The organism is Pseudomonas sp. St290, assembly GCF_018325805.1.
GTDB lineage: Bacteria > Pseudomonadota > Gammaproteobacteria > Pseudomonadales > Pseudomonadaceae > Aquipseudomonas > Aquipseudomonas bijieensis.
Window position 1 is genome coordinate 1 of sequence record NZ_AP014703.1, and the last position, 114,276, is coordinate 114,276.

A 114,276-nucleotide genomic window follows, 5' to 3' on the forward strand; every position below is an offset into this window, starting at 1 on the left:
ATCATGCGCGATGGGCAACCTGCATGTGGATAAGTGGACGCCTGCTCGCTACAATGGCCGCTTGTTTTTGCCTCACCGGCTTTCAACTTAGGGGATATCCGTGTCAGTGGAACTTTGGCAGCAGTGCGTGGAGCTTTTGCGCGAGGAGCTGCCTGCCCAACAATTCAACACTTGGATCCGTCCACTACAGGTCGAAGCCGAAGGCGACGAGTTGCGTGTCTATGCACCGAACCGTTTCGTTCTCGACTGGGTCAACGAAAAGTACCTGGGCCGGGTCATGGAACTGCTCGACGAGCATGGCAATGGCATGGCGCCTGCGCTGTCCTTATTAATAGGCAGCAAGCGCAGCTCGGCACCACGCGCCGCACCCAACGCGCCACTGGCAGCCGCCGCGTCACAGGCCCAGCAAGCGGCCACGGCACCGGTTAACAACCATGCTGCCCCGGCGCCCGCGCCTGCCCCGAGCAAACGCAACGCACAAAAGGTCGCCGAGGTCAGCGAAGAGCCCTCCCGGGACAGCTTCGACCCGATGGCCGGTGCCAGTTCCCAGCAGGCGCCGGTGCGTGCCGAACAACGTACCGTCCAGGTTGAAGGTGCGCTCAAGCACACCAGCTACCTGAACCGGACCTTTACCTTCGAGAATTTCGTCGAGGGTAAATCCAACCAGCTGGCCCGCGCGGCCGCCTGGCAGGTCGCGGACAACCCCAAGCATGGCTACAACCCGCTCTTCCTTTATGGTGGCGTGGGCCTGGGTAAGACCCACTTGATGCACGCCGTGGGCAACCACCTATTAAAGAAGAACCCGAATGCCAAGGTCGTGTACCTGCATTCCGAGCGTTTCGTGGCCGACATGGTCAAGGCGCTGCAACTGAACGCGATCAATGAGTTCAAGCGTTTCTACCGTTCGGTGGACGCCTTGCTGATCGACGATATTCAGTTCTTCGCCCGCAAGGAACGTTCCCAGGAAGAGTTTTTCCACACCTTCAACGCGTTGCTTGAAGGCGGACAGCAGGTCATTCTCACCAGTGACCGCTACCCGAAAGAGATCGAAGGTCTCGAAGAACGCCTCAAGTCTCGTTTCGGCTGGGGCCTGACGGTGGCCGTCGAGCCACCGGAGCTGGAAACCCGGGTTGCGATCCTGATGAAGAAAGCCGACCAGGCCAAGGTCGAGCTGCCTCACGATGCGGCATTCTTCATCGCTCAGCGTATTCGCTCGAACGTGCGTGAACTCGAAGGTGCCCTCAAGCGGGTGATCGCTCACTCGCACTTCATGGGCCGCGACATCACCATCGAGCTGATTCGCGAATCCTTGAAGGACCTGTTGGCGCTTCAGGACAAATTGGTTTCTGTGGATAACATTCAGCGAACTGTTGCTGAATACTACAAGATCAAGATTTCCGACTTGCTGTCCAAGCGTCGTTCGCGTTCGGTGGCGCGTCCGCGCCAGGTGGCCATGGCCCTGTCCAAGGAACTGACCAACCACAGCCTGCCGGAGATCGGCGATGTGTTTGGCGGACGCGACCACACCACCGTGCTGCACGCTTGCCGCAAGATCAACGAACTTAAGGAATCCGACGCGGACATCCGCGAGGACTACAAGAACCTGCTGCGTACACTGACCACTTGATGACCACCAGCGCAGCTTATTAAGGCAAGGGACTAGACCATGCATTTCACCATTCAACGCGAAGCCCTGTTGAAACCCCTGCAACTGGTCGCAGGCGTCGTCGAACGCCGCCAGACCTTGCCGGTACTTTCCAACGTGCTGCTGGTTGTCGAAGGCCAGCAATTGTCGCTGACCGGTACCGACCTGGAAGTCGAGCTGGTCGGTCGTGTGCAACTTGAAGAACCGGCCGATCCGGGTTCCATCACCGTGCCGGCGCGCAAGCTGATGGACATCTGCAAGAGCCTGCCCAACGATGCGCTGATCGACATCAAGGTCGATGAGCAGAAGCTCGTGGTCAAGGCCGGCCGCAGCCGTTTCACCTTGTCCACACTGCCCGCCAACGATTTCCCGACTGTGGAAGAAGGCCCGGGTTCGCTGACCTGCAGCCTGGACCAGAGCAAACTGCGTCGCCTGATCGAACGCACCAGCTTCGCCATGGCCCAGCAGGACGTGCGTTATTACCTCAACGGCATGCTCCTGGAAGTGTCCGCCGGGGTCATCCGCGCCGTCGCCACCGACGGGCATCGCCTGGCCATGTGCTCGATGCAGGCCGATATCGGTCAGCCGGATCGCCACCAGGTGATCGTGCCGCGTAAAGGCATCCTGGAGCTGGCCCGCCTGCTGACCGAGCCGGACGGCAACGTCAGTATCGTGCTGGGCCAGCACCACATTCGCGCCACCACTGGCGAGTTCACCTTCACTTCGAAACTGGTGGACGGCAAATTCCCCGACTACGAGCGTGTGCTGCCAAAAGGTGGCGACAAGCTGGTACTGGGCGATCGCCAGGCACTGCGCGAAGCCTTCAGCCGCACTGCGATCCTCTCCAACGAGAAGTACCGTGGCATCCGCCTGCAACTGGCCAATGGTCAGCTGAAAATCCAGGCGAACAACCCGGAGCAGGAAGAGGCGGAGGAAGAAGTGGGTGTGGAATACACCGGCGGCTCTCTGGAAATCGGCTTCAACGTCAGTTACCTGCTCGACGTGTTGGGCGTGATGACCACCGAGCAAGTACGTCTGATCCTGTCTGACTCCAACAGCAGCGCACTGGTGCAGGAGTCCGATAACGACGATTCGGCTTACGTTGTCATGCCGATGCGTCTGTAATCCTGGCCACTAGATGTCCTTAAGTCGCGTCTCGGTCACCGCGGTGCGCAATCTGCACCCGGTGACCTTCTCCCCTTCCCCCCGCATCAATATCCTTTACGGCGCCAACGGCAGCGGCAAAACCAGCGTCCTGGAAGCCGTGCACCTGCTCGGGCTTGCCCGTTCGTTTCGCAGCACCCGCCTGTTACCGGTCATCCAGTACGATCAACTGGCGTGCACGGTGTTTGGGCAGGTGGAGCTGGCCGAAGGCGGCCACAGCGCCCTGGGGATATCACGGGACCGGCAAGGTGAGTTCCAGATTCGCATCGATGGGCAGAACGCGCGCAGCGCTGCGCAGTTGGCCGAGATCCTGCCGTTGCAGTTGATCAACCCGGACAGCTTCCGCCTGCTGGAGGGCGCGCCGAAGATTCGTCGGCAATTTCTCGATTGGGGCGTGTTTCACGTAGAGCCGCGTTTCATGACCACTTGGCAGCGTCTGCAGAAGGCGCTGCGCCAGCGAAACTCTTGGCTGCGACATGGTACACTTGACGCCGTTTCGCAAGCGGTTTGGGACAGGGAACTGTGCCAGGCCAGCGCTGAAATCGATGAATACCGCCGCGCTTACATCAAAGCCTTGAAACCGGTCTTCGAGCAGACCTTGAGCGAACTGGTTGAGCTTGAGGGCCTGATGCTCAGCTATTACCGAGGCTGGGACAAGGACCGGGAACTGAGCACCGTACTGGCGGGCTCGCTGCAGCGAGACCAGCAGATGGGCCATACCCAGGCTGGACCACAACGCGCTGACTTGCGCCTCAGATTGGGCGCGCATAATGCCGCGGACATCTTGTCCCGGGGGCAGCAGAAGTTGGTGGTGTGTGCCTTGCGCATAGCCCAGGGGCATCTGGTCAGCCAGGCCCGTCGCGGTCAGTGTATTTATCTGGTGGATGACTTGCCGTCCGAGCTGGACGAAGCCCACCGTCGCGCGCTTTGCCGCTTGTTGGAAGACTTACGCTGCCAGGTGTTCATCACCTGTGTAGACCACGAATTATTGAGGGAAGGCTGGCAGACGGAAACGCCAGTCGCTCTGTTCCACGTGGAACAGGGCCGTATCACCCAGACCCACGACCATCGGGAGTGAAGGCATTGAGCGAAGAAAATACGTACGACTCAACGAGCATTAAAGTGCTGAAAGGCCTGGATGCCGTACGCAAACGTCCCGGTATGTACATTGGTGACACCGACGATGGCAGCGGTCTGCACCACATGGTGTTCGAGGTGGTCGACAACTCCATCGACGAAGCCCTCGCCGGCCACTGCGACGACATTAGCATCATCATCCACCCGGATGAGTCCATCACCGTTCGCGACAACGGCCGTGGCATCCCGGTAGACGTGCACAAAGAGGAAGGCGTTTCCGCCGCCGAGGTCATCATGACCGTCCTCCACGCCGGCGGTAAGTTCGACGATAACTCCTACAAGGTCTCCGGCGGTCTGCACGGTGTAGGTGTATCGGTGGTGAACGCGCTGTCCGAAGAACTGGTCCTGACCGTCCGCCGCAGCGGCAAGATCTGGGAACAGACTTACATTCACGGCGTGCCCCAGGCACCGATGGCTATCGTTGGCGACAGCGAAACCACCGGCACCCAGATTCACTTCAAGGCTTCCAGCGAAACCTTCAAGAACATCCACTTCAGCTGGGATATCCTGGCCAAGCGGATTCGTGAACTGTCCTTCCTCAACTCCGGTGTCGGCATCGTCCTAAAGGACGAGCGCAGCGGCAAGGAAGAGCTGTTCAAGTACGAAGGTGGCCTGCGCGCGTTCGTTGAGTACCTGAACACCAACAAGACGGCGGTCAACCAGGTGTTCCACTTCAACGTCCAGCGTGAAGACGGCATCGGCGTGGAAATCGCCCTGCAGTGGAACGACAGCTTCAACGAAAACCTGTTGTGCTTCACCAACAACATTCCGCAGCGCGACGGTGGTACTCACCTGGTGGGCTTCCGTTCGGCGCTGACCCGTAACCTGAACAACTACATCGAACAGGAAGGCCTGGCGAAGAAGCATAAGGTTGCCACTACCGGTGACGATGCCCGCGAAGGCCTGACCGCGATCATTTCGGTGAAAGTGCCGGATCCGAAGTTCAGCTCCCAGACCAAGGACAAGCTGGTCTCTTCCGAAGTGAAGACCGCGGTCGAACAGGAAATGGGCAAGTACTTCTCCGACTTCCTGTTGGAAAACCCGAACGAAGCCAAGCTGGTGGTCGGCAAGATGATCGACGCCGCCCGTGCCCGTGAAGCGGCGCGCAAGGCCCGTGAGATGACCCGCCGCAAAGGTGCGCTGGACATCGCCGGCCTGCCGGGCAAACTGGCCGACTGCCAGGAAAAGGACCCTGCCCTGTCCGAACTGTATCTGGTGGAAGGTGACTCTGCTGGCGGTTCCGCCAAGCAGGGTCGTAACCGTCGCACCCAGGCCATCCTGCCGCTCAAGGGCAAGATCCTCAACGTCGAGAAGGCGCGCTTCGACAAGATGATCTCCTCGCAGGAGGTCGGTACGCTGATCACCGCGCTGGGCTGTGGCATCGGCCGCGAAGAGTACAACATCGACAAGCTGCGCTATCACAACATCATCATCATGACCGATGCTGACGTCGACGGTTCGCACATCCGTACCCTGCTGCTGACGTTCTTCTTCCGTCAGTTGCCGGAGCTGATCGAGCGCGGCTACATCTACATCGCCCAACCGCCGCTGTACAAGGTCAAGAAAGGCAAGCAAGAGCAATACATCAAAGACGACGACGCCATGGAAGAGTACATGACGCAGTCGGCCCTGGAAGACGCGAGCCTGCACCTGAACGAAGATGCCCCAGGCATTTCCGGTGAAGCCCTTGAGCGCCTGGTCAACGACTTCCGCCTGGTGATGAAGACCCTCAAGCGCCTGTCGCGCCTGTACCCGCAGGAGCTGACCGAGCACTTCATCTACCTGCCAGCGGTTAGCATGGAACAGTTGTCCGATCACGCGGCGATGCAGGATTGGCTGGCTCAGTACGAAGTTCGCCTGCGCACCGTCGAAAAATCCGGCCTGGTCTACAAAGCCAGCCTGCGCGAAGACCGTGAGCGTAACGTCTGGCTGCCGGAGGTCGAACTGATCTCCCACGGCCTGTCGAACTACGTCACCTTCAACCGCGACTTCTTTGGCAGCAACGACTACAAGACCGTCGTATCCCTTGGCGCGCAACTGAGCACGCTGCTGGACGAAGGCGCCTACATCCAACGGGGCGAACGCAAGAAAGCCGTGACCGAGTTCAAGGAAGCCCTTGAATGGCTGATGGCCGAAAGCACCAAGCGCCACACCATCCAGCGATACAAAGGTCTGGGTGAAATGAACCCGGATCAGCTGTGGGAAACTACCATGGACCCAGGCTCGCGCCGGATGCTGAAAGTCACCATCGAAGACGCCATTGGCGCGGACCAGATCTTCAACACCCTGATGGGTGATGCGGTCGAGCCTCGTCGTGACTTCATCGAGAGCAATGCGTTGGCGGTGTCCAACCTGGATTTCTGATCCTTAAGCGCGCCTCACATCCAAAAAAGCCAACGCTCATGCGTTGGCTTTTTTTTACGCTCAAAAATCGATGCCCACTTTCAGACCCTGTGGTCGAAAATGGGGTAGCTCGGTAACACTTTGGAACAAAGCCTTCCTGCTCAATAGGTTAGGAACTGGACGAGAGCCGCGGATACCGGGGGCTTGCGGTTTTTTGGCGCAAAACTTGCGTGTTAAATAACTTACACATCGTTTTTTTAAATTTACAGAAAACGATGGGACGAGGCGGTACGAATAAATCCAAATACCAAGGGTAGTCTCAATGAGCGGTACGCAAACTTCCAATCATCTGGAGCAAGGGCTCAAGCCCCGTCATGTGACGATGCTATCCATCGCCGGCGTGATCGGCGCTGGCCTTTTCGTTGGCTCCGGCCACGCTATCGCAGCGGCGGGTCCGGCTGTGCTGCTGGCCTACGCCGCCGCGGGTGCCTTGGTGGTGCTGGTGATGCGGATGCTGGGCGAAATGGCAGTGGCGTCGCCGGACACCGGCTCCTTCTCGACTTATGCTGACCGTGCGATTGGGCATTGGGCCGGTTTCACCATCGGCTGGCTTTACTGGTGGTTCTGGGTCCTGGTCATTCCGCTGGAGGCTAACGCCGCCGCAACTATCCTGCACGCCTGGTTCCCGAACGTGGCAATCTGGGCCTTCACCCTGGTCATCACCCTGCTGCTGACGGTCACTAACCTGTTCAGCGTGAAGAATTACGGGGAGTTCGAATTCTGGTTCGCCTTGGTCAAGGTCGTGGCGATCATTGGTTTCATTGGCCTCGGCATCATGGCTATCTTCGGTTTGCTGCCTACCAGCCAGGTCAGTGGTGTTTCGCACCTGTTCGACACGCAAGGTTTCTTGCCGAACGGCATGGGCGCAGTGCTGGGCGCGATTCTGACCACTATGTTTTCGTTCATGGGCACTGAGATCGTGACCATCGCGGCGGCCGAATCGAAGAACCCTGGCCAGCAGATTTCCAAGGCAACCAACTCGGTGATCTGGCGGATTGGCTTGTTCTATCTCGTCTCCATTTTCATCGTCGTAGCCCTGGTGCCGTGGAACGATCCGCTGCTGGCCAGCGTGGGTTCCTACCAGACGGTGCTGGAACGCATGGGCATCCCCAACGCCAAGCTGATCGTCGATATCGTGGTTCTGGTAGCGGTTACGAGTTGCCTGAATTCGGCGCTGTATACGGCTTCGCGGATGATGTTCTCGCTGGGCAAACGCGGTGATGCGCCAGCGGTTTCCCAGCGCACCAACAAGAGCGGCACGCCTTACTGGGCCGTGATGTTGTCGACCGGGGCGGCCTTCCTCGCGGTGTTCGCCAACTATGTGGCCCCGGCAGCGGTCTTCGAGTTCCTGTTGGCCAGCTCTGGCGCCATTGCGCTGCTGGTGTACCTGGTCATTGCGATTTCGCAGCTGCGTATGCGCAAACAGCGCATGGCTCGCGGTGAAAAAATCGCCTTCAGCATGTGGCTGTTCCCCGGCCTGACCTATGCGGTGATTGTCTTCATCGTAGGGGCCCTGACCATCATGCTGTTCCAGGAAGCCCATCGTGTGGAGATCCTGGCGACGGGGCTGTTGAGTGTGTTGGTGGTGCTGTCCGGCGTGCTGATACAGCGTCGCCGGATCACAAAGACAGGCAGCTTGGTACAGACCATAGGGTGATCTCCATCTGTGGCGAGGGAGCTTGCTCCTGCTGGGCTGCGTAGCGGCCCCTTTTGATGAGTGCTGCGCACTCAAGCGGGAGCAAGCTCCCTCGCCACGGATGCAACCCTAACTCGCGACAGACGCCTCGCTTCCCGCCGCCACACTCTCCAACCGATACCCATACCCGTAGATCGTCAGCAGTTGCCAACCGCGATCCGCCGTCAGCCCGAGTTTGTTGCGCAGGCGATAAATGTGGGTGTCGAGCGGTCGGGACGAGGTCATTTCCTCGTGGGTCCAGAAACGTTCGTAGAAATACTCCCGGGACAGCGGCCGGCCCAGGTTGGCGAACAGGCATCGGGCCAGGCGATATTCCCGTTCGGTCAGGCTGATGGGAATGCCGGCGCGGGTGATGGTCAGTTCGGCGTCGTCGAACGCCAGGTCGTTGAACACCAGCACGTCGCTGGCGGGCGCGCGTTGCAGGTTGTGGCGGCGCAGCACGGCGGTGACCCGGGCCTTGAGTTCGTTGGGCCTGAAGGGTTTGCTCACATAGTCGTCGGCACCGCCGTTGAGGGCCTGGACGATGTCATGCTCGCCATCGCGGCTGGTCAGCATGATGGCGGCCGGTGGCGAATCCATGTGCTCGCGGGTCCAGCGCAACAATGAAAGGCCGCTGATGTCCGGCAGTTGCCAGTCGAGGATCAACAGGTCGAAAGTTTCTCGGCGCAGTTGTCGCAACAGGTCCTCGCCTCGTTCAAAGCTGTGCAGGGTCCAGGCTTGCTCGCCCCTGCCGGGGATTTGTTGCAATGTCTGTTCTACCCGGCGCAGCTCGGCCGGTTCATCGTCCAGTATGGCGACACGCATGCAATGCGATTCCTTGATCTCGAGAGTAACGGACATCTTCAGGTGGCAATGAAAGGCAGCCAGCGGCTGATTTGTTGTCATTGACCTGTCGCTGGCTGCGACAATACCGGCTCGCGGCACAGAGGGAAAGGCAGCAGCGCGCCACCCATCGAGTCCGCTATAGTCGTGGGCTTTTCCGGCTGTGGGCTTGATGCAGGCCTGCGAAGAAATCCCCCAACCCTTGAATTCGGCCAGGATGCCTATGAGTAACCAGCGTCGCCGTGAAAGTCGTGAGCCAACCCAGGTCCAGCGGCTGTTTCGACAGTTGGTGCGAGAGTGGTTGTGGATAAGTCTGCTGCTGTTGCCGCTGACAGCCTTGTTGTCGTTGAGTAGCCAATCAACAGGCAACCGTTCAGGTGCTGCGCTGGTGTCGGTGTGTCTGGTGGCCTGTGTATTGGGTTTGCTGCTGTTGCGCCCGCGCCTGGCCCTGTGGACGACGGTGGGTGGCATGAGCCTGGCCTTGTTGATCAGCGCCGTGCTGGGCGCGCGAGGTTGGTGGTGGTCGCCCATGGCCAGTGTGCTGGGGATTATGTTCGGCTACCTGATCTGGAATTGGCGACGCCTGAGCGTAGTGCTGGCTTATTTTGGCTGGGAGCTGGCCCGCCTGGACGCGGAGCCCAAGGTCTTTCCGGAACGTCGTCGTGCTTCCTACACCGGTAGCGACCGTTTGCAGGGCCAGATCATGGCCCTGGAGCAAGCCATGAGCCGAACCCGCGACACTCGGCGCTTCATTGCCGATGGCCTGGAATACCTGCCCGTGGCGACCATGATCAGCGATCCCCAAGGCAAGCTGTTGCTCGGTAATCGCAAGGCGCGCGAGCTGTTCGGCCATGGACTGGCGGGCGGCGATGTGCTGGAGCATCTCGGGCAATTGGGCTATCCAGGGTTGGAGCATGGGGCGCATCACCGGTTATCCACATTGCCCTTGGTGGAGTTTCGCGACATTCGCGAGCGCAGCTTGCGCCTGGAACGGGCGGCGCTGTTGCCGGTTGATGGCGATGCGCCGATTGGCTGGTTATTGAGCCTCACTGACCTGAGCGCCGAACGTGAAGCGGAAGAACAGCGCAGCGTCATGCTGCGTTTCCTCTCCCATGATTTGCGCGCCCCGCACTCGGCGATCCTTGCGCTGCTCGATGTGCAGCGGCACCAGACTGGTGGGGATAATCCGCTGTTCGACCAGATCGAGCGCCAGGTGCGTCGCGCCCTGGACCTGACCGAAGGCTTCGTGCAATTGGCCAAGGCCGAATCCGAGGCGTATCAATTCCAGCCGACGTTGTTCGCCATGTTGGTCCTGGACGTGTTCGACCAGGCACTGCCCATCGCCCAGGCAAAGCGTATCCAGTTGGTCCATGAAATAGAGGATGAAGAGGCGATGGTGAGGGCGGATCAATCGTTGCTGACCCGTGCTCTGTTCAATCTGCTGGAAAATGCCATCAAGTACAGCTCGCCAGACTCCTGCATTTCGCTGCAGGTTCATTGCACGTCGGGCTGGTTGATCTGCAATGTCGCTGACCAAGGCAAGGGCATCGGCGCCGAAGAGTTACCCGAGCTGTTCAGTCAGTACCGACGGTTTTCATCGGCCCAAGGGGTCGATGGAATTGGCTTGGGGCTGTCGATGGTCAAGGCCGTGGTTGACCATCACGAGGGGAAAATCGAGTGCCATAGCGTGGTAGGTAAAGGCACTACATTTAGCCTGAAATTCCCGTTGCTGGAAGAGTAAAAATTACAGCGTTCGGCGGCTCCTACCAATACGTGTAGAGGCCACCGAAGACTGTGAATTTTTGGTGCTATAAAAACTTATGCACCTAGGAATGGCTTTTATGTGTTTAAGAAATATGTATTAAAAACATATACCTACAGCGTAAAAGCAACGGATTTCGAAAAAACGGTGCACAGGTTATCCACAGATGTCAGACAGCGATCTGATCGGTGCTGGCCGGAGTGGCCGGCGCCGGTGGCAGCGAACCCATTTCCCGTTGTGTCTGTTCATTCCAGGCCTGGACACGATCGTTAAGCTCGGCAATGGCGCGGGGCCCGCTGCCTTCGGCATACATTGGCGCGCCGATCACCACGGTGATGACCCCTGGCGTGCGGATCCAGCCCGCCTTGGGCCAGAATTTGCCGGCATTGTGTGCAATTGGCAGCACAGGTAGGTCGGCGTTCACGGCCAATGCGGTACCGCCCCGGGAAAACTTGCCGACCGTTCCGTAAGGAACACGAGTGCCCTCGGGAAAGATCAACACCCAGACATTGTCCTTGAGCAACTCGTCACCCTTCTTCGCCACATGCTTGAGCGCAGCCTTGGGGTTGTCGCGATCGATGGCGATCGGACGCAGCATCGCCATGGCCCAGCCGAAGAACGGCACGAACAGCAGCTCACGCTTGAGCACTTGGCTCAACGGCTCGAAATAGGCCGAGAGAAAGAATGTCTCCCAGGTGCTCTGGTGGTTGGACTGGATCACGCAGGGCCGGTCCGGCACGTTCTCGGCGCCCTTCACTTCATAGCTGATGCCCAGGAACACCTTGCTCAGCCACAGTGCGCAACGGCACCAGTACACATTGATGAAGCGGTAGCGCGCCTTGAATGACATGAACGGCGCGATAAAAAAACTCAGGGTGCACCACAGCAAGGAGCTGGTGCCCAGCAGCAGGTAAAAGAGAAAGGTTCTGATGGCCTGCAATATCGACATAGCGGCGTTTACCGTTGCGGGCAATGCCCGCCTGTTCAAGCGCTTCCCGAACAATCCTTGATCAGGATGTCTTGGGAGCTCTAATTGTGGATAAGTTCAGCGGCAATGGCCGCCAGGTCGTCAAAAATCAAGGTGCCCACCGGAAGAGTCTTGCCCAGGGTCTTTTCGCCTTTCCCGGTCTTAACCAAAACTGGCTGACAGTCGACGGCCTTGGCTGCCTCCAGGTCACCGAGGCTGTCGCCGACGAACCACACACCCGCCAGCGGCACAGCATAATGCCCGGCGATGGCCTTCAACATGCCCGGCTTGGGTTTGCGGCAATCGCAACCGTCATCCGGCCCATGTGGGCAATAAACGATCAGCCCGACTTCCCCGCCCTGTTCGGCCACCAATTCGCGCAAGCGCTCATGCATGGCCTCGAGCACGGCAAGGTCATAATAACCGCGGGCAATGCCCGACTGGTTGGTGGCGACTGCCACCGTCCAGCCGGCCTTGCTCAACTGCGCGATGGCTTCGATCGAACCGGCCAGTGGCAACCACTCCTCCACCGATTTGATATATGCGTCGGAGTCGTGATTGATCACGCCATCCCGATCGAGAATCAGCAGTTTCAACAGCAACTCCTCAACCCAGCACGGAAATATCGGCAATATTGAGGAACAGGCTGCGCAGACGTGCCAGCAACGCATAGCGATTCTTGCGCACGTCTTCGTTGTCCGCATTCACCATCACGGCTTCAAAGAACGCATCGACAGGCTCGCGCAGTGCCGCCAAGCGGGCCAGTGCTTCGGCATACTCGCGTTTCTCCATGAGCGGTTGTACCGACGCATACGCCTGTTGAATTGCCGAGTGGAGCGAAAACTCCGCGGCATTATCAAAGTAGCGTGCTTCAACGGCCTTGACCGAAGGTTCGGCCTTGCTCAGCAGGTTCGACACTCGTTTGTTCACCGCCGCCAGTGCTGCGGCTTCCGGCAATTTGCGGAACGCCTGCACCGCCTGTACGCGCTGGTCGAAGTCCAGGGCCGAACCCGGTTTCAGGGCACGCACCGACAGGTAGGTCGCGACCTCGACGCCTTCATCTTCATAACGCGCACGCAGGCGGTCAAAGATGAATTCCAGCACCGCCTCGGCCAGGCCGACAGCCTTGACCTTGCTACCGAACGCGTTGACGGCGAAGGCCACGGCGTCGTTCAGGTCCAGGTCCAGTTGCTTGTCGATCAGGATCCGCAGCACGCCCAGGGCCGCGCGACGCAGAGCGTACGGGTCCTTGCTGCCGGTGGGCAGCATGCCGATGCCGAAGATGCCGACCAGGGTGTCGAGCTTGTCGGCGATGGCCACGGCCGCACCGGTCAGGGTGGTCGGCAATTCAGCGCCGGCACCGCGCGGCATGTACTGCTCGTTCAGCGCCAGGGCCACGTCTTGTGGCTCGCCATCGTTGAGGGCGTAGTAGTAACCGGCGACGCCTTGCATCTCCGGGAACTCACCGACCATCTCGGTGGACAGGTCGCATTTGGACAGGATGCCGGCACGGGCCGCGCGCTGGGCGTCGCCGCCGATGCGTGGGGCGATGTACGCCGCCAGTTTCGATACGCGCTCGGCCTTGTCGTAGACGCTGCCGAGTTTTTCCTGGAACACCACGTTGCGCAGGCGCTCGTTGAAGCTTTCCAGGGGCTGTTTCTTGTCCTGCTTGAAGAAGAACTCGGCATCGGTCAGGCGCGGGCGAACGACTTTTTCGTTACCGGCGATGATCTGCTGCGGGTCCTTGCTTTCGATGTTGGCGACCGTGATGAAGCGCGGCAGCAACTTGCCTTCGGCGTCCAGCAGGCAGAAGTACTTCTGGTTGTCCTGCATGGTGGTGATCAGCGCTTCCTGGGGCACTTCGAGGAAACGTTCCTCGAACGAGCACACCAGCGGCACTGGCCATTCCACCAACGCGGTCACTTCATCCAGCAGGTTGGCAGGCACGATGGCGGTGCCTTCCTGCAGGGTCGCCAGCTCCTCGGTGCGCTTGCTGATCAGCTCGCGACGCTCGTTGGCGTCGGCCAGCACGTAGGCGGCACGCAGGTCGGCCAGGTAGTTGGCCGGCGAGGTGATGCGCACGCTCTGCGGATGATGGAAGCGGTGGCCGCGGGAATCGCGACCGGCCTTCTGGGCCAGGATCGTGCAGTCGATGACCTGGTCACCGAGCAGCATCACCAGCCATTGGGTCGGACGCACGAACTCTTCCTTGCGCGCAGCCCAGCGCATGCGCTTGGGAATCGGCAAGTCATTGAGGGAGTCTTCGACGATGGTCGGCAACAGGCTGGCGGTCGGCTTGCCCTTGATGTTCTGGCTGTAGCGCAGCTTGGGGCCGCTCTGATCGATTTCGCTCAGGTCCACGCCGCACTTCTTGGCGAAGCCCAGGGCGGCCTGGGTCGGGTTGCCATCGGCATCGAACGCGGCCTGGCGTGGCGGGCCGTCGAGGTTGATGCTGCGGTCCGGCTGCTGGGTCGCCAGGGCGGTGATCAGCACGGCCAGGCGACGTGGTGCGGCGTAGACGTGCTTGGCTTCGTAGTTCAGGCCAGCGGCTTGCAGGCCTTTGTCGATACCGGCCAGGAACGCATCGGCCAGGGTGTTCAGGGCTTTGGGTGGCAGTTCTTCGGTGCCCAGTTCAACCAGAAAATCTTGAGCACTCATTGTGCAGCCTCCAGCTTAGCCAACACTTCATCACGCAGGTCCGGGGTTGCCATCGGGAAGCCCAGCTTGGCACGGGCCAGCAGATAGGCTTGCGCAACGGAACGCGCCAGGGTGCGCACACGCAGGATGTATTGCTGGCGCGCGGTCACGGAAATCGCCCGGCGTGCGTCCAGCAGGTTGAAGGTATGGGACGCCTTCAACACCATTTCGTAGCTCGGCAACGGCAGCGGCTGGTCCAGCTCGATCAGGCGCTTGGCTTCGCTTTCATAGAAATCGAACAGCTCGAACAGCTTGTCGACGTTGGCGTGTTCGAAGTTGTAGGTCGACTGCTCCACTTCGTTCTGGTGGAACACATCGCCATAGGTCACTTTGCCGAACGGGCCGTCGGCCCACACCAGGTCGTAGACCGAATCCACGCCTTGCAGGTACATGGCCAGGCGTTCCAGGCCATAGGTGATTTCGCCGGTCACCGGGTAGCACTCGATGCCACCGGCCTGCTGGAAGTAAGTGAACTGAGTCACTTCCATGCCGTTGAGCCAGACTTCCCAGCCCAGGCCCCAGGCGCCCAGGGTTGGCGATTCCCAGTTGTCTTCGACGAAACGAATGTCGTGCACCAGTGGGTCGAGACCGACGTGCTTGAGCGAGCCCAGGTAAAGCTCCTGGAAGTTTTCCGGGTTCGGCTTCAGAACCACCTGGAACTGGTAGTAGTGCTGCAGACGGTTCGGGTTTTCGCCGTAGCGGCCGTCAGTCGGGCGGCGGCTGGGCTGCACATAAGCGGCGTTCCAGGTTTCCGGGCCGATGGCACGCAGAAACGTGGCAGTGTGGAAAGTGCCGGCGCCTACTTCCATATCGTAGGGCTGAAGTACCACGCAACCTTGCTCGGCCCAGTATTGCTGGAGGGCGAGGATCAAGTCTTGGAAGGTACGCACGGCTGGCGTAGGCTGGCTCACGAAATTCACCTGTTTCTTGGGCTGCGATTTAAAGAGCGGGAGTATACCCGATTCGTTCGTGCGCACGCCCCCTGGAGCCTTATGCCACGCTGCTTTTGGTGTTCCGAAGATCCGTTGTACATGGCTTATCACGATCAGGAGTGGGGCACGCCGCTGCGCGATGCGCAGGGTTTGTTCGAGTTGCTTTTGCTCGAAGGGTTCCAGGCCGGGCTGTCCTGGATCACCGTTTTGCGCAAACGCGAGCGCTACCGGGAAGTGCTGTACGGCTTCGATGTGCAGCGGGTGGCGCAGATGAGCGATGCGGAAATCGACGACCTGATGCTCGACCCCGGCATCATCCGCAACCGCCTCAAGCTCAAGGCCGCCCGGCGCAATGCCCAGGCCTGGCTGGCCCTGGAAGACCCGGTGGCGTTCCTCTGGTCGTTCGTCGGTGACAAACCCATCATCAACCATTTCAAGGACCGTACCGAAGTGCCGGCCATCACGCCCGAGGCGCTGGCGATGAGCAAAGGCCTGAAAAAAGCCGGCTTCACCTTCGTCGGCCCGACCATTTGCTACGCCTTGATGCAGGCCTCGGGGATGGTCATGGACCACACCCAGGACTGCGACCGCTACGCCGAGCTGGCAAACGGTGGTTAGAATAGCCGGCTCGCAACACGGCCCATACATTCAGGAGTGACCTGTGGATAAGTTGAAAGGCGCCTTGCTGGTCGGCGCTCTGCGGTTGTTTGCGCTGCTGCCTTGGCGCGCGGTGCAAGCGGTGGGTTCGGCCATTGGCTGGCTCATGTGGAAGCTGCCCAACCGCTCCCGCGACGTGGTGCGGATCAACCTCGCCAAATGTTTTCCCGAGATGGACCCGGCCGAGCGCGAACGCCTGGTGGGCCAAAGCCTCAAGGACATCGGCAAATCCCTGACCGAAAGCGCCTGTGCCTGGATCTGGCCGGCCCAGCGCTCCATCGAACTGGTGCGTGAAGTCGAAGGCCTGGAAGTATTGAAAGAAGCGCTGGCCTCCGGCAAAGGCGTGGTGGGCATCACCAGCCACCTGGGCAACTGGGAGGTGCTCAACCACTTCTATTGCAGCCAGTGCAAACCGATCATTTTCTATCGCCCGCCCAAGCTCAAGGCGGTGGATGAATTGCTGCAAAAACAACGCGTGCAACTGGGCAACAAAGTCGCCGCATCGACCAAGGAAGGCATCCTCAGCGTCATCAAGGAAGTGCGCAAAGGCGGCCAGGTGGGCATCCCCGCCGACCCGGAACCGGCCGAATCCGCCGGCATCTTCGTGCCCTTTTTCGCCACCCAGGCCCTGACCAGCAAGTTCGTACCGAACATGCTCGCCGGCGGCAAGGCAGTCGGCGTCTTCCTCCATGCCCTGCGCCTGCCGGACGGCTCTGGCTACAAAGTCATCCTCGAAGCCGCCCCGGACGCGATGTACAGCACCGACACCGAAACCGCCTGCGCCGCCATGAGCCAAGTGGTGGAACGCTACGTGCGGGCCTACCCGAGCCAGTACATGTGGAGCATGAAACGCTTCAAGAAACGCCCGCCGGGTGAGGCGCGGTGGTACTGAACGCCGGGAATCAATTCTGCAAGGGCTCCTAATTGTGGCGAGGGGATTTATCCCCGTTGGGTTGCGCAGCAACCCCCCTATTCCTCGCAGCGCCACAATCCACAGGCGAGCGCTTCGCACTCGAACGGGGATAAATCCCCTCGCCACAATAATTACCTGATCCAACTTCTGTGGCGAGGGAGCTTGCTCCCGCTGGGCTGCGCAGAACAGCCCCCTCCTAAAGCTTGGTCCCCCGCTGTCGATAACCCAATGTATCCGCCAATCATGGACCGATGAAATGGAACTCTCCCTGAACGCTGCCAATATCCCGCCCGCCAACACCAACCTCACCCGCTCCGACCAGAAGTTGGTGAGCAATCCTCCAGCGGACGCCGTAAAGCAGCTGGCAGAGGCCGGCCCAGCGGCTATCTACCACCCCAGTGAAGAAGCCCAGATCATGGTGGAGTCGCCAGTGGTCATCGAAACCTGGATCGGTCGCTCCCAATCGCCAGATTTCCCTCGATTTGCCGCGATCACCGAGAGCGCGAAAAACAGCCTGAAAAGCTCTTTCGAGACGTTCCAGACAACGCTATCGGCCACCCATCCGGATTTGGCCGGCAAGAAATACGGCTTCACCGTCGAGGCCGATGGCAAGCTCAAGGTGCTCAACACCGCCGGCCAGCTCAGCAGCTCGGACACCCAGCGGTTGAGCGATCTACTCAATGAATCCACTGATCTGAAAGCCGCCGCCGTGGCGTTCCGCGATGCTTCTATCGACATGGTGGACGCCGACTCGCCCTGGTCCGGCAGCTACCTGGGCCGCTACAACCTGACCAAGGAAAACTTCGCCAACACCATCGACCTGGCGCCGATGCTCAAGCGCCCCGGCTCGGTACCACCCCAGGAGTTTTCGGACGGGTTGTTCTTCAACCAGCTGGCATACAAAGGCGAACTCGCTACGCGAGAGACGGAAGCGGCGATGTTTGAACGGCGTGCTGCGCAGCGATTCAGCGCGCAGGCCTGAAAAGCTGGGTCGCGAATCCGTGGTGAGATCAGTCATTAATTCTGGCAAAGGATGAATTGTGGCGAGGGAGCTTGCTCCCGCTGGGCCGCGAAGCAGCCCCTCCCCTTTGACCAACCCCCCCTGTGGGAGATTCTATGTTGCAGGGGAACCCTGCAACCGTGAATTTGGTTGGTATTCGCTCTGATTTTTCATCAGGGCGAATGCTACCCGACACAACTTGCGGGCGAGGATAACCAAGGCCTGAGTTCTGGCCAGGCCTCGTGCCAAGAAGGCCTCATAGTAAGGTTTCCAGGCAGGAGACCGACAGGCCGCCATCGCGGCGTTGTGCGCCAGGCGTCGTAGCTCCCCGTCCCCTTTTTTGCTCAAGTGACGAGGACTGTGCTTCTTCCCTGAATCTTTTGGACGCAAATCCATCCCCAAGAAAGCAATGAATGCATCGCCACTGACAAAGTGACCGCGCATGAATGCGGTCGCCAAGCCAATGGCCGTCAGTTCACCAATCCCTTCGATGGCTTTGCAGCGGTTGATGTTTTCAGTGATCCCTGCCGCTTGGCTGGCCTCACGCATTAGTTTCTGAATGGCCTGATCGGACTCTTTGAAGACCTCCAACTGCCGGGCCAAGATGTCCTTCAGACACGGTTCGTTCGAAAAACTCAGCACGATACTGACGCGGGCCTTGATGAGTGCCGCACGTTTTCTAAGCAGGTTTTTTAACACTTTGTAGGCTTCTGGAGGTGGGCTCCAGATACGCAGCCTTGCTTGCTCGTTCGTTAGATACCGAGCCAGCAAACGCGCATCACAAGGATCAGTTTTAGCCCGCAGCCCAATACTTTCACGGTAATGGGCCACCCGATAAGGATCCACAACGTAAACATGAAACCCCATTCCATGGGCCAGCTCAGCTGTGTCCAGGTGATAAAAGCTGGTAGCTTCCAGCGCAATCGAGCTTTGGGCTGGTAGCGTTTTGAGCCACCGGCCAAGAGCTTCGCGGTGGTTGGCGATGGCTTGAGTGATTTTCAGGTCTTCGCGGTAAACGACGATTTCGGCCTTCGCTACATCGATACCAATAACCGTTGGTGAGTTAAGGATTGTCATGACGAATCCTCGGAGCTAGGGTTTAGGTGCTTGTCGGGGTCTACCTTTGCGCTGGCTTGCCTCTATCGTCGGTTTTACCGATGAATTCCTTATCGGCGCTTTAGGTAGAAAGGGCGGAACGAGAAGTCTCCCACGGTCCGTACTGGCTAGAGTCGGAATCGAGCTTTTAGTCCCGCCCACCCCTTCAAGTCTAAACATACAAGCGAGCTTGCTCGCGAAGAGGCCGGTACATTCACATCAATGTCGGCTGATGCCCTAAGCTTGCTTGTCTCCGAACCAGCCAAGGAAGCATCAATGGGCATTCACGGAAAAGACCGTCAGATCGATAACATCGAGCTCAACGTCAACGACATCGCCCGAAGCAAAGCCTTCTACGGAAGCGTATTCGGCTGGCGTTTCGTCGACTACGGCCCGACCTATACCGAGTTCAGCGACGGTCGCCTGGCCGGTGGCTTTACGACCGGTGAACCCGTGCGTCCGGGCGGCCCGTTGATCATCCTGTATGCGGATGACCTTGAGGGGACGCAACTCAGGCTCAAGGCCGCAGGGGCGATCATCAGCCGTGAAGTGTTCGCTTTCCCGGGTGGCCGACGTTTCCACTTTATCGATCCGGATGGCTATGAACTGGCGGTGTGGTCGGCTTCCTGACGGCTGATTGATCACAAAGAGGCGCAAAGCCTCAATCGTGTCCATGATTAAAGGCTTGCGATGTCGGCGACGTTGGGATGGCGAAGTCAGTCCAGAATCCGTTGGATGACCGTCCAGCCATATCGCACTTCCTCTGGTTCATTAATCAAGGAGTCACGCTCATGAACATCGACTTCACCGGACGGCACGTATTGGTCACAGGCTCCACCAGCGGTATCGGTTTCGCCACAGCCAAAGGCTTCCTCGAATCCGGCGCCAACGTGGTCATCAACGGTCGCAGCGAGAGCAGCGTGGAGGACGCGTTGCAGCGCTTGGGCGCCCTTGCTTCAAGGGCCGACGGCTTTGCTGGCGATCTCAGCAACGCGTCTGGCTGCCAAGCACTGATCGCCAAGTACCCACGCTTCGATATCGTCATCAACAACCTGGGTATTTTCAAACTGGAAGACTTTTTCGAGACGCCGGACAGCGAATGGCAGCGCTTCTTCGAAACCAACGTGATGTCGGGCGTACGTGTTTCCAGGGCCTACGCCCAGGGCATGGTCGAGCGCGGTTGGGGGCGGATTGTGTTTGTCTCGTCGGAATCCGGCGTGAACATTCCTGCCGACATGATCCACTACGGCTTCACCAAAACCGCCCAACTGTCCATCGCTCGCGGCCTGGCCAAGCGCCTCGCCGGCACGGGCGTGACGGTTAACTCGGTGCTGCCGGGGCCGACACTTTCCGAAGGCGTTGCCCAAATGCTCCAGGCAGACGTCGAGCGCACGGGGGAAAGTCTGGAAAAGGTCGCGGCGGATTTCGTCAATCAGCACCGTAGCACCTCGATCATCCAGCGTGCGGCGCGCGTCGAGGAAGTTGCCAACATGATCATCTATGCCAGCTCGGAACAGGCCTCCGCCACCACCGGAGCGGCGTTGCGTGTGGATGGTGGTGTGGTGGATAGCATCGTTTAGGATCTTATGACACGTTGCAAAAACGCCGCTTCCTCATGAGAGATAAGCGGCGTTTTTTCTATTTGAAGCAGCATGGGTTGATTCGACCGGCTTGGAGTGGTGAAGGAGGTGTTCAACCCACTCTGTTTTCCATCAGTCGATCCGAGCCGCCTTCGGCTACGCGGTTTTCGATGAGTCGGTCCGAGCCGCCTTCGGCTACGCGGTTTTCCATCAGTCGATCCGAGCCGCCTTCGGCTACGCGGTTTTCGATGAGTCGGTCCGAGCCGCCTTCGGCTACGCGGTTTTCCATCAGTCGATCCGAGCCGCCTTCGGCTACACGATTTTCGATCAGGCGATCAGAACCACCCTCAGCGAACGTAGGTTGAACAGAAGAAGTCGCGAACGCATTGCCGAGGGACAGTGCCAGAAGCGAGCCAACGAGAGTTTTGCTGAAAGTGTTCATGTCCTGATCCTTTTTATTCGTAGATGGAGTGAGTTAGACGGTGACGTGCAAACGGACGTCGACGTTGCCGCGGGTCGCGTTGGAGTACGGGCAAACCTGGTGAGCCGCGTCGACCAGCGCTTGAGCATCGGCTTGATCCAGACCCGGCAGGTTGATGTGCAGGTCGATGTCCAGACCGAAACCACCAGGGATCTGGCCGATGCCAACGTGTGCCGTGATTGAGGCGTCAGCGGGGATGCTGCGTTTGCTCTGGCTGGCGACGAACTTCAATGCGCCGATGAAGCAAGCCGAGTAGCCGGCGGCAAACAACTGCTCAGGGTTGGTGGCTTCACCACCAGCGCCGCCCAAGGCTTTGGGAGTGGCCAGTTTCACGTCGAGAATCTTGTCGCTGGAAACAGCACGGCCATCACGGCCACCGGTGGAGGTTGCGACTGCGGTATAGAGAACGTTCATGGTGTTTCCTCTCTTGCTGATTGGTTTGATCGAATGTCGGGTTTGGTTTGCGCTAAATGTTTGTGCGCTAACCAGTTGCGATAAAATTAACGAACAAATAGTTTGCGCGCAAGATAAATTTTTGAAAATTTTCCGACTTTTAATTAACCAATTGATCTGAAAGGAAATTAATTTTCTCGTCGCAGTACCGCCAACCTGTTTGGGTCGCAAGTGAGCCAGGACGAAGGAGGTGTTTGGGGGATCAACAGGGCCCGCGCAATAGCTGGTCTTCGAAGAGAGGGGAATCCACAAGCAGAATCATGGGATTTTCAATCGTTCCCGCGCTCCTGCGTGGGAATGCCGCCGGGGACGCTCCGCGTTCCGCTTCTGGAACATGACGCGGAGCGTGGGGACGATCAACTCCCGACTAACGATGCAAAGCCAACCTGACTAAGCCACAGCCACTCGATTGCGCCCCAACGCCTTCGCTCGATACAGCGCTTTATCCGCATCGTTCATCAAGCTGTGGAGATCCTTATTACAGGCCTCCGTCGATGCAACGCCGAGGCTGGCTGATATGCAGTGCACAGGCTCGATCACCAAGGCTGCGAGCGTATCGATAAGCCGCTCTGCAATCTGGGTGGCGACTTCGATGGAGGTGTTGGGCAGCAGAATGGCGAATTCTTCCCCACCTAGCCGGCCATGGATGTCCGTTGTGCGAAACGACGAGCTGATGACCTCCCCCATTTGGCGCAAAACCTGATCCCCGACCTGATGGCCGTAGGTGTCGTTGATGTGCTTGAAGTGATCCATATCCAACATGACCGCGCACAACCCTTGCCGCTTGGCCTTACATTCGTTGTAAAGCCGCTGGGCATGCTCGAAAAATGCTCGCCGACTCTTCAAGCCAGTCAGCTCATCGGTTTGAGCGGCGCGGGTTGAAATGCTGTTCGCCTGTTCCATTTCACGGGTGAGTCGGAAGGCGGTTTCCAGTGCCTGGGACATTTTGTGCGTGGCGCGGGCAGCGAATGCCGCGAACACCAGGATCGAGAGGGCCATGCCGACTTGGATCGGGGATGGTTGAAACAGCAGCCAGGCGGTGCATGGCAACAGCACCAGGCCGATGGAGACCAGTGTCATATCACGGTAGGCCGAGTAGCACGACACCGCGCTGACAGACATCCCGACAGCAAAGAGCATGACCAGTGCCTGCGTCAAAAGATCGTCTGCCGGCATGACAGCCAATGCGCCTCCGCCCCAGATGCTGGCGGACGACACCAGCGTGATCCAGTACTTGCGCTCCCAACGTTGAGGCGTGCGCTGACTTTCGTCGCTGCGGAAATAGGCCACAAATAGCGCGATACGCAACAGCGTCGAAGCGGTCAGGATGGCCAGCCACCAAAGAATGACGCTGTGCTCAAACCGATCCCAGCACAGCCAGCTCAGCATGATGGCTGCGAGGTAGCTACCGAAAACCGCAGAAACGGATTGGCGAAACAGTTGCTGCAAGCGGTCAGTTCGCACTTGCTCGGCTATTACAAAATCCTGGCCATTGCGCAATCTTGGGCCATCCATTTGAACCACCTGGTTATGACGCAACAAAAAAACGATTGTGGCACCCTGCCATTAGCGCAAACAACTGAATTACGCTCTTGGCTCCAACCAGGTTCCAATATCTCGATTAAAACTGAACCCAGTGGCGAGGGAGTCCCCGCCGCGTCTTCGACGCTGCGCTGTCGCGCAGTGAACTAGGCCCTGTGGCGAGGGGATTTATCCCCGCTGGGCTGCGCAGCAGCCCTAAAGCAGTGAACTCAATCTTTCTGGCACACCGAGTTGCCGGGTTTGGGGCCGCTGCGCAGCCCAGCGGGGATAAATCCCCTCGCCACAAAGGGAGGTGCTCGCCTAACTGAGATCACATTGTCGAACTGTGTTTAGCAGAAAATTTTATTCTTAAAATCAGCAGGTTGTGATTTGTTCCATGAGAGCTTGCTCCCGCTGGGATGCAAAGCAGCCTTAACCATTGCGCAGACAAACCGCATCTTCTGTTTTACAAGGAAGAGGCAATCAAGCTGGAATCAATCCCGCCAAAAGAAAAACCCGACGCTTTACGTCGGGTTTTTCGTGGGGTACGACTTTCGCTTGTCCTATCGCTTCTTCTTAGCGATAGAGGTCAGCGGCCCTTGGCAGACTGCTATCGGCCAAAAACGGCCACTCAAACGCAGCTTATTCCGACCCGCAAGTGAATCACGGGTGCAAAAGGGATGGAGCGCTATGTTGAATGAGCGAGAGCAAGCCCGACGTGCTCATTGTTTACGGGTTACTCGACTTGCGACAGCTTGGCGTCATCGCAACCGGCAGCACGGCACTCGCGCTCGACAGCCTTGAGTATGACGATACGCGCCTCGGTCTTCTCATTGGCACAGTCCAGGTAGAGCAGGCCATCGTTGGAACAGGCGCTGTCACGATTTTTGATCCACTGGATTTGAGCGGCTTTTACTTTTTTCTTTTGCTCCGGGTTCAGAGCACCCATCGTCTTCTTGTATTGCTCGTTGATTTCCTGATCCGACTGAACCATTTTCAGCGACGCGCAATAGGTTCTGTCATAGGCATTTCTAGGGTTATCGCAACTCATCGCAGATGCCGATGCTGATGCCATTGCCAGCAATGCCCCAACCAACAAAGACTTGATCACTTACTTCTCTCCCTGAATGCCCTCTATTGATTAGAGGTCGCGGCGGGGAATTTATCATGAGGGTTGTCGAACAATGAAGCGGATCCTACCGCCTTCATGTTTTCCATGGCCCATGATCGGCCGCGACTGCCTTGCGCTACAACTTTGACTTTCTCGACCAAAGATCGAGGTCGCTGCCGCACGCCGCAACGATGTAGTTCCCACACCAAGAAAATCCGAACGCCCTCACATGGTCCCTGTAGATCACCGTGCAATCCGCTTGATGACCCTCAATCAGCGCATTTTTGAAGGGTTTGCTCAGAATAAGGCTGTTCTCGGGCCAATCCGGGGAAACCAGCTCCAGCCCTTCCCCGGCGATGTTGCCGGTTGGCAAGCCACCGCCGTTTATGCCACACAGCGATATGACTTCATCGGCGATCACGCCAATGCCCTGGCAATGCAGCCCGAGCTCACTCAAGCCCGCATATTCTTCATAGTCGCGCTCAATTTTTTCGCCTGTGTCGCAGTGCACAACACTCCGGCCCGAGCTTGAGACGACCAGCAAGTAGGGACCTTTTTGCGAAAACCCTACCGATAGCAGCCCGCCGACGGCTATCGAGGCAATATGACTCCAGCCCTCGGGATTCTCATCGACAGGGATCTGGTCGATGAGTCGTATCAAGCGCTTTCGATTGTTTTCGCGTAATGAATTCATGAGTGCATTCGGATAAAAAGGTTTTGCAGCATCCCCAAACATCCCCAAGCCGGTCAAACATTCGTGGCGAGGGAGCTTGCTCCCGCTGGCTGCAAAGCAGCCCCACCCACTTCAAACCTCAACCGTAAACCCGTCTAGCCCCAATTTACGGGCCAAAACCAAGCCCTGTTTATCCTCCTCACCACTCCCCGTCCGCCAGGCTACCTAACCTTGCGCCATTGCCTACAACTACGCCAGAATCCGCCCGCTTGTGCGCCTTGCCCCCGGGTTCTATCGTTTTCCTGCCACTGCCCATCAGTGGTCGGGTTTAGTAGCCCGAGGTATTTAGTAAGGTGCAAAGCTCTATCAGTCAGGTATTTCCATGCCTGTATTTGATGGCGGCTGTGCGCAGGGCGCCCTCGGGCGCGCCGGCTTTGCTGAGTCCCCGGTCTACTAACCTGCGTACAGCTGCCACCCCTTGTTTAGTAGCTGGAGGGTTGCGGCTTCACCTACAGGACTTAGCACATGATCAAACCTACGCCGAATCCGCCAGAGGCGGACCAAGCTTCCCTGCGAACCAAATCCAAAGCGAAGAAACACGACGAAGCCACCAATCGCGTCTTGGATTACTACCTCCTACCAAAATCGGAAAAGTCCGAAGATGCGTCCCAACCGGGCCAGCTCTTCACCGTCGCAAAAAACGCCGATAACGAATCCCTCCTCGCCAACCTCAGCGAAACCCTGGCGGCAGCCGACGCGATGGTCAGCAACCTGGCCTTTGACCTGGAAGGTCCCCGTCGTCACATCGCCCTTGGTGTCCAGCAACTGATTGAACTGAGTTCATTGTTGGCGAATCGGGTGTTGGATAACGTTGATCCGCGATAGCAGATAAACATCCTTCCCAAAAGCAACCCGACATCTAGTGTTGGGTTTGCTTTATTAATGCTTTAGAAACACGCAAGTCCGCAGAGATTTCTCTCAAGCAGGCCTCGGAAGGTAGGCACGAGAGTCAACCCTCATGCGTTGGGATAGGTATTGCGGCGGGACAATCACTAGGTCAATTAAATTTGATGGATGTCCGTGAGCTTGCAGATCTTTGCGGGACGCGCATATTTCCGAGCAAAAAAAACGGGCCTGCATTCCCACGCAGTCCCGTTTTTTTCACCATCTGATCAGCTCAAAACGCCGGCAAAACCGCCCCTTTGTATTTCTCCAGAATAAAAGCCTTCACTTCCGGCGTATGCAGCGCCGCCACCAGCTTCTTCATCGCTTCACTGTCCTTGTCATCCTCACGAGCCACCAGGATATTCACATAAGGCGAGTCGCTACCTTCAATCACCAGCGCGTCCTTGGAAGGATCAAGCTTGGCTTCCAACGCATAGTTGGTGTTGATCAACGCCAGATCCACCTGAGTCAGCACCCGCGGAATGGTCGCTGCTTCCAGCTCACGGAATTTCAGATCCTTCGGGTTCTCGGTGATGTCCTTGGTGGTGGACAGGATGTTGTTCGAATCCTTCAACTTGATCACCCCAGCCTTCGCCAGCAGCAACAGCGCACGGCCGCCGTTGGTGGCGTCGTTCGGGATGACCACGTTGGCGCCGCCCGGCAGTTCGGTAAGGGACTTGTACTTGCTGGAGTACGCGCCCAGGGGTTCCAGGTGCACACCGGCCACGCTTACCAGGTGCGTGCCCTTGGCCTTGTTGAACTCATCCAGGTACGGCTGGTGCTGGAAGAAGTTGGCGTCCAGGCGTTTTTCCGCGACTTGTACGTTCGGCTGGATGTAGTCGGTGAAGACTTTGACCTTGAGGTCCACGCCTTCTTTGGCCAGGGCCGGTTTGACGAATTCGAGGATTTCCGCGTGCGGCACCGGGGTGGCGGCGACGGTCAGGGTGTCGGCGGCGTGGGCGGAAAACGCTGCGGCGGCAGCGAAGGCAACCAATAGTTTCTTCATTCAGCTAACTCCTTTTGAAGCGCCTGCTCTCGGCGCCTGCCAGCGAATGGCCGGCTCATGGTTTATTGGCCGCGAGGCCTTATTTTCTAGAAAAATGCACAACCAGTTTGTCGCCCACGGTTTGCAGGACCTGAACCAGCACCAGCAGCAACACCACCGTGACCACCATCACATCGGTCTGGAAACGCTGGTAACCAAAACGGATCGCCAGGTCGCCCAAACCACCGGCACCGACTACACCGGCCATGGCCGTGTAGGACACCAGCGTAATCGCTGTCACCGTAATCGCTGCAAAAATGCCTGGGCGGGCTTCCGGCAGCAAGGCGTTGACGATGATCTGCCGGGTGGTCGCGCCCATGGCCTGGGTCGCTTCGATGATGCCGCGATCGACTTCGCGCAAGGCGGTTTCCACCAACCGCGCAAAGAACGGTGTCGCGCCGACCACCAGCGGCGGGATCGCGCCGGCCACGCCCAGGGAGGTGCCGGTGATCAATACCGTGAACGGGATCATCACGATCAACAGGATGATGAACGGCAGCGAACGCAGGATGTTGACGATGAGCGACAGCAGCGCATAAACGCCGCGGGCTTCGAGCAACTGGCGCGGGCTGCACAGGAACAGCAACACGCCCAGCGGCAGGCCGAGCAGCACGGTAAACAACAGCGAACCGAACAGCATCAGGAAGGTGTCGCCCGTCGCCAGCCAGATTTCCAGCCAGTCGATGTTGGAGAAGAACGAACTCAACAGTTCCATTAGCGCAGCACCTCCATGTGGACATCGGCCGCGGTGAAGCGGGCAAACGCCGCCTCCATGTCACCGCCGGTGATGGCGAGGGTCAGTTGCCCGTAGGGGGTGTCTTTGATGCGGTCGATGCGGCCGGCCAGGATGCTGTAGTCCACGCCGGTTTCCCGGGCGATGGTGCCGAGCAATGGCGCGTAGGTCGCGTCGCCCTGGAAGGTCAGACGCACGATGCGCCCGGGCACGTGGGCGAAATCGTCGCGCTGTTCGCTTTCGTCGATTTGCTCGTCTTCCTGGACGAAACGCTTGGTGGTCGGGTGCTTGGGGTGCAGGAACACCTCGGCCACCGGGCCTTGCTCGACGATCACGCCAGCGTCCATCACCGCTACTTGATCGCAGACGCGGCGGATCACGTCCATTTCATGGGTGATCAGCACGATGGTCAGCTTCAGCTCACGGTTGATTTCCGCCAGCAGTTGCAGCACCGAGGCGGTGGTCTGCGGGTCGAGGGCACTGGTGGCCTCGTCGCACAGCAAGATCTTCGGCTTGGTCGCCAGGGCGCGGGCGATGCCGACGCGCTGCTTCTGGCCGCCGGACAATTGCGCCGGGTACTTGCGGGCGTGGTCGGACAGCCCGACCCGCGCCAGCAACTCGGCCACTCGGCGGTCAATGTCGCTGCGGGACAGTTCGCCCGCGAGCGTCAGTGGCAGCGCGACGTTGTCGGCCACGGTCTTGGACGCCAGCAGGTTGAAGTGCTGGAAAATCATCCCGACCTGCTGCCGGAAACGCCGCAGGCCGCTGGCGTCCAGGGCGGTGACTTCTTCGCCGTCGACGATGATCTTGCCGCCTGTGGAATCTTCCAGGCGATTGATCAGGCGCAGCAGGGTACTTTTTCCCGCACCGGAATGGCCGATCAAGCCGAAGACCTGACCGTTCTCAATCGTCAGACTGGTCGGATGCAGGGCGGGGATATCCCTACCGGCGACCCGGTAGGTTTTATAAACGTTTTGAAACTCGATCACGTAGCGAACCTTGTGGGGCGCGTTGGAAAAGGGTCAGCGGTTAGCCGGGCGCGCATTTTAGCCTGTCCGTATAGAGGTTCTTAGCATTTATTTGCGATCGGACCTGTCATTTGGCAATAACGCGATCAAAGGCCATAAAAAAGGAACACAGCCAAACGGCATCGGTCACTCATTAAGCAACTCGAAAATGCCCAGGTACCGACCTGCGGTATCGAACTCAAGAGTCCTGGCCACGGCGGGGATCGCAAAGAGGAGTTATGCCTGATGAGTACCGAAAAGCCCACGGTCAACAAGAGCCAACTGGCCGGGACCGACACGCTGGATCGCGGCAACACCAACGCCAAGCTCGAGAGCCTGGAACGGTTTCGCTCCGACGCCACCGAACAAGCATTGCGCACCAATCAGGGCGTGAAGATCGCCGATAACCAGAACACCCTTCGCGTCGGCGCTCGCGGGCCTTCGCTGCTGGAAGACTTCATCATGCGTGAAAAAATCACGCACTTTGACCATGAGCGCATCCCGGAGCGCATCGTCCACGCTCGTGGTACCGGCGCCCATGGTTATTTTCAGACCTATGATGCGCACTCGGCCTTGACCAAAGCCGGTTTCCTACAAGATCCGAGTAAGAAAACCCCGGTGTTCGTGCGTTTTTCCACCGTGCAAGGGCCGCGGGGTTCCGGCGATACCGTGCGGGACGTGCGTGGCTTTGCGGTGAAGTTCTTTACCGACGAAGGCAACTTCGACCTGGTGGGCAACAACATGCCGGTGTTTTTCATCCAGGATGCGGTGAAGTTTCCAGACTTCGTCCACGCGGTGAAACCCGAACCGCACAATGAAATACCTACCGGCGGTTCGGCCCACGACACCTTCTGGGATTTCGTCTCGCTGGTGCCGGAATCGGCGCACATGGTGATCTGGGCGATGTCCGACCGGGCCATTCCGAAAAGCCTGCGCAGCATGCAGGGCTTTGGCGTGCACACCTTCCGCATGATCAACGCCGAAGGCAAAAGCAGCTTCGTCAAATTCCACTGGCGCCCTACAGTCGGCACCTGTTCATTGGTGTGGGACGAAGCCCAGAAACTGGCGGGTAAAGATACCGACTACCACCGTCGCGATCTCTGGGAATCGATCGAGATGGGCGACTACCCGGAATGGGAATTTGGTGTACAGATCGTTGCCGAGGAAGACGAGCACAAGTTCGATTTCGACCTGCTCGACCCGACCAAGATCATCCCTGAAGAACTGGTCCCCATCACGCCCCTGGGCAAGATGGTGCTGAACCGCAACCCGGACAACTTCTTCGCCGAAGTCGAGCAAGTTGCCTTCTGCCCCGGGCATATCGTGCCGGGCATCGACTTTTCCAACGACCCGTTGCTGCAGGGCCGGCTGTTTTCCTACACCGATACGCAAATCAGCCGACTCGGTGGGCCGAATTTTCATGAGCTGCCGATCAACCGGGCGATTACCCCGGTGCACAACGGCCAGCGTGACGGCATGCACCGCAGCACCATCGACAAGGGGCGCGCTTCCTACGAGCCGAACTCCATCGATGGCGGTTGGCCGAAAGAAACCCCGCCCGGCCCTGAGGACGGTGGCTTCGAAAGCTATCCAGAGCGCATCGACGCCTACAAGATCCGCCAACGCAGCGATTCGTTCGCCGACCATTTTTCCCAAGCGCGGTTGTTCTACAAGAGCATGAGCTCTCATGAGCAGGAGCACATCATCGCCGCCTACAGCTTCGAACTGGGCAAGGTGGAGCGGGAGTTCATCCGGGCGCGGCAGGTCAACGAAATCCTCGCCAACATCGATCTGGAACTGGCCGGACGGGTCGCGAAGAACCTCGGCTTGCCGGCACCCACCGCCGGCACCGTCGATGTACCGAAGCCTTCGCTGGAGCAGTCCCCGGCCTTGAGCCAGGCGAACCTGCTGTCCGGGGACATCAAGACCCGCAAGGTGGCGGTGCTGGTGGCCGACGGTGTCGATGGCGCGATCATCGATGCGCTCAAGCAAGCCCTGAAGGCTGAGGGCGCCCATGCCAAAGTACTTGGGCCGACTTCGGCGCCAGTGACTACGGCCGATGGGAAAAAGCTAGCGGTGGATGCGTCCATGGAAGGCTTGCCGTCGATTGCCTTTGACGCGGTGTTCGTACCGGGTGGCGCGGAGTCGATCAAGGCCTTGAGTCGCGACGGCGTGGCGTTGCATTACGTGCTGGAGGCCTACAAGCATCTGAAAGCCATTGGGCTTCATGGTGAGGCCCGGCAGTTGTTGGTGGAGTTGAAGCTGGAGGTGGATGCGGGGTTGATCGAAGACGCGGAGGCAAGCGGTTTTTCGCGGTTTTTTGCGGCGATTGCTCAGCATCGGGTTTGGGCGCGGGAGCCGAAGGCGAAGGCGGTTCCAGCTTGAGGGTTGTCTGAAAGAGATTGTTTGCTGGTAGGACGCTATCGCGAGCAGGCTCGCTCCCACATGGGGTTTTGTGATCGACACAAAATCACTGTGGGAGCGAGCCTGCTCGCGATGCTTTTTAAGGCTTACGCGGAGTTAGAACCATCTGCGCCGGCACGCTGCGCAAAATCTGCTTTTGCAACTTCAGGTCAAACCCAGGATCAAGTTTCTTGACCCGCTTGGTCAGCAATGTCGCCAACCACGGATAATCATCAGTACGCGGCGCCTGGATGCTGACCTCACACTGATAATTCACCACATCGGCGGCGATGGCATCCAGTTGCCGACGCATTTGCTGGATGTCGGCGAGGTTGAGCGCAACGGTGGTGCTGGGTGCGCTCGGATCGATCACTTTGGCGACCGGTTTGGCTTCGGCGGCCTGGAGGGCGGCCTCGGCTTTATCCAGCTCGGCCTTGCGGGCCTCGGCAATGGCGCTGTTGACCTCGCCGGTGAGCGCCGGGGCCTTGGGCATCAAGGCTCGGGCACGGCTCAGGGCCGTGGCGGCGGCGTTGACATCGCCTTTTTGCAGATCGATTTGGCTGCGACGCAAGTACGCCTCGGCCAGTTGCCGCTGGTAGGGTTCCAGCGACGGGTCTTCGGGCGACTGGGCTTGCAAGGCGGCCAACTGGTCTTCAGCGGTGGCCAGCTCATTGCTGGCCAGGCTTTGCTCGAGCTGCGCGATGGCCGGGCCCCGCGTATCGGGGGCCTGGGTGACCGGCGGTGTACTCTGGCAAGCGCCCAGCAGCAGGGAAAATGCGACAAGGAGCAGATAACGGGAGGCGAACGGCTTCATTCCTGCGACTCTCTATTTGCGCAAAAAGCGAGCAAGTCTACACCCCTCTACGAGGCAGGACAAAACTCAGCAGAAACAACGCAGCGGCGCTGACCACGATCGACGGGCCGGCCGGGGTGTCCTTGAACCACGACAACGCCAATCCACCGCACACCGCGAGCATGCCCAGCAGGCTCGCGCCCAGGGCCATTTGCTCCGGGGAGCGGGCGTGACGCTGTGCCGCAGCCGCCGGGATGATCAGCAATGAAGTGATCAGCAAGACACCGACGATCTTCATCGCCACCGCGATGACTACGGCAATCAGCAGCATCAGTGCCAGACGCAAACCCACCACCGGCAAGCCTTCGACGCGCGCCAGTTCCTCGTGCACGGTGACGGCCAGCAAGGGCCGCCAGAGCGCCACCAGCAACAACAGCACCGCCGCGCTGCCGCCGAGGATCCACGACAGGTCTGTCGGACTGATCGCCAACAGATCGCCGAACAGATAGGCCATCAGGTCAATTCGCACGTCATGCATGAAGCTTAGTACCACCAGCCCGAGGGACAGGGTGCTCGGCGCCAGAATGCCCAACAGTGTGTCGGACGCCAGCGGCTGGCGCTGTTGCAACGTCACCAACAACACCGCCAACAACAGGCAGCCAACGGTCACCGCCACCGCGGGGCTGACATCCAGCAGAAACCCCAGGGCCACGCCGAGCAACGCCGCGTGGGACAAGGTGTCGCCAAAATAAGCCATGCGCCGCCAGACCACGAACGAGCCCAAGGGGCCGGCCACCAGCGCCAGGGCCAGGCCTGCGAGCAGGGCGTACAACAGAAAATCAGCCATGCTTGCAGCCATCTCCATGAACATGATTGGAAGCAGAAGGGGCACTGACCACTGAACCATGCAGGTCGTGGGCGTGATCGTGGTGGTGGTGATAAATCGCCAGGCTTTGTGCGTTTTTTCCGAACAGCTCGACGAAGGCCGGATCGCCGCTGACCTGCTCGGGATGCCCGGAACAGCAGACATGGCGGTTGAGGCAGACCACCTGGTCGGTGGTGCTCATCACCAGGTGCAAATCGTGGGACACCATCAGCACGCCGCAGCCGTGGCGGTCGCGCAGGCGCGTGATCAGGCTGTACAGCTCGGCCTGCCCCGCTACATCGACACCTTGCACCGGTTCGTCGAGCACCAGCAGTTCAGGCTCGCGCAGCAGAGCGCGGGCCAGCAGCACGCGCTGCATTTCGCCACCGGAAACACTTTGTACCGGGCTGTCGATCACCTGTTCGGCGCCGACTTCGTTGAGGGCCGCCAAGGCCCGTGCGCGGTCCACGCCAGGCACCAGGCGCAGGAAGCGCAACACCGACAGCGGTAGCGTCGGGTCTACGTGGAGTTTTTGCGGCATGTAGCCGACCCGCAGCTTTGGCTTGCGCCAGACACTGCCGCTGTCGGGCTTGAGCAAACCGAGCACGGCGCGCACCAGCGTGGTCTTGCCGGCGCCGTTGGGGCCGATCAGGGTCACGATTTGCCCCGGCTCGACGCTCAGTTGGATGTTGTCCAGCACGCTCTGTCCGGCGAACGTCACGGCCACCTGCTCAAGGCGGATCAACGCATTGCTCATCAGGCCCCCTGGCAGCCGGAGCACAGACCGACCACTTCGACGGTCTGGGTATCGACCACGAAGCCGACTTCTTTGGCGCTGGCGATGATCGCATCGCTGATGGACTTCTGCTCCAGCTCGATGGCCGCATGGCATTCGCGGCAGATCAGGAACTGGCCTTGGTGGGCGTGCTCCGGATGGTTGCAGCCGACGAAGGCGTTCAGCGACGAAATGCGATGTACCAGGCCGTTTTCCAGGAGGAAATCCAGTGCCCGATAGACCGTCGGCGGCGCGGCGCGGCGGCCGTCCTGCTCGCTGAGCACGGCGAGGATGTCGTAGGCGCCCAGCGGCTTGTGGCTCTGCCAGACCAATTCCAACACGCGCCGACGCAAGGCGGTCAGGCGCAACCCCTGGCGCGCGCAGATGGCATCGGCCTCGGACAGCGCGCTGTGCACGCAGTGGGAGTGATCGTGGGGACGACTGGCAAGGGGTGTAATAGGCATGGGCAGCGACGAGTTTAGTGAGAGACGTTATTATGTTACCCGTTCTCGCCTCTACGAGTGGTCATCGTGTCCCGATTTTTTTCGCTCTTTGTCGTTTTTGTCGCAAGTTTTCTACTGATTGGCCCGGCCCAGGCCGACGTCAAGGTGCTCACCAGCATCAAGCCGTTACAGCTGATTGCCGCTGCGGTACAGGACGGCGTGGCGGTTCCGGAAGTGTTGCTGCCTCCCGGTGCTTCGCCGCATCACTATGCCTTGCGGCCATCCGACGTACGGAAGGTGCAGTCAGTGGACTTGCTGTACTGGATTGGGCCCGACATGGAAGGTTTCCTGCCGCGAGTGTTGAACGGTCGTACCCTGCCCTCCGTCGCGGTGCAGGATCTGCCGGGGCTCAAGTTGCGTCACTTCGCCCAGGACAGCGCCTCCCACGAGGACGATGATCATGACGGCGATGAACACGATCACGACCATCGCCCCGGCAGCGTGGATGCCCACTTGTGGCTCTCGCCGCTCAATGCGCGGGTGATCGCGGCGAAAATGGCGGCTGACCTGAGCGCGGCGGATCCGGCCAACGCTGCCCGCTATCAAAGCAACCTCAAGGGTTTCAACCAGCGTCTCGACGCCCTGGATACACGCTTGAAGGCGCGCCTGGCCGGGGTCGCGGGCAAGCCGTATTTCGTGTTCCACGAAGCGTTTGATTATTTCGAAGACAACTACGGCCTCAAGCACGCCGGGGTGTTCGCCGTGGCTGCCGAAGTCCAGCCCGGTGCCCAGCACGTGGCGGCGATGCGCACGCGCTTGCAAGCGGTGGGCAAGACCTGCGTGTTCAGCGAACCACCGCTGCGCCCGCGCCTGGCCGAAACCCTGGTGGCCGGGTTGCCGGTGAAGCTGGCGGAACTGGATGCACTGGGCGGCTATACCCCGGCGACGGCGCAGGGGTATGAGCAGTTGTTGGAGAAGTTGGGCAATGATTTGGCGGGGTGCCTGGAGTCGCTATAGCCTGCCAACGCAAAACCTGTGGCGAGGGGATTTATCCCCGCTGGGCTGCGCAGCAGCCCCTTGCTTTCGGTCTGATGAGCTGCGGCGGCAGATATTTCTTGAGGGCCGCTTCGCGCCCCAGCGGGGATAAATCCCCTCGCCACAAGAGCATTCAGATTCGCGCTTGCCTGCTGCTATAAAGCGAAAGGCAACTGTGCGTGAATCGTCTGCCGCTGCGCCAGCCGCTGCTGGAACTCCATCGGATCGTGAATCAACACATCCTGCCCGGCAAACGATTCGGCGGCGATCAACCGCGACAGCCAGAACCGCACGCACGCCACGCGCAGCATGGTCGGCCAGAGTTCGGCCTCGGCGGGAGTGAACGGTCGCAGCGCCGCATAGGCCCCCAGCAACGCCCGCGCCCGCGCGCCATCGAGCACACCGTCGTCGTCCGAGCACCAGTCGTTCAAGGCAATGGCGACGTCATACAGCATCGGCCCTGAGCAGGCGTTGTAGAAGTCGATCAACCCGGTCAGGTGCGTGCCTTCGAACATTGCATTGTCGCGGAACAGATCCGCATGGATGTTGGCCCGGGGCAGCGCCAGGATGCCTACCTTTTGCGACGAAATTTCGTCCAGCGCAACCTGAAGGAGCCTACGGGGCTCGGTATCGAGGTGCGACAGTAGCTTGGCGCCCTCCTCCTGCATCCAGTCCAGGCCGCGGTCGGTCTTGCGCTTGATCATGTTGTCTTTGGTCGCCAGGTGCAGGTGCGCCAGCAACTCGCCGACCTGGGCGCAATGTTGCGCGTTGGCCTGCTTGATGTGCTTGCCTGCCAGGCGCGGTTGCAACAGTGCCGGTTTGCCCGCCAGTTCCCGCAGTGCCACGCCGTCGGTGGTGCGCAAGGCATAAGGCACCGGCAGGTCGGCGTCATGCAGCACGTCCAGCAGTTCGATGAAGAACGGCATTTCCTGCACCGGGCCGCGCTCGACCAGGGTCAGGACGAATTCGCCCTGCTCCAGGCTGATGAAGAAATTGGTGTTTTCGCTGCCGGCGGCGATCCCCTGGAAATCAAGCAGACGGCCAAGCCCGTAAGGGGCGAGAAAGGTTTCCAGCTCGGGCCGAGCCAGGGGGGTGAACACAGACATGGTTAAAACTGCCAGTACGGGCGCCCTTCAGCGGGCGCCGGTTGAAGTCGCGAGCGGTATTACCACTCAAAGATTTTCCACGACGGAATCAGCATATCCGGCTGGTCCGAGCGGATGAAGTTTGCATCAGTGCCATCGGCGCGTACCAGGAAATAAGGCTTGCCGTTCTTGGGCGTGACCTTGATCGCGTACAAAAATCCGTTTTGCCGATACTCCTGAATGGTTCTATCACCTTCGGTGCGGATGGTGACGTCCGGGTCCGCCGAGGGGGCGTCATCCGCTGCCATGACGGCCAACGGTGTAATTGCAAACAAGCCAGCCAGTAACAGGCGATTTAGTGTACGCATGATAACCTTGTCCCTTTGTCGTCAACGGTCCCGCTATTCTAGCCCCGGACCCGCCGAAAAGGTTGATCCTGCTCATGAGCCAAGCCCCCCTCGTCCTGGTGGACGGTTCTTCTTATCTGTACCGCGCCTTTCACGCGCTGCCACCGCTGACCACCTCCAAAGGCCTGCCGACCGGTGCGGTCAAGGGCGTGCTGAACATGCTCAAGAGCCTGCGCAAGCAGTATCCGGACAGTCCGTTCGCGGTGGTGTTCGACGCCAAGGGTGGGACATTTCGCGATGCGCTGTACGCCGAATACAAGGCCAACCGCCCGAGCATGCCCGACGACATGCGCGTGCAGATCGAGCCGCTGCATGCCAGCGTCAAGGCCCTGGGCTTCCCGCTGCTGTGCGTGGACAACGTCGAGGCCGATGACGTAATCGGCACCCTGGCCCGCAGCAGCGCCGCGGCCGACCGCCCAGTGGTGATCTCCACCGGTGACAAGGACATGGCGCAGTTGGTCGATGGGCACATTACCTTGGTCAATACCATGACCGGTAGCGCCCTGGACGTGGCTGGCGTGAAGGAGAAGTTTGGCGTCGCTCCCGAGCAGATCATCGATTACCTGGCGTTGATGGGCGATTCGTCCGACAACATCCCGGGCGTCCCGGGCATCGGACCGAAGACCGCTTCCGGCCTGCTGGTGGGCGTCAATGGCGGCCTGACCGAGCTGTATGCGCAACTGGACATCGTCGCCACTTTGCCGATCCGTGGTGCCAAGACCCTGGCCGCCAAGCTTGAAGAGCACAAGGAAATGGCGTTCCTTTCCTATGAGCTGGCAACCATCAAGACCGACGTGCCGTTGGACGTCGGTCTCGACGACCTGCAAATGGGCACGCCAGATCACGAGAAACTGGCCGAGCTGTACACGTTGCTGGAGTTCAAGAGCTGGTTCGAAGAAAACCAGCGCGACGCCAAGCGTGCCGGCCAGGAGATCGTTGAAGTCAGCGACGAACAACCCGGCGCCGCCGAGGCCAAGTACGAAGTCATCCTCGATCAGGCGCGCTTCGATGCCTGGCTGGCCAAACTCGACAAAGTGCCGCTGTTCGCGTTCGTCACCGAAACCAACGGTAGCGACGCCCAGCATTCGCAACTGGTGGGATTGTCGTTCGCCGTTGCGCCGTTCGAGGCCGCCTACATCCCGCTGACCCACTCCTACATGGGCGTGCCGGAGCAACTGGACCGCGATGCGGTGCTCAAGGCCCTCAAGCCACTGCTGGAAAACCCGAACAAGCTCAAGGTCGGCCAGCACGCCAAGTTCGAAACCAATATCCTGGCCAACTGCGCCATCGGTGGCGACCAGGACAATGGCATCCTGGTCCAGGGCATCGCCTTCGACACCATGCTCGAATCCTACGTGCTGGACTCCACCGCGACCCGCCACGACATGGACAGCCTGGCGCTCAAGTACCTGGGCCAGAGCAAGACCGATTTCCAGGATATCGCCGGCAAAGGCGTCAAACAGCTGACCTTCGACCAGATCTCCCTGGAACTGGCCGGCCCTTACGCCGCCGAGGATGCGGACGTGACCTTGCGCCTGCACCAGGCCTTGCAGGAGAAGCTGGCGGCCACGCCGAGCCTGGGTAAAGTGCTCACTGAAATCGAAATGCCGTTGATGCCGGTCCTGGCGCGTATCGAGCGCCAGGGTGCGTTGGTCGATGCCAACCTGCTGGGCGTGCAGAGTGTCGAGTTGGGCGAGAAGCTGGTGGCCCTGGAGCGTGAGGCGTTTGCCATCGCCGGCGAGGAATTCAACCTGGGCTCGCCGAAGCAATTGGGTGTGATCCTCTACGAAAAACTCGGCTTGCCGGTGCTCAGCAAAACCGCCAAGGGCCAGGCGTCCACCGCCGAAGCGGTGCTCGCCGAGTTGGCGGAGCAGGATTACCCGCTGCCCAAGGTGCTGATGCAGTACCGCTCGCTGAGCAAGCTCAAGAGCACCTACACCGATCGCCTGCCGGAACAGATCAACAGCCGCACCGGTCGCGTTCATACCAATTATCAACAGGCCGTGGCCGCTACCGGGCGTCTGTCGTCCATCGACCCGAACCTGCAGAACATCCCGATTCGCACCGCCGAAGGTCGACGCATCCGCCAGGCCTTCATCGCGCCGAAAGGCTACAAGCTGTTGGCGGCGGACTACTCGCAGATCGAATTGCGGATCATGGCGCACCTGGCCAAGGATGAAGGCCTGCTCCATGCCTTCCGCAATAATCTGGATGTGCACCGGGCGACGGCGGCCGAGGTTTTTGGTGTCGAGCTGGAGGCAGTCACCCATGACCAGCGCCGCAGCGCCAAGGCAATCAACTTCGGTTTGATCTATGGCATGAGCGCGTTCGGCCTGGCCAAGCAGATTGGTGTCGATCGCAAGCAGTCCCAGGCCTACATCGACCGCTACTTCGCCCGCTACCCAGGTGTGCTGGCGTACATGGAGCGCACCCGCGCCCAGGCGGCCGAGCAAGGTTTTGTCGAAACCATTTTCGGCCGCCGGTTGTACCTGCCGGACATCAACGCGAAAAACCCGGCCCTGCGCAAAGGCGCCGAGCGTACCGCCATCAACGCGCCGATGCAGGGCACGGCGGCCGACATCATCAAGAAAGCCATGGTGGCGGTGGATCGCTGGCTGACCACGTCAGGGCTGGATGCCAAGGTTATCCTGCAGGTACACGACGAACTGGTGCTGGAAGTGCGGGAAGACCTGGTCGACCAGGTGCGCGAGGAAATCCGCCAGCACATGAGCGCCGCCGCCACCCTGGACGTGCCGCTGCTGGTGGAGGTGGGCGTGGGCAATAACTGGGACGAGGCGCACTGAGTCGTAACGGCTGGACTGAACGAACTGGGGATAGGGTGAGCCCTGTGGCGAGGGGATTTATCCCCGCTGGGCTGCGAAGCAGCCCTAAGACCTTTCACCTCAGTGTGTCAGCTGATTGCATTCGGCTTTTTGGGGGCTGCTGCGCAGCCCAGCGGGGATAAATCCCCTCGCCACAGTGAATCACCCGGTTTATTAGTTCGGAAACTTCCTAAGGCTATTTCCAAAAATAATCTGAACTAAACCGGTGAATTGCCACTCAGAGATTTTGAATGGCTGGTGAAGCCCTTCAATGCTCCTATGTTGTGTTAAGTGTTGGCAGATATCTGGACCCCGCCCTAGCGGTCCGGAACTTGGACCCCGAACTTCCCCCTCCCCATAAGAAGTCCGGGGTTTTTTTTGCCTGCGATTTGGCTTATTCCGCCGTTTCGCTGCCCTTGTCCGCCAATTCCATCCAGTCGGCCAATACAGTGTAGGCCTCTTCCAGGCCCATGCGCTTGGGGGCCGAGAACAACTGGATGGTGATCGTGTCGCCCCACCCTTTGCGAATCTCCGACTGCACTTTGAGCAACGTATTTTTTGCCGCGCCGTAGGTGAGCTTGTCGGCCTTGGTCAGCAGGATGTGCATCGGCATGCCACTGGCGACCGCCCAGTCGAGCATCAGCAGGTCGAAGTCGGTCATCGGATGGCGGATGTCCATCATCAGGATCAGGCCTTTCAAACTCTCGCGGCTGCCCAGGTAGGCTTCCAGGTGGCGCTGCCAGTGTTGCTTGAGCGGGATCGGCACTTTCGCGTAGCCGTAGCCGGGCAGGTCGACCAAACGGCGTTCATCGTCTAGCTTGAAGAAGTTCAAGAGCTGCGTGCGGCCCGGGGTTTTCGAGGTGCGTGCCAGGCTGGCATGGGTCAGGGTGTTCAGCGCGCTGGATTTGCCGGCATTGGAACGCCCGGCAAAAGCCACTTCAAAGCCTTCGTCGTCGGGGCATTGATCGACTTTGGCGGCGCTGAGCATGAAGGTGGACTGTTGGCACAGGCCAAGGATGGGGTTCTTCAGTTGCATGGGATTTCCGATGTGGGCGGCGTCGGGAATGGACGCGGCAAGCTGTGTCGTTTCCGTTTCAGTGACGCCAGTATATAATGCCGCAGATTTTGTGTGCGCTTTGTCCCAGCGTAGGATGAAGCACACGGGAGCGACCGACCGAAATTGCGCATTAGAACGCAGCTCGTTCCCAACCCTGAAAAGGTCGTTTTATGACGAAATGGCTGCTAGCTGCCGGTGTCTTGATGCCGCTTTACAGCGCTCAGGCTACACAGGATCCGGAAGCTGTGTACAACCGTGTTTGTGGTGCCTGTCATTCCGGCCAACTCCCCATGGCGCCCCGCAAGGGCGATCAGGAAGCTTGGACGCCGAGGTTGGCGAAAGGTATGGAGACGCTGGTGCAACACGTGACCCAGGGTTTCAAGGCGATGCCGCCGCGTGGTTTGTGCATGGACTGCAGTGCCGAGGATTACCGAGCCATCATCCAGTGGATGAGCGAGTGAACCCGGTCCATAACTCTTTAACCCTTAGCCGTAGTTGGATTAGCTGATGAACAAACTGATCGTGAGTCTGCTGTTGACCTTGGGGATATCCGGCGTAGCCCACGCCGCTGGCGATGCCGCTGCCGGTCAGGCGAAAGCGGCCGTATGCGGGGCCTGCCATGGCCCGGATGGCAATAGCATGGCGCCCAACTTTCCGAAACTGGCGGGCCAGGGCGAGCGTTACCTGAACAAGCAACTGCACGACATCAAGTCCGGCAAGCGCACGGTGCTGGAGATGACCGGCTTGCTGAACAACCTGAGCGATCAGGACCTGGCGGACATCGCGGCGTATTTCGCCAGCCAGAAAGGTAGCGTCGGCGCTGCCGATCCGAAACTCGTGGCCCGTGGTGAAGCGCTGTTCCGCGGCGGTAACCTGGACAAAGGGCTTCCAGCCTGCACCGGTTGCCACTCGCCTGACGGCAAGGGCAACGCCGCTGCCGGTTTCCCTCACCTGGGCGGCCAGCATGCCCAGTACGTCGGCAAGCAACTGACCGATTTCCGCAAAGAAGAAGGCGGCCGGACCAACGATGGCGACACCAAGCCCATGCAGAGCATCGCCAAGAAGCTGAGCGACGAAGATATCGCAGCCGTGTCGAGCTACATCCAGGGCCTGCACTAAGGCCATTGGCGAGCGTTGCGAGGGGAACACCGCTTGCAACGTTAACGCTCGATTAATCTGTCGATGCGAGCATCAAAAGGGTGGCTTTGGCCGCCCTTTTTTGTGGCCGCTGCCGTTACACTAGCGAACTAGAACCCGCCACGGTCAGTCTTAAAAACAGGCCTCGCGAGGTCCCCTCATTGTCCAGGAGTAAAGCATGCGTAATCTGATCACCAGCGCCGCGCTCGTCGTCGCCAGCCTGTTCGGCATGGCCGCCCAAGCCAACGCGGAAGAATCGAAGGCCCCTTACGTCGAATTGACCAATCCGGTTCCGGTGGCCGTGCCTGGCAAGATCGAAGTGGTGGAGCTGTTCTGGTACGGCTGCCCGCATTGCTACGCTTTCGAGCCCGTTATCAACCCATGGGTCGAGAAGCTGCCTAAGGATGTGAACTTCGTACGCATCCCCGCCATGTTCGGCGGCCCATGGGACGCCCACGGCCAGATGTTCCTGACCCTCGAAGCCATGGGCGTCGAGCATCAGGTTCACGCGGCGGTATTCAACGCCATCCAGAAAGAAGGCAAGAAGCTGGTCAAGAAAGAAGACATGGCTGACTTCCTCGCGACCCAAGGCGTCGACAAGGACAAGTTCCTCGCCACCTTCGACTCCTTTGCCATCCAGGGCCAGATCAAGAAGGCCCGGGAGCTGGCGAAGAAATACGAAATCACCGGCGTACCGACCATGATCGTCAACGGCAAATATCGCTTTGACATCGGCTCTGCCGGCGGTGCCGAACAAGCGCTGCAACTGGCCGACCAGCTGATCGCCAAAGAGCGAGCAGCCCCTAAGGCTGCCGCCAACTAAGCGCGGCTCACGCCCATGGCCCGCTGGAGTACCGAACGCATCGTTGGCCTGCATGAACCGCGGGTCAACGAGCACCATGTCACGTCCACGGGCCTGCCTGGCGACAGCCGCTTGCGGCTGCTCAGCTTCAATATCCAGGTGGGCATCAGCACCGAGCGCTACCGGCATTACCTGACCCGGGGCTGGCAGCATCTGCTGCCGCACACCGGACGCGCCGGTAACCTGCAGAAAATCGGCGACCTGCTGAAAGATTTCGATCTGGTGGCGCTGCAAGAGGCTGACGGCGGGAGCCTGAGATCAGGTTACGTCAATCAGGTGGAACACCTGGCCCAACTGGGCGCCTTTCCCTACTGGTACCAGCAACTCAATCGCAACCTCGGACGGCTCGGCCAGCACAGCAATGGCGTGTTGAGTCGTTTGCGCCCCTGGGCGATCGAGGATCATCCGCTGCCCGGGCCCAAGGGGCGCGGGGCGATCCTCGCGCGGTTCGGCGAAGGTCCGGAAGCGTTGGTGGTGGTCATGATGCATCTGGCGCTCGGAGCGCGTACCCGGACGATGCAGTTGGCGTACATTCGCGAACTGATCGGTGGATACAAGCACCAGATACTGATGGGTGACATGAACACCCATGCCTCCGATTTGCTGCAGACCTCGCCCCTGCGCGATCTTGGTCTGCTCGCTCCACAGCTGGAAGCGACGTTCCCCAGTTGGCGCCCCCAGCGTTGCCTGGACCATATCCTGTTGAGCCCGACCCTGACCCTCGAACGCGTCGAGGTGCTGGCCCAACCCATTTCCGATCACCTGCCGGTCGCGGTAGAAATTCGTTTGCCTGGTTCGCTCACGGCTGATGCCTTTCCCGCGCTGAGTCCTGCCCCTCGCGGATCCGATGAATGAGCGACGACGCCGAACGCTGGAGAGAGAAGTACCTCAAGAGTATCGAACAGCAGGAAAAGCTCGAGCGCCGTTGGGCTGCTCGGCTCGACTTGCTGCGTCGTGGCCTGGTGCGCAGTACCCTGGCCGCCGAGGGCACTGACCGAGCTGTCGACCAATGCATGAAAGAGATGCGCGAGGTGGTGCGCACCGATGAAATGGACGCCGGTCTCGCCGCCCTGCTGCCGCGCCTGGAGAAAGCCGTACTCGATTCCGAGCAGCGCCGCGAAACCCGGATCGAGCAGATGAGCACGGCGTTGACGGCCCTGGTTGCCCAGTTGCAGAGCCTGCCGCTGCCGAAGGAAGTCAGCCGGCCACTGAAGAAATTTTCCAAGCAGTTGGAGGAGCGGGTCGGCCAGGCCCGGGAGATTCCGCTGCTGCTCAGCGAATTGAGCGGTTTGCAAGGCAAGGCGCTGAGCGCCCTGGACGCTCCTGTCGAACCGAGTCGACCTGGCCTGCTGCAACGGCTGTTTGGTGGCCAAGGCCATGAAGAAGCGGCGCCCCAGCCCCACGAGCATGCCCAGGCCGGCGTAGCGCCTGAGGCAGAAACGTTCGTGCGCGTAGTCCCGGAGCCGGCAACCGACGCAGAATCCGTCGCGCTAGCACCAGCACCGCAGCCATCGGTCGCGGAGCAAGCTCCCACGTTGGAGGCAGCGCCCGAACCGGTTGTCCCGACTGCACCGAAGATCGAGCCCGCTCCCGTACCTGAAGCCGAAGTGGTTCAGCCCATCAGTGAGCCGGATGAAGCAACCGAACCCGCGCCATTGCCGACGCCAGTCGTCGAAGAACTTCCGATAGCGGCACCTGCGCTGGAGAATCCCGACGAACTTATGCCCGAGGAGCCTGCACAGGCCCTGCCCGCCCCCTCGCAGCCTCCAGCGGAGCCTGCCGAGCCGCTGGAAGCCGTCGATGTGGCTGACGCCCAGTACGCCCTGCCCGACTCGCCGGAACCGTCCTACAGTTCGGTCGCCAAGCACATCGAAGACACGTTGTTGGGCCTGTTGGGCGACCTGACCTTGCCCGAGCGGCATCGGCCACAAGCCGAAGCCATGCGTGAGCGGTTGCGAAATGGCTTGAATTGGTACGAGCTGCTACCGATCCTCGACGATCTTGCAGTATTGATGTTGGCTATCACCGACACCGGCCAGCATGAGTTCGAAGCGTACCTGCAACGGCTCAATGACCGGCTCGAGTCATTCCAGAGCAGTCTGCAGGCGGCCAGTGAAGACCACGCCGACAACCTGTCGGCCTCCAGGGAAATGGACACGCAGATTCGCGAACAGGTAGACGGCCTGCAAAGCAGCGTGCAACAAGCCGATGACCTGGAAGGCCTCAAGCAGGTGCTCGAGAATCACCTCGAAGGCTTGCTCGGCACGATGGATCAACACCGCCAGCAACGTGATCAACGCGAGCAAGAAGTCTCGGCGCGCCTGAAAAGCCTGGCCGATCGCGTCGCGCTGATGGAGCAGGATGCCCAGGTCGTGCGGGAGAATCTCGAGGAGCAGCGGCAAAAAGCACTGGTCGATCCGCTCACCGGGCTGCCCAATCGCGCGGCCTGGTCCGAGCGCCTGGAGCATGAAGTCGGCCAGTGGCAGCAGCACGGCAACAGCTTGCTGCTGGCCATGCTCGATCTCGATCATTTCAAGCGCATCAATGACAACTACGGCCATCTGGCCGGGGATCGGGTGTTGAAACTCATCGCCTCGGTACTGCGTAAACGCCTGCGTGGCGGCGATTTCATTGCGCGTTTCGGGGGCGAGGAGTTTGTCCTGCTGGTGCCCGACACGCCCCTGGCCGCCGGCGCGAAGCTGGCCGAGGCGCTGCGCCTGGCCATCGAAGCCTGCCCGTTTCATTTCAAGGGCGAGCCGGTGACAGTGACGGTATCCATTGGCCTGACGGCCTTCAAACCGGGCGAACACAGTGATTCGGTGTTTAAAAGAGCCGATCAGGCGCTCTATCGGGCAAAAAATGCCGGGCGCAACCGTGTAGAGCTGGGCTGAGGGGCTAATTGTTCCAATTTGTTTAATATCGTCGCGCGCATCGGATCATCGCGGGGCGATACGTTACACTGTTGCATTACTTCCAGCGCGTAATGCCCTCCACCATGAAATTTCTTTCCCTCATTGTTTCTTTATTTATCCTGGCCGGCTGCACCAGCGGCCCGCGGCTCGACACCAGTCACCCTTCCGTCAACCATGACAACCGCATCCAATTCGTGGTGGTGCATTACACCTCGGCTTCCCTGGAGCGTTCACTGGCCCTGCTGACCCATGGCGAAGTCAGTGCCCATTACCTGATCGGCGATGATAAAGGCGCGACCGTCTACAAACTGGTGGATGAAAGTCGACGCGCCTGGCACGCCGGGGAAAGTGAATGGGAAGGCCGGACCTGGCTCAACTCCAGTTCCATCGGCATCGAAATCGTCAATCCGGGTTTCGTCGACACGCCTACCGGACGCCTCTGGTATCCCTACAGCGAAGCCCAGGTCCAGGCCTTGATCGTATTGCTCAAGGACATCATCCAGCGCAACGGAATCAACCCGCGCAGCATCATCGGCCACAGCGACATCGCGCCCCTGCGCAAGCTTGATCCCGGCCCGCTGTTTCCCTGGAAGCGCCTGGCGCAAGCCGGCTTGGGGGTTTGGCCGGACGAGCAGGCAGTGGCTCGCCAGCAGGCCATCTTCGCGCCACAGCTGCCGCCTGCCAGTTGGTTCCAGGCCGAGCTGGCCCGCCTGGGTTACCCGACGCCGCAGACCGGCGAATGGGACGTGGCCACCCACCATGTGCTGGCCGCCTTCCAGATGCATTATCGGCCCACCCGTTTCGATGGCACGCCGGACGCGCAAAGCGCGGCGATCCTGCAGGTGCTCAACCAGACAAAATAATGACGCCCGTCTGACGAATCGGGCCAAATCCAAATCAGAAGCTATAACTCATTGGTAACTTTCGGATTACCCATGATGACGGCTGCCCGTGAAACCCTGCAGAGCTGGCTCCATCGCCCGCTTTTTTTGGCGATGATAGCGGCTGCCCTGAGTACCGTCCTGCTGCTGGCGGGAAGTCTGTTCGTGGTCATGCAACAGATCCAGCAACGCGAAAGCGACCAGATGAATGCCCAGGGCGAGCGCTTTCTGCAACGGCTGGAACAGCTTTTCGGGCAACTGCGCGAAAGCCTCGACGACCTGCAAAACCAGCCGTTGCGTGGGTGTGACGATGACATGATCGCGACCTTGCGAGAGGTCAGTTTCAATTACCGTTTCGTTTATGAGGCGGTGTATATCGATGGCAGCGGCGTCTGTTCCAATCGTCCGCGCCAGAGCGGATTGTCGGTGACCCGCCCACCCGATCTCCGGGGGCCGACCTACAGTTACTGGCTCAATACCACCACCGAACCCAACGAAGACCGCGCGGCATTGATGCTGGGGCGCGGCAATTTTCGGGTCGCCACTTCCCGCGGGCATCTGGCCGACGTGGTCGACCTGCCTCCGGGCAGCAGCCTGCTGGTGGTCCTGGATCATGGCGAGCGAGCCATTCCCGTGTTGGGCCCCCCTCAACACTGGCCGCCCACGGAGCCTTGGCCACCCAAAAGCCACAATGCCTTGCAAGCGACGCAAACCCGGCTGATCTATCGGATGCCCACCGACAGCCCGGAATATCAACTGGTATTGATTGCCCAGCGCAACGGTTTCACGATTCCGGCCAACGCCTGGTGGATGTTGCCCATCAGCCTGATGTTGGGCCTGGGGATTGGTTTTCAGGTGTTTCTGCTGGCGCGCCAGCGCCAATCCATGGATGCCGAACTGCACGGGGCCATTCGCCGCGGTGAGTTGCAGGTGCTTTACCAACCGATTTTCGACCTCAACAGCCGCAATTGCGTCGGTGCCGAAGCCTTGCTGCGCTGGCGCCGACCCGACGGCACCCTGACCAGCCCGGACTTGTTTATCCCGATGGCCGAGAACACCGGACAGATCCGTCAGATCACCGATTTCGTCTTGCAGCGGCTGTTCGATCAATTGGGGCAGTTGCTGCGGGCCAATCCGCAGTTGTACATCTCGGTGAATCTGGCGGCCTGCGATGTGATGGTGCCGCGTATCGGCGAAGTGATCGCCCGCCTGCTGGCGCTGCATCGCGTGTCGGCCCATCAGATCGCCTTCGAAGTGACCGAGCGCGGGCTGATCGATGTATTGGTCGCCCGGGATAACCTGCAATCGCTGCGCGATGTCGGACATCAGGTGTTGATCGACGATTTCGGCACCGGTTATTGCAGCCTGGCCTACCTGCAAACCCTACCGGTGGACTGCCTGAAAATCGACAAGGCCTTCATCGATGCCTTGGGCCACGATGCCGCCAGCAGCGGCGTGGCTCCGCACATCATTCGCATGGCCCATGCGCTGGAACTCAAGGTGATCGCCGAAGGCATCGAGCATGAAGCCCAGGCCTCTTATTTGAGCAGCGAAGGGGTGAGGTTCGGTCAGGGCTGGCTGTTCGCCCATGCTCTCAGTGCGGTGCAGCTCATCGAACTGATTACCCGTGGCCGCCGCCTGCTTGGGCGCCGTTTCGATGACGAAGCCTGAGTCTGCTCAGACCGCCAGCGCCATGTAGAACTGCGTGCCCTGCCCCGGCCTTGAATAAACGCCCATGCGTCCGCCGTGGAGCTGGACGATCTCCTTGCACAGCGCCAGGCCGAGGCCTGCGCCGCCCTTCTTGCGTCCGACCTGGACGAAAGGCTCGAAGATCCGTCCTTGCTGGCCGTAGGCAATGCCTTCACCGTTGTCTTCGACGCTGATGATCACCCGCTCGCCATGGCGTCGGGCCTGCAAGCGAATCTGGCCGTTTTCGGCGGTGTGGCGCATGGCATTGTCGATCAGGTTATCGAGCACTCGATCCAGTTGCGCGGCGTCGGCATGCAGTCGCGGGAGCGGGCCCTGGATCGCCACGAGCAGCTCGATGCCCTTGGCTTGGGCCTGTTCGGTAAAGCGCAGCCGGGCGGCTTCCAGCAGATCGTCGATGGAGCAAGGCGCCAGGGTCAGCTTTTGCAGGCCGTTCTGGTAGCGAGAGAAGTTCAGCAGGTCATTGATCAACTGCATCAGCCGCTGCATTTCTTCCGTGACGGTGTTGAGCAGGTCCGCCTCGCGTGACTCCTCTGGAAAATGCAGGCGCTCCTGCAACAGGCCGAACGCCATGTGCATGCCCGTCACTGGCGTGCGCAGTTCATGGGAGGCACGCAGGACGAACTCGCTGCGCACCCGTTCGAAGGCGCGTTGTTCGGTCACGTCATGCAGCACCATGACCGCGCCGAGGATGTGGCCCTGGGTGTGGCTGACCGGCGTGAGGCTGTAAGTCAGCACCCGCGACTCGCCATCGACTTCGATGCTCAGGTCCTCCGGCACGCGCTCCAGGCTTCCGCCGCGCAGGACCAGGTGCAGTTCTTCATCCAGTTCAAGGCGTCCCAGCGCCTCGCCAAGTCCTTGGCCCAGGCGCGCCTCATCCCAACCCAATTGCCGTTGGGCCACCGGATTGAGGTGTTCCAGCCGGCCTTGGCGGTCGATCATCAGCAAGCCGTCATCGATGCTGTCGAGCACGGCTTGCAAGCGTTGCTGGCCGGCGAGCAGCTCGTCGACATTGGTGGCCTGGTGCTCGCGCAAGGCCTGGGCCATGACCCCGAAACGACGGGTCAAAAGGTTCAACTCGGCGGCGGAGGATATGGGCAGCGTGACCTCGAAATTGCCCTGGCCGATGTCGTCCGCCGCTGCCGCCAGCGCCTCGATCGGCGCGCCGAAACGCCGGGCAATGCCATGGGCGGTGATAAACCCGATGATCAGCACCGCAAACCCCACCAGCCCCAGCAGTCCGGAAATCCACAGCGCCCGTTCACGGGCACGGTCCTGGGTTTCACTGATGTTGGTCAGGGCCTGGCGATAGCCCTCGATCAGCCCATTGCGCAGTACGTTGAATTTTTCGGTGAGGTCCTTGATGCCCGAGAGCTGGCTCGGCTGCTGGCGAGATGCGGTGAAGGCCTCGAGAAACTCAATGTAGTCGGCCTTGGCCTTGCTGAAGCTGTTCGTCGACTCATCCAGTTCCCGTTCGTGGGCGATCCCCTCGTCGATCAACGCCAGGTATTGCTGTTTGGATGCCTCCAGCGCCGCGAGGTCGGGCTTGTCGTCGAGCATGATAATCAACTGATCGCCCAGGGTCTGGCGCAGCTTGAGGCCCAGGTCCAGCAGGATGAAGTTGTCGCGTACCGATTGTTCCTGGGTGTTGGCCATCTGCATCACGCTGACCAGGCCAAGCACCAGTCCCAGCAAGGCCACCGTGATCAGGGCCGAGATACTGAGAAACAGTCGTGTGCGCAGCTTCATCGCCAGTTTCATGAGGTGCTGCTCACAAGTTGTACTGCTTGCGTTTGCGATACAGCGTGGAGGCATCGATCCCCAGGGTCTTGGCCGCCTGGTCGAGGGTGTCGGCCGTGGCCAGCACCGCGCCGATGTGGGCTTTTTCCAGTTCGTCCAGGCTCAGGGCGGCGCCGATGCGCGGCGCATTGTTGACTGGCTGCTCGGCCATGCCCAAGTGACTGATTTCGACTTTTTCCTGGGGGCAGATGATGCTGGCGCGTTCGACCACGTTACGTAGTTCCCGGATGTTGCCTGGCCAACGATAGCCTAGCAGCGCTTCGCGTGCTTCGTCGCTGAAGCCCCGGGCCGGGCGTGCGTATTCCTTGACGAAGCGGGCCAGGAAGCGGTCGGCCAGGGTCAGGATGTCTTCGGCGCGCTCGCGCAGCGGCGGTAGATGCAAGGTAATGACGTTCAAGCGATACAGCAGGTCTTCGCGAAAACGCCCGTCGCGCACCATGTCCTCGAGGTTGAGGTTGGTCGCCGCGAGAATCCGCACGTCGGCACGACGGGTGACCGGATCCCCTACCCGCTCATATTCCTTGTCCTGGATGAAACGCAGTAACTTGGGTTGCAATGTCAGTGGAAAATCGCCGATCTCGTCGAGAAACAGCGTACCGCCGTCGGCCTGGTTGACGCGCCCCAGCGTACTTTCGCTGGCACCGGTGAAGGCCCCGCGGCTATGGCCGAACAGTTCGCTTTCCATCAGTTCGGCGGTCAGTGACGGGCAGTTGATGGTGACGCAGGACTTTTTCGCGCGCTTGCTCCAGCCATGGATCGCCCTGGCCAATTCGCCTTTACCGGTGCCCGATTCGCCGAGGATCAGGATATTGGCATCGGTGCTGGCAACCTGGCGTGCGGTTTCCAGGACGACTTTCATCGCCGGGCTATGGGAGTCGAGGCCGTCCTTGGGCTTGCGCACCTCCCCTTCAAGGGCTTCGAGCCTGGCCGACAACTGGCGTACTTCCAGTTGCTTGGCGGTCGCCAGGCGCAATTGATCGGGGCTGCAAGGCTTGACCAGGTAGTCGGCGGCCCCGGCCTGAATCGCATCCACTGCCGTATCGACCGCCGAGTGGGCGGTGACGATGACCACGCGCATCCAGGGGGCCTGGATACGCATCTGCGCCAACACATCCAGGCCGTTGTCTTCGCCCAGGCGCAGGTCGAGGAAACACAGGTCGAACACCTGGCGTTGCAGCAGAGCGTCGGCTTGCGCGGCGCTGTTGGCGGTGGCAACGCTGTAGCCTTCGTCTTCCAGGCAGTATCGGAACGTACGCAGGATGGCGGACTCATCGTCTACCAGCAGAATGCGGCCTTGATGCTCAGTGGCGGATTCCATTTTTCCTACGCTCCTTTAATGAATGATGATGATTAGTGTCAGAAAAATCGGGCAAGTTGCATGGTCGATTCTGAGGGGATATTACCCACGCAGTATGCCCCTGTGGACGTCTGACTCCTAAAAGACTGATTTGAGTTCCTTTTTTTATGATTCGTGTGGTTCGGACGGTTCGCATTGCTCATTCCGACAGCTACGTCTGACGAGCAATTCAAAAACAATCTAGCGTCTTTTCTCCCTCATTCGTGCAATACGCACGACTGCCACGCGGGCCATCGTGCAGGATGCGCTCCCCGCCTCCGATAACTATTTTGTAACTATCTGATTTTAAAGAGTTTTTTATATAAAAAATCCTGGCACGCCGACTGCAATGTCCTGATCAACGTGGCGTTTAGAGCGCCTCAACCAGATCACCGCACCCGGGTGGGGAGGAATTCCAGGATGAATCGTCAAAGTGCCGCCCAATTTCGATTTTCTTCTCTGCACATTCAGCAAGGCTTATGGGCTGCCCTGGCATTGCTGGTCACCCTCGTGATAGGCCAGCAATGGATGCTCTGGCAAGAGCGGCAACAGCCAGAGGCGCCACAGACGTCGATTCATCGTGCCCCACAAACCCATTTCAGCGCCGTCAGCAGTGTCGCGGAAGCCTCCGCTTCAATGCGCATGATGGATGTCGATCAGGCTCAGCCAGTGGTCGATATGCCACGTGAAGAGCGCTGGGTGTTTTAACCCGATGGACCGGTCGTCCATCGCGCCGGAACCATCATCGCCAGACCCTCACTAAATAGAAAAGCGTAAGGAGAATCACCATGTTGAGCTGGGCAATTACCTTCCTGATCATTGCCATCATCGCCGCAGTACTGGGCTTCGGTGGTATCGCAGGCACCGCCACGGGCATCGCCAAGATTCTCTTTGTCGTGTTTCTGGTGATGTTCATCGCTTCCTTCTTCTTTGGCCGTCGCGGCCGAGGCTGATCATGAGCGTTCCATTCAAAGGACTGGCCGCCGCCCTGTTGTTGGGCGGCAGTGCCATGGCAATGGCTGCCAATGACGGGCAGATGCGGGCCAACGAGTTGCTGGCGTCAGACCCGCAATACCGTGAGACCTGGCAGCACGTCGTGAAAAAAGAAGAACGCCTGCCCGAATGGGTGATGAACCTGTCAGGCGATTCGCAACAGATGAATGCTGTCGAGGAAGATGGCGACAAGTATCTGGTGGGACCCCTGTGTGAAACCCAGGCGACGTGTCGCAGCCAGCGCCTGATCGTCGCCTTCAGCTTCGACAAGGACGAAGCCTACGCCTTGTGGGTACAAGTCCCTGCGGGGCTGCCGGCCGACAAGTCGCCGACGCGGCATGCCGACTACCGTTTCCTCGGCAAGCCCGACGAAGGTATGCAGAAACTGTTAATGGAACAACTCAAGAAAGATCCGAACTGGTACTGATTCTGAAAAATGGGAAAAGCAGCCCTGCTTTTCCCTTCTGCACGGCCCGAGGAGGGCCAGTGCATGACCAGGGGGCCGGGACGTTCTGACTGATGAGAGTCGGAGTGACCTACGGGCACAAGGAGTGCCTGCGAAAGGGCCGGGTCAGGTAAAAGCTGCAACGCAGGTTCGCAAAGCCATTACGGCTGGGCGAACTTGCGTAGCGCTTTATAACGCAGAATACCTGTGCCAGAGCGGTTGATGGATTGGATGCCACCGGTTGCTGCGCGATGCGGCATTTTGTCTCCTCCCGCCGATTTATTGCCCTTTCCCTGACCGTATATCGGAGAATGCCGGCGCGTTTTCTCCCACGGGACACGTCTCGATTCGCAGTCGTTTTATTGGTTGCCCCCGCTGGCGAGAGAAGGCGCAGCTACGCTGAAATGGCCGGCTCACGGCACTTATGCCTGCATAAATGGCCTATTCGAACCGGTTGGGATGCGGGTTTCGTTTGAAAAATCTCATGCCGATTCGGCATAGGGTAGGCGTTTACGGCATTAGACGAGCCCCCCTTGCGTCGCAATAGTTGCGCCTTTTTTCGCCTGCCAGTAAGCCGCTAATGCGCTCGGGGTGACCTTATACGGGGGCAGGGGCGCGAATGTGTTTTGTCATCGACGATTCCGTTCGTACCCCTGTCCGAGACCAACTGAAGTAAGGGTAACGATATGAAGAAGGCACGACTAAGCCTCGCCTGGCAGATCCTCATCGGTCTGGTGCTGGGGATTGCATTGGGCGCGCTGCTCAACCATTTCAGTGCCGAAAAGGCCTGGTGGATCAGCAACGTTCTGCAACCGGCGGGCGATATCTTTATCCGTCTGATCAAGATGATCGTGATCCCGATCGTGATTTCCTCGCTGATCGTCGGTATTGCCGGGGTCGGTGATGCCAAGAAGCTCGGGCGCATTGGCCTGAAGACCATCCTTTACTTCGAAATCGTCACCACCATCGCCATCGTCGTCGGCCTGTTGCTGGCCAACTTCTTCCAGCCCGGCAGCGGCATCGACATGAGCACCCTGGGTACCGTGGATATTTCCAAGTACCAGGCCACCGCCGCTGAAGTCCAGCATGAGCATGCGTTTGTCCAGACCATCCTCAATCTGATCCCGTCGAACATCTTCGCCGCCGTTGCCCGTGGCGAGATGCTGCCGATCATTTTCTTCTCCGTACTGTTCGGCCTGGGTCTGTCCAGCCTGCAATCGGACCTGCGCGAGCCGCTGGTGAAAATGTTCCAGGGCGTGTCGGAAAGCATGTTCAAGGTCACCCACATGATCATGCAATACGCCCCTATTGGCGTATTCGCCCTGATCGCGGTGACGGTCGCCAACTTCGGTTTCGCATCCCTGCTGCCGCTGGCGAAACTGGTGATCCTGGTTTACGTCGCCATCGCCTTCTTCGCCTTTGTGGTGCTGGGCCTGATCGCCCGCCTGTTCGGTTTCTCGGTGCTCAAGCTGATGCGCATCTTCAAGGATGAGCTGGTACTGGCCTACTCCACCGCCAGCTCCGAAACCGTGCTGCCGCGGGTGATCGAGAAGATGGAAGCCTACGGCGCGCCGAAAGCCATCTGCAGCTTTGTGGTGCCTACCGGCTATTCGTTCAACCTCGACGGCTCGACCCTGTACCAGAGCATCGCGGCGATTTTCATTGCCCAGCTGTATGGCATCGACCTGTCCATCAGCCAGCAATTGCTGCTGGTGCTGACCTTGATGGTCACCTCCAAAGGCATTGCCGGTGTGCCGGGTGTGTCGTTCGTGGTGTTGCTGGCTACCTTGGGCAGCGTGGGTATTCCCCTGGAAGGCCTGGCCTTCATCGCCGGTGTCGACCGCATCATGGACATGGCCCGTACTGCCCTGAACGTCATCGGCAACGCCCTGGCCGTGCTGGTCATCGCCCGTTGGGAAGGCATGTACGACGATGCCAAGGGCCAGCGCTACTGGAACTCTCTGCCGCACTGGCGCAGCAAAGAGCCGCTGCCGGCGGGGGAAACGTCCAGTAATTGATGCCTTGAGGCCGCTATCGCGAGCAGGCTCGCTCCCACAGCCACGATCACTGAGAACCCTTGTGGGAGCGAGCCTGCTCGCGATGGCGGCGGCACCTTCGATATCAAGCCAAGCAAACCCCGGAGCAATCCGGGGTTTGTCGTTTCTGCCAGCCCCGCTATCATTCGCGGCATCTTCCGGGGGATTTAACCGATGCTCAATGGCCTGTGGCTTGGCTTCTTTATCGTGGCAGCCGTGTCGGCGCTGGCGCAGTGGCTGATCGGCGGCAATGCCGGGATCTTCGCGGCCATGGTGGAAAGCATTTTCGCCATGGCCAAGCTGTCGGTGGAGGTGATGGTCCTGCTGTTCGGCACCTTGACCCTGTGGCTGGGCTTTCTGCGTATCGCCGAAAAGGCCGGCATCGTCGATTGGCTGGCCAAGGCCCTCGGCCCGCTGTTCCTGCGCTTGATGCCGGAAGTGCCCGCCGGCCACCCGGCCATTGGCCTGATCACCCTCAACTTCGCCGCCAACGGCCTGGGACTGGACAACGCCGCCACGCCCATCGGCCTCAAGGCCATGCGCGCCCTGCAGGACCTCAACCCCAGCCCGACCATCGCCAGCAATGCGCAGATCCTGTTTCTGGTGCTCAACGCTTCGTCACTGACGCTGTTGCCGGTGACGATCTTCATGTACCGCGCCCAGCAGGGCGCGCCGGACCCGACGCTGGTGTTCCTGCCGATCCTGATCGCCACCACGGGCTCGACCCTGATGGGGCTGCTGTCCGTGGCGTTCATGCAGCGCCTGCGCCTGTGGGATCCGGTGGTGCTGGCCTACCTGATTCCAGGTGCGCTGGCGCTGGGCGGTTTCATGGCTCTGCTGGCGACGCTCTCGGCCACGGCCCTGGCCGGGTTGTCATCGATCCTCGGCAACTTGACGCTGTTTGGCCTGATCATCCTGTTCCTGGTGGTGGGCGCGCTGCGCAAGGTCAAGGTGTATGAAGCCTTCATCGAGGGCGCCAAGGAAGGCTTCGACGTCGCCAAGAACCTGCTGCCGTACCTGGTGGCAATGCTCTGCGCCGTGGGTGTGCTGCGGGCTTCGGGCGCGCTGGATTTCGGCCTGGACGGCATTCGCCACCTGGTGCAGTGGGCCGGCTGGGATACGCGTTTCGTCGATGCCTTGCCGACGGCCATGGTCAAGCCGTTCTCTGGCAGCGCCGCTCGGGCGATGTTGATCGAGACCATGAAGACCTCCGGCGTGGACAGCTTCCCGGCCCTGGTGGCAGCGACCATCCAGGGCAGCACCGAGACCACATTCTACGTGCTGGCGGTGTATTTCGGCGCCGTGGGCATCCAGCGAGCGCGCCATGCCGTGGGCTGCGCGTTGCTGGCCGAACTGGCGGGCGTGCTGTCGGCGATCGGGGTCTGCTACTGGTTCTTTGGCTGAGGCCTTCAGGGCGCCGGCGTTGCGAAGCGCTGGCCCTGCTCCAACGTCCAGTTCACCACTTCGGCGGTCAGCCGATCACCAGCCCGGCCAAAACCGTCCACCACCGCTGGCACTTTTGTATCGCCCAGCGGCTGGCGCACTTCAAAACGGCGGCTGGCCAGGATGCGTTGGTCGAACCCGCGCACCAGCAGGGCGTCCAGGCGAATCACCACGCTGGCCGCCGTGCCCTGGTATTCGGTTTGGAACGCTTGCAACTGCCCGCCCAGCTCCAGGTCTGCTTGCAGGTTACTGTCGGCGACGCTCAACAGCCTGACGCGCCCGTCCTGGGCAAAGCCATCGAGCAGGCGGTTGCGCAACAACACCGGGGCCGGGTCGCTCCAGCGCGAGGCCGCATAACTGCTGAACAGATTGCCTTGGGGAATGACCGCGATTTTCGGGCTGTTGAGCACTTCGCTGGCTTGCGGGCTGGCCAGGCGCAACGACCAGTTGACCGTAACGCCAGGGGCACTGGACGCCTGAGTGGCGGGCAGGCGATAGATGTCCGCAGGTTCACTCTTGGGCAGGATCGAACAACCGCCCAGCAGGATAAAGCCGGCCAGCAACAGGGCAGGGCGGACGAGTCGATGGGTCGGCTTCATGGCGTGAACTCCTTGTCCTTGTCGTTACCCAGCAAATAGCCGCTGGGGTTGGCGTCCAGGCGCCGGGATATGCCGCGCAGGGCACTGAGGGTTTCGCGCAGCTCGCGCACGGCCGGCGCCAGGGCATTGAGACCCTGCATGCCGTTGTTCAGCGAGTCGCGGTTGTCGTTCAGCAATTTGTCGAGGGTTGCCGTGCTGCGGGCCAGCGATTGCATGGCCTGCCCGGCACTGCCCACGGCTGCCTTGCCTTGATCGTCGAGCAAGCCATTGGCGTTGCGCATCAACGCCGTGGTCTGTTCCAGCGTGGCGCTGGCCTGTTTGCCGATGGACGCCAGTTGCTGCATGGCCTGGCGAATGTCGCCGCGCTGCTCGGCGATGACCCCAGTGGTTTGCTCCAAGTGTTCGAGGGTGTTGCCCAGGCGTTGGACGTTGTCCGAGGAAAACACCTCGTTGGCGTTGTGCAGCAACAGGTTGATGCTGGTCATCAAGTCATCGCTGTTGTTGAGCAGGCGGGCAATAGGCGAGGGCGCGGCGATGATCACCGGCGGTTCACCGTCGTGCCCCGTCAGCGCCGGGCTCTGGGGCGTGCCGCCGCTGAGCTGGATGATCGAGGTACCGGTGATGCCGGTCAGGGCCAGCTTGGCCTGGGTGTCCTGCTTGATCGGTGTTTCACCGCTCAAGCGTATCCGCGCCAGCACCCGGCGCGGGTCGTTCGGGTCCAGGCGCAGATTGACGACGTCGCCGACCTTGATGCCGCTGTATTCCACCGAACTGCCCCGGGACAAGCCGCTGACCGCCTCGTTGAACACTACTTCGTAATCCTTGAACTCGCTGTCCACGCTGGACTTGGCCAGCCATAGGCCAAACAGCAGGGCGCCGGCCACCACAATGACGGTGAACAGGCCGATCAGCACATGATGGGCTCGGGTTTCCATGTCAGACCTCGTTCGATTGTATAGCGGCCGATAGCGCCGCGCGGCCGCGAGGGCCATGGAAGTATTCGTGAATCCAGGCGTCGTCGGTTTCCGACACCTTGTCGATGACATCGGCCACCAGTACTTTTTTCTGCGCCAGCACCGCCACCCGGTCGGTGATGGTGTAGAGCGTGTCCAGGTCATGGGTGACCAGGAACACACTCAAGCCCAGGGCATCGCGCAGCGTCAGGATCAACTGGTCGAACGCCGCCGCACCGATGGGGTCGAGCCCGGCGGTGGGTTCGTCGAGAAACAGGATGTCCGGGTCCAGGGCCAGCGCCCGGGCCAGGGCGGCGCGCTTGATCATGCCGCCGGACAGCGAAGCGGGGTACTTGTCTGCGGCAGAAAGTGGCAGCCCGGCCAAGGCGAGTTTCACCGCCGCCAGGTGCTCGGCGTCGGCGCGGCTGAGGCCGGCGTGTTCGATCAGCGGCAGGGCGACGTTCTCTGTCACGGTCAGGGACGAAAACAGCGCGCCTTTCTGGAACAGCACGCCAAAGCGCCGCTCCACCCGCGAACGTCGTTCCGGGGACAGGCTCGGCAAGTCCTCGCCGAACACCCGCACGGAACCCTCGCTGGGCTGGTTCAAGCCGACGATGCTGCGCAACAACACCGATTTGCCGCTGCCGGAACCGCCGACCACGGCGAGAATCTCGCCCCTGTACACATCCAGGTCGAGGTTTTCATGCACACTCTGGCGACCAAAGCGATTGCACAGGCCCCGCACTTGAATCACCGCCTCGGTGGGCGGCCGCAAAGGTTGGCTCACCAGTTCATCTCCATGAAAAACAGCGCGGCCACGGCATCCAGCACGATCACCACGAAAATCGACTGCACCACGCTGGACGTGGTGTGGGCTCCGACCGACTCGGCGCTGCCGCTGACCTTGAAGCCCTCCAGGCAGCCCACGGCAGCGATCAGGAAGGCAAAGATCGGCGCCTTGACCATCCCCACCAGGAAATGCTGCACGCCGATGTCCGATTGCAGCAGCGACAGGAACATGGCCGGGGAAATACCCAGCGACAGGGCACACACGACTCCACCGCCGACAATGCCCGAGAGCATGGCCAGGAAGGTCAGCATCGGCAGCGCCACCAACAGCGCCAGCACCCGTGGTACCACCAGCAATTCGACCGGATCGAGGCCAAGGGTGCGGATCGCGTCGATTTCTTCGTTGGCCTTCATCGAGCCGATCTGTGCGGTAAACGCGCTGGCGGTGCGGCCCGCCATGAGGATCGCCGTGAGCAACACACCGAATTCGCGCAGGAATGAGAACGCCACCAGGTCCACGGTAAAGATGCTGGCGCCGAAGTCGGCCAGCACGGTCGCCCCGAGGAACGCCACCACCGCGCCCACCAGGAACGTCAGCAGGGCGACGATGGGGGCTGCGTCCAGGCCGGTCTGTTCGATGTGAACGACCATCGCTGTCATGCGCCAGCGCCTGGGGCGAAACAGGTTGCGGGCCAGGGTTTCCAGGATCAGGCCGACAAAGCCCAGCAGTTGCAGAGTGTCTTGCCAGACTTTGTCCACGGCACGGCCGATGCGCGTCAGCAACTGTGTCATCACGCTGACCTGGGGCTCTTTCAGCGGCACACAGAAGTCCGTCAGCGAGCAATAGACCGTCTGCAGCAGCGCCCGCTCGGCGGCCGGCAAGCTGCAATCGGGGTGCTCGGCGGTCTTGCCCAGCCGTTCGGAACCCAGCAACTCCACCAGCAACGAAGCCCCGGCGGTGTCGAGGGCGCCGAGGCCGTTGAGGTCGATCAGGGTGTTTTCGTCGTATTGGCCGCGCAGTGAGTCGCTCAAGCGCTTGAGCTGCGGGTAGTGGGCCAGCGTCCAGTCGCCGCTGACCCATAGCTTCGCCGCAGAGCCGGACGTATCCAGTCGGGCAGTGCCGGTGTGGGATCCTGGGGTCATAAGCTCCATGCTCGTTCGACTTGAACAGCGCTACCTAATAGCACGGCCGCGGTCATTTTGCTTCGGGTGTGGCGGCGCTCACATTGAAACGCAGCACACCGATCATCTGGCCATTTTCCGTCAACACCCGCACCTGCCATTTGCCGGTCGGGTCATCCGGGAAGTTCTGTTTGTGGGTCCAGGCGCGATAGCCTTCCTTGCGTCCGCCATGGATGTCCAGGGCGATGCGGTCGACTTCTTTACCGTTGAACTGCCAGACATGATAAATCCGCTCATCGAGCCCACGCGGCGCGTTGATGGCCGTGTAGGCATACAAGCCATTGCCGCGAATCTGGGCGGCGCTGACTTCCTTGAGACTGGCGCCCGGCGTGCGGTCCTCCAGTTGGGTGCTGATCGCCACTTCGGTCATCCACAGCGTGGCCGGCGGCACCCAGGAGCGCAGTACCCAGCCGGCGGCGCCAATGCCCAGCGTGATGCACAGGATTGCCAGGGCGTTGCGCACGGTGCGGATCGGGAAGATCGAGGCCAGGCTGGGAAACGACAGCAGCATGGCAATGCCCAGCGCCAGCTTGAAGCTCTGGTCGGTGGTCAGGTGCAGGATGACCGGCAACGCGGTGAGCAGGGCGGCGAACAGCGTCAGCGTGTGCAACGCCAGGAACGCCCAGCGCCGCGGTGCCAGCCATTTGTAGTAGAGCGGGTCGGTGATCGAGATCAGCGCCGCGACCGTCAGCAGGCCGGTGAAAATCAGCTGGCTGCTGTTCCAGGTGGTCGTGATGAAGAAAAACGGCAAGACGAAAAACAGGCTCTCCTGGTGAATCATCTGCGTGGCGTAGCGCAACAGCGGCTGGGGTATTTCCCGCTTGAAAATCCGCGTGAACAGCCGGGTCATGCTGTTCTCGACCATCAGCCAGAGCCAGCTCACCAGCATCATGATGGCGATCCAGGTCGCCAGGCCCTGCTGGCGGTCCACCAACATGAAACTGCCGACCCCGGAGATGAAACCACCGAGCGCAATGACCCCTGGATAACGCTTCATCAATTCAAGGATGCGCTGGACGTAGAGCGTCAGGTTTTGCATTCGGTGGTTTCACAGTAAGTCGTAGGAAATATCCCTGACAGAGTATCGTCAGGACATCGATGTGACGAGTGCTCTTGTGGCAAGTGGGATTTGCTGTGGGAGCAAAGCTTGCTCGCGAAACAGGTGCCTCGGTTTCGGAAAGACCGCGTCGCGTCCATCGCGGGCAAGCCTTGCTCCCACACAGCAGACAGATGCCCTCGCCACAAATGTGGGCCGCCACGAATCATTCTTCGTTCGGTCGGGCCCTGCGTCGCACCTGCCACACCACCAACCCGAGCAACAGCAATCCCAGCACACCGCCCAACCCCCACACGAGCTCATCATCACTGAGCAACGGCTTCTCGATACGCAGGTAACCCGGGTCCTTGAGCAGTTCACGCAGGGCCACGTTGGCCTGTTCCAGGCTCACCCCCTGCAAGCGCACGGCCGGGTTGGCGAAGCGGCCGTCTTCATAATCACCCAGGGCGCCCCAATAATAATCGGCCAGGGCGCTGTTACCTTGAACCGCCCAGGTCTGATGCGCGATGGCCGCGCGTTTGATGCGCATGAAACTGTCGGGATCGAGGCCATCCTTGAGCAGCGTATTACGCAGTTCCTCGAGCGCCTGTTCCGCTTGGGGTAGATCCTCGCGGGCCAGGTCCGCATTCAGGCTGAAGAAGCCGACGCCGCCGAACACCTCGCGCTCGGTCCACGGCCCGTAGGACAGGCCGCGGGCCAGGCGCAGTTGGCGATAGAGCGCCCAGTCCAGGTAATCCTTGAGCAGGTCGAAGGTTTCGTCATGCTGCTCGTCCAGCACCGGCTCCGGGAACAGCCAATGCAGCTTGGCGCTGTTGCCCACCAGGCCACGGATCAGGTTGCGTTTGGTGACCGCTTTGTAGCGGATCTGCGGCAGTGCCTCGTGCACGCTGGGCTCCACTGGCTCGAATTCGCCAAAGGCGCGTTCCAGGTAGGCCGGCAGCAGTCGGTCGAGATCGCCGACCACGATCAGCGTCATGTTGTTCGGCGCATACCAGTCCTTGCGCACCTGCTTGAGCCGGGCAAGGGTGAGGTGTTCGACCTCGGCCCGTTCCGCGCAGCGCAGGCCCAACTCAACCGCCAACTGGTTGCTGGCCTTGTGGCCCAGGTCCTGGTGATCGAGCCAGCGTTGCAGGTGGGTGTAGTGGCCGCCGTCTTCGCGTTCCACCACCCGTTTGGCCGCCTCCAGGGCTTTTTCATCGAGGCGGGTGCGGGTCAACAACGCCAGTAGCAGGTCCAGGACTTTGCGTTGGTTGCGCGCCGGCGCTTCGATGACAAACGTGGTGTCGGCGTTGCTGGTGAAGGCGTTCCACTCGCCACCCAAGGCCTGCATGCGCTCCTCCAGGCCGCCTTCGCCACTCTCGTCGACGCCGCTGAACAGCAGGTGCTCGAGCAGATGGGGCAGTTCCTTGTCGGCGCAACTGAAGTCGTCCAGGCCCACGCCGACCACCAGGCGGATCGCCACATGCCCGCGCTCGGTGCCGGGCTTGAGCATCAGCTGCATGCCGTTGGGCAATGTATAACCTTCGACCTGGAACCGGTCCAGGGCAACCACGGGCAATGAGCCGAGCAAAAGAAAGGCGAGCAACAGACAACGCATAAGGGCTTCCTGGCGGCTGAGTGGAGATCCATGGTGCCGGGCAGGCCATTATCGGCGGATCGTCGCCCGGGGTCGGCTCGCTCCTCCTATCGAATCTATGGGGTTTTCATGACAGCGGGAGCAGGCGGGCCGGTGAACGGTTTCAGGCCCGAGCCATTGTTACTGACTGACCAACGCGCCAGTCGTTCACGGCGAATGGGTAATGTCGCTAATTTCATCCGCCGCCAGCGCGCCGATCTCGGACGTCTCCAGCACCACATAGGCGCTGCCGCAAAACAGCGAATTGAGGCGTCTCATGTCGGCGATCAGCTCCAGGTGCAGGGAACTGGTCTCCAGGCTTTGCACGACCTTGCGCTGCAGGCGGCTGACATGGGCATGGGCCATTCGCCGTTCCTGCGCCCGAAAGCGCCGTTTCTCACGCAGCAACTGGCGGGCGCTTTCCCGATCGGCACTGAGGAACACCGACAGGCCCAGCCGCAGGTTGGCGATCAAGTGGCTGTGCAGCCCGGCCAGCTCCTCCAGGCCTACCTCGGAAAACGAGCGCCGTTGCGAGGTCTTCTGCTGCTGGACCTTGCGCAACATGCGCTCGATGAGATCGCTGGCCAGCTTGAGGTTGATCGCCAGCTCGATGATTTCCGCCCAGCGACGGCTGTCCTGTTCACTGAGGTCCTCGCGGGGCATTTGCGCCATGTACAACTTGATGGCGCTGCACAACGCCTCAATGTCGTCACTCATGCGCCGGACTTCCTGGGTGACCGCGGTCTGCTCGCCGCGCAGCACGTCGAGCATGGCTTCGAGCATGTTTTCAATCAGGTCGCCGATGCGCAGGGTTTCCCGGGCGGCGTTCGCCAGCGCCAGGCTTGGCGTGGCGAGGGCCGCGAGGTCCAGATGCCGGGGCGTGGCCGTGCCGTTGGTGTTCGGACGTTCCGGCAGCAACCATGTGCAGAGCCTGGCCATCGGCGCGACGCTGGGCAGCAGCACCAGGCAGCGCACGGCGTTATAGAGCAGATGGAAACCGATGACCGTTTCCTGGGGGCTGAAATCCAGGCCGTCCAGCCAGCCCACCAGCGGATCGAGCACTGGAATGATCAGCAACAGCCCGATCAGCTTGTACAACAGGCTGCCCAGCGCCACCTGGCGCCCGGCGGTGTTCTGCATGCTGGTACTGAGGAATGCCAGGACGCCGCTGCCGATGTTGGCGCCGATCACCAGGCCGATGGCCACTGGCAGGCTGATCACCGCGGCGCCGGCCAATGTCGCGGTCAACAGCACGGCGGCCAGGCTGGAATAGGAGATCATCGCGAACAGTGCACCGACCAAGGCATCGAGCAGGATGTCGCCGGTCAGCGAGGCGAAGATCACTTTCACGCCTTGGGCATGGGTGATGGGCGCGGCGGCTTCGACGATCAATTGCAGGGCCAGGATGATCAGGCCCAGGCCGATGCCGACCCGACCCATTTGCCCGACGCGGGTCTGTTTGCGCGACAGGAAAAATATCACCCCGAGGAAAATCAGCAGCGGCGACAGCCACGAAAGGTCGAGGGTCAGCACCCGTGCCATCAGCGCGGTGCCGACATCGGCGCCCAGCATCGTCGCCAGGGCCGGGGTCAGCGCCATCAGGCCCTGGCCAACGAACGAGGTGACGAGCATGGCCGTGGCGTTGCTGCTCTGGACCATGGCCGTGACCATGATGCCGGCGACAAACGCCAGCCAGCGCCTGGACATGTTCTGGCCGATGACATGGCGCAGGTTCGAGCCATAGACCCGCAAGATGCCGGTACGCACGATATGCGTGCCCCAGATCAGCAGGGCCACGGCGGAGAGCAAATTCAGCAGGGTCAGCATGAGAAGCCCCCTGTTAGCGTCCCAAAGGGACAAATTGACGATGCCACATTCTTCTTTCTTGTACTTAAGCTGTAGTTGCCGAACGGTTCGAGCGCCAGCATTGCACAGCTAAAGATGGCTTTGAAACAAAACTGTCATAAAAAACCATTCACCAAAGACACGAAACCCTGTGGGAGCGAGCCTGCTCGCGATAGCGGTCTGTTAGCCAATGAAGATATTGAATGTTGCGGCCTCATCGCGAGCAGGCTCGCTCCCACAGGTTTTGCATCCGGTTACCTTCCGGCAGGCATGAAAAAGGGGCTCGAAAGCCCCTTCATTCATTGCCCCGCAACCCTTACTGGCCCGGAACATCCTTACGCAGTTTCACCGGATCCTGCTGCTTGCGCTTGCGGGCAATCGCCGTGCGCATCTTGATGTTGATGGCTTCCACCGCCAGGGAGAAGGCCATGGCGAAGTAGACGTAGCCTTTTGGTACGTGCACGTCGAACGATTCGGCGATCAGCACGGTACCGACCACCAGCAGGAACGACAGCGCCAGCATTTTCAGCGACGGGTGCTTGTCGATGAACTCACTGATGGTGGCCGAGGCCAGCATCATCACCAGCACGGCAACGATGATCGCCGCCACCATCACCGGTACGTGGGAGACCATGCCGACGGCGGTAATGACCGAGTCCAGGGAGAACACGATGTCGATGATCGCGATCTGGATGATGGTGTAGATGAAATTGCCGCCCTTGCCCGCAGGCTCGTCGTTGGTTTCATCTTCGCCTTCCAGCGCGTGGTACATCTCCTGGGAGCTTTTCCACAGCAGGAACAGGCCACCGAAGAACAGGATCAGGTCACGACCGGAGATACCCTGGCCGAACACTTCGAACAAGTCGGCGGTCAGGCGCATGACCCAGGTGATGGACAGCAGCAACAGGATCCGCGTGACCATGGCCAGCGCCAGGCCGAAGATCCGGGTGCGCGCCTGCATGTGCTTGGGCATGCGGCTGACCAGGATCGAGATCATGATGATGTTGTCGATACCCAGGACAATTTCCAGGGCGGTCAGGGTAAAGAAGGCAACCCAGATTTCCGGGTTGGTCAGCCATTCCATGTGAGTTCCTTTGAGCGAGTGTTAAACCACGACGCCAGCGATGAGCTGGCGGCGTAGTCGTTTGATGCCGTTACAGTTACAGAGTGCTGAACAGCGGGAAAGTCCCCAACAGCAATGCCGCAACCAGTATGCACAGGCAGACCAGTACTGCCCACTTCAGGGTGAAACGTTGGTGATCGCCGAACTCGATCCCGGCCAGCGCTACCAGCAGGTAGGTCGATGGTACGAGCGGGCTCAGCAGATGGACCGGTTGGCCGACGATCGAGGCCCGGGCCATTTCCACCGCGGTGATGCCGTAGTGGCTGGCCGCTTCGGAGAGCACTGGCAACACACCATAGTAAAACGCGTCGTTCGACATGAAGAACGTGAATGGCATGCTTACCAGCGCCGTGATCACCGCCAGGTACGGGCCGAGGAAATCAGGGATCACCGCCAGCAGGCTTTTCGACATGGCATCGACCATGCCGGTGCCGGACAGGATACCAGTGAAAATACCTGCCGCGAAAATCAGACTGACCACCGACAACACGCTGCCGGCATGAGCCGCGACGCGATCCTTCTGCTGTTGCAGGCAAGGGTAGTTGACGATCATCGCGATACTGAACGCCACCATGAACAGCACGGGGAGCGGCAGGAGGCCGGCGATCAGGGTGCACATCAACGCCAGGGTCAACAGGCCGTTGAACCAGATCAGCTTCGGACGGCGAGCATCCGGGAACTGCGAAACGCTGATTTCGCTGTGATCGATCTCGTCGCCGACCAGGTGCAGCTCACCCAGGCGCGCCCGTTCACGCTTGCCGTAGAAGTAGGCAATCACCAGGATCGCCACCACGCCGGCGGCCATCGCAGGAATCATCGGCACGAAGATGTCGGACGGGTCCACGTGCAGCGCACTGGCCGCACGGGCCGTCGGGCCGCCCCACGGGGTCATGTTCATCACGCCACCGGCGAGGATGATCAGGCCAGCCATGATGCGCGGGCTCATGCCGATGCGGCTGTAGAGCGGCAGCATCGCGGCGACGCAGATCATGTAAGTGGTCGCGCCGTCACCATCGAGGGAAACGACGAGCGCCAGGACGGCGGTACCGACCGAAACTTTCAACGGGTCGCCCTTGACCAGCTTGAGGATCTTGCGCACGGCCGGGTCGAACAGGCCGGAGTCGATCATCAGGGCAAAATACAGAATCGCGAACATCAGCATCACCCCGGTCGGGGCGAGCTTGGTGATGCCTTCGAGCATCATCGGGCCGATCTTCGGTGCAAAACCACCGAACAGGGCGAACAGGATCGGGATGATGATCAAGGCGATCAGCGCGGACAGGCGCTTGGTCATGATCAGGAACATGAACGTGATGACCATGGCGAAGCCAAGGAAAGTCAGCATAGGAAATACTCCAGGCGTGGCGCGGCGGGCAAAGGCGAACCGGATGGGTCAGCGCAGGATGCAGGGCTCGGGACGGACGGATGGAGTGGGTGCAGCGGGACGGGTAGCAGCGGACATCAGAATCACCATTGTTGTTGTAAAGGGGCCGAACGAGCCTTTGGAGCTCGCCTCTGGCCACCGGTCTTTTGCCGGTAGTGGGGGCGATCCTAATCGCGCAAGCTTTCAGCCAGCTTTCGCCGCAGACAATGGAGTTTTTCTGTGAGGGGCGAGGTTTACTTGTGGGAGCAAAGCTTGCTCGCGATAAAAACGCCGCAGCTCTCAAGCGGGAATGCGTCAACTTCATCGCGAGCAAGCTTTGCTCCCACAGAAAATCGGTGCGCCACCGGTCAATCAAAATGCTGAAAGATTCAACGGCCGCACCGCGCCCATCCAGATCGCGTGCTCGGTGTGGTCCATCAAGTCATCGCCCGTATCCGGGTGCATGAAAATCACCAACCCCTTGCGATTGAGCGCCAGCCACGGCAGGACCACGCCGATGTACTGCGGATCGAACGCCAGCTGACAGCTCCAGTCCGGGTGCGGGCCGACCGGGCGTTGGTGGACGCGGCCCATTTTCAGTGGGAACAGTTGCGCCGCTTCCTCGCACAGGGCCCGCGCCTGATCGAGGGTATTGGCGTCGAAATACACGTGGGCGTGGTAGCCCTTGATCCGCTGCATCTGTCACTCCTTGAAAAAGAGGCCGAACCCTCGCCGTTTTCCGCGGGTCAGAGGCCTTATACGCGGAAAAAAAGGAAAAACAGCCATGAAAAACGCCGAAACCCCGGTCATCAAAGTGGTGCTCTATGGTGCCATGAGTAGTCTCGGCAGTGCGTTGATGGCTGAAATGCTGCGGCGCCAGCACGAAGTCATCGCCATTCTCGACGATCTCACCGCCCTGGCTCCACGCCCGGGCTTGCGGACCAAGACCGGTGATCTTTTCGACCCCGAGCGGGTCAAGCAGAGTGTGGCCGGCGCCAGTGCCGTGGTGTGTCTGTTGAATGCGCCAGGGTTGCCGATGAACAGCGAACAAGTGGAGCGCACATTGATTCCCGGCCCCGTAGAGCAAGTATTGGCTGTGGATTCACTGATCGCCGGCATGCAGGCGGTGAATATTCCACGGCTGTTCCTGGTGGGTGACTTCGCCGTGCTCGACGAAGAGCCGACGGATGACGATTTGCAGCGCCATGCCGCCGAAGAAGTGCTCGATGCGCTGAAGAACAGCACCTTGCAATGGACCTTGATCAATGCGCCTTACGCCGCGCCAGGCTTGGGCATCGAGCATTTCAGCCAAGTCAGTACGAGCCTGGAGCCTGGAATGGCCGAATCCCTGGAGCGGCTCAACCGGGTGGCGGTCGGCATCGCCGATGAGCTGCATCTGAACCTGCATGTGGGCGAGCACGTCAGCTTTGTCGCGGCCGTGTAGGCGCGTTAAACGGCAATGGAAGGCAGCGGCAAGCCCGTCAGCGACTCGGCACTGTTGGCCTGTTCTTCCATCAGCCAATCCACGAATTGCCTGATCAATACGCCGCGCCGTTTACGCTGGGGCAAGACCACGTAATACCCCAGCCGCGACAGCACCGTTTCAGCGATCGGACGACACAGCAGCCCCTGTGCCAATAAGTTATCCACAAGGTGACGCCAGCCGATGGCCACGCCCTGGCCGCCAATCGCCGCCTGGATCAGCAATGTGTAGTTGTCGAAGCGCAACTGCCCTGGCGCCGGCGGCGAAGTGATGCCCAGCTCGCGAAATACGCCACTCCAGTCGAACCAGCTACTGCTGTTACCCGCGCGCAGGTGCAGCAACGGAAATTCCGCCAAGTCCTGGGCGGGCAAGGGCAGGGGGCGTTCCTTGAGTAGCAGCGGGCTGCACACGGGAAAGACTTCTTCGCTGAATAGCCAGCGACTTTCGCCTTGTTTGAAGCGACCATCGCCGAATAGCACGGCAACGTCGATATCGGTCCGGAGCATGTTGTGGTTGCGCTCGCTGGTCACCAGGCTGACGTCCACCTGCGGGTTGGCCGCGTGAAAGCGATGCAGGCGCGGCATCAGCCAATAGGCGGCGAACGCGAAGTCCGTGGCGACTTGCAGCACTTCGTGTTGATGCTGGGCGGTGATCGCGCTCAACCCGGCATCGATGCTCTGCAAGCCGGCCTGTACCTGCTCGAACAGGATCGTCCCGGCCTCGGTCAGTTCGATGCCGCGGTAGATGCGGTCGAACAGCCGCGTACCCAGTTGTTCTTCCAGGCGTTTGATCTGTTGGCTGATGGCCGGTTGCGTGGTGCCCAGCTCTATCGCCGCCGCCGTGAAGCTTTGCTGGCGCGCCGCGGCTTCAAAGGCGCGGAACAGTTCCAGAGACAGGTCACCCAGGGCGTCATACATAAGCTGTGCTTATCCTAGTCATTATCCTGTATGGGCTTTACCCCAAAACCCGGGGGCTACATGCTCAATCGCAGCAATGTCGCATAACTGCCTACTATGGAATGCCGCGAATACATGAAGCGCAAGAACATTCTTTTCATCATGGCCGATCAAATGGCCGCGCCAATGTTGCCGATCTACGGTCCTTCGCCGATCAAGCTGCCGAACCTGTCGCGTCTGGCCGCCGAGGGCGTGGTGTTCGATGCTGCCTATTGCAACAGCCCGCTGTGCGCCCCGTCGCGTTTTACCCTGGTGAGCGGCCAATTGCCGAGCAAGATCGGTGCGTACGACAACGCGGCGGATTTCCCGGCGGACGTGCCGACCTACGCCCATTACCTGCGGCGCCTTGGCTATCGCACGGCGCTGTCCGGCAAGATGCACTTTTGCGGGCCGGACCAGTTGCACGGCTACGAAGAGCGCTTGACCAGTGACATTTACCCGGCCGACTACGGCTGGGCGGTGAACTGGGACGAGCCGGATGTGCGGCCGAGTTGGTACCACAACATGTCGTCGGTGTTGCAGGCCGGGCCGTGCGTGCGCACCAACCAGCTGGATTTCGATGAAGAAGTGGTGTTCAAGGCCCAGCAGTACCTGTTCGACCACATCCGCGAGGACGGTGACCAGCCGTTTTGCCTCACCGTATCGATGACCCACCCACACGACCCGTACACGATTCCCAAGGCGTTCTGGGATTTGTATGACGACAACGACATCCCTTTGCCGCAGACCCCGGCGCAAACAGAACTCGATCCACATTCCCAGCGACTGCTGAAGGTCTATGACCTGTGGGACAAGCCACTGCCTGTGGATAAGATTCGTGATGCCCGCCGTGCCTACTTCGGCGCCTGCAGCTACATCGACAGCAACGTCGGCAAACTCCTGCAAACCCTGGAAGACACCGGTTTGCTGGACGACACCATCATCGTGTTCTCCGGCGATCATGGGGACATGCTCGGCGAAAAGGGCCTCTGGTACAAAATGCACTGGTTCGAAATGGCTGCCCGCGTACCGTTGCTGATCAGTGCGCCGGGGCAGTTCGCCAGCGGCCGGGTGAGCGCAGCCGTGTCCACCGCCGACTTGCTGCCGACCCTGGTGGAGCTGGCCGGCGGCACGCTGGAGCCGGGCTTGCCGCTGGATGGCCGCTCACTGGTGCCGCATCTGCAAGGGCAGGGCGGGCATGACGAAGTCTTCGGTGAATACATGGCCGAAGGCACCATCGGCCCATTGATGATGATCCGCCGCGGCCCGTGGAAATTCATCTACAGCGAAGATGACCCATGCCTGCTGTTCGACGTGCGCAACGACCCGAAGGAACTGGAAAATCTCAGCCAATCCCCCGAGCATCAATCCGTGTTCGCCGATTTTCTCGCCGAGGCGCGCGCCAAATGGGACATTCCGACGATTCACCAACAGGTGCTCGCCAGCCAGCGCCGCCGCCGTTTCGTCGCCCAGGCGCTGACCCTGGGCAAACTCAAGAGCTGGGACCACCAGCCGCTGGTGGACGCCAGCCAGCAGTACATGCGTAACCACATCGACCTCGACGATCTGGAGCGCAAGGCCCGTTATCCACAACCCTGCCAAAACCAATAACGTAAGGGGCACGCACATGCAAAAGTTATCCACAGTACTGACCGCCGGGCTGTTGGCGTTGAGCAGTGTTTCGGCGTGGGCCGAGCAAAGCTGCGAAACCGTGAAGATGGCCGACCCGGGCTGGAGCGACATCGCCGCGACCAATGCGATCACCGGTTTCCTGCTGGACGGGATGGGCTACAAGGCCAAGGTCGACACCCTTGCGGTGCCCATCACCTTCGGTGGCCTCAAGGACGGCCAGGTGGATGTGTTCCTGGGTAACTGGATGCCGGCGCAGCAGGGTTTCTACGACAAGTTCGTCGCCACCGGCGATGTCACGCAATTGGCCAAGAACCTGGACGGTACGGAATTCACCCTGGCGGTACCGGACTATGTCTGGGACGCGGGTGTGCATAACTTTGCCGACCTGAACAAATTTGCCGACAAGTTCGAGAAGAAGATCTACGGCATCGGTTCCGGCGCCCCGGCCAACCTCTCCCTGAAAGAAATCATCAAGACCAATGACTTCGGCATGGGCGAATGGAAACTGGTGGAATCCAGCGAACAGGCGATGCTGGCGGAAGTTTCCCGGGCCGTGAAGAAACAGAAGTTCGTGACCTTCCTCGGCTGGACCCCGCACCCGATGAACGTGCAACTGAAAATGCACTACCTCAAGGGTGGCGAGAAGTACTTCGGCGACACCGGTAGCGTCTATACCTTGACCCGCAAGGGTTATGCACAGGCCTGTCCGAACGTTGGCAAGCTGTTGACCAACCTGAGCTTCACCCAGGAAATGGAAAACAGCATCATGTCCGAGGTGGTGAACAACAAAGTCAGCAACGCCGATGCGGCCAAGGCCTGGATCAAGGCGAATCCGGCGGTGCTGGATAAGTGGCTGGACGGCGTGAAGACGGTGGACGGCAAGGATGCGTTGGCGGCGGTGAAGGCCAAGCTCTAGGCATAATCGCGAGCCGCCTTTGTGGCGAGGGAGCTTGCTCCCGCTGAACTGCGCAGCGGTCCCAATTTTTGCGGCCGCTGCGCGACCGAGCGGGAGCAAGCTCCCTCGCCACATTGGTTCACCTGATACTCTTGCGCCAAACCCCATCCTTGAGGCCCCATGGCAATCCCCACGCGCCGTTCACTCTTGCCTTTCCTGAACTGGCTGCCCCGGCAGACCCGTGCCAGTGTCGGCCGTGACCTGATCGTTGGCCTCAGCGGCGCGATTCTCGCGTTGCCGCAATCCATCGCCTACGCCCTGATTGCCGGTTTGCCACCTGAATACGGCTTGTACGCGGCGATTGTCCCGGTGTTGATCGCTTGTTTGTGGGGCTCGTCCTGGCATCTGATCTGCGGTCCTACGGCGGCGATTTCCATCGTCCTGTATGCCAGCGTCAGCCCTCTGGCCGTGCCCGCCACTGATGACTACGTGACCTTGATCCTGTTACTGACAGTGTTGGCCGGTATTTTCCAATGGCTGCTGGGGCTGTTGCGGTTCGGCGCGCTGGTGAATTTCGTCTCCCACTCGGTGGTGCTGGGGTTCACCCTGGGGGCGGCGGTGGTGATTGCGTTGGGGCAGTTGCCGAACCTGCTGGGTCTCGACCTGCCGAATGAAGCCACGGCGTTGAAAGGCCTGCTGATGTTGCTCAGCCACATCGAGGCTGTGGATAAGCCGTCGTTGCTGCTGGGAATCGGCACTTTGGTGCTGGGTGTGGTGCTCAAGCGCTTGCTGCCACGTTGGCCGAGCCTGTTGATAACCTTGGTCATCAGCAGCCTGGTGGTCTGGCTGTGGCCGGCGATGTTCGGGCATGTGGCGCTGGTCAGTGCCTTTGCCGGGCGCCTGCCACCTTTCACGCCGCTGCCGCTGGACCTGGAGTTGATCCTGCGCCTGCTGCCCGGTGCGGTCGCGGTGGGCATGCTCGGGTTGGTCACCAGTCTGTCCATCGCCCGCTCGTTGTCGGTGCGTTCCGGGCAGTTGCTCGATGCGAATCAGGAGGTGAGGGCGCAGGGGCTTTCCAACATCGTTGGCGGATTTTTCTCCGGGTCATTGTCAGCCGGTTCCTTTACCCGTTCCGGCCTCAGCTATGAAGCCGGGGCCTGCTCGCCGTTGGCCGGGGTGTTCTCGGCCTTGTGGGTGGCGCTGTTTGCGGTCGCCGGGGCGAATCTGATCGCGCACATCCCGATTCCAGCCATGGCCGGCAGCATTCTGTTGATCGCCTGGGGGCTGGTGGACCATCGCGGCCTCCGCGCGTTGTACCGGGTCAGCCGTGCCGAATTCGTGGTGATGAGCCTGACCTGCCTGGCCACGTTGCTGCTGGAGCTGCAAACCGCCATCTATGCCGGTGTGTTGGCCTCGCTGTTCTTTTACCTCAAGCGCACCTCGCAGCCGCGAGTGCAGCATTTTCGCGAAGGGGAAGCGGAGATCCTGCGGGTCGGCGGCTCGATCTTTTTCGGGGCCAGCCATTACCTGCAAGCGCGCCTGCAACGGTTGCAGGCGCAGCGGGTGGTCATCGATGCCCAGCAGATCAACTTCATCGATTATTCCGGGGTGGAAATGCTCCATCAGGAAGCCCGGCGCCTGCTTAGCCAAGGGCGTAGCCTGACCTTGCGCATGGCCCGGCCCCAGGTGGTGGAGGAGTTGCTGAAGTTGGAGGGGGCGCAGAAGTGCCCGATTCATTTCGAAGACTAGGGCTTAAGGTAGGCATACCCTGTGGCGAGGGAGCTTGCTCCCGCTGGGCTGCGAAGCAGCCCTAGACTTTAGTACCGTGTGGTCAGTTTTGCGGGCGCTTCGCACCCGAGCGGGAGCAAGCTCCCTCGCCACAGTTCACAGTTCACAGTTCACAGTTCACTGCGCCAGTTGGCGGCGCAACTCGGCCAGCACCGGCGCAGTGTCCGGGCGAACCCCGCGCCACAGGTAGAAGGCTTCGCCGGCCTGCTCGGCCAACATTCCCAGGCCATCCATCGCCACCGCCGCACCGTGTTCGCTGGCCCAACGGCAGAATGAGGTCGGTTCCTTGCCATACATCATGTCGTAGCAAACCGTCTTGCCGGGCTCGATCAAGCTAGTGGCAATCGGCGGCACGTCCCCCGACAGGCTTGCGGAGGTGGCATTGATGATCAGGTCCACCGGTTCTTGCAGCCAGTCGAACCCGCTGGCGGAAACCGGGCCCAGGTCGGCGAACGACTTGGCCAGCAATTCGGCCTTTTCCACCGTGCGATTGGCGATGATCACCGAGGCCGGCGCTTCGGCCAGCAGGGGTTCCAGGGCGCCACGCACCGCACCGCCGGCGCCCAGCAACAGGATGCGCTTGCCCTTGAGGCTGAAGCCGGCGTTGACGGTCAGGTCCCGGACCAGCCCGGCGCCGTCGGTGTTGTCCCCCAGCAGGCGGCCGTCAGCCAGTTTGCTCAACGTATTGACCGCCCCGGCCCGCTGGGCGCGTTCGGTCAGGCTGTCGGCCAGGCGGAAGGCGTCCTCCTTGAACGGCACCGTGACATTTGCCCCACGACCTTCGCGGAAAAATTCCCGGGCGCAGCCGACGAAATCCTCCAGGGGCGCCAGCAGCGTGCTGTAGTCCAGGGTTTGTCCGGTCTGCTCGGCAAACAGGCGATGGATCAACGGCGACTTGCTGTGGCCGATCGGGTTACCCATTACAACGTAGCGGTCCATGGATAATCCTCGTTCAGGCCGTCGCCAGCCAATCGCGATCCTGCAGGAAATACTCGGTCAGCCGCGCTTCTTCGCTGCCCGGCTCGGCTTTCCAGTCATAGCCCCAGCGCACTTGCGGCGGCAGCGACATCAGGATCGATTCGGTACGCCCGCCCGATTGCAGCCCGAACAGGGTGCCGCGGTCGTAGACCAGGTTGAATTCCACGTAGCGTCCACGGCGAAACTCCTGGAACTCCCGCTGTTTGGCGGTGAACGCGTCGTGCTTGCGGCGGCGCACGATCGGCAGGTACGCCTCGATGTAGGCGTCGCCGATGGCGCGAATGAAGGCGAAGCAGGTGTCGAAACCCCACTCGTTCAGGTCATCGAAAAACAGGCCGCCAATGCCCCGGGGCTCGTTGCGATGCTTGAGGTGGAAGTAGCTGTCGCACCAGGCCTTGTAGCGCGGATACACCTCGGGGCCGAACGGCGCGCAGGCCTGCTCGGCGACACGGTGCCAATGGACGCAGTCTTCTTCCACGCCGTAGTACGGCGTCAGGTCGAAGCCGCCGCCAAACCACCAGACCGGCTCTTCGCCTTCCTTCTCGGCGATGAAGAACCGCACGTTGGCGTGGGAGGTCGGCACATGGGGGTTGTGCGGGTGGATCACCAGCGACACGCCCAGGGCTTCGAAGCCGCGCCCGGCCAGTTCCGGCCGATGGGCGCTGGCCGAGGGTGGCAGGCCACTGCCGAAGACGTGGGAAAAGTTGACGCCGCCCTTTTCGATCACCGTGCCGTTTTCGATCACGCGCGTGCGACCGCCACCACCGGCTGGCCGGGTCCAGGCATCTTCGACGAAGCGAGTGCCGCCGTCCTCGGTTTCCAGGGCGGTGCAGATACGGTCTTGCAAGTCGAGCAGGTAGGCTTTCACGGCCTCGGTGCGAGTGGACATGACATCACCTTGTTCAGGGCTACGCTACGCGGCGTATAGCGGGCCGGTGGCAAATGGGCGCACAGGATACCACCGCACTTGCCGACACCACAGTTGACGACGGTCAAGCTTAGGAGTCCGATAGAAGGCTTGGTTAAAAGTCCCGCGACAAGGAGAAAGTGAAGATGGCCAAACGTATCCAGTTCAGTTCCCACGGCGGTCCCGAAGTGCTCGAGTACGTCGGCTACCAGCCTGCCGAGCCGGGCCCGCAGCAGGTGCGCGTCAACAACAAGGCGATCGGCCTGAATTTCATCGACACCTACTACCGCAGCGGTCTTTATCCGCCGCCAGCGTTGCCGTCGGGCCTGGGTGCCGAGGGCGCGGGGGTGGTCGAGGCGGTCGGTTCAGATGTCACGCGGTTCAAGGTCGGCGACCGGGTGGCGTACGGCAGCGGCCCACTGGGGGCCTACAGCGAGGTGCATGTGTTGCCCGAGGCCAACCTGGTGCACCTGCCCGAATCCATCAGTTTCGAACAGGCCGCTGGCGTGATGCTCAAGGGCCTGACCGTGCAATACCTGTTGCGCCAGACCTATGAACTCAAGGGCGGCGAAACCATCCTGTTCCACGCCGCCGCCGGTGGCGTGGGGTCCTTGGCCTGCCAGTGGGCCAAGGCCCTGGGCGTGAAGCTGATCGGCACCGTCAGTTCGCCGGAAAAAGCCGCCATCGCCAAAGCCCATGGCGCCTGGGAAACCATCGACTACAGCAAGGAAAACGTCGTACAGCGGGTGCTGGAGCTGACTGATGGCAAGAAAGTGCCCGTGGTGTACGACGGAGTGGGCAAGGACACCTGGCTGACCTCCCTGGACAGCGTCGCCCCCCGTGGCCTGGTGGTCAGCTTCGGCAATGCCTCGGGTGCGGTGGAAGGGGTGAACCTGGGGATTCTCTCGGCCAAGGGCTCGCTGTACGTCACCCGCCCGACCCTGGCGACTTACGCCAACAACGCCGAAAACCTGCAACGCATGGCCGATGAGCTGTTCGGGATGATCAATAGCGGCAAGATCACGGTGGACATCAACCAGCGTTATCCACTGGCGGAAGCGGCCAAGGCTCATACCGAGTTGTCGGCACGGCGCACGACCGGGTCGACCATTCTCCTGCCCTGAAATTCGGTGATCCTGGATTGAAAAACCTGTGGGAGCGAGCCTGCTCGCGATGGCGGTGGATCAGCCAACATCAATGCTGGCTGACCTGACGCCATCGCGAGCAGGCTCGCTCCCACACTCGGTCTGTGGTGTTCATAAATGCTGTGTTCACCACAAAACCTTTGTGGGAGCGGGCTTGCTCGCGAAAGCGGTGGGTCAGCTTGCATCAATGTTGGATGTGCCGGCGCCTTCGCGAGCAAGCCCGCTCCCACATGGGATCTGTGTCGAAGAGGGGATGTGTGTTCGCGCCTAGTCCGGCCGCACCACTTTGCCGGTCGCCAGGTCGCGAATCACGCTGGGGTTCTTGCGCCCGCCCAGGTTGCCGCCCAACACCAGGTCGATCTGCCCACGGAAATACTGCTCGACACGAATCCGCGTGCGCGCCGCCGGGCGCCCTTGCGGGTTGGCCGAGGTGGACACCAGCGGGCCCACCAGTGAGCACAAATCACGCACGGTAGGATGATCGCTGACCCGCAGCGCGACGGTGTCGTGCACCCCGGTGATCCATTCCGGCAACAGGTTCTGGTGCGGCACCAGCCAGGTATTGGGCCCGGGCCAGGTGCTGGCCATGCGGTCCATCCAGGTTTCGGGGAAGTCTTCGAACAGAAAGTCGAACTGGTGGATGTTGTCCGCCACCAGGATCAGCCCCTTGTCGGGCAGCCGCGACTTGATCGCCAGCAGGCGTTCCACCGCCTCCTCGTTCCACGGGTCGCAGCCCAGGCCCCATACCGCTTCGGTTGGATAGGCAATCACCGCCCCGGCGCGAATTTCTCGCGCGGCTTGTTGCACACGCCAACTGTTGACCATGAAAGATTCTCCCGCAACGCAAATAAGGCTGTGGGCAGTTTACCGATCTTCCTCATAAAACCTAGCGCGCGAACCAGCGTCCGTTGTCGCAGGTGGCGCGTCCTTCCATTTCCAGCTCGGTCAGCGCCGCCAGCACCTTGGGCAAACCCCAACCGCTGGCGTCGGCCAACGCCTCGCTGCTCAGCGGCGCGGCATGCAGCAGGCGTAGCAGCGGATGGGTCACCGGCTCAGGCATCGCAGCCAACGGCAACTGCTGCCAACCGCGCAGCGCCTCAAGAATGTGCTCGACGGTTTCCACCAGTGCCGCACCGTCGCGGATCAACTGATGGCAGCCTCGGGCCCCGGGGTGATGGATCGATCCAGGGATGGCGTACACCTCGCGGCCCTGTTCCGCCGCCAGTCGGGCGGTGATCAGCGAGCCGCTGGCGACACTGGCCTCGACCACCAGCACACCCAGGGACAAACCGCTGATGATCCGGTTGCGACGCGGAAAGTTGCTGGCATGGGGCGCGGCGTCCAACGGGAACTCCGACACTACCGCGCTGCCTTGGGCAATCATCGCGTCCGCCAGCCGACGATTGCGCTGTGGATAAAAATTTTCCAGGCCGGTGCCCAACACCCCGACGGTACGCCCGCCCACATCCAGCGCCGCCTGATGGGCCGCCGCATCGATACCCAGGGCCAGGCCGCTGGTGATGACAAAACCGGCCCCGGCCAGGCTTCGGGAAAACGCCGCCGCAGTGTCCATGCCTGGCCGCGATGCCCGGCGACTGCCGACCATCGCCAGCTGGGGTTTTTCCAGAATGGTGGCATCGCCAGCGACGAACAGCAGTGGCGGCGCGTGGCTGATTTGCGCCAGCAGCGCCGGGTAGTCGGGTTGGTCCCACATCAGTAAATGCTGGCCCGCGCGCTCTAGCCAGGCCAATGCGTGGGCGGCGCCGTCACGCACATCCGGGCTGCGCCGGGCCTCGGCGCAGGCCAGCGGCAAGCCCAATGCGCGCCAGGCGCTGGCCGGCGCACTGATGGCCTTGGACGCCGAGCCGAAGGCCTCCATCAGGGTCATGAACCGCTTGGGTCCCAGTTCCGGCAAGCGGTGAAGGCGTAGCCGGGCCTCCAGTTCCGCAGGGGAAACCGGAGCAGATTCAGGTAATGACATGCGATCATCCTTGACCGTTATAAGCCCCGTACAAACGGGAACAAGCTGTGGATAACTCTGTTGGTAACTTGTGAGACCCGTTATGGATTACGGACCTTGTCGAGCACTGCCAACGAGCGCGAGGCGTACAGCACCAGGCCGTAGCTGAGCTTGTCGTAGGTGCGGAACACCATCAGCAGGCCAGCCCGCTCATCGGGGATTTTCACCGACTCGCCGGTGATGCGGTCGCGTACGGTTTCACCGGTCTTCATCACCGCCAGCACATTGCCTTCGGTCAGACCGTCACGGCGGCCCTTGTTCAGGGTAACCACGTCCAGCGCGCCGATCTGGGTCACGCCCCGGGGCACGTCCAGGATCAACCCGCTGATGTCCGACTTCGGCGCGCTGGGCATGAACGTCGAATTGATCGAGCGCTCTTCGCCGCTGAACAGGCGATCACCCAGGCGCACTTCCTGAGTGGTGCGTTGCAGGGCCAGGGTGGTGACGTCGCCTTCGGTAGCGACCACCTCGCCGCCGCCGATGTCGTCGGCGTTGATGCCCAAGAATTCCTTGGTCTCGGGGTCGGTGTAGACCTTGCCCTGGCGGAAGATGCCGTAGGCCGACTGGCCCGCATCGAACGAGCCACGGGCAAAGACCCGATCCCCCATGCCGCTGAGGACCCGTTCGGCATTGCCGGCGACGATATATGGCGCCTTGTTGAACTCCTCAGGCGTGTCGACGATGCGATTGCTCAGCAAAAAACTGTTGATGGCTTGCAACGGGATGCTCGGGATGGCATCGGCCACCGGCGAGCTGCGAATGCGCGGCGACAGCTTGATCGTGCCGCGCGAGGCGCCGCGATTGAGGGTCAGGCGCGGCTGGCCGTTGACGTAGACCAGCGACAGGGTATCGCCGGGATAGATCAGGTTGGGGTTTTCGATTTGCGGGTTGGCCTGCCAGAGCTCCGGCCATTTCCACGGCTCGCGCAGGTATTTGCCGGAAATGTCCCAGAGTGTGTCCCCCGTCACCACCGTGTATTGCTGGGGAAAACCTTCCCGAAGTTGCACTTGCCCGTGCGCGATACCGGCCGAGGCCAGGAGCAGCAGGGCGAGTAGTGATTTCCTCATGCGGTGAATCCCTTTATTATGTGCGTTCGCGTAAAACGCCAGAGCCCCCGTGGCTCGCTCCGTGAGGCGCTATTCTTCACAAGAGCAACGTTTTACAACGGTAGCCTGCATCCCAAGACACGCCAGGCCAGCCACCCGACTTTACCTCACACGTGCATTTATCAAGCTTATGGCCATTTTGAACATTCTCGAATTTCCGGACCCGCGCCTGCGCACTATCGCCAAACCGGTGGCCGTAGTGGACGACGAAGTGCGTCAGTTGGTCGACGACATGTTTGAAACAATGTATGAGGCGCCAGGCATCGGCCTTGCCGCGACCCAGGTCAACGTGCACAAGCGTATCGTCGTGATGGACCTTTCCGAAGACCGCAGCGAGCCGCGGGTGTTCATCAACCCCGAGTTCGAAACCCTGACCGACGAGATGGACCAATACCAGGAAGGCTGCCTCTCGGTGCCGGGCTTCTACGAAAACGTCGACCGCCCACAGAAGGTCAAGATCAAGGCCCTGGATCGCGACGGTCAACCTTACGAACTGATCGCCGAAGGCCTGCTGGCGGTGTGCATCCAGCACGAGTGTGACCATCTCAACGGCAAGTTGTTCGTCGATTACCTGTCCACCCTCAAGCGTGACCGGATCAAGAAAAAACTGGAAAAACTTCATCGCCAGAATGCTTGATGCCCTCCTTCAAAGGCTTGCCGCGGCAAGCCTTTTTCTTTTTGCGACTGCTTTGTAACTGAGAGCTTCCCATGACTGAGCCACTGCGCATCGTCTTTGCCGGCACTCCCGAATTTGCCGCCGAACACCTCAAGGCCCTGCTGGCCAGCCCCCACGAAATCGTCGCGGTCTACACCCAGCCGGATCGCCCGGCCGGTCGCGGGCAAAAACTGATGCCCAGCCCGGTCAAGCAGCTGGCCCTGGAGAATGGCCTCCTGGTGTTGCAGCCGCCGACCCTGCGTGATGCCCAAGCCCAGGCCGAACTGGCGGCGCTGAAGCCGGATTTGATGGTGGTGGTCGCCTACGGCCTGATCCTGCCGCAAGTGGTGCTGGACATCCCGCGCCTGGGTTGCATCAACAGCCACGCCTCGCTGCTGCCACGCTGGCGCGGTGCGGCGCCGATCCAGCGCGCCGTGGAAGCCGGCGACGCGATGAGCGGCGTCACGGTGATGCGCATGGAGGCCGGCCTGGACACCGGGCCGATGCTGCTCAAGGTCAGCACCCCCATCAGCGCCGAAGACACCGGCGGCAGCCTGCACGACCGCCTCGCGCTGATCGGCCCGCCGGCCGTGGTCCACGCCATTGCCGGCCTGGCCGCCGGCACGCTGGAAGGCGAAGTGCAGGATGACCGCCTCGCCACCTACGCGCACAAACTGAACAAGGACGAGGCCCGCATCGACTGGAGCCGCCCGGCCATCGAGCTGGAGCGCCTGGTAAGGGCCTTCAACCCCTGGCCGATCTGCCACAGCACCTTGAACGGCGAGGCCCTGAAAGTGCTGGCCGCCAGCCGCACCGAAGGCAAGGGCACACCGGGTGAAATCCTCAGTGCCAGCAAGGACGGTCTGGTGGTGGCCTGCGGTGAGCAGGCGTTGTGCCTGACACGCCTGCAACTGCCCGGGGGCAAGGCGCTGAACTTCAGCGATTTGTTCAACAGCCGCCGTGAGAAATTTGCCGTCGGCACCGTGCTGGGCCAAGCGACGGACGCCTCATGAACCCGCGTCTGGCCGCCGCCAAGGCACTGGCTGCCGTCCTCAACGGCAAAGCCTCACTCAACAGTTCCCTGCCGACCCAACTGGACAAGGTGGAAGACCGTGATCGTGGTTTCACCCAGGACCTGGCGTTCGGCACCGCCCGCTGGCAGCCGCGCTTGTCGGCCCTGGCGGCCAAGCTGTTGCAGAAGCCGTTCAAGGCTGCCGATGCCGATGTCGAAGCCTTGCTGCTTGTAGGGCTCTATCAATTGCTCTACACCCGCGTCCCCGCCCACGCCGCCATCGGCGAAACCGTGGGCTGCGCCGACAAGCTGAAAAAGCCCTGGGCCAAGGCCCTGCTCAATGCCGTGTTGCGCCGCGCCCAGCGAGAAAGCGAAACCCTGCTGGCCGAACTGGAACGCGATCCGGTGGTGCGCACCGCCCACCCGCGCTGGTTGCAGAAATCCCTGAAAGCGTTCTGGCCCGAGCAATGGGAAGCCATCTGTGCGGCCAACAACGCCCATCCGCCGATGATCCTGCGGGTCAACCGTCGCCACCATAGCCGCGATGCCTACCTGGCGTTGCTGGGCGAGGCGGGTATCCCGGCCATCCCGTGCCGGTACAGCCGCGACGGTATCGTGCTGGAAACCCCCGGCGATGTGCGCGCACTGCCGGGTTTCGCCGAGGGCTGGATCAGCGTCCAGGACGAAGCCGCCCAACTGGCCGCCGACCTGCTGGAACTGGCGCCCGGCCAACGGGTGCTGGACGCCTGCTGCGCACCGGGGGGCAAGACTTGTCACATTCTCGAGGTCGAGCCGAAGCTGGCCGGCGTGGTGGCGGTGGACCTGGAAGCCAAGCGTTTAGTGCGGGTGAAGGAAAACCTCGAACGCCTGGGCCTGGAGGCCGAACTGATCGCCGCCGACGGTCGCGACACTGCAACCTGGTGGGATGGCAAGCCGTTCCAGCGCATCCTCCTCGACGCGCCATGCTCGGCCACCGGTGTGATCCGCCGCCATCCGGACATCAAGCTGACCCGCCAGCCGGACGACATCGCCGCACTGGCCGTGTTGCAGGGCGAACTGCTCGACGCCCTGTGGTTGACCCTGGAAGTGGGCGGCATGCTGCTCTACGCCACCTGTTCGACCTTGCCGACCGAGAACACCGAAGTGATCGAAGCCTTCCTCGCCCGCACCCCGGGCGCCCGGGAGCTGGACATCGCCAGCCAGGCCGGCCTCAAGCAGCCCCATGGCCGCCAGTTGCTGGCCCAGGAAGGTGGGCATGACGGGTTCTACTACGCCAAGCTGATCAAGATCGCCGCCGCACGCGGTTAAAACCGATTCGATAGGGAGTGAGTGGATGAAAATCATCATCCTCGGCGCAGGGCAGGTCGGTGGTTCGCTGGCGGAACACCTGGCCAGCGAGGCCAACGACATCACCGTGGTCGACACCGACGGCGAACGCCTGCGCGACCTCGGCGACCGCCTCGACATCCGTACCGTACAAGGCCGGGGTTCGTTGCCGACAGTGCTGCGCCAGGCCGGCGCCGACGATGCCGACATGCTCGTGGCCGTGACCAACAGCGACGAAACCAACATGGTCGCCTGCCAGGTGGCCCATACGTTGTTCCACACCCCGACCAAAATCGCCCGGGTGCGCGAAGCGGCCTACCTGACCCGCGCCGACCTGTTCGACAACGAAGCGATCCCGGTAGACGTGCTGATCAGCCCCGAGCAGGTGGTGACCAACTACATCAAGCGCCTGATCCAACACCCGGGCGCCTTGCAGGTGATCGACTTCGCCGAAGGCAAGGCGCAACTGGTGGCGGTCAAGGCCTACTACGGCGGGCCGCTGGTGGGTCAGCAGCTGCGCCAGTTGCGCGAGCACATGCCGAATGTCGAGACCCGGGTCGCGGCGATCTTCCGTCGTGACCGACCGATCCTGCCCCAGGGCGACACGGTGATCGAAGCCGACGACGAAGTGTTCTTCATCGCCGCCAAGGCGAACATTCGCGCGGTCATGAGCGAAATGCGTCGCCTGGACGAGAACTACAAACGCATCGTCATCGCCGGCGGCGGGCAGATCGGCGAACGCCTGGCCGAAGCCATCGAAAGCCGCTATCAGGTCAAGATCATCGAGATGAATCCGGCCCGCTGCCGCTACCTCTCGGACACCCTCGACAGCACCGTGGTATTGCAAGGCAGTGCCTCGGACCGCGACCTGCTGCTGGAAGAAAACATCGCCGACGCCGACATCTTCCTGGCCCTGACCAACGACGACGAAGCCAACATCATGTCGTCGCTATTGGCCAAGCGCCTGGGGGCGAAGAAGGTCATGACCATCATCAACAACCCGGCCTACGTCGACCTGATCCAGGGCGGCGACATCGACATCGCCATCAGCCCGCAACTGGCAACCATCGGCACCTTGCTCGCCCACGTACGCCGCGGCGACATCGTCAGCGTGCACTCCCTGCGCCGCGGCGCCGCCGAAGCCATCGAGGCGATTGCCCACGGCGACGCCAAGTCCAGCAAAGTCATCGGCAAAGCCATCCGCGACATCGGCCTGCCACCCGGCACCACCATCGGCGCAATCATCCGCGACGAAGAAGTGCTGATCGCCCATGACGACACCATGATCCAGACCGGCGACCATGTCATCCTGTTCCTGGTGGACAAAAAGCACATTCGTGATGTGGAGAAGCTGTTCCATGTGGGGTTGAGTTTCTTCTGATCCAAAGTATGCAGTGACAGGAAGGGCCTCATCGCGAGCAGGCTCGCTCCCACAAGGGGGGGAGGTGTTCACAGTATTTGTGAGCAATGGCGATCCTCTGTGGGAGCGAGCCTGCTCGCGATAGCTATCTAACACTCGACAGATCAATCACTGACACAACCCCAGAGGACCTTCTCCATGCTCGACTCCCTGGAAAAAATGCTCGCCAAGGGTGTGGATAACTCACTGCTGCGCTTCGGCTTGGGCAAGGGCTACCTGGACCTCGGCGAATTCGCCCGGGCAGCCGAACATTTCCAACGCTGCGTCGAATTCGACCCCAAGTATTCGGCGGCTTGGAAGCTGCTGGGCAAAGCCCACCAAGGCCAAGGCGATGCCGCAGCAGCCCGCCAAGCCTGGGAACAAGGCCTCGAAGCGGCCCGCGCCCACGGCGACAAACAGGCTGAAAAGGAAATGACCGTGTTTCTGAAGAAGCTGGATCGTCATCCCTGAATTCACACAAAACAGCTTTTTGTGGCGAGAGAGCTTGCTCCCGCTTGAGTGCGCAGCGCTCATAAAAAAGCCCACCACGCCCCGAATCCCAGCCCGCCAACCAGCCAACACACAAACCCCTGTGGCGAGGGGATTCATCCCCGCTGGGCTGCGCAGCAGCCCCAAACAGCCACGCGGTTTGTCTGGCCGCTTAACTGACAAACATTCACCGCTCCAACATGGGTCCCCAACGTACCCTCTCGACCCTGGTCATCAAGACTTGACTGGAGACGCACACGTCCGAATTACCCAAATGATCATTGCCCTTGGGGGTGGGGTTGTTCCTGAAAAGGCGGCGGTTTGAGCAGATTAGCTGAACGAGAAAAGGGAACGTATCTAATACCAGAAATAAATTCGTCCCCTTATTCCGAAAGCCCTGTAGTCCATCTCCTAAGTTGTCATTGAGGTATTGAGCCTCCTATCTCTCCGTGCTTCATTAGAAATCCAGACAAGCAGTTCTGGCCACAGCGCATCTAACTTTTCGATCAAAAGGACTTGAGCTCATGAAGCAGAACGGAATTGACTTACCCCCGACTCAGGTAAATGGTACGTGGCGCGGCTCTTTAGGAGGATATTGGTCCACGGACGGTATCATCATTGATGGTACTTATATATTTCCACCGCCTCAGCCAGATGTACTAACAGAAGATGATGATTTTTACATAACTGATCTTGTAAAAACTCAAACCGGGCTGGACGACTTCACTTTCAATCTCAAAATTCTCGACAAGGCTATAAATCATAAAAACGCTTATGGCGCAATAAAAGATATATGGCAGATTGTCGAGCGGGAACGCGGTTGGGTAGCTCCTTATTGGCGCATAAATGACGTTTTCTTCAAAAATAAAGCTATTTGCTTTAGTTTGGCTGACGCGCTTGAGAGAAGCGGTTTTACGTCGAGGGAAGCTATTATAGCCATCGCCCACTCAAAATACGCCCGCAGTACAACATTCAAACTGGAAACACCAAAGTTATCTGGAGGTACATTCAGCCCGGTTAAAGCATTGGCGCACTATTTATGGGGGAAGGGAGAGAAGCTTGAGGTCGATATCAATACTATTGGTTTACAAATAAGAGAACACAAGCTCTCATTATTGAAACAGACTATCGAGAGCACTAAATCACCGGGTACGTATCATCTGGTGGACCCAAAGGTGGCTTACGATACTGGTAAAGACAGTCTCATCAGTGGTGCTTACCTTGGGCGAATCACGCTCCATGTTGAGGGTGATTTCATTCGCAGCCGAGATACATCTTGGCAGTTCCTGGGAACAGTCAAAGCCTACCACGACTTTTATGACTTCGATAAAAGCGATAGACCGCTCGCGCTTGAGCAACTAACTACGGCTGGCAGAGCCCTACCGGGAACTGGGTACGAAATAAATATTTCGGGCGAGCATAAAATCCACTTGATAGGAAAAGGCTTTCAGACTCCTAACTTCTAAACAGTAGTGCCATGGCATCGGGTAGCACTGTTGTCATGGCGCAAGGACAAAAACATGAAGATAAGGCATTCGTTGTTTTTTTATTTGGCAAGTCTCTCAGCTACTCCAATAATCGGTGGCTACAATTTATACTCTAACTACGAGAATAACTTGTATGCAGTCGAACATGACACTATCGCCATTCCATTCGCAGCAATTATTGGCACTCTGTTCATATCACTGCTCCTGCTAGTCCTACAGCGACCTTATCGGTTAAGAAAATCAAACAACATGCCCCGCACCTTTCTTACAAAAACCGCAAGCGTCCTCGCCACGATCGTGACGGCAGTTCTATTGCTGGATAACATTATCTACTGGTCGCACCCCAACCATTTGCCAACTTTTTTGACGTTTCTTACGGCTTTCTGTTTGTATATTTATTACCAGTTACAACTTTATGATGTTATCAGTGCCGGCCCTAATTGCTAAGAGTTGGCCAAGATACATGGCAGCGTGTCGCAACGAGGACGAGTACGTAAAGGCATTTCACCGTAGCTAAACAGGAAGAACGTGATAGCGAACGTCGCTGTAATCAATTGATCATTTGTTACGTGCCTGGATGGCGTCAATCGCTGCCCTGGCCGATGCCTTGACGTCACGCTTGCGCGATTTCAATCCCTCAGTGAGCAGGGGGATTGATCGTGCAGTGCCGATCTTATTTAAGGTTGCATGGCAATAGATCTTGTCGAACGGGTCTTCTGTCAAAGCAAGGTGGGCAAGAAGATGATCTTCCACTACGTCGCCATATGAATTGACTAATGCTCCGATAGCTGAATGGCGAACCAGCCATCGTTTGTCCGTCAACAAATGAAATATAGGTTCCAGCGATGCACCGGGCAACATAGGTACTTTCGCGATGCTGTCCAACAACGCCGCCAGCTCGTATTTGTCTTGAACCGCTGTTACCTGACGCAAGAGCACTTCGCTACAATGCTCATTTTTCATATTATGACCCAGCGCCCCGAGGACGAAATAAATCGCCCGGCGAATGTCCTTTGAATCAGACGTTTCCATGAATGCCTTCAGCCCGGCGATGACCGATACATCAGTCAGCTTCTCTGCTTCACGGTGCGCGTGCCACGACACCGAATCGTCGGAGGATACGCCCTTCTCTACCATGGCCATTCGGTGAATCAGATCGACCAGTTCCGTGGGCAAAGAGGTACAGTCTGGTGCCGTTGATGCAACCTGCTCTGTCATCACATGATCCCGTCTCAAAAAGTCGTCCAATCCGTCTGAACTTGACCCACAACTATCGGCCATTAGCACTGGAAGCGTCACGGAGAATTAGCGCGAAAAGGGGATGGATTTATATACACAGTGCACCAAGATTGCCAACCTTGCCGCCCTGGTTTCGGTGCTCGGGTGCGGTCGGCTGCGTTGCTGCAAGCCAGATCCGCTTGTTTGGGTTTGATCTGGGGTTGCTATCGGTCTTTGCTTTGGCGATGGGATGGGGTTGTTCATGAAGCGGCGGCGGTTTGAGGAGGTTGGTGTAGGGAAGAAAGGGGCTGATTGAACCTGAAAATAAATCCGCCCCCCGACGCCTAGTAAAAGTCGTAATAAAGCGCCCACTCTCCAGTTTCATTGTGCTTCCAGAACATCAGGCTCCCACTGTCGACCACGTTCAGATTGATCTTCGAGTCCGATGAGATCTGGAACACAAACTCGAAGCCTTCACCCGGATCAACACCCGACTGGCAGAACGAGGGGTAACCGCCGATCTTGTGTTCGTAGGTGTGGGTGACCAAGTCGTAATAGCTTTGGATCTTGCCCGCGCGTTCCAGCGTGAGGATTGCTTGCTCAAGGTCCTCCGGGACACCACCGCCATCCCACAATGGAAAGTCCTCCGGCACCGCTTGCGCTGTCAGTGGGAAGGGTTTGAGGAACGTACCTGCCACCGACAGAGACTTGCGCACCAACACATCATCCGACCCGTACTCGCGGATAACCCAATTATCCCCCATCGGCTCAAAGTGCTCGGGGAACGGGTTTGAAATGAACACCGTCAGCACACGAACCCCTGCTAGCAGAGGGCTATTGATAGGCAGGGCGGGCAGGTAAAACTGCGCATAGGGGAGCAACTGTTGCCCCGCCTGATTAGTGGGCACCTCTTCATCCGGTCGGAACAGGAATACATTGCCCAGCCAGCTTTCTTCATCGGTGCCGGCAGGACGAAAGCCGCCGGCAACGAGCTTCACGGCGGGGCGGGCCAGGCGTTGCTTGATTTCCTGGATATCCATGGCGATGTAAACCTCCTTTTTACTACAGGATTAATACTGAAAAGGGGGCAGATTTATTTGCTGGAAAATAAATCTGTCCCCTCTGTGCGCTCTCTGTGTTCGCCAAGGTTTTTTGCGTTTTTCGTGAGTAAGGTCAGGGCACTACCTTGGGGCTGGCGTACTAGCCCCGTCCCGCACCTGCATCAGTGCAAATCCCAGCAGATTCAAGCCTTTCCACAGATTCGGATTGTTCGCATCTGCGTTGTCCTGTGCGAGCCCTATACCCCAGATGTTATCAACCGGGCTGGCTTCGACAATAACGCGCGAACCGGTTTGTAGAAGATATTCGTTCAACTGTGGATTCTGAGAGAACTTGGCCTGGTTCGCTCGAACGACAATGTCGTATCGGTGTTGCAGCCAAACCTTATCATTGAATCCGCGCACGTTGCGGCCAAGTGCTTTGGCGGCATTAGGAGTAGGGGCTTGGAGCACCTGCGCACGAATTTCCTGATCGTCGAACAAGGCCGCTTTCTCGGCCATCATGAAGTGTTCGGCCGTCGGGTAATGTTGCCCCTCGACAATGAAGCCAGCCTCGAACCATTGGCTGAAGCACGACGCCGTGACGACAGTTTTGCTGCGCTGGTGCCCCCAGAAAAACGTAAAGCTCAGATGTTCTCCAGAGTTGAAACGTGCGCACAGTTCTTTCAGATGTTCAGAGTCGTTCAATGAGATTTCCTCGTTAACTGAAGATCGAAGTTACAGCTACTGTGCTGACCAAGACAACCACGAAGCTTGGTAGGTCGAACGTCCACAGATTGATGCATACGCGCAACTCTTCGTAAACAAAACCCGACGCAAAACGTCGGGTTTTTTCGTTGAGGAATTAAATCCTATTGCCGCGGCTCCACGTTATCCAATACCCGGTTCGCCAGCAACGAACTCAGCTCAATCAACTGCTGAATCCCCTGCGCCACATGACGCCTCGATCCCTCCAGATCAAACGCCAGATCACTCACCATGGCATCCGCCGAAGCCAGGGTTTCGCTGAGGTTGGCGAGCAAGCATTCGTTATCGAGACCTTTCACGACGGTGTATAGCTGTCCCGGTTTGGGGTCGTCTTGGGATTTATCCGATTTTGGTAGCAAGTAGTGATCAAGCACGCGTTTGGTGGTTTCGTCTTGCTGTTTGGCTTTCGATTTTGCGGATGTAGAAGTGGAATCTGCCTCTGGCGGATTCGGGGTCGTTTTGAACATTGACGTAATCTCTCAATTAGGCCGCAACCCTCTCGCTACTAAACGAAAGGGTGGCGGCTGTGCGCAAGTTAGTAGACCGGTGATTACGTCAAACCCGGCGCACCCGAAGGTGCCATGCGCACAGCCACCATCGAGAACAGGCAACGCCTGACTGATGAGACTCGTGCACCGAGACGTAAACCGGGCTACTAAACCCGACCACTGATGGGCAGTGGCAGGAAGACAATAGAACCCAGGGACAAGGCGCACAAGCGGGCGGATTCTGGCGTAGTTGTAGGCAAAGGCGCAAGGATGCGTAGCTTGATAGAGGGGTGTAGGTGGGGGCTGTAGGAGGGAGGGTTTTTGGTGATATGGGTGGGGTGTTCGGCTCTGGAGCTGGGGCGATTTCATCGCGAGCAGGCTCGCTCCCACAGGGCTCGGTGTTCGGCTCGACACAAGTCCCCTGTGGCGAGGGAGCTTGCTCCCGCTGGCATGCGCAGCAGGCCCCTGCATTTCTTCAGGCAAACCGCATCGTCCGGTTTTGCGTCTGCTGCGCAGCCGAGCGGGAGCAAGCTCCCTCGCCACGGGGGCTGACTAAACCGCTTTCCAAATCTTTTATGGCAGCGTGCCATTCGTTATAGATAATCTATCTGCGAATCATTAGCATTACCTGCATTGGTTTCCCGTTTCCCCGCAGGTACTCACTCCATGCTATTTCCATCTCGCCTTACGTTGCTGGCTGCGTGCTGCTCAGTCAGTTTTCTTGCCCAGGCGGCAGAACCTATTGAATTGGGAGCGACCGACGTTACTGCCAGTGCGATCAAACCCAACTCCAACACGCTACCAACGCCCTATGCGGGAGGTCAGGTGGCGAGGGGAGGCCAGATGGGGGTGCTGGGGAATCAGGACAACATGGATGTCCCGTTCGTGATGACGAGTTACACCTCGCAGTTGATTGAAGATCAACAAGCTGAAGACGTAGGTGACGTGCTTCTCAATGATCCGTCGGTGCGTCAATCCTATGGGTTTGGTAACCAATCCCAAGTGTTTGTGATTCGAGGCTTGCCGCTTAACAGCGACGACATTTCATACAACGGGCTGTATGGCGTCTTACCGCGTCAGATTCTGTCGACGGATGCTATCGAGCGTGTCGAGGTGTTCAAAGGCCCCAACGCGTTTATCAACGGTGTCAGTCCGACGGGCTCGGGTCTTGGGGGCGGCGTCAACTTGCAGCCTAAACGCGCAGAGGATGTGCCGACGCGTCGTTATACCCAGGACATCAGCACCGATGGCCGCATTGGCGAGCATTTGGATATCGGGCAGCGATTTGGCGAGGATAACCGCTTTGGCGCCAGGTTGAATCTGAGCCAGCGGGAAGGTGAAACAGCGATCGACGACCAGGATCAGCGCACAAAGTTGTTCGTTGCGGGCCTGGACTATCAAGGTGATGACTTCCGCGTTTCCACCGATTTCGGGTATCAGAAACAGCGTATCAATGGGCTGCGTAATTCCGTGAATATCGGCAACGCCACCCGCATTCCCACGGCTCCGCACGCCAGCCACAATTATGGGCAGGACTGGACTTACTCCGAAACGGAAGACACTTTCGGCATGGTTCGTGGCGATTGGGATCTGAACGAAAACTGGACCGCATACCTTGCCGGTGGTGCAAAGCACACCCGAGAAACCGGGGTATACGCCACGCCGACACTGGTCGGCAATAACGGCGTAGCGACGATCGGTGGCTCGGAAATTCCTCACAATGAAGACAACACATCGTTCAGTGGCGGGTTGAACGGGCGCTTTAACACGGGCCCTGTTTCCCACCAGGTTGCGATTGGTGGCTCGACGATCTGGACCGAGCAGGAAAACGCCTACACGTTCTATCGTTCCGTGACCGGGAACAGCAATATCTACGACACCCCCAAGCTGCCTAAGCCGACGGCGGTGTCCAGCACGGGCGGTGAAATGGGGGATCCCGGGGTGACCGGCAAAACCCGTAACCGTAGTTTGGCGATTTCCGACACGCTGGGCTTGTTCGATGACAAGTTGCTGGTCACTTATGGTGTCCGTCGTCAGCAGTTGCGTGTCGAGAACTATAAGTACGATGGCACTACTTCAAACGGTGTAGCCAATCCAGCAAACGATGGCAGCCGTAGCGCGCTCTACGATGAAGCCATTACCACGCCTGTTTATGGCATCGTCTACAAGCCTGTGGAGAGCGTGTCGCTCTATGCCAACCGAATCGAAGGCCTTGCAAAAGGGCCCGTGGCGTCCGGTACCGGCATCACGAACCTGGGCCAAGCCTTTCCCCCTGGCCGCACAAAACAGTTGGAAGCGGGCATCAAGTTGGACCTGCAAACCTTCGGTGCCAACCTGGGGGTTTTCCGCATCGAGAAACCTTCCGATGGTTACGTCGACAACGCGCAGAGCCTCTATGTGCGTGATGGTGAGCAGGTCAACAAGGGGCTGGAGCTCAGCGTTTTCGGCGAACCCATCGAAGGCCTCCGGTTGATGGCCGGCGGCACCCGCATGACGTCTGAGCTGAAAAAAACCGCTGGCGGGCTCAACGATGGCAATCACGCCATTGGCGTGCCAACGTTTCAGCTCAATGCCAGCGTAGATTGGGACGTTCCGGGTATCGAAGGTGCCGCGCTCAGCGCAAGGATGTTGCGTACTGGCGGGCAGTACGCTGATCAGGCTAACAACCTGAGCTTGCCGACCTGGAACCGTTTCGACGCCGGCGCACGTTACAAAATGAAATTCGTGGAGAAAGACCTGACGTTGCGCGTCAACGTGGAAAACATTACCGATAAGAACTACTGGGCCTCGGCAAACGGCGGCTACCTTTCGCAGGGTGATCCGCGCTTGGTGAAGTTCTCGGGGACTATCGATTTCTAAGTAAAAAGGGGATTTATTAAGTGAAAAGGGGACAGATTTATTTGCTGGTAATAAATCTGTCCTCTTTTCTCCGGGCTACTAAACCCGACCACTGATGGGCAGTGGCAGGAAGACAATAAAACCCAGGGACAAGGCGCACAAGCGGGCGGATTCTGGCGTAGTTGTAGGTAAAGGCGCAAGGATGCGTAGCTAGATGGGCGTTGTAGGCGGGGGCTGTAGGAGAGGGGTGTTTTGGCGATGCAGGTGGGTTGTTTTACTCAATCCAGCGATACGAAATGATTTGAATCCAATCCGCCCGTTGCAGAGAATTGCCACCTTTACCCCAAAAGGATACGGGCGATGAAGTTCGAAGGGACTTTTCAATACATGGGCAATCACGGGATCGTCTTCAACGTCTCGCAGATCACCCTCACAGACAGCGAACGTGGGCGCCTGCGCGAGCTGCATTTTGGCGAAGCGAAAAGCGCCCACTATGAGGTCAACAGCAAGGTCGTCGAGGTGTACGACAAGATGCTGGCCAAAAACCTGCCGTGCGTGATGATGATCGGCATCTCCAAGCCGCTGACCCGGCAACAGGGCGACGCCCTCAACGCCCAGCGCACCACGATCGCCACCCTTGCAGCCGCGGCCTTCGCTTCCGCCGCCAAGGCCGTGGCCCCCTCTTACGTGGCGGCATCTGTAGGGATGGGTGTGCGCACGTATACCAATCAAATTCTACCCACCTACCATGCTGGCGACGTACTGGTCAGCATCGAGGCGCAGGTCAACGGCGGTATCGGCCCGCAACGCACCCTCTCGACATTGATCATCAAGGCCTGACCGGAGACGTACATGTCCGAAATTACTCAATTGGTCATTGCCTTGGTGGTGTCCTTTCTGCTTGATCGATTCCTCAAACCCTATCTGCTACGCAAGTGGCTAGGCGTGGTGTTGGTGGCGGCGGGTGCGGTTGGCTGCGTTTTGGCCGGTCAGACCCGCGTGTTGGGGTTTGACCTGGGGTTGCTGTCGGTTTTTGCCGTGGCGATAGGGATGGGGTTGTTCATGAAGCGGCGGCGGTTTGAGGAGGTTGGCTGAGCAGGAAAGGCGGGCGGATTTAATATCAGAAAATAATTCCGCCTCCTTAAGGAAACTGGGGACAGACCACGATTTTGCGCTCACCTGTAATCGGACCGTCTCATAATTGTGGTCTGTCTCCGTTTCTGCCCCAAGGATGCGTGGCTTGGTGGAGGGGTGTAGCCAGGGTCTGTAGGAGCGGGGTTTGCCGGCGATACGGGTGACGTGTTTTGGTCTGGAACCGAGTCGATATCATCGCGAGCAGGCTCGCTCCCACAGAGAGAGTGGAGGCAGGAAGACCTCGCCCTGAATCCAGCCACCGCGTTGTGCCAGGTTGATCGCATTTAGCCTTTCGGGTGGGGGGCTGCTGCGCAGCCCAGCGGGGATAAATCCCCTCGCCACAATGAATTCCCTCACCACAATGAATCGGCATGGCTTAACTGAACGGCATGCCGTTGGAAGTGCTATTTACGCTTGAGCATCTCCGGCAACTGCGCCACCAACTTCTGATTATTCAACGGCGCCCGAATAAACCCGCGTTGAGTACCGTCCGGCCCAATCACGGCGAGGTTGCCGCTGTGATCAACCGTGTAGTTGGGTTTGCTGGTATCCGCCGGAATGAACGGAATGCTCACCGCATTCGCCAGTTTCTGCAGGTCTTCAACCGATGAAGCGGTCAGGCCTTTGAACTGCGGATCGAAGTAACCCAGGTACTGCTTGAGTTGCTTGGGCGTGTCGCGGTTGGGGTCGACGCTCACCAATACGATCTGCAACTTATCCACAGCCTCGGGCGGCAGTTCGCTTTTGATCTGGCGCAGTTGGGCGAGGGTGGTCGGGCAGATGTCCGGGCAGAAGGTGTAGCCGAAGAACAGCAGGCTCCATTTGTCTTTCAAACCGTCCATCGCCACAGGTTGGCCGTCCTGGTCGGTCATTTTCACGTCCGGCAGGTTGCGGCTCTGGGGCAGCAGAATGATGCCGGCATCGATCAGCGCGGTCGGGTCGCCCTGGCCTTTGCCGGACAGCACTTTATTGATGGTCAGGCCGAGGATCAACGCGATCACGGCCACGAGAATGAAGACGGTTTTCTGGGTTCGAGTCATAGGCTCAACAGTAAGTAGTGATCTACAAGCAGGGCGATGAACAGCAGGAACAAGTAATAAATAGAGTACTTGAAGGTGTTGATCGCCGCGTGCGGCCGACTGCCACGGTACAACACCACGGCCCATTGCAGGAACCTGGCACCCAGTACCAGCGCGCAAATCAGGTACAGCATCCCGCTCATATGGATCACGAACGGCATCAGGCTCACTGCCAGCAGCACCAGGGTGTATAGCAGGATATGGATCTTGGTGTAGTGCTCGCCGTGGGTCACCGGCAGCATCGGGATATCCGCCTTGGCGTATTCCTCCTTGCGGTGAATCGCCAGGGCCCAGAAGTGCGGCGGGGTCCAGGCGAAGATGATCAGCACCAGCAACAGCGGTTCGGCGCTGACATGCCCGGTGGCCGCTACCCAGCCCAGCAGCGGCGGCGCCGCACCGGCGAGGCCGCCGATGACGATGTTCTGCGGTGTCGCCCGTTTCAGGAACCCGGTGTAGACCACCGCATAACCGAGCAAGGAGGCCAGGGTCAGCCAGGCTGTCAGCGGGTTGGTGAACGCCAGTAGCATGGCCTGGCCGGCCACGGCCAGTGCCAGGGCGAAGGTCAGGGCGGCGGCCGGCGAGATCCGTCCTTCGGCCAGTGGCCGTTTGTGGGTGCGGGCCATCACCGCATCGATGCGCCGGTCCACCACATGGTTGACCGCCGCGGCGCCGCCGGCACACAACGCGATGCCCAGGTTGCCGAACACCAACACCGTCCACGGCACGCCGGCGCGGGTGGCGAGGAACATGCCGACCAGCGAGGTGATCAGCATCAGCACCACCACTTTGGGCTTGGTCAGCTCCAGGTAATCGCGCCAGATCGCTTGGCTGTGGCGTTCACCGGTCAAGGTTGCCATGGCATCTCTCCTTTTATTGTTATGGGGCTGGGGCTGTGTTTATGCGGATTGAACCGCCAGCGCAGCGGGACTTGATGCTTGACCCGGACCAGGCTGGTGCGGGCGTGATAGTTGACCAGCACCAGGGTCAGCAGCAGCGCGGCGCCCCCGGCGTTGTGGGCGACGGCCACCGGCAACGGCAGATGGAACAGCACGTTGCTGATGCCCAGTGTGATCTGCGCCGCCAGTGCCGCCAGAACCAGGCCGGCTAGGCGGGTCATGCCGACGGTCTTCAATTGCCAGGCCAGCCCCAGCAGCACCACGGTCACCAGCAACGCGCCGATGCGGTGGGTCAGGTGGATGGCGGTGCGGGCGTCGCTGTCCAGTTGCCCGCCCAGGTAGTTGGGACCGATGTGCTGGGTCAGGTGGAAGCCGTTGGCGAAATCGGCCGGTGGCAGCCATTGGCCGTGGCAGGTGGGGAAATCGATGCAGGCCACGGCGGCGTAGTTGGAGCTGACCCAGCCGCCGAGGGCGATCTGGCCGATCACCAGCAGCAGCCCGGCCGTCGCCCAATGTTGCAGGCGCTTGGGCACGGTCAGCGCCGGCAATACGCCGGACAAGCGCAAGGTGAGTAGAAACAGCAGGCTCAACGTCGCGAACCCGCCCAACAGATGCCCGGTGACCACTTGCGGCCACAGCTTGAGGGTCACGGTCCACATGCCGAACGCCGCTTGCGCAAAGACCACGGCGAGCAGGAACAGTGGCAACTTCAATGGCAGGCCCGGGTGACGGCGGTTCATCCAGGCCCGGGCAGCCAGCACGGTAATCAACAGCCCCAAGGTCCCGGCAAAGTAGCGATGGACCATCTCGTTCCAGCCTTTGTGGGCTTCCACCGGGGCTTCGGGAAAATGCAGTTCGGCATGGGCCAGTTGGGCTTCGCTCTTGGGCACGCTGATAAAACCGTAGCAGCCGGGCCAGTCCGGGCAACCGAGGCCGGCGTGGGTCAGCCGGGTGTAGGCGCCCAGCAGGACGACGATCAGTGCCAGCAGCGTGGCGAACAGCGCGAGGCGAAATCCAGGTTTGGCCATGTCGATGCCCTCATCCGATGTTCGACAGTTTCAGCAAATGGCGCAGGTCGTTGAGCAAGTCCTTGCCCTTGACCCGGGCGTCGTAGCGCAGCACCAGGTTGCTGTGGGGATCGATGATCCACAGTTGGGCGCCGCCGGAGCCTTGGGCGCCTTTCTGATAGGCCGGCAGGTCCAGTGGGTAGCGTTGCAGTTGTGGGTATTCGCGCTGCAGTTGAGCGTCATAGTCCGCGTCCAGCGGTTGCGCCACCGCCAGGGCATGGCTGGCGCGGCCGGCTTCGCGGCCCAGGCCGATCTGGACCTGGCGGGCCAGGTACACCAGTTGCCGGCAATCCACCGAACATTCCTGCGGTGCGGTGACCAGGATCTGCCAGCGCTGCTCATCGGCCTGTACGCCGATCTCGGCTCGGGTCTGGCCGTTGCCGATCAGTTCGCCGTGGTAGCTGCGGCTTTCCGGCACCCAGAACTGGAATTTGTACATGCCGGTGGCCAGGATCATCGGGCCGATCACCCCGAGCACGATCAGCAGCAATTGCACGCGGCCCTTGCGACGGTTGGGCGCCTCAGACGTGTTGGTTGGATTCATGGTGCTTCCCATGGTGTCTCCCTGCGTTGTGCCATCCGAGATAAAGGAACAGGCCGAACAGTGCCGTCGCCATGGCGAACCACTGCACGGCGTAGCCGAGGTGTTTTTCCGGGCCCATGGCCACTACGGGCCAATCGGTCCGGTAGGCGCCGGGGCCGCTCTGTTGGCGTAATTCATAGTTGAAGCCGTTGCGGTCCAGTTCGGCCCAGAGCTTGTCCGGCTCGATGGCGGTGACCAGTCGTGGCCAGGGCGCGCCCGCCGGGTCTGCGTGGAGCTGGAACGTCGCACCGGGGGCGACATAGACCCAGGCTTGGAGGCTGACGGGTTGTTCCGGTGTGTTGAAGACCGGCGGGGTGCGGCGGTCAGGCCACGGCAGCCAGCCGCGATTGACCAGCAGCCACAGCCCGGTCCGGTGGTCGAGGAACGGTTGCAGCAACTCGACGCCGACCTTGCCGTCGTGCTGGCGGTTATCCAGCAGGATGCTGTGCTCGCCGTCGAACTGGCCCTGCAGCGTGACCGGGCGAAAGGCCGGATCGCTGGTGTGCGCAAGCTCGGTGCTGTCCATCGGCGGGGCCACGCGGCGCTCGGCATAATTTTCCATGAGCACACGCTTCTGTTCGCCCCGGCTCAATTGCCAGAACCCCAGGCACACCATCACGGGCACCAGAATGGCGACCACCAGCGACGGCACGATGCCCGGCCGGAAGTGTTTCATGGCGCCGTCCGAAAGCCGTCGAACGGGATAGCTATACTCACGTGCATCGCGTCCCCCCGGAGTGTCCCTAATGCTAAAAGCAGCCATCGTCCTGATGCTGATTGCCACGATTGCCAGCCTGTTCAGCGGCCTGTTTTTTCTGGTCAAGGACGACAGCGATTCCAATCGCCTGGTCATCGCCCTGGCGGTGCGGGTCAGCCTGGCCGCTGTCACCGTCGGCTTGATCGCCTGGGGTTTTTTCAGCGGCCAGTTGGTGTCTCACGCACCCTGGTAGTCGTGCCTCAGAGCACGTAGACGAAGACGAACAAGCCGATCCACACCACATCGACGAAGTGCCAGTACCAGCTCGCCGCCTCGAAGCCGAACTGGTGCTCGTTGTCGAAGTGCCCGCGCATGATCCGCATCAGCATGACGAACAGGATGATCGTGCCGATGGTGACGTGGGCGCCGTGGAACCCGGTGAGCATGAAGAACGTTGCGCCGTAGACACCGGAGCCCAGGGTCAGGCCCAGTTCCTTGTAGGCGTGGATGTATTCCTCGGCCTGGAAGCCCAGGAAGGCGCAACCCAGCAGCACCGTGATCGCCAGCCAGAGCTTCAGTGCGCCGCGATGGCCTTTTTTCAGGGCGTGGTGGGCGATGGTGACGGTGACGCTGGAACTGACCAGCAGCACGGTGTTGAGCAGCGGCAAGCCCCACGGGCTGATGACTTCCTTGGGCGCCGGGAAGAGTTTCGGATCGGGGTTGTTCAGCAACGGCCAGGCGAACTCGAAGCTCGGCCAGAGCATGTGCGACAGGCCTTTGGTGCCTTCGCCCGCCAGGCCAGGCGCCGAGATGTTGCGCACATAGAACAGCGCGCCGAAGAACGCGATGAAGAACATCACCTCGGAAAAGATGAACCAGCTCATGCCCCAGCGGAACGAGCGGTCGAGTTGTGCGCTGTACAGCCCGGCGCGGCTTTCCTTGACCACCGCGCCGAACCAGCCGAACAGCATGTAGGCCACCAGCAGGCCGCCAATGAAAAAGATCAGCGGGCCATGGGATTCCGGGCGCGCCGCCTTCAGGTCGTTGAACCAGGTCGCCAGGCCATACACCGTGACGAACATCCCGACCGTGGCGATGATCGGCCATTTGCTTTGGGCCGGGACGTAATAGTGTTCGTGAGTTGCCATTTATTGTTCTCCTTATCGGGCACGCTATCGGTCAGTGTTTAGAGCCACCGGTGGATGACGAGCGGTGATATCGAACAGCGTGTAGGACAGCGTCAGGTGCTTCACTTCCTTGGGCATGTCCCGGTCGACGATGAAGCGCATGGGCATTTCGATGCGTTCGCCGGGTTGCAGCACTTGCTGGGTAAAACAAAAGCATTCGGTCTTGTGGAAATACGCCGCCGCGTTGCTGGGCGAGATGCTCGGCACCGCCTGGGCACTCATCGGCCGGTCGGTGGGGTTGTGGGCGACGAACACCATCTCGTTCACCGCACCCGGCTTGACCACCAGTTGGTCGCCCTTGGGGTAGAAGTCCCAGACCATGTCCACCGCATTGGTCGACAGGAACTGCACGCGGACCTGGCGTGATTCATCGACGGTCTGCTCGCCTTCGTACTGCCCGCCGGTTTTGCCGTTGATGCCGAACGCCTTGCACATCACGTCGTAGATCGGCACCAGGGCAAAGCCGAAGACGAACATGGCCACCACCACTATCAGCAGGCGAGTGACCAGTTTCTTCAGCGAAATCGAGTCAGCCATGGTTTCCAGTCCCTACCGAGAACCCTGTGGGAGCGAGCCTGCTCGCGATAGCGGTGTATCTGACACACCGAGTCGCGCTTATCGCGAGCAGGCTCGCTCCCACAAAAGCTGCGGTGTTTCCCACAGAAGCTGCGGTGTTCATTTCACTTCCGGCGGCGTAGTGAAGGTGTGATACGGCGCCGGCGACGGCACGCTCCACTCCAACCCTTCGGCCCCATCCCACGGCTTGGCCGGTGCCGGTTCGCCGCCACGGATGGTCTTGATCACGATGAACAGGAAGAAGATCTGCGTGGTGCCGAACATGAACGCGCCGATGGACGAGACCATGTTGAAGTCGGCGAACTGCAGGTTGTAGTCGGGAATCCGCCGGGGCATGCCCGCCAGGCCGACGAAGTGCATCGGGAAGAACGCCATGTTCATCCCGATGAACGACAGCCAGAAGTGCAGCTTGCCGAGGGTTTCGTCGTACATGTGGCCGGTCCATTTCGGCAGCCAGTAGTAGGCCGAGGCGAAGATCCCGAAGATCGCGCCGGGCACCAGCACATAGTGGAAGTGCGCGACCACGAAGTAGGTGTCCTGGTACTGGAAGTCCGCCGGGGCGATGGCCAGCATCAGCCCGGAGAAACCGCCGATGGAGAACAGGATCACGAACGCCACGGCAAACAGCATCGGTGTCTCGAAGGTCAGCGAGCCCTGCCACATGGTGCTGGCCCAGTTGAACACCTTCACCCCGGTGGGCACGGCGATCAGCAGGGTGGCGTACATGAAGAACAGCTCGCCCACCAGCGGAATGCCGACCACGAACATGTGGTGCGCCCAGACGATGAACGACAGGAACGCAATGGCGGCCGTGGCGTAGACCATCGAGGTGTAGCCGAACAGCGGCTTGCGCGAGAAGGCCGGGATGATCGAGCTGACGGCACCGAAGGCCGGCAGGATCATGATGTACACCTCGGGGTGGCCGAAGAACCAGAACACGTGCTGGAACAGCACCGGGTCACCGCCGCCGGCGGCACTGAAGAAGCTGGTGCCGAAGTGGATGTCCATCAGCATCATCGTCACGCAGCCGGCCAGCACCGGCATCACCGCGATCAGCAGGAACGCAGTGATCAGCCAGGTCCAGACGAACAGCGGCATTTTCATCAAGGTCATGCCGGGGGCGCGCAGGTTGAGGATGGTGGCGATCACGTTGATCGCGCCCATGATCGAGCTGATGCCCATCAGGTGGATGGCGAAGATGAAGAACGTCACGCTTTCCGGCGCATAGGTGGTGGACAGCGGCGCGTAGAAGGTCCAGCCGAAGTTCGGCCCGCCGCCGGGTGTGAACAATGTCGACACCAGCAGCAGGAACGCCGCCGGCAACAGCCAGAAGCTGAAGTTGTTCATGCGCGGCAGGGCCATGTCCGGCGCGCCGATCATCAACGGGATCATCCAGTTGGCAAGGCCGACGAACGCCGGCATCACCGCGCCGAAGACCATCACCAGGCCATGCATGGTGGTCATCTGGTTGAAGAATTCCGGCTGCACGATCTGCAGGCCGGGCTGGAACAGTTCGGCGCGGATCACCATGGCGAACGAGCCGCCCAGCAGGAACATGGAGAAGGCGAACCACAGGTACAGCGTGCCGATATCCTTGTGGTTGGTGGTCAGCACCCAGCGCATCAGGCCCTTGGCGGGGCCATGGGCGTGGTCGGCGCCGGCATGACCGTGGTCATCGATCACAGCACTCATGTCCTGTCTCCTTCGAACGAGTGGGCTGGACGGCGCGGGGCGTTGAGCCCCGTCCGGTTGCGGGAACTAACGTCAGGCCGGCTCATTTGCTTTCCGCCTGTTTGAGTTCCAGCACTTCTTTGGGCGTAACCATGTCGCCCTTGTTGTTGCCCCAGGCGTTACGTTCATAGGTCACGACGGCGGCGATATCGACTTCCGACAGCTGCTTGCCGAACGCGGCCATGGCGGTGCCGGGCTTGCCGTGGAAGACAATGCTCAGGTGATCAGCCTTGGGTCCGGTGGCGATTTTCGAGCCCTTGAGCGCCGGGAACATCGGCGGCAGGCCCTGGCCTTCGGCCTGGTGACAGGCCACGCAGGTGGTGTGGTAAACCTTGTCGCCACGCTCAACAAGTTCTTCGCGCGTCCATTCCTTGCTGGTCAATTCTTTGAGCTGCGCGGCTTCGGCCTTGCGCTCGCCCAGCCATTTCTCGTAGTCGGGCTTGCTCTTGACCTCTACCACGATCGGCATGAAGCCATGGTCCTTGCCGCACAGCTCGGCGCATTGGCCGCGATACAGGCCGGGCTTGTCGACGCGGGTCCAGGCTTCGTTGACGAACCCGGGGATCGCATCGCGCTTGACCGCGAAGGCCGGCACCCACCAGGAGTGGATCACGTCGGCGGAGGTCACCAGGAAGCGCACCTTGGCATCGACCGGCAGCACCAGCGGCTTGTCGACCTCCAGCAGGTAATGCTCGCCCTTGGCGCTCTGGTTATGGATCTGTTCGGCGGGGGTGGCCAGGTTGCTGAAGAACTCGACGTCCTGGCCCAGGTACTTGTAGTGCCACTTCCATTGATAGCCGGTGATCTGGATATCGATGTCCGACTCGCTGGAGTCGTACATCTTGATCAGGGTGGCGGTGGCAGGAATCGCCATCAACACCAGGATCAGGAAGGGCACGATGGTCCAGAGGATTTCGACGCGGGTGTTTTCGTGGAAATGCGCGGCATTTTGGCCGGTTGAGCGGCGATGCATCATCATCGACCAGAACATGGCGCCGAAGACGATGATGCCGATGACTACACAGATCCAGAAGATGGTCATGTGCAAGTCGAACACTGCATTGCTGATCTGTGTCGCTCCAGGCGCCATATTCACAGTCCAGGCCGCTTGCGCCTGGCTGAAAATCGACCACAACAGGAGGCCCATCCATACGTGTGGATGTCGCGTCATTGCGGGTTCCCCTTATCGTTCTTGTTATCCCGTAGGCGTAAAGCCTGCGGCAAGGGATCGGCTATTCAGACTGCTTAATTGACTCGCCGCGCCTTGCTGCACATGCAATCGGGTGTCATCAGCTAACTCCATTCCAAACCGAGTATAGACAGCACCTGCAACCTCGCAACGCGATGGCGTAAATCGTTTGAAACACCCGGGGCTTGCGCTAGAGCCCACGAATGGAGAAGGATGCGAGCCTGAGTGATGGCAAACCGATATAACTGTGACGTAGCAAGGAAGAGACGGTTATGAAAAATAGGTCTTAGGAGTGTTTTTGCGCCAGCTAAGTTATGTCTTCCCTATTTCATTGCCTTTGTTTCCTGGAGTTGTCATGAACACCGCCGCATTGCGCGAGCAGATCCAAAAAGCCCAACAACACGAAGCCGAGACCGGCCAATTGACCCGCCAGCTGGAGGCCCAGTTACCGCATCTGCATGCCGCGATCCAATTGCCAGACATCGACGCGAAGGGCGTCATGACCCGTTTTGTCACCGCTTACATCGAGCAGGTGCCGGACTTGCTGGACGCCGCCAATGAGGTGGCCCGCGAAGCCGGTATCGAATCGCAGATCAAGCCCGTACTGAAGATCGCCGAACAGTTTTTCCTCCAGCCGCCCAAGGTAATGGAAGGTCACGTCGGCCTGGACGGCCTGTTGGATGAGGCCTACCTGGCGCATCGGTTGGTGGAGGAGGTCAACGATCTGTATATCAAGCATTTCAGCCAGCCGTTGATCCCGCTGGACATGACGGTCGCCAACCTGATCGCCCACCATTTGATCGGCGAACCGTTCGCCAACCAGTTGGATGAAGCCGTGCATCACGCCGTGGACGAAATGCTCGACGAAGACAGCTTTGCGCTGGAGTCGGTGGAAACTTACCGGGACAAGCTGGGCAGCCCGGACACCGGCGCTGCCTGGAAGCGCTGGCCGTGCCTGTCGCGCCAGCTGGGCGTTGGGCTGGAGCTGGATCAGCCAGCGGCCTGATCCACCAGGAAACCCCGTAACCCCTGTGGGAGCGAGCCTGCTCGCGATTGCATTGGATCAGTCGACATAGACGTTGAATGTCCAACTGCTATCGCGAGCAAGCTCGCTCCCACATTTTTTTGGAATGGCCGATCAAGGCCCGTCCGCCTTGATCTCCTGGTAGCGTCGCTCCAGTTCCTGACGAATCTGCCGACGTTGCTGGGCCTGTTCGTAGCGGCGTTTCGCTTCGCTGTTTTGCGGCTGCAATGGCGGTACGGGCGCGGGTTTACGCTGGTCATCCACCGCCACCATGGTGAAGAAGCAACTGTTGGTGTGGCGCACCGAGCGTTCGCGAATATTTTCGGTCACGACTTTGATGCCCACTTCCATCGACGTGTTGCCGGTGTAGTTCACCGAGGCCAGGAAGGTCACCAACTCGCCGACGTGAATCGGCTCACGAAAGATCACCTGGTCTACCGACAAGGTCACCACATAGCGCCCGGCGTAACGGCTGGCGCAGGCGTAGGCGACTTCGTCGAGGTATTTGAGCAGGGTGCCGCCATGGACATTGCCAGAGAAGTTGGCCATATCGGGGGTCATCAACACCGTCATCGACAGTTGGGCGTTTCCGGGTTCCATAACGTACTCACGGTTCAAGGCAGCAATTGTGGAGGTGCACCTCTGCGGGTGCTGGTGAGGGGCCTGTACACAGGTCACCCAGGTTTTAAAAACCACCGATATCGGGACGCTGCGGCTGTGGTTGCCGTCACGCGCCGATGGATCTGTTTCCATATATTGCACCGTCTTTTTGTCGGAAGTCGCGGTGTTACCCTTCAAAAGCCCATTGCGAGGGCAATTCCTACAGAGGAAACGGATTTCTCCAGCTCTGCAGTGAGTCATTTTGAACAGGGAGCCCCGACATGCATGCCATCAGCTTCATTCAGGACTTGGCGATCATCATGATGGCGGCGGGGTTGGTGACCGTACTCTTTCATCGTTTCAAACAGCCGGTGGTATTGGGCTACATCGTGGCCGGCTTCATCATTGGCCCGCATACGCCGCCGTTCGGCTTTATCCACGACGAAGACACGATCAAGACCCTGGCCGAACTCGGGGTGATCTTCCTGATGTTTTGCCTGGGCCTGGAATTCAGCCTGCGCAAACTGTTCAAGGTCGGGGCCACGGCCTTCATCGCGGCGTTCCTCGAAATCGTGCTGATGATCTGGATCGGCTATGAAATCGGTCGCTGGTTCGAGTGGAGCACCATGGACTCGCTGTTCCTCGGCGCGATCCTGGCCATTTCCTCCACCACCATCATCGTCAAGGCCCTCAACGACCTGAAGATGAAGAACGAGCGTTTCGCGCAGCTGATTTTCGGGGTGTTGATCGTCGAGGATATCCTGGGCATTGGCATCATCGCCTTGCTGTCGAGCATTGCCGTCAGCGGCACCGTGAGCTCCGGCGAGGTGTTTTCCACGGTCGGCAAGCTGTCGTTGTTCATGATCGTGGCGTTGGTCATCGGCATTCTGCTGGTGCCGAGGGTGCTGGCCTACGTGGCGAAGTTCGAAAGCAACGAAATGCTGCTGATCACCGTGCTGGGCCTGTGCTTCGGTTTCTGCCTGTTGGTGGTGAAGCTGGAATACAGCATGGTGCTCGGGGCGTTCCTGATCGGGGCGATCATGGCCGAGTCCCGGCAACTGCTGAAAATCGAGCGGCTGGTGGAGCCGGTGCGTGATCTGTTCAGCGCGATTTTCTTCGTCGCCATCGGGCTGATGCTCGATCCGGCGATATTGCTGCAGTACGCCTGGCCGATTGCGGTGATCACGGGCGCCGTGGTGCTCGGCAAGATGCTGTCCTGCGGCCTCGGTGCCTTTATCGCCGGCAACGACGGACGCACCTCGCTGCGAGTTGGGATGGGGCTTTCGCAGATCGGCGAATTCTCCTTCATCATTGCGTCATTGGGGATGACCCTGCAGGTCACCAGCGACTTCCTTTATCCGGTCGCGGTCGCCGTCTCGGTGTTGACCACACTGCTCACGCCTTACCTGATCCGGGCCGCCGACCCGCTGTCCGTCAGGCTGGCGACGGTTATGCCGCAACGGCTGACGCGGGTATTGGGGATGTATGGCGAATGGCTGCGCAGCATCCAGCCTCATGGCGAAGGAGCGATGGTGGCGTCGATGATCCGGCGGATCTTGCTGCAGGTCGGGGTCAACCTGGCGCTGGTCATCGCGATTTTTGTCTCGGGCGGTTATTTTGCCGAGCGGATGTCGGCTTACCTGCAAGCCTGGATCAGCGATCCGAGCTGGCAGAAGGCGTTGATCTGGGGCGGGGCGTTGCTGCTGTCGCTGCCGTTCCTGATCGCCGCCTACCGCAAGCTCAAGGCGCTGTCGATGTTGCTGGCGGAGATGGGCGTGAAGCCGGAGATGGCTGGCCGCCATACACAGCGGGTGCGTCGGGTGATCGCCGAAGTGATCCCGATTCTCTCGCTGCTGGTGATTTTCCTGTTATTGGCAGCCTTGTCGGCCAGCATTCTGCCGACCAACAAGTTACTGGTATTGATCGCCGTGGTGGCGACTGCCGTGGCGGCACTGCTCTGGCGCTGGTTCATCCGCCTGCATACGCGGATGCAGGTGGCCTTGCTTGAAACCCTGGACAATCACAAGGAATCGTCCGGGCATTGACCAGCGTCGGGGCTCAGCTTTCCAGCCAGACGTCCCGGGCCCAGTGCCAGACCGATTCCCAGGTTTCTTCGGCGATCAGTTCTTCTTCGGCTTGCCACAGCACCACAGTGCCGTCTTCTTCGACGCAGTAGTAATCGTCGCCGTCCTGGCAGATCGGGATCAGGCTGCGGTCGACACCGGCATCCCAGGCATTGGCGGCCACGTCTGGCAGGTAGGTGTGGGATTGTGGATCGGTGACGGTCACCGGTTCCAGGCTGCCATAGACAACATCGCTGACGGTCAGCAAAAACTCCCTGAAGACGAATGGGATATCGATGAACAGCTGTTCTTCGATCTCTACCAGCAGGTCTTCGTCGGGCAACTCCAGCGGGACCGGCACGGGCTCGTTGGCTTCACGCAATTGTTCGATGATTTCTTCCACGTCCGGGATCCTCTTTTCTCGATGGCGCGGTTCTACATGGAGCGGTTTATACAGTAGCTCGCTATAGATGCAACCGCGAAATGGAAAACCCCGGCCTGGGCCGGGGTTCTTTTATTTCAACATGCAAACCGCGCAAAGGTTCAACCGTTCTGGCGGATGCCGGCTACCAGCCAAGGCTGGTCGTCACCCTGGGCACGTTCCATGTTCCAGCTTTCGCTGAACGCTTCGCCCTTGTCGAAGCGAGAATCCTTCGACACACCGCTGAAGGTCAGGGTGGCGATGGTCTTGTCGGCGCGATCGTCGACACCGTCCAGTTGCACCTGGAGATTGTCGATGTAGGTGGACTGGAAGCCATCACCCAGCTCGGCCCGCTCGCGCTTGAGGAACTCCAGCAGTTGCGGGGTCACGAACTCGGCGATCTTGTCCATTTCGTTCGCGTCCCAGTGTTGCTGCAAGGACATGAAGTGGCTGCGCGCGGCTTCGATGAAGCGTTGCTCGTTGAACCAGGCCGGCGCGTTGATGACCGGACGGGCGGCCACAGGCGCTGCCGAGCCACCGAAGATCGAGCCGCTGGCAGGCTGCTGGTTGAACACTTCACGCTGCATCGGCGCGTGGCCGGCCGGAGCCAATTGCTCCTGCTGCTTGCGACGACGGGCGGCAATGAAGCGGAAGACCAGGAAGGCGATGACCGCCATGATCAGGATGTCGAAGATTTGCATGCCCTGGAAGCCGTCGCCCATGAACATGGAAGCGAGCAAGCCACCGGCGGCGATGCCGGCCAGGGGGCCGAGCCAGCGCGAAGCACCGCTGGCCTTGGTGGCTGCGCCCGCGGCACCGGCCGCGCCTGCGGTGGCGGCAGTGGACCCGGCGGCAGAGGACGGCGCCATCTGGCTGGTCTGGTGAGTCGGGGCTGCGCCCGAACTTTTACCACCGCCAAAACGCTTGGCGGCATTGGCGTCGATGGCCATCGTCAGGCCGATGCACAGCGCCATGGCGATGCTAAGAAAACGTTTCATATAAAGGCATTCCCATTTGTGGATAGCACGCGCGCCATGTTGCACAGCTGAACTGTTGCTGGCTAGCGACAGAGTGTTTCGGGCTTTTGCGTGACAGGTTAGGTTCAGCTTCGCCGCGCAAGAGGGCTTGTTCGCTTTGGGCTGTAGGAAAGGGGGACAAGTTCTATCGGAAAACTAGTATGGGTAGGGGAAGGTATCTGTGGGAGCAAGGCTTGCCCGCGATAGCGATCTATCTGACGCATCTATGTCGGATGCGCCACCGCCTCGCGGGCAAGCCTTGCTCCCACAAGCCTTGCTCCACAGGGTTTAGCAAATTTTTAGATCGCTTCCAACTTGGCATACCCCAGCATCAGCCACTTGCTGCCTTCGCTGAAGTTCACCTGCACCCGGGCCTGGGCCCCGGCACCTTCGAAGTTGAGGATCACGCCGTCGCCGAATACCGAATGCCGCACGGTCTGGCCAAGGCTGAAGCCGGTTTCCGGGATGTCGCTACCGCCGAACAGGCTGCTGGTGCTCTGTTGCTGGCCGCCACCGAACGGTCGGCTGACACTGTTGGACAGCCGCACTTCCTGAATCAGGCCCTTCGGTACTTCACGTACGAAGCGCGACACCTTGTTGTAGGTCTCGCTGCCATACAAGCGTCGGGTTTCGGCGTAGGTCAGTACCAGGTTCTGCATGGCGCGGGTGATACCGACATAGGCCAGGCGCCGTTCTTCCTCCAGGCGTCCCGGTTCTTCCAGGCTCATCTTGTGGGGGAACAGGCCTTCTTCCATGCCTACGAGGAATACGTAGGGGAACTCCAGGCCCTTGGCGCTGTGCAGCGTCATCAGTTGGATGCTGTCTTCATGCTCGTCGGCCTGGGTGTCGCCGGCCTCCAGGGAGGCATGGCCCAGGAAGGCCGACAGCGGTGACAGGTCTGCGTCTTCTTCAGTGTTTTCGAAGTTGCGCGCGGCGCTGACCAGTTCCTCGAGGTTTTCCACCCGGGCCTGGCCTTTCTCGCCCTTTTCCGCTTCGTGGTAGGCGATCAGGCCGGATTGCTCGATGACGGTCTGGGTCATCAAGTGCAGCGGCATCTCCCCACACTTGGCGGCCAGGTCCTCGATCAGGTCCATGAACGCCTTCAGAGCACCGGCGGCGCGACCGGTCACGCCTTTGTTGGCGACCAGCTGACGCATGCCTTCCCACATGGAGACGTGGCTGTGGCGGGCGTGATCACGAATGGCTTCGACGGTTTTCTCGCCAATGCCCCGCGTCGGCACGTTGATCACCCGCTCCAGGGCCGCGTCGTTGCCGCGACCTTCGATCAGGCGCAGGTAGGCCATGGCGTTCTTGATTTCGGCGCGCTCGAAGAAACGCTGGCCGCCGTAGATGCGGTACGGGATCCGTTCGCGCAGCAACGCCTCTTCCAATACCCGCGACTGGGCGTTGGAGCGGTACAGGATGGCGATGTCGCTGCGGGCCAGGCCGGTTTTCAGCGCGCTTTCGATGGTTTCCACCACGTAGCGGGCTTCATCGTGTTCGTTGAAGGCGGCGTAGAGGTTGATCGCTTCGCCTTCGCCGCCATCGGTCCACAATTCCTTGCCCAGGCGCCCGGTGTTGTTGGCGATCAGGGCGTTGGCGGCCTTGAGGATGCCGGCGGTGGAGCGGTAGTTCTGTTCCAGGCGGATGACTTCGGCGTCGGGGAAGTCCGCCGAATACTGGTGAATGTTCTCGATCTTGGCACCGCGCCAGCCGTAGATCGACTGGTCGTCGTCACCCACCACCATCAGGCTGTCGCCACCCTTGGCGAGCAGGCGCAACCAGGCGTATTGCACGGCGTTGGTGTCCTGGAACTCGTCCACCAATACATGCCGGAAGCGCTTTTGATAGTGGGCCAGCAGGCCTGGGTGGTCGCGCCACAGGTCCAGGGCCCGGAGCAGCAGCTCGGAGAAGTCGATGACCCCGGCGCGTTGGCACGCCGCCTCGTAGGCTTCATAGATGCTACGCATGGTCGCCAGGAACAGGTCGCCGCTGGCCTGGATGTGCTGCGGGCGCAGGCCTTCGTCTTTCTGGCCATTGATGAACCATTGCGCCTGGCGGGCCGGCCAGCGTTGCTCGTCCAGGCCCAGCTCGCGGATCACCCGCTTGACCAGGCGTTGCTGGTCGTCGCTGTCCAGGATCTGGAAGGTCTGGCTCAGCCCGGCTTCCTGCCAGTGCGCCCGCAACAAGCGATGCGCCAGGCCGTGGAACGTGCCGACCCACATGCCGGCGGGGTTGATGCCCATCAGTTGCTCGATGCGATGGCGCATCTCGGCCGCGGCCTTGTTGGTGAATGTCACCGACAGGATCGAATGGGGCGAGGCGTTCTCGACCTGGATCAACCAGGCGATACGGTGCACCAGCACTCGGGTTTTACCGGAGCCAGCACCGGCCAGGACCAACTGACGACCCACGGAGGCTGCTACGGCCTGGCGTTGGGCATCGTTGAGGGAGTTCAGCAGAAGGGAGAGATCATCGCGCATCGGGGCATTCTAGGGTGCGGCGTCACCCCGGGCAAACCGAGCTTTGCATCAGCCGATAAAAGACCGGTTGTGGATGACCGGTGGGTCACAGGCTACAGCCATTGGCGGGGCTCGCTCGAGAGCGTCGCCACCCAATGAAACAGCGACTTTTTTCAGCGTTTTTATGAGCTGGGGCAGTGTGGGATGGCCCATGGCTTGTGTATGCTCGGTGCTCGCTTCGGGTTCTCCACGCTCCACTGAATAAGAACAAGAACAGTGCCAATGACCCTCAATTCCGATCCGGCGGGCCCCAGTGTGGAACCGCGGGTCATCTATAAGCAGTACGCCATGGAGATGGCGGTCGAGCGCACACGTCTGCTGTATCAAGGCTCACTGCTGCCTACGCTGTTCATGTTGCTCAACGGTCTGGTCTGCGCTGCGCTGTTATGGGAGCCGCGGCGCTATTTCCTGGTCAGCGTCTGGCTCGTCTGGTTGTTGTCACTGGTGGCGTTGCGGGTGATCCAGGTGGCGGCTTTCGATTCGGCCATGCCAAGCCGCCAGGCGCACCCGATCTGGCTGCGTATGTTTTTGCTGGGTTCGGCGATGACCGGCCTGACGTTGGCCGGGGCTGGCATCGCGCTGGTCCCGGCCGACAGCTTCCAGCAGCAGGCCTGGGTGTTCGGCCTGATTGGCGCGGCCGCCCTGTCGGCCAGCGTGGCCTACGCGGTGAGTCTGCCTGCGTTCCTGTCCTTTACCTTGCCCTGCCTGTTGCCGGCCATCGGCTATCTCTTCTGGGGGGGCGATGAGCAGCAACGCGGGTGGGGCTGGCTTGGGCTGATTGTGCTGGTCTCGCTGAGCGTGGTGGCCTGGCAAGTCAACCGGTTGATCAAAAGCGGCATGCTGCGCCGTTTCCAGAACCAGGCGCTGATCGAGCACTTGCAGCAGACGCAGGCCCGGAGCGTAGAGCTCAACACCGCGCTGGCCCGGGAGGTCGAGCAACGTCGTTGTGCCGAGGAGCAACTGCGGGCGGCCCAGGTTGGCCTGGAGGCGCGGGTAGCGCAGCGCAGTCTTGAACTGGAGGTCGCCAGCCAGGCCCTGCGCAAGAGCGAGGCGCGTCTGGCCCTGGCTCTGAAGGCCAGTGAGTTGGGGTTGTGGGATTGGAATCTGCAGACTGATGAAGTCCACCACACTCAGCTCAAGGAACTGTTCGGCCTGGAGCCCGAATACGTCACGGCGATGCTCAGCCATCTCACCCCGCGGCTGCACCCCCAAGACCTGCCGGCGCTCAAGCGAGCCCTGGTCGAACACCTCAAGGGCCGCAGCGAGGATTACCAGATCGAATACCGCGTGCGTCACGGCGATGGTCACTGGGTCTGGATCGAAGACCGTGGCCGGGCGGTGGAGCGTAGCGAGAGCGGACGGGTGCTGCGTATGGTCGGCACCCGGCGCGACATCAGCGCCAGCAAGGAGCTCGAGCAGCAACGGCAACTGGCGGCCACGGTGTTCGAGGCCGCCAGCGAAGGTATCGTGATTTTCGACCCCAACTACGTACTACTCGCTGCCAACCAGGCGTTCACCCGGGTCACCGGTTTCGATATCGATGACATGCTCGGGCGCAATGTAGTTGAGCTGCCGTGCAGCCGCGACGCGCGCCGGCACTACCCCGTCATTCGCCAATCGCTCAAGCAGCACGGCACCTGGCAGGGTGAGCTGGTAGAGGCGCGAGCCAACGGCGAACTGTACCCGCAATGGCTGCAACTGAATGTCGTGCGCAATGCTCGGGGAAATGTCAGTCATATCGTAGGCTTCTTCGCCGATCTTTCGGCGCGACGCGAATCCGAAGAGCGAATGCGCTACCTGACCCATTACGACGAATTGACCGGGCTGGCCAATCGCTCGCTGTTTCGTGAGCGCCTGCACGAGGCCCATCAGCGTGTGCGCCAGGGTGGACGGCGCAGCCTGGCGCTGCTGCATATCAACCTGGACCGTTTCAAATTGCTCAACGACAGCCTTGGTCATGACATCGCCGACCAGTTGTTGCAGAAAATGGCCCGACGCCTGATCAATGCACTGCCCGAGGCGGATACCATCGCCCGGCTGTCCGGCGATGAGTTTGCGGTGTTGTTCGATGCCTATGGCAACCTTTCAAGCCTGGCGCGGGTGGCGACCCGACTGGCCGCCAAGTTGCGAGTGCCGCTGACCATCGAAGGCCATGAACTGGTGCTCAGTGCCTCCATCGGCATCAGCCTGTTGCCTGACAATACGCGGGAAGTTGCCACGCTGGTCAGCCAGGCGAACATGGCCATGCAGCATGCCAAGCATCTGGGGGGCAACAACTTCCAGTTCTACACCGACAGCCTCCAGGCCAGCACGCTGGAGCGCCTGCAACTGGAAAATCAACTGCGCAAGGCCTTGGAAGAGCGGCAGCTGAAGGTCTTTTATCAACCAAAACTGTGCCTGGCGACCGGTCGCCTGAACGCCGCCGAGGCGCTGGTGCGTTGGGATCACCCGGTCATGGGCCGGGTGCCTCCGGGGGATTTCATCGGCCTGGCCGAAGAAACCGGGTTGATCGGGCCGATTGGCGAATTCGTGTTGCGCCAGGCTTGTTGGCAGGCATGCGAATGGCAGCGCCAGGGGCTCGCGCCGATCAGGGTGTCAGTCAATCTGTCGGTGCATCAATTGCGCCAGGGCAAGCTGGTCAGCCTGGTGCGGCAAGTGCTGGAAGAAACCGGCCTGGAACCCCAATACCTGGAGTTGGAGCTGACCGAAAGCCAGTTGCTCGACAGCGTCGAGCACATCATCGCCACGTTCCAGCAATTGCGTGACCTTGGGGTCAAGCTGGCGATCGACGATTTTGGCACCGGTTACTCATCCCTGAGTTACCTCAAGCGTATCCCGGTGGATTACGTGAAGATCGACCAGGCATTCATTCGTGGGTTGGGCGAGGGCAGCGTGGACACGGCCATTACCCGGGCAATCATTGCAATGGCCCATGGGTTGTCGCTCAAGGTAGTGGCCGAAGGCGTTGAGCGGCAGGAGCAGCTCGAGTTCCTCAGGAACGAACGTTGCGATGAGGTTCAAGGGTATCTGATCAGCCGGCCGGTGGAGGCTGAAGGGTTGGCTGGGTTGTTGCGGGCGCAACACCTGGTTGAATGAGCCTGAACCACGACGATAACTTCCCGTCAGGCAACGAAATCGTCTGACGGGAAGTTATGGGGTCTACGCTTAGTTAGTGACTAGCACTTCATCGATATGGTGCAGTAACTGGCCTTCGAAAAAAATACTGACGCCAGTGACATTGGAGTCGCCCAGCTCTTTATATTCAACGAACTTGTCTGTCAGTACCGGCAGTGAAACTCCGTCGGAGTGTTTAAGTTTCAATTCCAGTCGCAGATCAAAGGACTTGTCCTGTAGGTCGCTGCGTACCAGCGTGGGGATAACGCCGCTATTGGCTACACTGACGGTGCCAAAGGTACGGAAAGACGCGGCACCTGGCATGCGGTCGATTTGTGCGGTCCAATCTTTAGTCGTGATTTTCATGGTAGTAACTCCTGTAGTTAAGTTGATTGCTTCCTGCGGGAGCCAATATATCTACTTTGCCTTGGTAGCGTCTGCTCAATTGCGGTTGGTATTGTAAGGAGAAATGAGTTTTCGACGGCTTACTTGGTTCTGTCTTAAGATCTACTGTCTAGTGTTGCAGAGATATATTGTTGAGGGGGAGCAAGTTATTGGGTGATTGGCTAATGACCAATAGACGATTTCCTCCCGGGTTGGAAGTTCAGGACGGGGCTGGAAATCAGCGGATCGGCAGCGTTGAAGGTTTGCGCTATGGCACAAGCTGCTACATCGGCGGATCCTCGGCCAAAACAAAGGGGCGACGAGGTCATCCAGTTACGTTTTGGACGGGCAAAAAGCCAATTCTTGTAGTATAACTACAAGCTTGCTACATCCCGGCATCTGCCCATAACAAGAGTCCAGCCCCTTGAACCTGCTGCAACACATCGCCCAGTCACGCCACTTGCTACGCAAGTCGGAGCTGAAAGTCGCCGATCACGTACTGCTTGATCCAGCGGCCGTGATGCATAGCTCCATGGCCGATCTTGCCCACAGCGTCGGCATCAGCGAGCCGACCATCGTGCGTTTCTGCCGGGCCATCGGTTGCTCGGGCTTCCAGGACCTGAAACTCAAGCTAGCGCAAAGCTTGGCGGCCGGTGCGAGCTTCGGTCAGTTTGCGATCCATGAGGACGACTCGGTCGCGGACTACAGCCTGAAAATCTTCGACACGACCCTGCATACCCTGATGGAGGTTCGCGAGAAGCTCGACCCGGTGGCGTTGCAAAAAGCCGTCACGGCCATGTCCCAGGCCCAGCGTGTCGAGTTTTATGGCTTCGGCGCCTCGGGCGCGGTGGCGGCCGATGCCCAGCACAAGTTCTTCCGGCTGCTGCTGACGGCAGCGGCCTATTCCGACCCGCACATGCAGGCCATGTCGGCGGTGACCTTGAAACCCACCGATGTGGCGATCTGCATCTCCCAGTCGGGCCGTTCCAAGGACCTGCTGATCACCGCCAACCTGGTGCGCGAAAGCGGTGCCTCGCTGATCACCTTGTGTCCGAGCCAGACGCCGCTGGCAGAACTGTCCACGGTGAACCTGGCCATCGACGTGCACGAAGACACCGAGATCTACACGCCGCTGACCTCGCGTATCGCCCATCTGGTGGTGATCGATGTGCTGGCAATGGGCGT

103 protein-coding genes (1 of these 103 only partly in view) are annotated in these 114,276 nt (G+C 60.2%); 46 read left to right on the plus strand and 57 right to left on the minus strand.

All coding sequences use genetic code 11. The features are described from left to right. Positions 1–100: 100 nt before the first annotated feature. From dnaA to gabP, 5 genes are all read left to right on the plus strand, one after another. Positions 101–1,627 carry a chromosomal replication initiator protein DnaA gene (gene dnaA / locus PBDP_RS00005; protein WP_109752831.1) on the plus strand — a complete coding sequence of 509 codons (1,527 nt, stop codon included), beginning with the start codon at positions 101–103 and terminating at the stop codon, positions 1,625–1,627. Positions 1,628–1,666: 39 nt separating this feature from the next. Next, positions 1,667–2,770, plus strand: a complete 1,104-nt coding sequence (dnaN, locus tag PBDP_RS00010; RefSeq protein ID WP_109752832.1) for a DNA polymerase III subunit beta — start codon at positions 1,667–1,669, stop codon at positions 2,768–2,770. A gap of 13 nt (positions 2,771–2,783) precedes the next feature. After that, positions 2,784–3,887 carry a DNA replication/repair protein RecF gene (recF, locus tag PBDP_RS00015; protein WP_212801654.1) on the plus strand — a complete coding sequence of 368 codons (1,104 nt, stop codon included), beginning with the start codon at positions 2,784–2,786 and terminating at the stop codon, positions 3,885–3,887. A gap of 5 nt (positions 3,888–3,892) precedes the next feature. Continuing rightward, positions 3,893–6,310, plus strand: a complete 2,418-nt coding sequence (gene gyrB, locus PBDP_RS00020; RefSeq protein ID WP_109752963.1) for a DNA topoisomerase (ATP-hydrolyzing) subunit B — start codon at positions 3,893–3,895, stop codon at positions 6,308–6,310. A 301-nt stretch (positions 6,311–6,611) separates the two neighbouring features. After that, the gene (gene gabP / locus PBDP_RS00025; protein ID WP_163856029.1) at positions 6,612–8,006 is read left to right on the plus strand and encodes a GABA permease; all 1,395 of its coding nucleotides are present in this window, start codon (positions 6,612–6,614) and stop codon (positions 8,004–8,006) included. 108 nt (positions 8,007–8,114) lie between these two features. On the opposite strand, the gene PBDP_RS00030 is transcribed toward gabP, so the two are convergent. Further along, complete coding sequence (locus PBDP_RS00030) at positions 8,115–8,849, minus strand: response regulator transcription factor (RefSeq protein ID WP_109752834.1); 735 nt, start codon at positions 8,847–8,849, stop codon at positions 8,115–8,117. A gap of 241 nt (positions 8,850–9,090) precedes the next feature. Between PBDP_RS00030 and PBDP_RS00035 the strand changes: the two genes are divergently transcribed. After that, complete coding sequence (locus PBDP_RS00035) at positions 9,091–10,608, plus strand: sensor histidine kinase (protein WP_163856027.1); 1,518 nt, start codon at positions 9,091–9,093, stop codon at positions 10,606–10,608. 190 nt (positions 10,609–10,798) lie between these two features. Here PBDP_RS00035 and PBDP_RS00040 read toward each other — a convergent pair whose 3' ends face one another. From PBDP_RS00040 to glyQ, 4 genes are all read right to left on the minus strand, one after another. Beyond that, the gene (locus tag PBDP_RS00040; protein WP_109752836.1) at positions 10,799–11,578 is read right to left on the minus strand and encodes a lysophospholipid acyltransferase family protein; all 780 of its coding nucleotides are present in this window, start codon (positions 11,576–11,578) and stop codon (positions 10,799–10,801) included. An 80-nt stretch (positions 11,579–11,658) separates the two neighbouring features. Then, positions 11,659–12,198 (minus strand): D-glycero-beta-D-manno-heptose 1,7-bisphosphate 7-phosphatase, encoded by a 540-nt coding sequence (gene gmhB, locus PBDP_RS00045; protein ID WP_212801655.1) that lies wholly within the window; start codon positions 12,196–12,198, stop codon positions 11,659–11,661. Positions 12,199–12,202: 4 nt separating this feature from the next. Then, a complete protein-coding gene (gene glyS / locus PBDP_RS00050) occupies positions 12,203–14,254 on the minus strand; it encodes a glycine--tRNA ligase subunit beta (RefSeq protein ID WP_109752838.1) in 2,052 nt (683 codons plus the stop codon). Beyond that, complete coding sequence (gene glyQ, locus PBDP_RS00055; RefSeq protein WP_022641565.1) at positions 14,251–15,204, minus strand: glycine--tRNA ligase subunit alpha; 954 nt, start codon at positions 15,202–15,204, stop codon at positions 14,251–14,253. The genes glyS and glyQ overlap by 4 nt, the downstream gene beginning before the upstream one ends. Before the next feature lie 81 nt (positions 15,205–15,285). Here glyQ and PBDP_RS00060 point away from each other — a divergent pair, with 81 nt between their 5' ends. From PBDP_RS00060 to PBDP_RS00070, 3 genes are all read left to right on the plus strand, one after another. Continuing rightward, the gene (locus tag PBDP_RS00060; RefSeq protein WP_109752839.1) at positions 15,286–15,843 is read left to right on the plus strand and encodes a DNA-3-methyladenine glycosylase I; all 558 of its coding nucleotides are present in this window, start codon (positions 15,286–15,288) and stop codon (positions 15,841–15,843) included. 43 nt (positions 15,844–15,886) lie between these two features. Next, positions 15,887–16,774, plus strand: a complete 888-nt coding sequence (locus PBDP_RS00065) for a lysophospholipid acyltransferase (protein ID WP_109752840.1) — start codon at positions 15,887–15,889, stop codon at positions 16,772–16,774. Between the two features lie 277 nt (positions 16,775–17,051). After that, positions 17,052–17,777 (plus strand): hypothetical protein, encoded by a 726-nt coding sequence (locus PBDP_RS00070; RefSeq protein ID WP_212801656.1) that lies wholly within the window; start codon positions 17,052–17,054, stop codon positions 17,775–17,777. 132 nt (positions 17,778–17,909) lie between these two features. On the opposite strand, the gene PBDP_RS00075 is transcribed toward PBDP_RS00070, so the two are convergent. Beyond that, the gene (locus tag PBDP_RS00075) at positions 17,910–18,872 is read right to left on the minus strand and encodes an IS110 family RNA-guided transposase (protein ID WP_116832135.1); all 963 of its coding nucleotides are present in this window, start codon (positions 18,870–18,872) and stop codon (positions 17,910–17,912) included. A 294-nt stretch (positions 18,873–19,166) separates the two neighbouring features. Here PBDP_RS00075 and PBDP_RS00080 point away from each other — a divergent pair, with 294 nt between their 5' ends. Further along, positions 19,167–19,520, plus strand: a complete 354-nt coding sequence (locus PBDP_RS00080) for a VOC family protein (RefSeq protein WP_212801657.1) — start codon at positions 19,167–19,169, stop codon at positions 19,518–19,520. Between the two features lie 161 nt (positions 19,521–19,681). Beyond that, positions 19,682–20,470 (plus strand): SDR family NAD(P)-dependent oxidoreductase, encoded by a 789-nt coding sequence (locus tag PBDP_RS00085; protein WP_212801658.1) that lies wholly within the window; start codon positions 19,682–19,684, stop codon positions 20,468–20,470. Between the two features lie 112 nt (positions 20,471–20,582). Here PBDP_RS00085 and PBDP_RS00090 read toward each other — a convergent pair whose 3' ends face one another. The 5 genes from PBDP_RS00090 to PBDP_RS00110 form a co-directional block, all read right to left on the minus strand. Next, entirely contained in the window at positions 20,583–20,912 is a 330-nt protein-coding gene (locus tag PBDP_RS00090) for a hypothetical protein (protein WP_212801659.1), read from the minus strand. Between the two features lie 33 nt (positions 20,913–20,945). Then, positions 20,946–21,365 (minus strand): organic hydroperoxide resistance protein, encoded by a 420-nt coding sequence (locus PBDP_RS00095; RefSeq protein WP_003196182.1) that lies wholly within the window; start codon positions 21,363–21,365, stop codon positions 20,946–20,948. A 429-nt stretch (positions 21,366–21,794) separates the two neighbouring features. Then, a complete protein-coding gene (locus tag PBDP_RS00100) occupies positions 21,795–22,919 on the minus strand; it encodes a GGDEF domain-containing protein (protein ID WP_109752844.1) in 1,125 nt (374 codons plus the stop codon). 742 nt (positions 22,920–23,661) lie between these two features. Next, positions 23,662–24,036 carry a lysozyme inhibitor LprI family protein gene (locus PBDP_RS00105; RefSeq protein WP_109752845.1) on the minus strand — a complete coding sequence of 125 codons (375 nt, stop codon included), beginning with the start codon at positions 24,034–24,036 and terminating at the stop codon, positions 23,662–23,664. Positions 24,037–24,172: 136 nt separating this feature from the next. Next, a complete protein-coding gene (locus PBDP_RS00110) occupies positions 24,173–24,730 on the minus strand; it encodes a hypothetical protein (RefSeq protein WP_176688875.1) in 558 nt (185 codons plus the stop codon). Between the two features lie 504 nt (positions 24,731–25,234). Here PBDP_RS00110 and PBDP_RS00115 point away from each other — a divergent pair. Next, positions 25,235–25,594 carry a DUF6124 family protein gene (locus PBDP_RS00115; protein WP_163856007.1) on the plus strand — a complete coding sequence of 120 codons (360 nt, stop codon included), beginning with the start codon at positions 25,235–25,237 and terminating at the stop codon, positions 25,592–25,594. Positions 25,595–25,886: 292 nt separating this feature from the next. Here PBDP_RS00115 and PBDP_RS00120 read toward each other — a convergent pair whose 3' ends face one another. The 3 genes from PBDP_RS00120 to PBDP_RS00130 form a co-directional block, all read right to left on the minus strand. Further along, the gene (locus PBDP_RS00120) at positions 25,887–26,660 is read right to left on the minus strand and encodes a MetQ/NlpA family ABC transporter substrate-binding protein (RefSeq protein ID WP_212801660.1); all 774 of its coding nucleotides are present in this window, start codon (positions 26,658–26,660) and stop codon (positions 25,887–25,889) included. A gap of 79 nt (positions 26,661–26,739) precedes the next feature. Then, the gene (locus PBDP_RS00125) at positions 26,740–27,414 is read right to left on the minus strand and encodes a methionine ABC transporter permease (RefSeq protein WP_003196204.1); all 675 of its coding nucleotides are present in this window, start codon (positions 27,412–27,414) and stop codon (positions 26,740–26,742) included. After that, entirely contained in the window at positions 27,414–28,421 is a 1,008-nt protein-coding gene (locus tag PBDP_RS00130) for a methionine ABC transporter ATP-binding protein (RefSeq protein ID WP_109752851.1), read from the minus strand. Before PBDP_RS00130 ends, PBDP_RS00125 begins: the two co-directional genes overlap by 1 nt. 210 nt (positions 28,422–28,631) lie before the next feature. Between PBDP_RS00130 and katE the strand changes: the two genes are divergently transcribed. Beyond that, on the plus strand, positions 28,632–30,824 hold the full coding sequence (gene katE / locus PBDP_RS00135; RefSeq protein WP_212802466.1) for a catalase HPII: 2,193 nt from the start codon (positions 28,632–28,634) through the stop codon (positions 30,822–30,824). Positions 30,825–30,942: 118 nt separating this feature from the next. Here the strand turns inward: katE and PBDP_RS00140 are convergent, their stop codons facing one another. From PBDP_RS00140 to zur, 4 genes are read right to left on the minus strand one after another with little or no spacing between them, the layout of a single operon-like run. Next, on the minus strand, positions 30,943–31,656 hold the full coding sequence (locus tag PBDP_RS00140; RefSeq protein ID WP_212801661.1) for a PA5502 family lipoprotein: 714 nt from the start codon (positions 31,654–31,656) through the stop codon (positions 30,943–30,945). A gap of 37 nt (positions 31,657–31,693) precedes the next feature. Continuing rightward, positions 31,694–32,482 carry a zinc ABC transporter permease subunit ZnuB gene (znuB, locus tag PBDP_RS00145; RefSeq protein ID WP_109752854.1) on the minus strand — a complete coding sequence of 263 codons (789 nt, stop codon included), beginning with the start codon at positions 32,480–32,482 and terminating at the stop codon, positions 31,694–31,696. Next, on the minus strand, positions 32,475–33,257 hold the full coding sequence (gene znuC, locus PBDP_RS00150) for a zinc ABC transporter ATP-binding protein ZnuC (protein ID WP_109752855.1): 783 nt from the start codon (positions 33,255–33,257) through the stop codon (positions 32,475–32,477). Before znuC ends, znuB begins: the two co-directional genes overlap by 8 nt. Then, entirely contained in the window at positions 33,257–33,739 is a 483-nt protein-coding gene (gene zur / locus PBDP_RS00155) for a zinc uptake transcriptional repressor Zur (RefSeq protein WP_109752856.1), read from the minus strand. Before zur ends, znuC begins: the two co-directional genes overlap by 1 nt. 66 nt (positions 33,740–33,805) lie before the next feature. On the opposite strand from zur, the gene znuA reads away from it, so the two are divergent. Next, on the plus strand, positions 33,806–34,735 hold the full coding sequence (gene znuA / locus PBDP_RS00160) for a zinc ABC transporter substrate-binding protein ZnuA (RefSeq protein WP_109752857.1): 930 nt from the start codon (positions 33,806–33,808) through the stop codon (positions 34,733–34,735). Positions 34,736–34,908: 173 nt separating this feature from the next. Here znuA and PBDP_RS00165 read toward each other — a convergent pair whose 3' ends face one another. After that, complete coding sequence (locus tag PBDP_RS00165; protein WP_212801662.1) at positions 34,909–35,859, minus strand: homoserine kinase; 951 nt, start codon at positions 35,857–35,859, stop codon at positions 34,909–34,911. 59 nt (positions 35,860–35,918) lie between these two features. Continuing rightward, complete coding sequence (locus PBDP_RS00170) at positions 35,919–36,206, minus strand: DUF2782 domain-containing protein (protein ID WP_014335817.1); 288 nt, start codon at positions 36,204–36,206, stop codon at positions 35,919–35,921. Positions 36,207–36,280: 74 nt separating this feature from the next. On the opposite strand from PBDP_RS00170, the gene polA reads away from it, so the two are divergent. After that, positions 36,281–39,049 (plus strand): DNA polymerase I, encoded by a 2,769-nt coding sequence (gene polA, locus PBDP_RS00175; RefSeq protein WP_212801663.1) that lies wholly within the window; start codon positions 36,281–36,283, stop codon positions 39,047–39,049. Positions 39,050–39,461: 412 nt separating this feature from the next. Here the strand turns inward: polA and yihA are convergent, their stop codons facing one another. Next, positions 39,462–40,103: a ribosome biogenesis GTP-binding protein YihA/YsxC gene (gene yihA / locus PBDP_RS00180; protein WP_116833823.1), complete on the minus strand. Its 642-nt coding sequence runs from the start codon at positions 40,101–40,103 to the stop codon at positions 39,462–39,464. A 191-nt stretch (positions 40,104–40,294) separates the two neighbouring features. On the opposite strand from yihA, the gene PBDP_RS00185 reads away from it, so the two are divergent. The 7 genes from PBDP_RS00185 to PBDP_RS00215 all read left to right on the plus strand — a co-directional run bounded on the left by PBDP_RS00185 (position 40,295) and on the right by PBDP_RS00215 (position 47,587). Continuing rightward, positions 40,295–40,585, plus strand: a complete 291-nt coding sequence (locus PBDP_RS00185; RefSeq protein ID WP_003196231.1) for a c-type cytochrome — start codon at positions 40,295–40,297, stop codon at positions 40,583–40,585. A 46-nt stretch (positions 40,586–40,631) separates the two neighbouring features. Further along, the gene (locus PBDP_RS00190) at positions 40,632–41,243 is read left to right on the plus strand and encodes a c-type cytochrome (RefSeq protein WP_109752861.1); all 612 of its coding nucleotides are present in this window, start codon (positions 40,632–40,634) and stop codon (positions 41,241–41,243) included. A gap of 196 nt (positions 41,244–41,439) precedes the next feature. After that, entirely contained in the window at positions 41,440–42,084 is a 645-nt protein-coding gene (locus tag PBDP_RS00195) for a thiol:disulfide interchange protein DsbA/DsbL (RefSeq protein ID WP_109752862.1), read from the plus strand. A gap of 15 nt (positions 42,085–42,099) precedes the next feature. Next, positions 42,100–42,978: an endonuclease/exonuclease/phosphatase family protein gene (locus PBDP_RS00200; RefSeq protein ID WP_109752863.1), complete on the plus strand. Its 879-nt coding sequence runs from the start codon at positions 42,100–42,102 to the stop codon at positions 42,976–42,978. Further along, positions 42,975–45,014, plus strand: a complete 2,040-nt coding sequence (locus PBDP_RS00205; RefSeq protein WP_212801664.1) for a GGDEF domain-containing protein — start codon at positions 42,975–42,977, stop codon at positions 45,012–45,014. The genes PBDP_RS00200 and PBDP_RS00205 overlap by 4 nt, the downstream gene beginning before the upstream one ends. 104 nt (positions 45,015–45,118) lie before the next feature. Beyond that, positions 45,119–45,898, plus strand: coding sequence for an N-acetylmuramoyl-L-alanine amidase (locus PBDP_RS00210; protein ID WP_109752865.1), 780 nt, complete (start codon positions 45,119–45,121; stop codon positions 45,896–45,898). Positions 45,899–45,973: 75 nt separating this feature from the next. Continuing rightward, positions 45,974–47,587, plus strand: coding sequence for an EAL domain-containing protein (locus PBDP_RS00215; RefSeq protein WP_212802467.1), 1,614 nt, complete (start codon positions 45,974–45,976; stop codon positions 47,585–47,587). Positions 47,588–47,593: 6 nt separating this feature from the next. Here the strand turns inward: PBDP_RS00215 and PBDP_RS00220 are convergent, their stop codons facing one another. After that, the gene (locus tag PBDP_RS00220; RefSeq protein WP_163855989.1) at positions 47,594–49,384 is read right to left on the minus strand and encodes an ATP-binding protein; all 1,791 of its coding nucleotides are present in this window, start codon (positions 49,382–49,384) and stop codon (positions 47,594–47,596) included. Between the two features lie 10 nt (positions 49,385–49,394). Next, positions 49,395–50,741 carry a sigma-54-dependent response regulator transcription factor AlgB gene (gene algB / locus PBDP_RS00225; protein ID WP_003196247.1) on the minus strand — a complete coding sequence of 449 codons (1,347 nt, stop codon included), beginning with the start codon at positions 50,739–50,741 and terminating at the stop codon, positions 49,395–49,397. A gap of 438 nt (positions 50,742–51,179) precedes the next feature. On the opposite strand from algB, the gene PBDP_RS00230 reads away from it, so the two are divergent. From PBDP_RS00230 to PBDP_RS00250, 5 genes are all read left to right on the plus strand, one after another. Continuing rightward, entirely contained in the window at positions 51,180–51,467 is a 288-nt protein-coding gene (locus tag PBDP_RS00230) for a hypothetical protein (protein WP_109752867.1), read from the plus strand. A gap of 80 nt (positions 51,468–51,547) precedes the next feature. Beyond that, positions 51,548–51,712 carry a DUF1328 domain-containing protein gene (locus PBDP_RS00235; RefSeq protein ID WP_003177151.1) on the plus strand — a complete coding sequence of 55 codons (165 nt, stop codon included), beginning with the start codon at positions 51,548–51,550 and terminating at the stop codon, positions 51,710–51,712. A gap of 2 nt (positions 51,713–51,714) precedes the next feature. Then, on the plus strand, positions 51,715–52,179 hold the full coding sequence (locus PBDP_RS00240) for an inhibitor of vertebrate lysozyme family protein (RefSeq protein ID WP_116833826.1): 465 nt from the start codon (positions 51,715–51,717) through the stop codon (positions 52,177–52,179). Between the two features lie 704 nt (positions 52,180–52,883). After that, positions 52,884–54,215, plus strand: a complete 1,332-nt coding sequence (gltP, locus tag PBDP_RS00245) for a glutamate/aspartate:proton symporter GltP (protein WP_116833827.1) — start codon at positions 52,884–52,886, stop codon at positions 54,213–54,215. 192 nt (positions 54,216–54,407) lie between these two features. Continuing rightward, entirely contained in the window at positions 54,408–55,637 is a 1,230-nt protein-coding gene (locus tag PBDP_RS00250; RefSeq protein WP_116833828.1) for a spore maturation protein, read from the plus strand. Between the two features lie 5 nt (positions 55,638–55,642). Here the strand turns inward: PBDP_RS00250 and PBDP_RS00255 are convergent, their stop codons facing one another. The 10 genes from PBDP_RS00255 to PBDP_RS00300 form a co-directional block, all read right to left on the minus strand. Next, positions 55,643–56,275 (minus strand): ABC-type transport auxiliary lipoprotein family protein, encoded by a 633-nt coding sequence (locus PBDP_RS00255; protein WP_212801665.1) that lies wholly within the window; start codon positions 56,273–56,275, stop codon positions 55,643–55,645. Further along, positions 56,272–57,210 (minus strand): MlaD family protein, encoded by a 939-nt coding sequence (locus tag PBDP_RS00260; protein ID WP_109752872.1) that lies wholly within the window; start codon positions 57,208–57,210, stop codon positions 56,272–56,274. The genes PBDP_RS00255 and PBDP_RS00260 overlap by 4 nt, the downstream gene beginning before the upstream one ends. Before the next feature lies 1 nt (position 57,211). Beyond that, the gene (locus tag PBDP_RS00265; RefSeq protein ID WP_116833830.1) at positions 57,212–58,015 is read right to left on the minus strand and encodes an ABC transporter ATP-binding protein; all 804 of its coding nucleotides are present in this window, start codon (positions 58,013–58,015) and stop codon (positions 57,212–57,214) included. Further along, positions 58,012–59,160: an ABC transporter permease gene (locus tag PBDP_RS00270; RefSeq protein ID WP_212801666.1), complete on the minus strand. Its 1,149-nt coding sequence runs from the start codon at positions 59,158–59,160 to the stop codon at positions 58,012–58,014. Before PBDP_RS00270 ends, PBDP_RS00265 begins: the two co-directional genes overlap by 4 nt. A 52-nt stretch (positions 59,161–59,212) precedes the next feature. Then, a complete protein-coding gene (locus tag PBDP_RS00275) occupies positions 59,213–60,238 on the minus strand; it encodes a DUF5924 family protein (RefSeq protein WP_109752875.1) in 1,026 nt (341 codons plus the stop codon). Between the two features lie 223 nt (positions 60,239–60,461). After that, positions 60,462–61,853, minus strand: coding sequence for a M16 family metallopeptidase (locus tag PBDP_RS00280; RefSeq protein ID WP_212801667.1), 1,392 nt, complete (start codon positions 61,851–61,853; stop codon positions 60,462–60,464). A gap of 186 nt (positions 61,854–62,039) precedes the next feature. Next, on the minus strand, positions 62,040–63,698 hold the full coding sequence (locus PBDP_RS00285; RefSeq protein ID WP_109752877.1) for a Na/Pi cotransporter family protein: 1,659 nt from the start codon (positions 63,696–63,698) through the stop codon (positions 62,040–62,042). 334 nt (positions 63,699–64,032) lie between these two features. After that, positions 64,033–64,800: a TerC family protein gene (locus tag PBDP_RS00290; RefSeq protein WP_109752878.1), complete on the minus strand. Its 768-nt coding sequence runs from the start codon at positions 64,798–64,800 to the stop codon at positions 64,033–64,035. 76 nt (positions 64,801–64,876) lie between these two features. Then, entirely contained in the window at positions 64,877–66,184 is a 1,308-nt protein-coding gene (locus tag PBDP_RS00295; RefSeq protein WP_109752879.1) for a CitMHS family transporter, read from the minus strand. Between the two features lie 390 nt (positions 66,185–66,574). Next, positions 66,575–66,901 (minus strand): DOPA 4,5-dioxygenase family protein, encoded by a 327-nt coding sequence (locus PBDP_RS00300; protein ID WP_109752880.1) that lies wholly within the window; start codon positions 66,899–66,901, stop codon positions 66,575–66,577. A gap of 85 nt (positions 66,902–66,986) precedes the next feature. Here PBDP_RS00300 and PBDP_RS00305 point away from each other — a divergent pair, with 85 nt between their 5' ends. Then, positions 66,987–67,646, plus strand: coding sequence for an NAD(P)-dependent oxidoreductase (locus PBDP_RS00305; RefSeq protein WP_109752881.1), 660 nt, complete (start codon positions 66,987–66,989; stop codon positions 67,644–67,646). 5 nt (positions 67,647–67,651) lie between these two features. Here the strand turns inward: PBDP_RS00305 and PBDP_RS00310 are convergent, their stop codons facing one another. Next, on the minus strand, positions 67,652–68,602 hold the full coding sequence (locus tag PBDP_RS00310) for a choline sulfate utilization transcriptional regulator (protein ID WP_109752882.1): 951 nt from the start codon (positions 68,600–68,602) through the stop codon (positions 67,652–67,654). Between the two features lie 114 nt (positions 68,603–68,716). On the opposite strand from PBDP_RS00310, the gene betC reads away from it, so the two are divergent. The 3 genes from betC to PBDP_RS00325 all read left to right on the plus strand — a co-directional run bounded on the left by betC (position 68,717) and on the right by PBDP_RS00325 (position 72,896). Then, a complete protein-coding gene (gene betC / locus PBDP_RS00315) occupies positions 68,717–70,231 on the plus strand; it encodes a choline-sulfatase (protein WP_212801668.1) in 1,515 nt (504 codons plus the stop codon). Between the two features lie 16 nt (positions 70,232–70,247). Beyond that, the gene (choX, locus tag PBDP_RS00320; protein ID WP_109752884.1) at positions 70,248–71,168 is read left to right on the plus strand and encodes a choline ABC transporter substrate-binding protein; all 921 of its coding nucleotides are present in this window, start codon (positions 70,248–70,250) and stop codon (positions 71,166–71,168) included. A 159-nt stretch (positions 71,169–71,327) separates the two neighbouring features. After that, positions 71,328–72,896, plus strand: a complete 1,569-nt coding sequence (locus PBDP_RS00325; protein WP_109752885.1) for a SulP family inorganic anion transporter — start codon at positions 71,328–71,330, stop codon at positions 72,894–72,896. Between the two features lie 156 nt (positions 72,897–73,052). On the opposite strand, the gene aroE is transcribed toward PBDP_RS00325, so the two are convergent. Together aroE and hemF are read right to left on the minus strand one after the other, a co-directional pair. Then, positions 73,053–73,874, minus strand: coding sequence for a shikimate dehydrogenase (aroE, locus tag PBDP_RS00330; protein WP_212801669.1), 822 nt, complete (start codon positions 73,872–73,874; stop codon positions 73,053–73,055). A gap of 13 nt (positions 73,875–73,887) precedes the next feature. After that, complete coding sequence (gene hemF, locus PBDP_RS00335; protein ID WP_109752887.1) at positions 73,888–74,802, minus strand: oxygen-dependent coproporphyrinogen oxidase; 915 nt, start codon at positions 74,800–74,802, stop codon at positions 73,888–73,890. A 164-nt stretch (positions 74,803–74,966) separates the two neighbouring features. On the opposite strand from hemF, the gene PBDP_RS00340 reads away from it, so the two are divergent. Next, the gene (locus PBDP_RS00340; protein ID WP_109752888.1) at positions 74,967–75,944 is read left to right on the plus strand and encodes an NADPH:quinone reductase; all 978 of its coding nucleotides are present in this window, start codon (positions 74,967–74,969) and stop codon (positions 75,942–75,944) included. A 288-nt stretch (positions 75,945–76,232) separates the two neighbouring features. Here the strand turns inward: PBDP_RS00340 and tsaC are convergent, their stop codons facing one another. From tsaC to PBDP_RS00355, 3 genes are all read right to left on the minus strand, one after another. Further along, the gene (tsaC, locus tag PBDP_RS00345) at positions 76,233–76,790 is read right to left on the minus strand and encodes an L-threonylcarbamoyladenylate synthase type 1 TsaC (RefSeq protein WP_014335849.1); all 558 of its coding nucleotides are present in this window, start codon (positions 76,788–76,790) and stop codon (positions 76,233–76,235) included. A gap of 61 nt (positions 76,791–76,851) precedes the next feature. Then, positions 76,852–77,946, minus strand: coding sequence for a DNA-processing protein DprA (dprA, locus tag PBDP_RS00350; protein ID WP_212801670.1), 1,095 nt, complete (start codon positions 77,944–77,946; stop codon positions 76,852–76,854). Between the two features lie 80 nt (positions 77,947–78,026). Further along, positions 78,027–79,052, minus strand: a complete 1,026-nt coding sequence (locus PBDP_RS00355) for a LysM peptidoglycan-binding domain-containing protein (RefSeq protein WP_212801671.1) — start codon at positions 79,050–79,052, stop codon at positions 78,027–78,029. Between the two features lie 169 nt (positions 79,053–79,221). Between PBDP_RS00355 and def the strand changes: the two genes are divergently transcribed. From def to PBDP_RS00385, 6 genes are all read left to right on the plus strand, one after another. Next, on the plus strand, positions 79,222–79,728 hold the full coding sequence (def, locus tag PBDP_RS00360; RefSeq protein WP_003196300.1) for a peptide deformylase: 507 nt from the start codon (positions 79,222–79,224) through the stop codon (positions 79,726–79,728). Positions 79,729–79,799: 71 nt separating this feature from the next. Continuing rightward, complete coding sequence (gene fmt, locus PBDP_RS00365) at positions 79,800–80,759, plus strand: methionyl-tRNA formyltransferase (protein ID WP_212801672.1); 960 nt, start codon at positions 79,800–79,802, stop codon at positions 80,757–80,759. After that, entirely contained in the window at positions 80,756–82,066 is a 1,311-nt protein-coding gene (rsmB, locus tag PBDP_RS00370) for a 16S rRNA (cytosine(967)-C(5))-methyltransferase RsmB (protein WP_212801673.1), read from the plus strand. The genes fmt and rsmB overlap by 4 nt, the downstream gene beginning before the upstream one ends. A gap of 25 nt (positions 82,067–82,091) precedes the next feature. After that, positions 82,092–83,465 (plus strand): Trk system potassium transporter TrkA, encoded by a 1,374-nt coding sequence (trkA, locus tag PBDP_RS00375; RefSeq protein WP_134922227.1) that lies wholly within the window; start codon positions 82,092–82,094, stop codon positions 83,463–83,465. 177 nt (positions 83,466–83,642) lie between these two features. Then, entirely contained in the window at positions 83,643–83,954 is a 312-nt protein-coding gene (locus PBDP_RS00380; protein WP_116833843.1) for a tetratricopeptide repeat protein, read from the plus strand. 542 nt (positions 83,955–84,496) lie between these two features. Next, positions 84,497–85,438 carry a lipid II-degrading bacteriocin gene (locus PBDP_RS00385; protein WP_212801674.1) on the plus strand — a complete coding sequence of 314 codons (942 nt, stop codon included), beginning with the start codon at positions 84,497–84,499 and terminating at the stop codon, positions 85,436–85,438. A 579-nt stretch (positions 85,439–86,017) separates the two neighbouring features. On the opposite strand, the gene PBDP_RS00390 is transcribed toward PBDP_RS00385, so the two are convergent. The 4 genes from PBDP_RS00390 to PBDP_RS00405 form a co-directional block, all read right to left on the minus strand. Beyond that, positions 86,018–86,677, minus strand: a complete 660-nt coding sequence (locus PBDP_RS00390; protein WP_212801675.1) for a HEAT repeat domain-containing protein — start codon at positions 86,675–86,677, stop codon at positions 86,018–86,020. Between the two features lie 344 nt (positions 86,678–87,021). Further along, a complete protein-coding gene (locus tag PBDP_RS00395; RefSeq protein ID WP_212801676.1) occupies positions 87,022–87,717 on the minus strand; it encodes a DUF1963 domain-containing protein in 696 nt (231 codons plus the stop codon). Positions 87,718–87,858: 141 nt separating this feature from the next. Further along, positions 87,859–88,422, minus strand: a complete 564-nt coding sequence (gene ybiA / locus PBDP_RS00400; protein ID WP_212801677.1) for a riboflavin biosynthesis intermediates N-glycosidase — start codon at positions 88,420–88,422, stop codon at positions 87,859–87,861. A 164-nt stretch (positions 88,423–88,586) separates the two neighbouring features. Beyond that, positions 88,587–88,949 carry a DUF6124 family protein gene (locus PBDP_RS00405; RefSeq protein WP_212801678.1) on the minus strand — a complete coding sequence of 121 codons (363 nt, stop codon included), beginning with the start codon at positions 88,947–88,949 and terminating at the stop codon, positions 88,587–88,589. 687 nt (positions 88,950–89,636) lie between these two features. Between PBDP_RS00405 and PBDP_RS00410 the strand changes: the two genes are divergently transcribed. The 3 genes from PBDP_RS00410 to PBDP_RS00420 all read left to right on the plus strand — a co-directional run bounded on the left by PBDP_RS00410 (position 89,637) and on the right by PBDP_RS00420 (position 92,903). Beyond that, complete coding sequence (locus tag PBDP_RS00410) at positions 89,637–91,829, plus strand: TonB-dependent receptor (RefSeq protein ID WP_212801679.1); 2,193 nt, start codon at positions 89,637–89,639, stop codon at positions 91,827–91,829. A 339-nt stretch (positions 91,830–92,168) separates the two neighbouring features. Then, entirely contained in the window at positions 92,169–92,648 is a 480-nt protein-coding gene (locus PBDP_RS00415; protein WP_212801680.1) for a hypothetical protein, read from the plus strand. A gap of 12 nt (positions 92,649–92,660) precedes the next feature. Continuing rightward, positions 92,661–92,903, plus strand: a complete 243-nt coding sequence (locus PBDP_RS00420; protein ID WP_109752903.1) for a hypothetical protein — start codon at positions 92,661–92,663, stop codon at positions 92,901–92,903. 443 nt (positions 92,904–93,346) lie between these two features. On the opposite strand, the gene PBDP_RS00425 is transcribed toward PBDP_RS00420, so the two are convergent. The 5 genes from PBDP_RS00425 to PBDP_RS00445 are packed head-to-tail and all read right to left on the minus strand — an operon-like array spanning position 93,347 to position 97,243. Further along, a complete protein-coding gene (locus PBDP_RS00425; protein WP_109752904.1) occupies positions 93,347–93,982 on the minus strand; it encodes an SCO family protein in 636 nt (211 codons plus the stop codon). Further along, a complete protein-coding gene (cyoE, locus tag PBDP_RS00430; protein WP_109752905.1) occupies positions 93,979–94,878 on the minus strand; it encodes a heme o synthase in 900 nt (299 codons plus the stop codon). The genes PBDP_RS00425 and cyoE overlap by 4 nt, the downstream gene beginning before the upstream one ends. Next, positions 94,866–95,945 (minus strand): COX15/CtaA family protein, encoded by a 1,080-nt coding sequence (locus PBDP_RS00435; RefSeq protein WP_212801681.1) that lies wholly within the window; start codon positions 95,943–95,945, stop codon positions 94,866–94,868. The genes cyoE and PBDP_RS00435 overlap by 13 nt, the downstream gene beginning before the upstream one ends. Before the next feature lie 10 nt (positions 95,946–95,955). Then, the gene (locus tag PBDP_RS00440; RefSeq protein ID WP_163855931.1) at positions 95,956–96,540 is read right to left on the minus strand and encodes a PA_0111/PP_0108 family redox-active disulfide protein; all 585 of its coding nucleotides are present in this window, start codon (positions 96,538–96,540) and stop codon (positions 95,956–95,958) included. After that, positions 96,506–97,243, minus strand: coding sequence for an SURF1 family protein (locus tag PBDP_RS00445; RefSeq protein ID WP_212801682.1), 738 nt, complete (start codon positions 97,241–97,243; stop codon positions 96,506–96,508). Before PBDP_RS00445 ends, PBDP_RS00440 begins: the two co-directional genes overlap by 35 nt. A gap of 70 nt (positions 97,244–97,313) precedes the next feature. On the opposite strand from PBDP_RS00445, the gene PBDP_RS00450 reads away from it, so the two are divergent. Beyond that, the gene (locus PBDP_RS00450) at positions 97,314–97,517 is read left to right on the plus strand and encodes a twin transmembrane helix small protein (protein ID WP_109752909.1); all 204 of its coding nucleotides are present in this window, start codon (positions 97,314–97,316) and stop codon (positions 97,515–97,517) included. A 7-nt stretch (positions 97,518–97,524) separates the two neighbouring features. On the opposite strand, the gene PBDP_RS00455 is transcribed toward PBDP_RS00450, so the two are convergent. The 4 genes from PBDP_RS00455 to coxB form a co-directional block, all read right to left on the minus strand. After that, a complete protein-coding gene (locus tag PBDP_RS00455; RefSeq protein WP_109752910.1) occupies positions 97,525–98,412 on the minus strand; it encodes a cytochrome c oxidase subunit 3 in 888 nt (295 codons plus the stop codon). Positions 98,413–98,436: 24 nt separating this feature from the next. After that, entirely contained in the window at positions 98,437–98,988 is a 552-nt protein-coding gene (locus PBDP_RS00460) for a cytochrome c oxidase assembly protein (protein ID WP_212801683.1), read from the minus strand. A gap of 138 nt (positions 98,989–99,126) precedes the next feature. Next, positions 99,127–100,719: a cytochrome c oxidase subunit I gene (gene ctaD, locus PBDP_RS00465; RefSeq protein ID WP_109752912.1), complete on the minus strand. Its 1,593-nt coding sequence runs from the start codon at positions 100,717–100,719 to the stop codon at positions 99,127–99,129. An 82-nt stretch (positions 100,720–100,801) separates the two neighbouring features. Continuing rightward, complete coding sequence (coxB, locus tag PBDP_RS00470; protein ID WP_109752913.1) at positions 100,802–101,929, minus strand: cytochrome c oxidase subunit II; 1,128 nt, start codon at positions 101,927–101,929, stop codon at positions 100,802–100,804. A 373-nt stretch (positions 101,930–102,302) separates the two neighbouring features. On the opposite strand from coxB, the gene PBDP_RS00475 reads away from it, so the two are divergent. Further along, entirely contained in the window at positions 102,303–102,953 is a 651-nt protein-coding gene (locus PBDP_RS00475) for a hypothetical protein (protein WP_109752914.1), read from the plus strand. 132 nt (positions 102,954–103,085) lie between these two features. Here the strand turns inward: PBDP_RS00475 and PBDP_RS00480 are convergent, their stop codons facing one another. Then, positions 103,086–103,571, minus strand: coding sequence for an acyl-CoA thioesterase (locus tag PBDP_RS00480; RefSeq protein ID WP_109752915.1), 486 nt, complete (start codon positions 103,569–103,571; stop codon positions 103,086–103,088). 281 nt (positions 103,572–103,852) lie between these two features. Between PBDP_RS00480 and PBDP_RS00485 the strand changes: the two genes are divergently transcribed. Further along, a complete protein-coding gene (locus PBDP_RS00485; RefSeq protein ID WP_109752916.1) occupies positions 103,853–105,616 on the plus strand; it encodes a cation:proton antiporter in 1,764 nt (587 codons plus the stop codon). Between the two features lie 13 nt (positions 105,617–105,629). On the opposite strand, the gene PBDP_RS00490 is transcribed toward PBDP_RS00485, so the two are convergent. The 3 genes from PBDP_RS00490 to uvrD form a co-directional block, all read right to left on the minus strand. Further along, positions 105,630–106,037, minus strand: a complete 408-nt coding sequence (locus PBDP_RS00490; RefSeq protein WP_003187120.1) for an SMI1/KNR4 family protein — start codon at positions 106,035–106,037, stop codon at positions 105,630–105,632. Positions 106,038–106,177: 140 nt separating this feature from the next. Beyond that, a complete protein-coding gene (locus PBDP_RS00495) occupies positions 106,178–107,053 on the minus strand; it encodes a Tim44 domain-containing protein (RefSeq protein ID WP_109752917.1) in 876 nt (291 codons plus the stop codon). A gap of 317 nt (positions 107,054–107,370) precedes the next feature. Beyond that, a complete protein-coding gene (uvrD, locus tag PBDP_RS00500) occupies positions 107,371–109,554 on the minus strand; it encodes a DNA helicase II (protein ID WP_109752918.1) in 2,184 nt (727 codons plus the stop codon). Between the two features lie 261 nt (positions 109,555–109,815). Between uvrD and PBDP_RS00505 the strand changes: the two genes are divergently transcribed. Further along, positions 109,816–112,689, plus strand: coding sequence for an EAL domain-containing protein (locus tag PBDP_RS00505; protein WP_109752919.1), 2,874 nt, complete (start codon positions 109,816–109,818; stop codon positions 112,687–112,689). 69 nt (positions 112,690–112,758) lie between these two features. Here PBDP_RS00505 and PBDP_RS00510 read toward each other — a convergent pair whose 3' ends face one another. Then, positions 112,759–113,073 (minus strand): hypothetical protein, encoded by a 315-nt coding sequence (locus PBDP_RS00510; protein WP_109752920.1) that lies wholly within the window; start codon positions 113,071–113,073, stop codon positions 112,759–112,761. Positions 113,074–113,515: 442 nt separating this feature from the next. On the opposite strand from PBDP_RS00510, the gene hexR reads away from it, so the two are divergent. Further along, positions 113,516–114,276: the 5' portion of a transcriptional regulator HexR gene (gene hexR / locus PBDP_RS00515; RefSeq protein ID WP_003187110.1), read on the plus strand. Its footprint extends 106 nt past the window's final position; the window shows 761 of its 867 coding nt (coding positions 1–761); the start codon lies at positions 113,516–113,518; the stop codon falls past the right edge of the window.

Excerpts from the sequence above, each read along its gene's own strand:
- dnaN (WP_109752832.1), top strand. The coding sequence starts at position 1,667 with ATGCATTTCACCATTCAACGCGAAGCCCTGTTGAAACCCCTGCAACTG.
- recF (WP_212801654.1), top strand. The coding sequence starts at position 2,784 with ATGTCCTTAAGTCGCGTCTCGGTCACCGCGGTGCGCAATCTGCACCCG.
- gabP (WP_163856029.1), top strand. The coding sequence starts at position 6,612 with ATGAGCGGTACGCAAACTTCCAATCATCTGGAGCAAGGGCTCAAGCCC.
- PBDP_RS00030 (WP_109752834.1), bottom strand. The coding sequence starts at position 8,849 with ATGCGTGTCGCCATACTGGACGATGAACCGGCCGAGCTGCGCCGGGTA.
- PBDP_RS00035 (WP_163856027.1), top strand. The coding sequence starts at position 9,091 with ATGAGTAACCAGCGTCGCCGTGAAAGTCGTGAGCCAACCCAGGTCCAG.
- PBDP_RS00040 (WP_109752836.1), bottom strand. The coding sequence starts at position 11,578 with ATGTCGATATTGCAGGCCATCAGAACCTTTCTCTTTTACCTGCTGCTG.
- glyS (WP_109752838.1), bottom strand. The coding sequence starts at position 14,254 with ATGAGTGCTCAAGATTTTCTGGTTGAACTGGGCACCGAAGAACTGCCA.
- PBDP_RS00060 (WP_109752839.1), top strand. The coding sequence starts at position 15,286 with ATGCCACGCTGCTTTTGGTGTTCCGAAGATCCGTTGTACATGGCTTAT.
- PBDP_RS00070 (WP_212801656.1), top strand. The coding sequence starts at position 17,052 with ATGGAACTCTCCCTGAACGCTGCCAATATCCCGCCCGCCAACACCAAC.
- PBDP_RS00075 (WP_116832135.1), bottom strand. The coding sequence starts at position 18,872 with ATGACAATCCTTAACTCACCAACGGTTATTGGTATCGATGTAGCGAAG.
- PBDP_RS00080 (WP_212801657.1), top strand. The coding sequence starts at position 19,167 with ATGGGCATTCACGGAAAAGACCGTCAGATCGATAACATCGAGCTCAAC.
- PBDP_RS00085 (WP_212801658.1), top strand. The coding sequence starts at position 19,682 with ATGAACATCGACTTCACCGGACGGCACGTATTGGTCACAGGCTCCACC.
- PBDP_RS00090 (WP_212801659.1), bottom strand. The coding sequence starts at position 20,912 with ATGAACACTTTCAGCAAAACTCTCGTTGGCTCGCTTCTGGCACTGTCC.
- PBDP_RS00095 (WP_003196182.1), bottom strand. The coding sequence starts at position 21,365 with ATGAACGTTCTCTATACCGCAGTCGCAACCTCCACCGGTGGCCGTGAT.
- PBDP_RS00100 (WP_109752844.1), bottom strand. The coding sequence starts at position 22,919 with ATGGATGGCCCAAGATTGCGCAATGGCCAGGATTTTGTAATAGCCGAG.
- PBDP_RS00110 (WP_176688875.1), bottom strand. The coding sequence starts at position 24,730 with ATGAATTCATTACGCGAAAACAATCGAAAGCGCTTGATACGACTCATC.
- PBDP_RS00115 (WP_163856007.1), top strand. The coding sequence starts at position 25,235 with ATGATCAAACCTACGCCGAATCCGCCAGAGGCGGACCAAGCTTCCCTG.
- PBDP_RS00120 (WP_212801660.1), bottom strand. The coding sequence starts at position 26,660 with ATGAAGAAACTATTGGTTGCCTTCGCTGCCGCCGCAGCGTTTTCCGCC.
- PBDP_RS00125 (WP_003196204.1), bottom strand. The coding sequence starts at position 27,414 with ATGGAACTGTTGAGTTCGTTCTTCTCCAACATCGACTGGCTGGAAATC.
- PBDP_RS00140 (WP_212801661.1), bottom strand. The coding sequence starts at position 31,656 with ATGAAGCCGTTCGCCTCCCGTTATCTGCTCCTTGTCGCATTTTCCCTG.
- znuB (WP_109752854.1), bottom strand. The coding sequence starts at position 32,482 with ATGGCTGATTTTCTGTTGTACGCCCTGCTCGCAGGCCTGGCCCTGGCG.
- znuC (WP_109752855.1), bottom strand. The coding sequence starts at position 33,257 with ATGAGCAATGCGTTGATCCGCCTTGAGCAGGTGGCCGTGACGTTCGCC.
- zur (WP_109752856.1), bottom strand. The coding sequence starts at position 33,739 with ATGCCTATTACACCCCTTGCCAGTCGTCCCCACGATCACTCCCACTGC.
- PBDP_RS00165 (WP_212801662.1), bottom strand. The coding sequence starts at position 35,859 with ATGTCTGTGTTCACCCCCCTGGCTCGGCCCGAGCTGGAAACCTTTCTC.
- PBDP_RS00170 (WP_014335817.1), bottom strand. The coding sequence starts at position 36,206 with ATGCGTACACTAAATCGCCTGTTACTGGCTGGCTTGTTTGCAATTACA.
- polA (WP_212801663.1), top strand. The coding sequence starts at position 36,281 with ATGAGCCAAGCCCCCCTCGTCCTGGTGGACGGTTCTTCTTATCTGTAC.
- yihA (WP_116833823.1), bottom strand. The coding sequence starts at position 40,103 with ATGCAACTGAAGAACCCCATCCTTGGCCTGTGCCAACAGTCCACCTTC.
- PBDP_RS00185 (WP_003196231.1), top strand. The coding sequence starts at position 40,295 with ATGACGAAATGGCTGCTAGCTGCCGGTGTCTTGATGCCGCTTTACAGC.
- PBDP_RS00190 (WP_109752861.1), top strand. The coding sequence starts at position 40,632 with ATGAACAAACTGATCGTGAGTCTGCTGTTGACCTTGGGGATATCCGGC.
- PBDP_RS00195 (WP_109752862.1), top strand. The coding sequence starts at position 41,440 with ATGCGTAATCTGATCACCAGCGCCGCGCTCGTCGTCGCCAGCCTGTTC.
- PBDP_RS00200 (WP_109752863.1), top strand. The coding sequence starts at position 42,100 with ATGGCCCGCTGGAGTACCGAACGCATCGTTGGCCTGCATGAACCGCGG.
- PBDP_RS00205 (WP_212801664.1), top strand. The coding sequence starts at position 42,975 with ATGAGCGACGACGCCGAACGCTGGAGAGAGAAGTACCTCAAGAGTATC.
- PBDP_RS00210 (WP_109752865.1), top strand. The coding sequence starts at position 45,119 with ATGAAATTTCTTTCCCTCATTGTTTCTTTATTTATCCTGGCCGGCTGC.
- PBDP_RS00215 (WP_212802467.1), top strand. The coding sequence starts at position 45,974 with ATGACGGCTGCCCGTGAAACCCTGCAGAGCTGGCTCCATCGCCCGCTT.
- PBDP_RS00220 (WP_163855989.1), bottom strand. The coding sequence starts at position 49,384 with ATGAAACTGGCGATGAAGCTGCGCACACGACTGTTTCTCAGTATCTCG.
- algB (WP_003196247.1), bottom strand. The coding sequence starts at position 50,741 with ATGGAATCCGCCACTGAGCATCAAGGCCGCATTCTGCTGGTAGACGAT.
- PBDP_RS00230 (WP_109752867.1), top strand. The coding sequence starts at position 51,180 with ATGAATCGTCAAAGTGCCGCCCAATTTCGATTTTCTTCTCTGCACATT.
- PBDP_RS00235 (WP_003177151.1), top strand. The coding sequence starts at position 51,548 with ATGTTGAGCTGGGCAATTACCTTCCTGATCATTGCCATCATCGCCGCA.
- PBDP_RS00240 (WP_116833826.1), top strand. The coding sequence starts at position 51,715 with ATGAGCGTTCCATTCAAAGGACTGGCCGCCGCCCTGTTGTTGGGCGGC.
- gltP (WP_116833827.1), top strand. The coding sequence starts at position 52,884 with ATGAAGAAGGCACGACTAAGCCTCGCCTGGCAGATCCTCATCGGTCTG.
- PBDP_RS00250 (WP_116833828.1), top strand. The coding sequence starts at position 54,408 with ATGCTCAATGGCCTGTGGCTTGGCTTCTTTATCGTGGCAGCCGTGTCG.
- PBDP_RS00255 (WP_212801665.1), bottom strand. The coding sequence starts at position 56,275 with ATGAAGCCGACCCATCGACTCGTCCGCCCTGCCCTGTTGCTGGCCGGC.
- PBDP_RS00260 (WP_109752872.1), bottom strand. The coding sequence starts at position 57,210 with ATGGAAACCCGAGCCCATCATGTGCTGATCGGCCTGTTCACCGTCATT.
- PBDP_RS00270 (WP_212801666.1), bottom strand. The coding sequence starts at position 59,160 with ATGACCCCAGGATCCCACACCGGCACTGCCCGACTGGATACGTCCGGC.
- PBDP_RS00275 (WP_109752875.1), bottom strand. The coding sequence starts at position 60,238 with ATGCAAAACCTGACGCTCTACGTCCAGCGCATCCTTGAATTGATGAAG.
- PBDP_RS00280 (WP_212801667.1), bottom strand. The coding sequence starts at position 61,853 with ATGCGTTGTCTGTTGCTCGCCTTTCTTTTGCTCGGCTCATTGCCCGTG.
- PBDP_RS00285 (WP_109752877.1), bottom strand. The coding sequence starts at position 63,698 with ATGCTGACCCTGCTGAATTTGCTCTCCGCCGTGGCCCTGCTGATCTGG.
- PBDP_RS00290 (WP_109752878.1), bottom strand. The coding sequence starts at position 64,800 with ATGGAATGGCTGACCAACCCGGAAATCTGGGTTGCCTTCTTTACCCTG.
- PBDP_RS00295 (WP_109752879.1), bottom strand. The coding sequence starts at position 66,184 with ATGCTGACTTTCCTTGGCTTCGCCATGGTCATCACGTTCATGTTCCTG.
- PBDP_RS00300 (WP_109752880.1), bottom strand. The coding sequence starts at position 66,901 with ATGCAGCGGATCAAGGGCTACCACGCCCACGTGTATTTCGACGCCAAT.
- PBDP_RS00305 (WP_109752881.1), top strand. The coding sequence starts at position 66,987 with ATGAAAAACGCCGAAACCCCGGTCATCAAAGTGGTGCTCTATGGTGCC.
- PBDP_RS00310 (WP_109752882.1), bottom strand. The coding sequence starts at position 68,602 with ATGTATGACGCCCTGGGTGACCTGTCTCTGGAACTGTTCCGCGCCTTT.
- betC (WP_212801668.1), top strand. The coding sequence starts at position 68,717 with ATGAAGCGCAAGAACATTCTTTTCATCATGGCCGATCAAATGGCCGCG.
- choX (WP_109752884.1), top strand. The coding sequence starts at position 70,248 with ATGCAAAAGTTATCCACAGTACTGACCGCCGGGCTGTTGGCGTTGAGC.
- PBDP_RS00325 (WP_109752885.1), top strand. The coding sequence starts at position 71,328 with ATGGCAATCCCCACGCGCCGTTCACTCTTGCCTTTCCTGAACTGGCTG.
- aroE (WP_212801669.1), bottom strand. The coding sequence starts at position 73,874 with ATGGACCGCTACGTTGTAATGGGTAACCCGATCGGCCACAGCAAGTCG.
- hemF (WP_109752887.1), bottom strand. The coding sequence starts at position 74,802 with ATGTCCACTCGCACCGAGGCCGTGAAAGCCTACCTGCTCGACTTGCAA.
- PBDP_RS00340 (WP_109752888.1), top strand. The coding sequence starts at position 74,967 with ATGGCCAAACGTATCCAGTTCAGTTCCCACGGCGGTCCCGAAGTGCTC.
- tsaC (WP_014335849.1), bottom strand. The coding sequence starts at position 76,790 with ATGGTCAACAGTTGGCGTGTGCAACAAGCCGCGCGAGAAATTCGCGCC.
- dprA (WP_212801670.1), bottom strand. The coding sequence starts at position 77,946 with ATGTCATTACCTGAATCTGCTCCGGTTTCCCCTGCGGAACTGGAGGCC.
- PBDP_RS00355 (WP_212801671.1), bottom strand. The coding sequence starts at position 79,052 with ATGAGGAAATCACTACTCGCCCTGCTGCTCCTGGCCTCGGCCGGTATC.
- def (WP_003196300.1), top strand. The coding sequence starts at position 79,222 with ATGGCCATTTTGAACATTCTCGAATTTCCGGACCCGCGCCTGCGCACT.
- fmt (WP_212801672.1), top strand. The coding sequence starts at position 79,800 with ATGACTGAGCCACTGCGCATCGTCTTTGCCGGCACTCCCGAATTTGCC.
- rsmB (WP_212801673.1), top strand. The coding sequence starts at position 80,756 with ATGAACCCGCGTCTGGCCGCCGCCAAGGCACTGGCTGCCGTCCTCAAC.
- trkA (WP_134922227.1), top strand. The coding sequence starts at position 82,092 with ATGAAAATCATCATCCTCGGCGCAGGGCAGGTCGGTGGTTCGCTGGCG.
- PBDP_RS00380 (WP_116833843.1), top strand. The coding sequence starts at position 83,643 with ATGCTCGACTCCCTGGAAAAAATGCTCGCCAAGGGTGTGGATAACTCA.
- PBDP_RS00385 (WP_212801674.1), top strand. The coding sequence starts at position 84,497 with ATGAAGCAGAACGGAATTGACTTACCCCCGACTCAGGTAAATGGTACG.
- PBDP_RS00390 (WP_212801675.1), bottom strand. The coding sequence starts at position 86,677 with ATGACAGAGCAGGTTGCATCAACGGCACCAGACTGTACCTCTTTGCCC.
- PBDP_RS00395 (WP_212801676.1), bottom strand. The coding sequence starts at position 87,717 with ATGGATATCCAGGAAATCAAGCAACGCCTGGCCCGCCCCGCCGTGAAG.
- PBDP_RS00405 (WP_212801678.1), bottom strand. The coding sequence starts at position 88,949 with ATGTTCAAAACGACCCCGAATCCGCCAGAGGCAGATTCCACTTCTACA.
- PBDP_RS00410 (WP_212801679.1), top strand. The coding sequence starts at position 89,637 with ATGCTATTTCCATCTCGCCTTACGTTGCTGGCTGCGTGCTGCTCAGTC.
- PBDP_RS00415 (WP_212801680.1), top strand. The coding sequence starts at position 92,169 with ATGAAGTTCGAAGGGACTTTTCAATACATGGGCAATCACGGGATCGTC.
- PBDP_RS00420 (WP_109752903.1), top strand. The coding sequence starts at position 92,661 with ATGTCCGAAATTACTCAATTGGTCATTGCCTTGGTGGTGTCCTTTCTG.
- PBDP_RS00425 (WP_109752904.1), bottom strand. The coding sequence starts at position 93,982 with ATGACTCGAACCCAGAAAACCGTCTTCATTCTCGTGGCCGTGATCGCG.
- cyoE (WP_109752905.1), bottom strand. The coding sequence starts at position 94,878 with ATGGCAACCTTGACCGGTGAACGCCACAGCCAAGCGATCTGGCGCGAT.
- PBDP_RS00435 (WP_212801681.1), bottom strand. The coding sequence starts at position 95,945 with ATGGCCAAACCTGGATTTCGCCTCGCGCTGTTCGCCACGCTGCTGGCA.
- PBDP_RS00440 (WP_163855931.1), bottom strand. The coding sequence starts at position 96,540 with ATGGGAAGCACCATGAATCCAACCAACACGTCTGAGGCGCCCAACCGT.
- PBDP_RS00445 (WP_212801682.1), bottom strand. The coding sequence starts at position 97,243 with ATGAAACACTTCCGGCCGGGCATCGTGCCGTCGCTGGTGGTCGCCATT.
- PBDP_RS00450 (WP_109752909.1), top strand. The coding sequence starts at position 97,314 with ATGCTAAAAGCAGCCATCGTCCTGATGCTGATTGCCACGATTGCCAGC.
- PBDP_RS00455 (WP_109752910.1), bottom strand. The coding sequence starts at position 98,412 with ATGGCAACTCACGAACACTATTACGTCCCGGCCCAAAGCAAATGGCCG.
- PBDP_RS00460 (WP_212801683.1), bottom strand. The coding sequence starts at position 98,988 with ATGGCTGACTCGATTTCGCTGAAGAAACTGGTCACTCGCCTGCTGATA.
- ctaD (WP_109752912.1), bottom strand. The coding sequence starts at position 100,719 with ATGAGTGCTGTGATCGATGACCACGGTCATGCCGGCGCCGACCACGCC.
- coxB (WP_109752913.1), bottom strand. The coding sequence starts at position 101,929 with ATGACGCGACATCCACACGTATGGATGGGCCTCCTGTTGTGGTCGATT.
- PBDP_RS00475 (WP_109752914.1), top strand. The coding sequence starts at position 102,303 with ATGAACACCGCCGCATTGCGCGAGCAGATCCAAAAAGCCCAACAACAC.
- PBDP_RS00480 (WP_109752915.1), bottom strand. The coding sequence starts at position 103,571 with ATGGAACCCGGAAACGCCCAACTGTCGATGACGGTGTTGATGACCCCC.
- PBDP_RS00485 (WP_109752916.1), top strand. The coding sequence starts at position 103,853 with ATGCATGCCATCAGCTTCATTCAGGACTTGGCGATCATCATGATGGCG.
- PBDP_RS00495 (WP_109752917.1), bottom strand. The coding sequence starts at position 107,053 with ATGAAACGTTTTCTTAGCATCGCCATGGCGCTGTGCATCGGCCTGACG.
- uvrD (WP_109752918.1), bottom strand. The coding sequence starts at position 109,554 with ATGCGCGATGATCTCTCCCTTCTGCTGAACTCCCTCAACGATGCCCAA.
- PBDP_RS00505 (WP_109752919.1), top strand. The coding sequence starts at position 109,816 with ATGACCCTCAATTCCGATCCGGCGGGCCCCAGTGTGGAACCGCGGGTC.
- PBDP_RS00510 (WP_109752920.1), bottom strand. The coding sequence starts at position 113,073 with ATGAAAATCACGACTAAAGATTGGACCGCACAAATCGACCGCATGCCA.